Raw genomic sequence first — 115,343 nt, 5'->3', positions numbered from 1 at the left:
ATCTTCCGCACCATCGCCCCCGGCGCCGGAAGCGCCGAGCCCACACCGGGGCGGACCCGGACCGACGGGACCGCGCCCGAGGGCTATCTGCACTGCGGACCCAGCGGCGCCGGGCACTTCGTGAAGATGGTCCACAACGGGGTCGAGTACGGGATGATGGCCGCCATCGCGGAGGGGCTCAGCGTCATCGAGCACGCCGACGCCGGCCTGGACGACCGGACCGTGGACGCCGAGACGGCCCCGCTGCGCGAGCCCGAGGCGTACCAGTACGACATCGATGTGGCGGAGGTCGCCGAGGTGTGGCGGCGCGGCTCGGTCGTCGGCTCCTGGCTGGTCGACCTGATCGCCGACGCCCTGGCGAACTCCCCGCACCTCGACACCTACTCCGGGCGGGTCTCGGACTCCGGCGAGGGCCGGTGGACGGTTCTCGCGGCGGTCGACGAGAGCGTGCCCGCTCCCGTCATCAACGCCGCCCTGACCGAGCGCTACGAGTCGCGCGGACTGGGGGAGTTCGGCGACAAGGTGCTGTCCGCGATGCGCGGCGAGTTCGGCGGGCACGCCGAGAAGGCGGCGTGAGCCGTGGCGTCGGCGCGCCAGTCACGGCGGAGCAAGGGGCCGGTCCCCGACCCGCACGTCATCGTGCTGTTCGGGGCGACGGGTGACCTGGCACGGCGCAAGCTGCTGCCCGGGCTGTTCCACCTCGCCAAGGCCGGGCTGCTGCCGTCCCGTTACCGGATCGTCGGCTCGGCGCCCGCGCAGGCCGCGCTCGGCGACGACGCCTTCCGCAAGCACGCCAGGGAGGCCGTCGAGGAGTTCGGACGGGCGAAGCCCGAGGGCCGTGCCTGGCAGGAGTTCGAGGAGACACTGCACTTCGGCGCCGCCGACCCGGAAGACACCGAACCGCTCCTCGCGGCGGTGCGGGAGGCCGAGCGGGCCATCGGCGGCACTTCGCGCCGCCTGTTCCATCTGGCCGTACCGCCCGCGGCGTTCACCGAAGTCGTCGGAATGCTCGGCGCGACCGGGCTCGCCGAGGACGGCCGGCTGATCGTGGAGAAGCCCTTCGGCACCGACCTGCCCTCGGCCCGGGCCCTCAACGAGACGATCCACTCCGTCGTGGACGAGTCGCGGGTGTTCCGTATCGACCACTTCCTCGGCAAGGAGTCCGTGGACAACATCCTCGCGCTCCGCTTCGCCAACGGGCTGTTCGAGCCCATCTGGAACCGCGACCACATCAGCCATGTGCAGATCGATGTCCCCGAGAGCATCGGCATCGAGGGCCGCGCCCAGTTCTTCGAGGGCACAGGGACCTTCCGCGACATGATCGTGACGCATCTCTTCCAGCTCCTCGGCTTCGTCGCCATGGAGCCCCCGACCGCGCTGAACGCCAAGTGCCTGCGGGACGAGACGGTGAAGGTCTTCGAGACCATGGAGCCCATCGACCCGGCCCATGTCGTCCGGGGCCAGTACGAGGGGTACCGCCACGAGCCGGGTGTCGACCCGCACTCCGACACCGAGACCTTCGTCGCCCTGCGCGTCGGACTCGACAACTGGCGGTGGGCCGGCGTCCCGTTCTACCTGCGGTCCGGCAAGTCCCTCGGGCAGGGCGGGCACATGGTCGCCCTCGGCTTCCGCGAACCCGCCCTGCGGATGTTCCCCGACGAGGCGCGGCGCCACGCCGACGCCCGCAGCAACCGGCTCGTCATCGACTTCGCCGACCCCGGCCGGATCGCCGCCCGCTTCCTGGCGAAGGACCCCGGCCCGGCCATGCACCTCGGCACGGCCGACATGACCTTCAGCTACGCCGAGTCCTTCAACACGCTGCACGCCCTGGAGGGATACGAGCGCCTGATCCTCGACGCCATGCTGGGCGACCAGTCGCTGTTCACCCGCGCGGACGGGATCGAGCGTCTCTGGGAGGTGTCCACCCCGCTGCTGGAGAACCCGCCCCCGGTGCAGCCGTACGCCCCCGGCTCCTGGGGGCCCGACGCGGCCCGCCGGCTGATCGCGCCCTACCACTGGCACCTGCCGGACGACTAGCGCCGCCGAGAGGCCCGGACCGTGGAGAGGCGAGGAGCCGGATTGCGGAGCCGGGCGGAGGCGGACCCGCGGGGAGGGCCCTCGGTCGCAGCGCGTCGCGTTCACGCGCCCGCCGGTCGCTTCTAGGCTCGGGGCCATGCTCGGGCTTCCGGATCATGTGCGTACGTGCCTCTTCGACCTCGACGGTGTGCTCACCCGGACCGCGGAGGTCCACGCGGCCGCGTGGAAGGAGATGTTCGACGACTATCTGCGGCAGCGCGCCGACCGCGAGGGCATCCCGTTCGTGCCCTTCGACCCGGTGCACGACTACGACCAGTACGTGGACGGCCGACCGCGCGCCGACGGGGTCCGCACCTTCTTCGCCGCCCGCGGCATCGACCTCCCCGAGGGCAAGCCCGACGACCCGCCCGGGGCGGACACCGTGCACGGCCTCGGCACCCGCAAGAACGACCTGGTGCTGCGCAAGATCGACCAGCAGGGGGTACAGCCGTACGAGGGCTCGGTGGCCTACGTCCGGGCCGCCCGCGACGCGGGCCTGCGGCGCGCCGTGGTCTCCTCCAGCGCCAACTGCCGCGCCGTACTGGAGGCCGCGGGCATCGCCGACCTCTTCGAGACGCGGATCGACGGGATCGTCGCCCGCGAGAGGCGTCTGCGCGGCAAACCGCACCCGGACACCTATCTGGCGGCTGCCCGGGCCCTCGGGGCGGAACCGGGCGACGCGGCGGTCTTTGAAGACGCGCTCGCAGGAGTGGAGGCCGGGCGTTCGGGGAACTTCGGAATGATCGTCGGCGTGGACCGGGCCGGGCAGGCCGACGAACTGCGCCGGCACGGTGCCGACGTCGTCGTCCAGGACCTCGCCGATCTGCTGGAGGGCCGCTGAATGATCAGCCACCCCAACTACGCGGTGGAACCGTGGTGTCTGCGTGAGACCGAGCTCGACCTGCCGGTGCTGGCCCAGAGCGAGTCCGTCTTCGCCCTGGCCAACGGTCACATCGGCTGGCGCGGCAACCTCGACGAGGGTGAGCCGCACGCTCTTCCCGGCACCTACCTCAACGGCGTCCACGAGCTGCGCGATCTGCCGTACGCGGAGGCCGGCTACGGCTATCCCGAGTCCGGCCAGACGATGATCAACGTCACCAACGGGAAGATCATCCGGCTGCTGGTCGACGACGAGCCCTGCGACCTGCGCTACGGCGAACTGAACGGGCACGAAAGGGTCCTGGACTTCCGCGCCGGCGTGCTGCGCCGCACCGCCGAATGGACCTCCCCGGCCGGCCGCAGCGTCCGTATCACCTCCACCCGGCTGGTCTCCCTCACCCAGCGGGCCGCCGCCGCGGTCCTCTACGACGTCGAGCCGCTCAACGGGCCGGCCGATCTCGTCCTGCAGTCCGAGCTCGTCGCCAACGAGCAACTGCCCGGCAGCGACGGCGATCCGCGGAACGCCGCCGCCATCGACTCCCCCCTCCTCGCCGAGGAGGACTTCGCGCAGGGAACCCGGCTGCGGCTGGTCCACCGCACCGAGCGCAGTGATCAGCGCGTCGCGGCCGCGGCCGACCATCTCATCGACGGCCCGGAGTCGACGGCCTGGTCGGCGGAGAGCGAGCCGGACGTCAGCAGGCTGACGGTCACCAGCAGGGTCGAGCCCGGACAGCGGCTGCGGCTGGTGAAGTTCGTGGCGCAGGGCTGGTCGGGGCAGCGCTCGCTGCCCGCCGTGCACGACCAGGTCGACGCTGCTCTCGCCGCCGCCCGGTCCATCGGCTGGGAGGGACTGCTCCGCGACCAGCGCGCCTATCTGGACGACTTCTGGTCGCGCGCGGACGTGGAGGTGGAGGGCGATCCGCAGATCCAGCAGGCCGTACGGTTCGCGCTGTTCCATCTGCTGCAGGCCTCGGCGCGCGCGGAACAGCGGGCCATCCCCGCCAAGGGGCTGACGGGCACCGGCTATGACGGGCACTCGTTCTGGGACATCGAGTCCTTCGTCCTCCCCGTCCTCACCTACACGGCACCGGACGTCGTCGCGCCGGCGCTGCGCTGGCGGCACGCGACCCTTCCCGCCGCCCGCGACCGTGCGCACCAACTCGGCCTCCGGGGCGCGGCGTTCCCATGGCGCACCATCACCGGGCAGGAGTGCTCGGCGTACTGGCCCGCGGGAACCGCCGCCTTCCATGTGAACGCCGCCGTCGCCGACGCCGCGCTGCGCTATGTGACGGCCACCGGGGACGAGGACTTCGAGCGCGGGCCGGGACTGGACCTGCTGGTCCACACGGCCCGCCTCTGGCGCTCGCTCGGCCACCACGACACCGAGGGCACCTTCCACATCGACGGGGTCACGGGACCCGACGAGTACAGCGCCGTCGCCCGCGACAACCTCTACACCAACCTGATGGCGCAGCAGAATCTGGTGGCCGCGGCCGAGGCCGCCGTACGTCACCCGGACCGGGCCCGGGACCTCGGGGTCGACGACGAGGAGACCGCGGAATGGCGGGACGCCGCCGCCCGGATCGCCGTGCCGTACAACGAGACCCTCGGCGTCCACGAGCAGTCGGCGGGCTTCACCCGGCTGCAGATGTGGGACTTCGAGGGCACCGAACCGGACCGGTACCCGCTGCTGCTGCACTACCCGTACTTCGACCTGTACCGCAAGCAGGTGGTCAAGCAGGCGGACCTGGTCCTGGCGATGCAGGTGCGCGGCGATGCGTTCACCGCGGACGAGAAGGCGCGCAACTTCGCGTACTACGAGGCGCTGACCGTACGGGACTCCTCGCTCTCGGCGTGCTCGCAGGCCGTGATGGCCGCCGAGACCGGTCATCTGCGCCTGGCCTACGCCTACTTGGGCGAGGCGGCCCTGATGGATCTGCAGAATCTGGAGCACAACACGCGGGACGGGCTGCACATCGCGTCCCTGGCGGGCACCTGGATCGCCCTGGTGTCCGGCTTCGGCGGCATGCGGCGGCCCGGAGACCACCACGACGGCGGGATCTTCGGCTTCGCGCCGCGGCTGCCGGAGCAACTCTCCCGGCTGGCGTTCAGCGTTGTGGTGCAGGGGCGGCGGCTGCGGGTGGAGATCGGCGACTCGACGGCGCGCTACACCCTGGTCCACGGGGAGCCGCTGCGGATCCTCCACCACGGCGAAGAGGTGACCGTATCGGCGAAGAAACCGGTCGAGCGGGCGGTGCCGCCGCTGCCCCCGCTGCCGGAACCGCGTCAGCCGAGGGGCCGACGTCCCGCCGAACGCTCGGGCGGGACGGCGGAACGGGGGGAAGCACCGGACTGACGGCGTGCGGCGAGGGCTGCGCGGGCAGCGGGGCCGGTCGCACGGGCCAGGGGAGAAGTGCCGTCCCACCGGGGCCGGAGACCGCTGGGTGGCGGACGGATCAGGACCTGTAACGTACCCGGGTCAACTCAGAGTTGACGTCTGGTCACACTGCCTCAACCATCGGGGGATCTCTGCCATGTCCGCACCGCCGCCCTACCAGAATCAGCCGCCGCAGCAGCCCTATGGCCACCCGCAGCAGCCGCCGCAGGGGTATGGCCACCCGCCGCAGCCGCCGCAGGGGTATGGCCACCCGCCGCAGCCGCAGCAGCCGTATGGCCACCCGCCGCAGCCGCAGCAGGGATACGGGTTTCCGCAGCCGCCCGGCGGGCCCCAGCGGCCGCCGCAGAGGAATCCGCGGAGGAGCCCGCTCCGGGGGCTGGTGAACGTGGTGGTCCTCCTGGCGGTCTTCGGCGGGATCGCCTGGTACGTGTGGGACTACAACACCGACCCCAACGGCGGCAAGGCCAAGGCGGAGGCCTCACAGTCCGCACAGGCCAAGGAGAACGAGAAGTACCGGCCCGAGGTCGGTGACTGCGTGAAGGTCGACGACCCCCAGGGAGACCCGCAACCCGAGGTCGTCGACTGCGGCTCGGCAGAGGCCGAGTACAAGATGGGCGACATGCTGTACGGCCCGGACAAGAAGTGCGGACAGCGCTTCGACTACGGCATCGAGTACTCGAGCAGCCGCGGTGGCGATCACACCCTGTGCTTCACCAGGGTCTGACCTCCGAACCGCGGTCCGGCCGTCGCCCGTGGGAACGGGGGCGGCCGGACCGCGTCCGTGCGAGCCGGAGTTCGGCGGCGATGCCAGGACGCTAGCGCTTGCCCTCGCACTCCTTCCAGGCCAGGTGGTAGACCGTGCTGACGCTGGCGTCGGTGGAGTCCATCGTCATGAAGCTGGTCTTGCGCGCGTCGGAGGTGCCCCGGTTCACGCGCAGCTCGGTGTTGATGTTGAAGTTGCGCTGCTCACCGCAGGGCGCCCATACGAGCTGGGCGACGTCCGTCTCGTCGGACGCCTGCCAGTTGTCGTTGAGGGGGCCCTTGAAGTTGTGGTTCTTGGTGACCGTCTGCGGCATCCCCTGGAAGTAGTAGTTGGCCCGCGACTGCCCGCTCGCGCCGTTCTCGAGGTACGCGAACCCGCGGTAGTCGGCCCGGGCGATGGCGTACGTGAAGCCGCCGGGGACGTGGACGATCAGGTTGAGCTGACAGTTCTTCCGGAACGAGGTCGGATCCGAATTCCCGCCCACCTGGGCGAGGTAGTCGCTGTACGTCACGGTGAAGGCCGTGTTGTCGGGCGAGACCGCCACGGCGGCGGTGCCCTCGGGGCACCCCGACCCGTTGACGGTCGCCAGCTCGATCACGATGTGATCCGGCGGTGTTTCGATCGCGGGCGCACCGTGGGCCGATGTGGTCGCACCGAACAGCGCGGCCACCGCACCGAGCACGGCCAGGGTTCTTCGCATGGGGGGTTCTCCATTCGCTGGTGGCTGGTCAACACCCGCCTGCGGCGCAGCAGATGGCGCGGAGCAGGGCGAGGTGTTTGTGAAGAACATGCTGAGATTGCGTGCACATGCCAGCAGGTTGCGCCCCACCTGTGAAGGCCGCCTCGGGGTGACCGCTTGCGCCGAGGGCCGGACGGGGGGAGATCCGGCCGCATGCCGAATCGGCCGGATTTGGGTCTGGCGGCCCCGGAGCCGTGGCAGCAGGGCCGGCTGTCAGGGGGCGGCCACGGCGGGAAGAGGTCGGGGAGCGGCGGAGGGCAGGCTGCCTGCGGAGGGGGCGGAATCCGGACGTCTGCGTCGTCGATCGGCCGGTGAGGGGGGTGGCGGAAGGCGCCCAACTCGTCCGAATCGCACCCGGGTTGATCCGTCACGCCGAGTTGGCTGCGGACCCAGGGTCGGCGCCGATGCGCACCGTCCCGTCACCGGTAACCGCGCTGCTGTGCGTGTTCAAGGAGATCCCCGCACCAGCCCGGGTTCTTCCGCCGGAATGGGTGTCACCCGCCGGTCGGAGACTGGTGAGCAGGCCGTCGAGTGGGGCGGGTGTGCGGTCGGGGTCGAGCGCCTCGACGAGGACGCGGCCGTAGCGGATCTTGCGCCCTTTCTTCGTGCCGAGGAAGCGCCGCAGCTGCTGCTGTGAGGTGCGGCTCTGCTGTGCGGGCTGGCGCAGGAAGGTCTCCAGTGCGCGCAGGTCGCCCTCCGCCCGGACGAGTTCCTCCACCCGTGTCACGCCCAGCGCGCGGATGAGCTCGTCCTCCAGGTCCGCCGCGCAGACGAAGAACCCTTGCTGCGCTGCACCGGCCCGCTCCAAGCCGCGGGCGTAGTAGCGATGCTCCGCCTCGTCGCACAGTCCCGTGAGGCGGAGGCCCAGGCCGGGTGGCCCGAGGAGACGGGTGAAGCGCCCGACGCTCATCGCACCGCCCATTGGCAGGACGCAGACTCCTTCGTCCTCCAGGTTCCGTCCGCGGTTCGCGGCCAGCGCGCTCACCGCTGCGGCGTCGCTCGGCCCTTCGAGCAGGACGACCGCCCGGACGGGCAGCCGCGCGGCCAGCTCGCGCGCGGTGTCGCCGGGGCCACCGGCCGCCCACGCGGTGACCGCCTCCCGGAACGACCCCATGTCAGCCATGGGACGAGTCTCCGCCCTTTCCGGCCACCACGGTAGGGAATTTCCGCCGGTGCTGCGATCGGCGGTGAGCCGTCGGGCCGATGGTCCGCGGGGAGGAGGCAGCTGCCGCCGGGGTCGGCCCGAGGTGGCCACGAAGACGACGGCGCCGGCACCTCCCGATCCCCGTACCGCCGTCGGCCACCGCCCCCGCGGGCGCGAGGAGTGCTCCGGGCAAGAGGGCTGCTCGGGGCGGCGAGCACTGCTTGGGGCGCGAGGGCTGCTCGGGGACCACTCGCCGGAAGAGCTGCCACTGCTCGTCCGGCGCCATGCCTTCCACGATTCCCGCAGCCCGGACCACGGGCCGCCCGCGTCACAACCCCCGCGCCCACCCTTCCAGTTGGGCGAAGTCCTCCTCCCGCAACCCCCGCCGCGGATTGATGCGGAGCAGCAGCGCCGGGGCGTCGTGGTGGGTCGCCACGTGTGTGGTGTCACGATGGGTGATCAGGTCGTCGACCCATGCGAAGGGCCGGCCGGCCGCCCAGGTCAGGATGTGGCGGGTCTTCCAGTACAGGCCCTCGGGGTCGCGCGTGAAGAGTTCGGGCCATTCGATGACCGGTAGCTCGCGGGGGAGTCCGATGGCGGGGGCGATCATCGCGTTCGCCTGGTGCATCCATGTCGTGGCCCAGGCCAGCTCGTACGGGAGCGCGGTGAGGCGCGCACCATGGCCCGGGTTGAGGCGGACGCGGAGGCCGCGGCGGTGGCGGCGGGAGCCGGGGGTCTGGCGGGCGAGCCAAGCGGCGGGGTGGAAGCGGTGGGTCGAGTAGCCGTGGGGGCGCAACAGCCGGGCGCCGTACGGGTTGAGGGGGCCGTCGACGTCGAGGAGCAGCAGCGGGCGATCCGTCATGCCGTGCTCCTACCCCCGCCGCAGCCCGTTGCCCCCTGGTCGGGGAAGTCTCCCGGACCGGCGACCGAGATGCTTGACGGTTCGTCAGATCGGGGTGACCGTAGGTGCCATGGCGAACCGACGCGCGTACCGGAGCCCGTTCCGTACCCGGTGGTCGGCCGGCCTCCTCGCCGGGGTCGCGGCGCTCGCGGCGCTGTACGCCGCTCCCGTCGAGGCCCGAGCGCAGGCACCGGCGCCCGACACCGCCGGGGCACCCCTGTGGTTCGACACCCGCGGCTCGGCCGAAGTCTCCCCGCAGGGCACGCGGTTCGTCGACGGCCATGGCCGCGAGGTCGTGCTGCGCGGCTTCAATGTGTCCGGCGAGGTCAAGCTGGACGAGAACGGCGGGCTGCCGTTCGCCGGTACGGCCGACGCGCGCAAGTCCGCCCGGGCCCTGCGGAATCTCGCCGGCGCCGACACCGTGCGTTTCCTGCTCTCCTGGGCCTACGCCGAGCCGAGGCCCGGCCGCGTCGACACCGCCTATCTCGCCGCGGCCGCCGAGCAGATGAAGGAATTCCTCGACGCGGGTCTGCGGGTGTACCCCGACTTCCATCAGGATCTCTTCTCCCGCCATCTGTTCGACCGGGGAAGCTGGTACACCGGCGACGGCGCCCCCGCGTGGGTGGTGAAAGCGGGCGGTTACGGAAAGGAGTTCTGCGGAATCTGCGTGCACTGGGGGCAGAACATCACCCAGAACAAGGCCGTCATGAACGCGAGTCGTGACTTCTGGCACAACCGCACCCTCGCCACGGACAATGGCTCACTCGGTGTCCAGGACGCTTTCCTGGACACCGCGGAGAAGACGATGACATATCTTCGCGAGCACCTCACCGCAGGCCGGTTCGCCCGCGTCGTCGGCTTCGATCCGTACAACGAGCCGTATGCGGGGACGTACGAGGCGGGGCAGAACAGCCGAGCCTGGGAGCGCGACCTGCTGTGGCCGTTCTACGAGCGGTTCCGTGCCCGTATGGATGCGGCGGGATGGCAGGACAAGCCGGCGTTCGTGGAGCCGAATCTGTATTGGAACAGCAATCTGGACTTCACCCGCCAGGAAGGCGGTCTGCTCGACTCCGGGAAGATCGGTCCCCGGTACGTCTTCAACACGCACTTCTACGACCAGAAGGCGATATCCGGGATCTTCATGCCGGGGAAGGCGAAGGACGGCCAGTACGGAGCCGACTTCCAGAAGACGCGCGACCGTTCGGCCGCCGCCGACACCCCGGCCGTGGTCGGCGAATTCGGTCATCCCCTGAACGGCGCGATCGCCGGGAAAGCGCCGACGATCCTCAAGGCGATGTACCAGGCCCTCGAATCCCGTATTCCCGGCCGGGATTGGTGGGATCGGGCCGCCGAATCAGGAGCCGTGCTCTCCTCGACCCAGTGGCAGTGGGACATCTACAGCGGCCGCCACCACGAAGTGATGAACGGCAACCCCGACAAGGTCCTCACAGAGGCCGATGCATGGAACGACGAAGACCTCTCGTCCGTCGGACTCGACGAGTCCGGCGAGCCCGTTCTCCGCCAGGACGCACGGCTCCTCGACCGTCTCCACCCGAGCGCGGTGGCGGGCCGCGCGCTCGCCTTCACCTACGAGGACCGGTCTCGCGACGCCGGGACCACGCTCACCTGGAACCGCATCCCCGACGACCTCCCGAACGTCGCCCGGCTCGTTGGCTCCGGACAGTACGGCATCCTCGTCTGGCGTTCCGGCGACGGCCCGGCGGAGGTGCCCACCGAACTGCATGTGCCGCACACCTTCGACCCGGCCACGACGACCGTGGTCTCCGACTTCGGCACGGTCACCGGCCCGCCGCGCTACACCGCCGACGGCCGCACTGCCGACCACCCCGTCGCGATCGCCCCGGAACCCGGTGCCGCCGCGGCGGGCGTCGGAGCGAGCGGTGTCAGGACGAGTGGTGGCACGGCGAGCGGCATCAGGGCGGATACGGCCGGCGGCGATGCGACGGCCCGCCGTCTCCTGCTCTCCGCGCCCCACGGGCCGGGCACACTCCACTACGCCCTCGTCAGCGACGGCACCACGCACCCCTCACCCGAACTGCGCGCCGCCGCACAGCGGGAACTCACCGATTGGGCGGCCCGTTCCGGCTTTCCGGCCTTACCGACGAACTGATCCCGGGCCCCTCCCCGCGTAGGTCCGTGATGCTCCGCGACCGGTCCGCGCTCCCGCTCCGCGGCCCGCCGCCGGGAGGTTCCGGGCGGCCGCCGGTCACCGCCACCGCCTCCGCTCCGGCGCGGCAGCCCGCCTCGGCCGCGTCCACCGTGTCGCGGGACGACAGGCGCGTGGCGAGGAACGCCCCGGTGAACGCGTCGCCCGCCCCCGTCGTGTCCACGCACCCGGCCGGTACCGCGGCGACGCGGGGGCCGGTCCTTCCGCCCTCCGCCAACAGGGCTCCGTCCGGCCCGAGTTTCATCACCACCAGCGGGAAACGGCGGCTCAGGACGGAGGCCGCCTCCTCGGGCTCACGCGTGCCCGCGAGCAGCCGTGCCTCTTCGAGGCTGGGGAGCAGGACGTCCACGCCGGAGAGTGCGCCGAGGAGTCTGCCGGGGCCGAAACCTTCGATGAACCCCGCCGACGCCGGGTCCACGCTCACCGGAACGCCCTGCGCCCGCGCGGACTTCATCGCCGCTTGCGCCAGCGCGCGGGAGGTGTCGGCGAAGAAGAGGTAGCCCGACAGGTGGAGATGGGCCACCCCCTCCAGAAGGGCGTCGTTCCAGTCCTTGGGGCCGAGGCCGAGGGCGGCGCCGCTGTCGGTGACCAGGGTGCGTTCGGCCGTGGCGTCCACGAGCGAGATGACCACCGCCGTGGGGACGTCCGGCTCGGTACGGAGCACGGGGCGGACGCCGGAGCGACGGAGCGCCTCCTCGTGCCAGGCCGCGGAATCCTCGCCGACGCACGCCATCAGGCGTACGTCGGCCGCGCCCGCGTGTGCCGCCCAGCACGCGACGTTCGCGCCCGCGCCGCCCGGCAGGGTGGAGATGCGTGCGGCGGTGTCGGTCGCCGGGGTCAGGGGAGTGGCGTGGCGGGCGACGACGTCCGTGACCACGTCGCCGATGACCAGCAGGGCGCCGGGAGTTCCGGTTCGGGTCACCGCCCCGCTCACGCCGCCGACCATGCCGTCGCGATCTGCGCCCCCAGACGTACGTTGCCGCGGACCGCCGCCAGGTTCGCCTCCAGTGACGCGCCCGCCGTGTGGCGGACCAGGTAGTCCAGGAGGAACGGGGTCACCCCCTGGCCCGTGACGCCCTCGCGCGCGCACGCGTCCAGCGCGTCCTCCAGCACGCGGTCGTGGAGCGCAGGGTCGAGCTGATGGTGCGTCGGGACCGGGTTGGCCACGATGAGAGCCGACTCCCGTTCGCCCAGCCCGTCCTGGGCGGCCATGATCGACGCCACGCTGCCGGGCTCCTGCACCGTCCAGTCGACCGGCTCGCCCGAGCTGCTCACATAGAAGCCGGGGAAGGAGTCGGTCCGGTAGCCCACGACGGCGACGCCCAGCGTCTCCAGGCGCTGCAGCGTCGCCCGGACGTCGAGGATCGACTTCACGCCGGCGCAGACGACCGTGATGCGCGTACGGGCGAGCAGCCCGAGGTCCGCCGACTCGTCCTGCGTCGTCGTCCACTCGCGGTGGACGCCCCCGAGGCCGCCCGTCGCGAACACACGGATTCCCGCGCGCCGCGCCAGGAACGCCGTCCCGGACACCGTCGTCGCGCCGCTCGCTCCCGCGGCCAGTGCGGGCGCGAGGTCGCGGTGGCCCAGCTTGCGCAGCGAGGGGTCGTCGGCGATCCGCTCGAGCTGGGACTTGTTCAGGCCCACGTGCACGCGCCCGTCGAGGACCGCGATGGTGGCGGGCACGGCCCCATGGGCCCGGACGATCTCCTCCAGGTCCTCCGCCACCCGCAGATTGCGGGGCCGCGGCAGGCCGTGCGCGATGATCGTCGATTCCAGGGCGAGTACGGGGTGACGGTCCGCCAGCGCTCCCCGTACCTCCTCGGACTGGACCATCAAAGGTGTGGGCATCGCTGTTCGACTCCCGTCTCGTCGGTGGTGCAGTGCTGCCGTCCGCTCCGTCGGCCTTCCCCGGCCGTCGGCCTTCCGCGCAAGGACCGTCCTCCGCCTCCGCCCTGCCGTCCGCGTGGGGGCCCATACGGGTATGGCCGCCGCCCCCTCGGCGCGGCCATACGGGTACGTCCTGGGTCCGCGTACAGCCGTCGTCCGGGAACGGCGGTGCGCGCAACGACCGTGCCGATCACCCGCTTCCTACCCATCCCTGGCGTGCGCGCCACGCGCCCAAACCTGCGTGGCAGTCCTTGACTCCGGCGCCGTTTGGATAGAAAAACATGACACAAGATGACAAATGCTGATAGTCCGCTGCGGCGCCTCGAGCGCGAGAGAGTTCATGGAAGGGCTCACGAGAAGAGCTCGCCGGAAAGCCCACGAGAAGGCTCATGACCGAGCTCGACGACCGAGGTCGAGCTCACGACAGAGCTCATGACAGAGCTCATGAGAGAGCCTTCGCGCGAGCCGGAGAACTCGAGGACCGCCGGACCCGGCCGACTCCACGGGGGCCTTCATGCGCAAGCTCCGCGCCACGCACCGCATCAGACCGCGTCTCACCCTCCTCGTCGCCGCCGTCACCGGCGGCGCGCTGACGTTCGTCCTCGCTCCGCCCGCCGGCGCCGACCCCGCCACCCCGGTCGCGTATCCCTCCGGCGGAAGCTCCACCCGTTATTCCGGGCTCGCCTTCGACACCTGTTCCGCGCCGACCCTCGACGCCATGAAGGCCTGGGGCGCCTCGCCGTACCGCGCCGTCGGGATCTACTTCGGCGGTGTCAACCGCACCTGCGCCCAGCCGCAGCTCACCCCGGACTGGGTCGGCGAGGTCTCCGGACTCGGCTGGCGGCTGCTGCCGATCTACAAGGGACTCCAGCCGGCCTGCGGTGCCCGCGACCGTGACCAGAAGATCACGTCCTCGGGCGCGGCCGCCGAGGGCCGGGCGGCGGCCAAGGACGCCGTCACCAAGGCCAAGGCGCTCGGCCTCCTCCCCGGAAGCGCGTTCTACAACGACATCGAGAACTACTCGCGGACCGACAGCGGCTGCCGTACCGCCGTGCTCACCTACCTCTCCGCGTGGACCGAGGAGCTGCACGCCCGCGGCTATCTCTCCGGTGTCTACATGAACCTCAACCACGGGGCGGAGGACCTCGCGGACGCCTACAACTCCTCGTCGTACGCCCGCCCCGACGCCCTCTGGATTGCCCGCTACGACGGCACCCAGTCCCTCACCGGCTGGGACGGCATCGACGCGTCGAAGTGGGCGGTGCACCAGCGCGCCAAGCAGTACACCAACAGTCACGACGAGACCTACGGCGGCGTGCGGATCAACATCGACAGCGACCGGCTGGACGCGCCGGTGGCCACGGTCGCGCACCCGTACAAGGTGACCAGCTCCGGCGCCCTCTCGGCGCGCAGCGGACCTGCCACGACCGCCTCGGTCGTCCGCTCGCTCGGCGCCGGCGCTTCGGTGAACGCGGTGTGCCAGACGCCCGGTTCGAAGGTCGGCGACAGCTCCGTCTGGAACAAGCTCTCCGACGGCACCTACATCGCCGACGCGTATGTGAACACCCCATCGGACACCGGCTACAGCGCGATCCTGCCGCGCTGTGCGTACCCGTACCAGGTCACGGCCGCCGACGGGGTCAACCTGCGCACCGGTGCGGGCACCGCGAACGCCACCGCGGGCACGATCCCCGGCGGCGCCCTCGCTTGGGTCGTCTGCCAGGCACCGGGGTCGGAGGTGAGCGGCACGAAGGTGTGGAACAAGCTCGACACCGGCCGCTGGGTCTCCGACTACTACGTGTCCAACGCCAGCAATACGACGTACAGCAAGCCCGCGCCGCGCTGCTGATCGCGGCGGAGGCATGATGGGGACGTGCGGCTCGAAGCGATCTCCTGGGAACGGCTGACCGGCGTCCTGGCCGGCCGGATCGCGGAGACGGAAGCCGCCGACGGCAGCCCCTGGCTGCGCGTCGCCGTCGACGGAGCAGCGGCCGCCCGCCCCGAGGGGCCGGCGGCCGCTCTCGCGGACGCCCTGCGCCTGCTCGGCCGGCCGGTGCGGACCGTGGCGGCGGACGGCTTCCTGAGGCCCGCCTCGCTGCGCTACGAGTACGGGCGCGAGGACCCCGACACGTTCTACGACGGGTGGCTCGACACGGGTGCTCTGTGGCGTGAGGTCTTCGGCCCGCTGGAGCCCGGGGGCAGCGGACGCGTCCTGCCGGACCTGTGGGATCCGGTCACCGACCGCGCCACCCGCAGTCCCTACGCCGAACTGCCGCCCGGCGGTGTCCTGATCCTGCACGGGCCGCTCCTCCTCGGGCGGTGGTTCCCGCTGGACCTGACGGTGCATCTGATGCTCTCGCGCTCCGCGCTCGCCCGTAGGACGGAGGAGCGGGACCGCTGGACCCTCCCGGCCTTCAAGCGCTACGAGGACGAGGTGGGGCCGGTGGAGACGGCCGATGTGGTCGTACGGGTGGACCATCCCCGGAATCCGGCGTGGAGCGGGTGGCGGACGTAGCCGGCGGCCGAGGCCAGTAGGGGCGGATGGGAGCCGCGGGCGAAGGGGGCGGCGATGCCGTCCGGACCGCCGTACGGGCCCGGGGCGGACGCGCCGGTTGACTTGGAGTGCGCTCCAAGTGATGCAATCCCCGCCTCGGCCGGGACCGCGACTCGCCGCGGGGCATCCGCGTCGGCCGCCCCGGCACCATCACGCACACATCGGGGGTATGGCGATGACCGACTCTTCTGTCGTCCTGATCACGGGCGGCGGCAGCGGCATGGGAGCTGCGGCGGCACGGCAGCTGCTGGATCTGGGACACCGTGTGACCGTCACCGGGCGATCGGCGGACCGGCTGCTCCGGTTCGCCGAGGAACTCGGCCGCCCCGAGGGGCTGTTGACACTTCCGGGAGACGCGTCCGACCACGAGGCCGTGCAGTCGGCCGTCGAGGCCACGCTCAAGACGTTCGGACGGCTGGACACCGTCGTCGCCAACGCGGGGTTCGCCACCCACGACACGATCGCCGACGGCGATCCGGCCGGGTGGCGGGAGATGGTGCTGACGAACGTCCTCGGCCCCGCCCTCCTCATCAGGGCCGCCCTTCCGGCGCTGAAGGAGACGGGCGGGCGCGTCGTTCTCGTCGGCAGTGTGGCGGGGATCGTGCACACCCCGGGCAACCTGTACGGGGCGACGAAGTGGGCGGTGACCGGGCTCGCCGAGAACACCCGCCGCATGGTGACCGGCGATGGTGTCGGCGTGACCCTGATCGCTCCCGGCCGCGTGGAGACGCCCTTCTGGGACGGGCTCGGAAGCCTTCCCGAAGGCCGCTTGCTGACGGCTGATCAGATCGCCGAGGCGATGGTCTGGGCGATCCGGCAGCCGGCCGGTGTCGACGTCAACAGCGTGGTCGTCAGGCCGGTCGGCCAGCCGGTGTGAACGGCGTCGATTCCCTTGCCGGTGCGAGGCCGTGACCGCAACCGCTTGCCGCACGCATCTGTCCGCGTACTGACAAGCCTGCAACCATCGTGCACGTCCGTACGCGGTCCGTACGCACGGCACGTCCCCACGGTCCGTTCGCGCCACCCGGCACCGCGTCGGCGCCACCCAAGAGCCCCACGAGACACACCGGGAGAGGAAACATCGTGAAGAGATCCGCACTTCTCGGCATGTCCGGCGCCCTCCTCGCCGCGGCAACGGCGTTCAGTGCCCCCGCCATCGCGTCACCGGCCCCCGCGTCCCCACCCGCCCCGGCCGCGTCCGAGCGGGCCGCCGTCGCCAAGCTCACGCACGCCCAGGCGACGTCCCGGCTTCGGGCCGCGGGCATCTCCTGGACGTCCAGCGGCGGGTGCAGCGACCGCAACAACCCGACCTGTACGTCGTTCGATCAGGTCAACCTCGCGACCATCCAGGGCGCCGAGACACTGAGGTCCGCCGGCGGGTGCGCCCTCACGATCACCGGCGGCACGGAGACCGGCCACGCCTCCGGCACGTACAGCCACTGGAACGGCTACAAGCTCGACTTCAGCCCCACGAGCTGCCTGAGCAACTACATCACCGGCACCTTCACGAACATCGGTCCCCGCCCGGGTGACGGCGCCGCCCAGTATCAGTCCGGCTCCGGCAACATCTACGCCCGCGAGAGCAACCACTGGGACGTCCTGTACTACAACTGCGGCGGCTGCTGACCGCGCGCCACCCCTTGCTTCCGTGCCCCCTTTCGTCCCGCCCGGAGGTGCTGGCGTACTGGTTGCCCGGACCGCGGGCAACCAGTGCCGGGCGGCACGCAGGAAGGAGCGGTGTGCGGTGAACTGGCGGCGGAAACTGCAGGGGCGGCGTGAGCACGACCTCAACGAGGACGCCAAGCAGATGTTCAACCAGGGCGACCGCGAAGGGGCGTTGCGCCTCTGGCGGGAACTGGCCACGACAGGAGACGGCGCCGCGGCCGCGAACATGGTGATCGAGTGCGCCGCCGACGAGCTGTACGACGAGGCGTTCCAGTGGTGGGGCAAGGCCGTCGAGCGCGGCATGGACATCCCCGTCCACGAGCCCGGCGTACGGCTGCGGACCATGCAGCGCAGGCCCGCGGCCGAGGGGTGGTGGCGCAAGGCCGCCGAGGTCAGGAACGACGACACCAGCCGCGAGCACCTGGGCGCGGCCCTGCGGGAACAGGGGCGGTCGGACGAGGCCGAGGAGTGGCTGAAGCCGGGCGCCGAGCGCGGACACGGCGGCTGCGCACGGGAGTTGGCGACGCTCTACATGCTGCGGAAGGAGGAGGCGACCGGCGACCAGGTCAAGCGGGCCCATGCGGCGCGTGCGCTCAACTGGGCGCAGCGGGCGGCGGTCGCGGGCGACGCCAGAGCCCGGGTGCTGCTGCTCCGCCTCGACCGCTGAGGCGGCGCAGAACAGCCGAGCACAGCGGGCCGAGGGACAGGGGAAGGGCAGCGCTGAGCGGGCCGGCGCTCCGGCGCGGAAGCACGACGCGGCGCGGGAACTCGGCCCGCGCACCCGGTGGTTGCCCCGGTGCGCGGTCCCGTGCCCCCCTCGGCGGCACGGTCCCGTGCCCTCGTCGGCGTGTGTCGCACCGCCCGCGCCGGTGGAGTGGCGTGCGATCCTCCGCGGCCGGTTCAGAACAGCGGCTGCGGCAGCACCCCTTCCAGGGCGAGCAGGGCCCGCTTGGTCTCCAGGCCGCCACCGAAGCCGCCGATGCCGCCGTCGCTCTCGACCACACGGTGGCAGGCGACGACGACCGGCAGCGGATTGGAGCCCATGGCCACACCCACGGCCCGTGCCGCGCCGGGCTCGCCGACCCGCTCGGCGAGGTCGACGTAGCCGACCACCGTGCCGTACGGGACGCCGTCCGCCAGTTCGCGCAGCACCCGGCGGTTGAACCCGCCGGACAGCGACCAGTCCAGCGGAAGCGCGAACGCGCGCAGGGTGCCGGCGAAGTACGCGCCGAGCTGGTCCACGGCCTGCGCCAGCACGCGGTCCGCAGAGGTCCGCTCCTCGGCGCCTCTGCCGTCCGGGACCGCGCCCGATCCCTCGGCCGGACCGGACCCCTCGGCCGATGAGCCCGCCTCCACGGGGTCCGCGCCGAGCCGGGCGGACAGACGCTCCCGCGCCTTGCGGGCCGTCTCCTCGTCGGCGTGGAAGACGACGTTGACCAGCCCTCCGGGGGTCGCGGCGAGCAGCAGCGGTCCGATCGGGGTGTCGGTCACGGTCCAGGTCACGGTGGTCATGCTCCGGAGCGTAGCGCCGGGGTCCGACACTCCCGCCGCCGCGCGGAACCGCGGCCCTCCACCGCACCGGTACCGCGACCGGCCGGCACCGCGACTGCCCCGCCGCAGTGACCGGCCGGCACCGCGCCCCCGGCTCCCGGCGCAGTGCGGCCGCGCCCCGGGCTGGGGCGCGGCCGCAGGGGGTGCCGTGGGCTCCCGGGAGCCGGAGCTACGGCGTGGCGGTGGAACCGGCCGGTTCGCGGGAGACCCCGGAACCGGTGTCCGCGGCGACGCCCTCGGTGGCGTCCCGTACGACGTCCGGCTTGTTGGTGATGATGCCGTCCACCCCGTACCCGGCAAGGCGCGCCGCGATGTCGGCGTCGTTGACCGTCCAGGTGAACAGCTCCAGCGGACGCCCGTGCGGGCCCCGGAGGCTGTGAACTGCCTTGACGTAGTCGGGGTTCACCGTCCCGTGGCTCGGGTTGATCTGGTCCGTGAACTCGGCGTACGCCGGGAGGTCGGCGGCCGCCGGGGTGCCGAGGAACCCCGTCTTCACATCCGGCCGGACCAGATGGACCGCCTTGACGGCGTCCGCGCTGAACGACTGGATGATCAGCTTGCTCCGCACATGGGACCGGTCGAGCCAGCCCTCACGGAACAGCACCCACAGGGTCTGGGCCTCGATGCCCGGGTAGAGCTCGGGCGCCTTCAGCTCCAGCAGCAGCTTCTGGCGGTTGTCCTCGACCCGGTCCAGGTACTCCCTCAGGGTGGGCACGTGCGCGCCCTTGTAGTCCGCGGAGAACCAGCTCCCCGCGTCGAGCCGCTTGATCTCCGCCAGGGTGAAGTCGGCGACGTTCCAGGGGGAGCGGTCCGGGAAGACCTCCTCCGCGTCGGTGGTGCGCTTCAGGTTGGTGTCGTGGATGACGACCAACGCGCCGTCCTTGGTGCGCTGGACGTCGTTCTCCACCCACGTGGTGTCGAGCTCGTCGGCCTTGTCGACCGCCTCGAGCGTGTTCTCGGGGGCGTACGCCGATGCGCCGCGGTGCGCCACGACCACCGGGCCGCGGTCCTTCTCGGCGGCGTGCGCCGTGGATGTCGGGAGGAACAGAGCGGAGAACCCCAGAATCGCGCCAAGAGCGGCGGCGACAGCGCGTGTTTGCACACGGACTCCTCGCGTCGGCTGTGCACGGACGCGAGGAGGTTCCCAGTCGGGTCCCAACGGGGGACAGGCGCAGAATGGCCAAAAGTTGAACGGGACACCTCAGGAAGTGCGGAGTGCGGCAAACCGCGCGCCGAGCTGCCCCGACGCGCCCCCGAGCGCTCCCCGTACGCGCCCCGGGCGCCCCCCGAGCGCTCCGGCGTCCGTTGTCAGTGGCGAGTCGTACGGTGGATCCATGCGGCCCGTATCCCACATCGAACGCACCGTGGCGCCCTTCGAGGTCGTCAGCTCCTACCAGCCGAGCGGCGACCAGCCGACCGCGATCGCCGAGCTCGAGCGGCGCATCAAGGCGGGCGAGAAGGACGTCGTGCTGCTGGGCGCCACCGGCACCGGCAAGTCGGCGACCACAGCCTGGATGATCGAGAGGCTCCAGCGGCCGACGCTCGTCATGGCGCCGAACAAGACGCTCGCGGCCCAGCTCGCGAACGAGTTCCGTGAGCTTCTGCCGAACAACGCCGTCGAGTACTTCGTGTCGTACTACGACTACTACCAGCCGGAGGCGTACGTCCCGCAGTCGGACACCTACATCGAGAAGGACTCCTCGATCAACGAGGAGGTCGAGCGGCTCCGCCACTCGGCGACGAACTCCCTGCTCACCCGGCGTGACGTGATCGTGGTCGCCTCCGTCTCGTGCATCTACGGCCTGGGCACCCCGCAGGAGTACGTGGACCGCATGGTGCCGCTGAAGCTCGGCGAGGAGATCGACCGCGACACCCTGCTGCGCCGCTTCGTCGACATCCAGTACCAGCGCAACGACCTGGCCTTCACCCGCGGCACCTTCCGTGTCCGGGGCGACACGATCGAGATCTTCCCGGTCTACGAGGAGCTGGCCGTCCGCATCGAGATGTTCGGGGACGAGATCGAGGCGCTCTCCACCCTCCACCCGCTCACCGGCGAGGTCATCAGCGAGGACGACCAGCTCTACGTCTTCCCCGCCAGCCACTACGTCGCGGGACCCGAGCGGATGGAGAAGGCCATCGCCGGCATCGAGACCGAGCTGGAGGTGCGGCTGGCCGAACTGGAGAAGCAGGGCAAGCTGCTGGAGGCCCAGCGGCTCCGCATGCGCACCACCTACGACATCGAGATGATGCGGCAGATCGGCAGCTGCTCGGGCATCGAGAACTACTCGCTGCACATCGACGGACGGGAGACGGGCTCCGCCCCGCACACCCTGCTCGACTACTTCCCCGAGGACTTCGTCCTGGTCATCGACGAGTCCCATGTCACCGTGCCGCAGATCGGCGCGATGTACGAGGGCGACGCCTCCCGCAAGCGGACGCTGGTCGACCACGGCTTCCGGCTGCCCTCCGCCATGGACAACCGCCCGCTGAAGTGGGAGGAGTTCCTGAAGCGCGTCGACCAGACCGTCTATCTGTCGGCCACCCCCGGACAGTACGAGCTGTCGCGCTCCGACGATGTCGTCGAGCAGATCATCCGCCCCACCGGGCTCGTCGACCCCGAGGTGGTCGTCAAGTCCACCGAGGGCCAGATCGACGACCTCGTGCACGAGATCCGCACCCGTACGGAGAAGGACGAGCGCGTCCTGGTCACCACGCTGACCAAGAAGATGGCCGAGGACCTGACCGACTATTTCCTCGAACTCGGCATCCAGGTCCGCTATCTGCACAGCGACGTCGACACGCTCCGCCGTGTCGAGCTGCTGCGCGAGCTGCGGTCCGGCGAGTTCGACGTCCTGGTGGGCATCAACCTGCTGCGCGAGGGGCTCGACCTGCCCGAGGTCTCCCTGGTGGCGATCCTCGACGCCGACAAGGAGGGCTTCCTGCGCTCCGGCACCTCGCTGATCCAGACCATCGGCCGTGCCGCGCGCAACGTCTCCGGCCAGGTGCACATGTACGCCGACAGGATGACCCCGGCGATGGAGAAGGCCATCGACGAGACCAATCGCCGCCGGGAGAAGCAGATCGCGTACAACAAGGAGCGGGGAATCGACCCGCAGCCGCTCCGGAAGAAGATCAACGACATCGTGGCGACCATCGCCCGCGAAGAGGTCGACACCGAGGAGCTCCTCGGCTCCGGCTACCGCCAGGACAAGGACGGCAGGGCGAAGGCCCCCGTGCCGGAACTGGGCGGCAAGGCGGGCGGCAAGGGCAGGGCGGCGGCCCGCGGCAAGGGCGGCGCCAAGGACGGGGCCGTGCTGACGGACCGGCCCGCGACGGAGCTGGCCCAGCTCATCGAGGACATGACGGAGCGGATGCGCGCCGCGGCCGCGGATCTGCAGTTCGAGGTCGCCGCCCGTCTGCGCGACGAAGTCGGCGAGCTGAAGAAGGAGCTGAGGCAGATGAGGGAGGCGGGGCTGTCCTGATCCGTGTCTGTTGCAAGAACGCCACGAAATGGCATGGGCCGTGCACCACGATCCGTGCCGATGCGTAGGGTTTCAGTCGCAGACGCCACAGGGAGGGCGGCTGCGGTGGATTTGTTGAGAGGGGACAGCGCGTGAGCGTCAACTTGTCCAAGGGGCAGGGCATCAGCCTGCAGAAGGCCGACGGGGGCACCCTGAGCGCGGTGCGGATGGGGCTGGGCTGGCAGGCGGCCCCTCGCCGTGGGCTGTTCGGGTCGCGCACGAGGGAGATCGACCTCGACGCCTCGGCCGTGCTGTTCGCCGACAAGCAGCCGGTGGACGTGGTGTTCTTCCGCCACCTCGTCAGCGACGACGGCTCCGTCCGGCACACCGGTGACAACCTGGTCGGCGGTGCCGGACAGGGCGGCGACGACGAGGCCATCCTCGTCGACCTCCAGCGCGTGCCGGTCCACATCGACCAGATCGTCTTCACGGTGAACTCCTTCACCGGCCAGACGTTCGCCGAGGTGCAGAACGCCTTCTGCCGTCTCGTCGATGAGTCCAACGGCCAGGAGATGGCGCGCTACACGCTCACCGGCGGCGGCCAGTACACCGCGCAGATCATGGCCAAGGTCCACCGCGTGGGGAGCGGCTGGCAGATGACGGCGGTCGGCAACCCCGCCAACGGCCGTACGTTCCAGGACCTGATGCCGGCGATCCTGCCTCACCTCTGACCGGAGGCCGGTCCGCCGCGACGACGGCGGCGGCCGGTCACCGCAGCACCGACGGCTCCCGGAGGCACCGCCCCCGGGAGCCGCGCAGCTCCGGCCCGACCGGCCCGAGCTGTACGGCACCATCCGGTGCCGGAGCGCGTACCGGCACCACCGACACGTAGGACACAACGAGGGGGAAGCGCGATGACGGCCGAGCTGGTGCGTGGGCAGAACCACCCACTGCCCGGGGCCCGTTGGGAGATCCGGGTCTCGGCGGGCAAGCCGGTCGTGGCCGGGGCCACGCTGAGCGACGACCAGGGCACCATTCGCGGCACCGACTGGGTCGCCCACCCCGCCTCCCCGAACCTCCCCGGCCTCGAAGTCCCCAGGCAGGCCGCGGCCGACCACCGGCTCGCCGTCGACCTCGACGCGATACCGGAAGCCGCCCACCGGGTGAGCGTGCTGCTCGCCCTCCCGGCCGGCGTCGGCGGCCCGGTCAGCTTCGCCGGCCTCGCCGCGCCCTTTGTCGCCGTCACCGGCCTCGACGGCACCGAGATCGCCAACTACACCGTCACCGGCCTCGACGCCGAATCCGCCGTCGTCGCCCTTGAGCTCTACCGCAGGCAGGGGGCGTGGAAGGTGCGCGCCGTCGGCCAGGGGTACGCGGGCGGGCTCGCCGCCATGCTCCAGGACCAGGGCCTGCCCCGGGCCGCCGAACTCGCCGCCGCCATCAACGAGGCCGTCGCCGAGGGCATCGCCCGCTCCGTACCGGCGCCGCCGCCCCTGCCGTCCGGTGAAGGCGGCCGCCTCCGGACCGCCACCGCGGGCGGCCACACCGGCAACGGCACCGCGGGCGGGTACACGGGCAACGGCACCGGGGGCCGCGACACCGGCAACGGCACCGCGGACGGGCACACCGGAAACGGCCCCGGCGTCACCGGAGACGCGGCGGGCGGACCGGCACCTTTGACGCCCGGCCCTTCCCCCGTACCGCCCGCGCAGCCCGTGACGGGCGGCGGCGGACCGGTCAACTACCAGCACCCGGGGCGTACTCCCGTGGCGCCTCCCACTCCGCCCCCGGCCGCGCCGCCCGCCGAGCCGGGCCGGCCGGCGCAGCCCGTCGCGGGCGACGCCACCGGCTGGACCATGGACGAGCGGCTCTACAACCAGGTCTGGGGCATGTTCGAGGACCTGGCCCGGACCACCGCCGCCTACCGCAGCGCCGTCGACTTCGCCGACTCGCGGATGGAGCAGGAGCTCGACCGGGTGCTCTCCGATCCCCGAGCGAGGATCGGCAGCGCGGGCGACGCCGCGCGCGCCGAGGCCCGCGCCAAGCACACGGCCCTTGTCGACCAGGCGCGCGCCGTCCTCGACCGGGACCTCGCCCAGCTCGTCGCCGAGGCCGAGGTCGTCGAGCCCGCCCTGCCCCCGGCCTTCGCCCGGTGGGACAGCCCGGTCTGGCAGGGCTACCGCGTCCCGATGGAGATCCCGATGGCCCTGCGCCTGGGGGACGTCCACCTCCCCGAACGTCCCGAGCTGCGCATCCCCATGCTCGTACGGCTGCCGCTGGAGCGCGGGCTCTGGGTGGACAGCGGCCGGCCGGCGTCGAGCGAGGGCAACCTGGCCGACCCCGCCGAGATGCGCCGCCTGGCCATGGACACCGCCGTCGCCCACGCCGCGCGCATGCTCGCCGTCCACCCGGCGGGCGAGTTCACGGTCCATGTCATCGACCCCGCGGGTTCCGCCGCGTCCTCACTCGCGCCGCTGACGCGGACCGGCGCGCTCCGCGAGCCGCCCGCGTCGGGCGCCGAGGGTGTGGCGGCCGTGCTGGCCCGGCTCACCCAGCGCGTGGACCTGGTGCAGATGGCCGTACGGGGCGGGGCGTCCGACGCCCTGCCGCCCGACCTGGACACCGCCGAACAGCTCCTGATCGTCAACGACTTCCCGCACGGCTTCGACGACCGGGCCGTCACCCAGCTCCGCTACCTGGCGGACGAGGGGCCTGCCGTGGGCGTGCACCTCATGATGGTGGCCGACCGGGAGGACGCGCGAGCCTACGGGCCGGTGCTCGACCCGCTGTGGCGGGCGCTGCTGCGGATCACCCCGGTCCCCGACGATCACTTGGCCGATCCCTGGGTCGGGCACGCCTGGACCTACGAGCCGTCGCTGGCCCCGGCCGGGAGCTCGGTGCTGGACCATGTGCTCGGCATGGTCGTCGAGGCTCGTCGGGCATGGGGCCGCTGACCTGCGCCCTTACCCCTCCTTTGCCTATTTCTTTACCTTTCCTTGGTGTTGCGTGTACTCTTCTTGGTGCGGAGGGGAGTACTCCTGCTGCGACGTTCCCGTCAATACGGATCGCTGTGCGGTCCCGGGGCGTCGGCCCGGTGCGCGGTGCGCGATCCAGGGTGGAAGAGACCTCCGGCAGCTACGACGCTGACCATTGCCGTACGACTCTGCCGGAGGAGTAGTGGACGTCTCCATAGGCCTGTGGGTGCTGACCATTGGTGGTCTGTGCGCCCTGATCGCGGCCGACTTCTTCATCGGGCGCAAGCCCCATGACGTATCGATCAAGGAAGCCGGAATCTGGACGGTCGTCTGGATCGTGCTGGCCGCCCTCTTCGGGGTCGGCCTGCTGATCTTCGCGGGCGGACAGCCCGCGGGCGAGTTCTTCGCCGGATTCATCACCGAGAAATCGCTGAGCGTCGACAACCTCTTCGTCTTCGTCCTGATCATGGCGAAGTTCTCGGTGCCCTCGCAGTACCAGCAGCGCGTTCTGCTCTTCGGTGTGCTGATAGCCCTCGTGCTCCGCGCGGCCTTCATCGCGGCCGGCGCGGCCATCATCGCCAGCTTCTCCTGGGTCTTCTTCATCTTCGGCGCGTTCCTCATCTGGACCGCCTGGAAGCTCATCCAGGAGGCGCGCTCCGGCGACGACGACGAGGAGTACGAGGAGAACCGCCTGCTCAAGGCGGCCGAGCAGCGCTTCGGTGTGGCCGACCGCTACCACGGCACCAAGCTGTTCATCCAGAAGAACGGCAAGCGCATCATGACCCCGATGCTCGTGGTCATGCTGGCGATCGGCACCACGGACGTCCTCTTCGCGCTGGACTCCATCCCGGCGATCTTCGGCCTCACCCAGGACCCGTACATCGTCTTCACCGCCAACGCCTTCGCGCTGATGGGTCTGCGGCAGCTGTACTTCCTCATCGGCGGACTGCTGAAGAAGCTGGTCCACCTGTCGTACGGCCTGTCGGTCATCCTCGGCTTCATCGGCGTGAAGCTGGTGCTGCACGCCCTGCACGAGTTGGGGGTCCATGTCCCGGAGATCAGCATCCCGGTCTCGCTGGCCGTGATCTGCGGCGTGCTGATCGTGACGACGATCACCAGCCTCCGCGCCTCGAAGAAGCAGGCGGAAGCGGAGGCGAAGGCAGCCGGGTCGAAGCCCGATGCCGATGCCGAGTCGGAGTCCGTGTCCGGCGGCTGACCGTCGTCCATGGCGTCCGGCGGCCGCGGCGAGAAGCGGCTCGACGCCTGATGCGTACTCCCCGTTCGGCGGGGCAGGCGCACTCATGTCCTCCGTGTGCGGGGCGGTCCGGGGTTCTTCCCGGGCCGCCCCGCGGTGCTTTCGGGGGTGGGATGCCGGGAGCGGTACGGATGTTGGCCTCCGGCCCCGCGGGGTACCCGGTGCCGGACGAGAGGCTCCGTATGCACCCCATCGACACCCTGGACACGGCAGGCCTCGGCAACCGCAGCTACCTCGTCGCGGGGACGGAGGCCGCGGCCGTCGTGGACCCGCCGCGCGACATCGACCGTGTGCTCTCCGCCGCCGAGCGGCACGGCGTACGCATCACGCTCGTCGCCGAAACCCATGTCCACAACGACTACATCACCGGCGGCCTCGACCTGGCCCGGATCACGGGAGCCCGCTACCTCGTCCCCGCCTTCGCCCCTGTCTCGTACGAGCGGACGCCGATGGCCGACGGGGACACCGTCCCTCTCGACGGCGGACTGACTCTGGAGGCGGTCGCCACACCCGGTCACACCCCGCACCACACCGCCTACGTCCTCCACGACGGCGGAGAGCCGGTCGCAGCCTTCACCGGCGGTTCGCTGCTCATGGGCACGGTCGGACGCACCGATCTCGTCGAACCCCATCTGACCGAGCCACTGGCCCGCGCCCAGCACGCCTCGGCGCACCGGCTGGCAGACCGCCTCCCCGACGACACCCTCGTCCTGCCCACCCACGGATTCGGCAGCTTCTGCGCGTCCGGCGGATCACCGGACGCCCGCCGTACGACCGTGGGCGAGCAACGCCGGACGAACGAGGCGCTGTCCGAGGACGTCGACCCCTTCGTGGAACGGCTGCTGGCCGGCCTGGACGATGTGCCCGCGTACTACGCCCACATGGGCCCGGTGAACGCCGCCGGTCCGCCGCCCCTGGACCTGACCCCTCCGGAAGCTGCGGACGCCGCCGGTATCGCGGCCCGCCTGAGGGCGGGGGAGTGGGTGGTGGACCTGCGCAGCCGGGTGGCGTTCGCGCAGGGGCATGTGCGGGGGACGTACAACTTCGAGGGCGACGGACGCCTTGCCACCTACCTGGCCTGGCTCATCCCCTGGGGCACGCCGGTCACCCTCCTCGCCGGGAATCCGGGACAGATCGCCGCCGCCCAGCGGGAGCTGGCGCGCGTCGGCATCGACCACCCGGCCGCCGCGGCGACGGGCGGCCCCGCCGACTGGCTCACCGGGAACGACCGCCCCTCCGGCTTCCGCCGTGCGGACTTCGCCGCTCTCGCGCACGCGGTCCGCGCAGGCGAGGATCCCGTGGTACTCGACGTACGCCGGGCCACCGAGCGTGCCCACGGCGCGGTGGCCGGCTCGGTGCATCTGCCGGTGCACCAACTGCCCGGTCGGCTGGCCGATGTGCCGCCCGGCACGGTATGGACGCACTGCGCGAGCGGCATGCGCGCCGCCATGGCGGCCTCCCTGCTGGACGCCGCGGGACGCTCGGTGGTCCTGGTGGACGACCGTTTCGAGGCGGCGGAGAAGGCGGGACTCGTGGCGCCGGGATAGTGCGTGGAGCGGCGCGCGCCCCTGCCGTGCCTCCCTGCGCCTGCCCTCGGCATGCACTGCCCGTCCTCGGCGCGCCCGTCCTCGGCCCGCCCGCCGTCGGCACGCCCTGCCCAGCCCGAGGGCGCCCCCGTGATTCCCGGGCGCGACCGGGCCCCAACAGCCGTACGGGCTCACGCCGTTGGTTCCGTCACCACCTCGCCGCCTCGCGCCCGGACCGGCAGGGTCTCCGGCAGCAACGCGAAGCAGCCCAGGCTCACCAGCGCCACCGCCGTCAGATAGGCGGCGACACCCCAGGGAGGGCCCGGCCCCTCCGACGCGGCGGTCGCCACGATCGGCGTGAGCGCACCGCCCAGCACGCCACCCAGGTTGTAGCCGACCGCCGCACCTGTGCAGCGGACCCGCGCCTCGTACAGCTCGGGCAGATACGCCGCCACGACCGAGAACATGGCGATGAAGGCGAGCAGCGCACCGAGGACGCCCAGGAACATGAGCAACGGTTGGCCGGTGCCCAGCAGGGAGATCAGCGGGAACATCCACAACGCCGAAGCGGCACACCCCGCAAGGCACATGAACCGCCGCCCGTACCGGTCGCCCAGCGCCGCCATGAATGGCGTGCATACCCCCTTGACGGCCACCGCGGCCATGACGCACCCGAGCATCACGGTCCGGCTCACCCCCAGCCGGCCGGTCGCGTAGGCGAGGGACCAGGTCGAAACGGCGTAGAAGACGGCGTACCCGACGGCGAGCGCTCCCGCCGTCAGCAGCACCAACCGCCAGTGATCACGGACCACTTCGGCGATGGGGACACGGGAGCACGCACCGCGTTCCGCCAGCTCCTCGAACTGCGGGCTCTCGGCGAGCGAGGCGCGCAGGAACAGCCCGGCCAGCGCCAGCAGCCCGGCCGCCCAGAACGGCACCCGCCAGCCCCAGGAAAGGAACTCCGCATCGGTGAGCAGGGCGGACAGCGCCAGCATCACCCCGTTCGCCAGCAGAAAACCCACCGACGGCCCCATCTGCGGAAAGCTCGACCACATCGCGCGCCGCTGCTCGGGCGCGTGCTCGGCGGTCAGCAGCACCGCCCCGCCCCACTCGCCGCCCAGGCCCAGACCTTGCAGGAAGCGCAGGGCGATCAGCAGGGCGGGAGCGGCGGCGCCGATCGAGGCGTACGACGGAACGCATCCGACGCACACGGTCGCGACGCCCGTCAGCAGGAGGGACGCGACAAGGACGGGACGCCGCCCGTGGCGGTCCCCGATGTGCCCGAAGAGCACGGAGCCGAGCGGACGGGAGACGAACCCGACGGCGAACGTGGAGAAGGCGGCCAGCGTGCCCGCCAGCGGCGAGAAGTCCGGGAAGAACAACGGTCCGAGGACCAGAGCCGCGGCCGTCCCGTAGACGTAGAAGTCGTAGAACTCGATGGCCGTGCCCACCAGGGACGCGGCGGCCAGACGCCGCATCGACGGTCGAGCCGCGACCTTCGCCGGGTGGTCCGGCGACGGTGCGGCCGACGGGGGAGGGGAGACTGTGCGGTGATCATCCACGTTGCGCCCAACGAGGCGCCGGATGGGCCGGTCACCGGGCGCGCAGGGGCACAGGCGGCCGGCGGATGTCCGCCCGGCGCCCGTACCTGCCTTACGGATGTCCGCGCGGCCCCCCCCACACCGCCCTTCGGATCCGCTCGCCCCCGCACCGCCCTTCGGGTGTCCGCCCGGCCGCACCGTCCCACGGCCCGCCAGGCGTCCCCATCATCAGTACGTGACGGTGTCAGGCAGTCAGTACGTGACGGTGATCCGGCGCGCCGGGCCATCGACGCGGATGCGGCCTCCGTACGGGATCACCTGCTGCGGATCGGTGTGACCGAGGTCCACGTCGAAGACCGCCATCGTCTCCGGGGCGTACGTCCCGAGTGCCCGCAGCACCGCCGCGCGCTGCTCGCGTGCGTAACGCGCCTTCGTCTCCGGGTCGTTCCTCCGGTCCAGCGACCATGCCTTGGCGCGCCCCATCAGCAGGGCGGGGAACCGCTGCAGCAGGCCCCTCTCGCCCATGTTGCGCAGGATGCGGAAGACCTCGTCAGCGGCGGGCAGTTCCTCCGAGGTCTCCAGGAAGAGCACGCAGCCGTCGTAGGCGCCGGCGTCCCGCTGGATCTCGCGGTCGGCCATGAGCAGCCAGGAGAGGATCTCGACGTTGCCTCCCCAGCCGGGACCCTCGACGACCCGCTCCGGCCGGTGCCACCACCAGCCGTCGCACGGTCGCATCACCGGCTCGGAGGCGAAGGTCGCCGGATCGGCCCAGTCGGTGCCCTCGTCCCCGTACCGGTCGACGGGCGACAGCTCGTACGGGCCCGAGGTGAACAGCGCGGCACGCAGCGAGCCGGCGGTCAGCGGGTGCATCGCGCCGGGGCGGCCCAGCTCGGTCATCACGCTCGCGCCGTGGTAGCCGACGATGCCGGTGTTCCACAGATGGGCGAGCAGATTGGTGTTGTCGCTGAAACCGAAGAACGGCTTGGGGTGGGCGCGGAGCAACTCGCGGTCGAGCAGCGGCAGCACGGTGATCTGGTCGTCGCCGCCGATGCTGGCCATGACCGCGGCCACGGACGGATCGGCGAAGGCCGCGTGGAGGTCGTCCGCGCGCTGCTGCGGCGTGGAGTCCATACGGCGTGTGCTCGGGTACTCCACCGGCACCAGCCCGAAGTCCTTCTCCAGCCGCTCGAGGCCGAGTTCGAAGGGCAGCGGCAGCAGGCCGGGCAGGCCGGAGGACGGCGAGACGACGGCGATGCGGTCACCGGGACGCGGTTTCGGCGGGTACGAGAGGGTCGGCATCAACGGAGGATAGCCACGCCCGGACCGGGGAGCATCCGGGTTTCGGGACCGTCGACGAGGGTCGCCGCGGACTGCCCGACGGACCTGCGGGGGCCCTTGGCGGTCGCGCCGGGCTCATTGCCGGCCCGGACCGCCCGCACCGTACGGCGCCGTCCTACCAGCCGCGCTTGCGCCAGTCCGGCAGGCTCGGGCGCTCGGCGCCGAGCGTGGTGTCGCTGCCGTGACCCGGGTACACCCAGGTCTCGTCCGGGAGTTGGTCGAAGAGCTTCGTCTCGACGTCGTGGAGGAGACCGGCGAACGCCTCCGGGTCGTCGTGGGTGTTGCCGACGCCGCCCGGGAACAGGCAGTCGCCGGTGAAGACGTGCGCGTGCCCGTGCGGGTCGTCGTAGACCAGGGCGATGCTGCCCGGTGTGTGCCCGACGAGATGGCGCGCGGTCAGCTCGACCCGGCCGACGCGGATGACGTCGCCGTCGTCGACCAGGACGTCCGTCTCCACGGGGATGCCCGCCGCGTCGTGTCGCCCCGCGTAGGTCCGCGCGCCGGTGTCCTCCACGACCTCGGCCAGGGCCTGCCAGTGGTCGCCGTGCCGGTGGGTGGTGACGACCGAGGCGATGCCGCCGTCCCCGATGAGGTTGAGCAGGGTGCGCGGCTCGTTCGCCGCGTCGATCAGAAGCTGCACGTCCGTGGAGCGACAGCGCAGCAGATAGGCGTTGTTCTCCATGGGACCCACGGCCACCTTGGAGATCATCAGGTCCGTGAGCTCGTGCACATCCGCAGGTCCGCCGACCGTCACCACTCCGCTGTACGTCATGCCGTCAGCCTAGTGGGGGAAGGACGGGCAGGGCCGAGCCGCCCGCATCGAGTCCGGAGCCGTCCGAACGGCCGGTGAGCCAGCCGAGCAGAGCGGCCGGGGATCCGGTGACGACCGTCGCCCCGCCGGTGTCACCGGCCTCACCCGCCCCACCGGTCCCGGCCGCCCCGCGGCCCGTTCGCCAGGAGCGGCCCCCGTCGGTGCGGACGACCAGGGCGGGGACGTCGGCGCGGCCCGCGAAGCGCTCGCCCGCCACGTATTCCAGGTCGCGGTCGACGAAGGAGGCGGGGAGATCCTCGACGGCACAGCCGACGCCGAGGTCGACGTGGTGCAACTCGACCTCGATCAGGCGGCGGAACGGCACGCGGGCGGCGAGGTCGGTGACGCCGTTGCGGAGTTCGACGGTCCGCTGCCAGGCCTCGGGATGAAGTGAGGCGGCTTCGCTGTTGAACAGTTCGGCGCTGCTCGCCAGGTCCTCGATCTGGGCGGCGAGCGGGCGCGGCGCGTCGCGCTCGATGTCCTCGGTCCTGCTCTCGGCGCTCGCGTACATGGGTACGTGGGTGGCGGTGCGAGCGGCGGTGAGGACGTTCAGCAGCGCGTCCGCGTTCCGGGCGACATGGGCGAGTACATGACCGCGTGACCAGCCGGCGAGTCGGGAGGGCTCGCGGAGCGCGGCGTCATCGAGCCCGCGCGCGGTGACGAGCAGGCGGTCGGTGGCCTCCCGTACGGCGGCCATGTCCTTGATGGGGTCGATCCCATGATCGGTCATGGGCCGACGGTATCGCCGCCACACGTTCGGGTGAAGGACGGCTGTAGTGGGCTTAAATCGAATGCGCGTGCTATAGGCTCGATCCCGCATCGGTACGACATCGCTGCGGCGTCCCCCATACGCTTGACCGGGGGGTGCGGCGCACCTCTGCTTCTCTCTAGAAAGGTCCCGACCGGCGTGGCCGACCGTCTCATCGTCCGTGGCGCTCGCGAGCACAACCTGAAGAACGTCTCGCTCGACCTGCCCCGGGACTCCCTCATCGTCTTCACGGGCCTGTCGGGCTCCGGTAAGTCCTCCCTCGCGTTCGACACGATCTTCGCCGAGGGACAGCGGCGGTACGTCGAGTCGCTCTCGTCGTACGCCCGGCAGTTCCTGGGCCAGATGGACAAGCCCGATGTGGACTTCATCGAGGGCCTGTCCCCCGCGGTTTCCATCGACCAGAAGTCGACCTCGCGCAACCCGCGCTCGACGGTCGGCACGATCACCGAGGTCTACGACTACCTCCGCCTGCTCTTCGCCCGCATCGGCAAGCCGCACTGCCCCGAGTGCGGCCGTCCGATCTCGCGGCAGTCGCCGCAGGCGATCGTCGACAAGGTGCTGGGCCTGGAGGAGGGCAGCCGCTTCCAGGTCCTCTCGCCGCTGGTGCGCGAGCGCAAGGGCGAGTTCGCCGACCTCTTCTCCGACCTCCAGACCAAGGGCTACAGCCGGGCGCGCGTCGACGGGACGACGATCCAGCTCTCCGACCCGCCGAAGCTGAAGAAGCAGGAGAAGCACACCATCGAGGTGGTCGTGGACCGCCTCACCGTCAAGGACAGCGCCAAGCGCCGGCTCACGGACTCCGTCGAGACCGCGCTCGGGCTCTCCGGCGGCATGGTCATCCTCGACTTCGTCGACCTCGACGAGGAGGACCCGCAGCGCGAGCGGATGTTCTCCGAGCACCTCTACTGCCCGTACGACGACCTGTCGTTCGAGGAGCTGGAGCCGCGCTCCTTCTCCTTCAACTCGCCCTTCGGCGCCTGCCCCGACTGCACCGGCATCGGCACGCGCATGGAGGTCGACCCCGAGCTGATCGTCCCCGACCCGGAGAAGTCCCTCGACGAGGGCGCCATCCACCCCTGGTCGCACGGTCACACCAAGGACTACTTCTCCCGGCTGGTCGGCGCGCTCGCCGGAGAGCTCGGCTTCCGCACCGACATCCCCTGGGAGGGGCTGCCGCAGCGCGCCCGGAAGGCCCTGCTGAACGGCCACCGCACCCAGATCGAGGTGCGCTACCGCAACCGCTACGGGCGGGAGCGCGCGTACACCACCTCCTTCGAGGGAGCCGTGCCGTTCGTCAAGCGGCGTCACTCGGAGGCCGAGAGCGACAGCAGCCGCGAGCGCTTCGAGGGCTACATGCGCGAGGTGCCCTGCCCGACCTGCGAGGGCACGCGGCTCAAGCCGATCGTCCTGGCGGTCACCCTGCAGGGGAGGTCCATCGCCGAGGTCGCCGCGATGTCGATCAGTGACTGCGCCGACTTCCTGCGGGACATGAAGCTCTCGGCGCGGGAGAAGACGATCGCCGAGCGGGTCCTCAAGGAGGTCAACGAGCGGCTTCGCTTCCTGGTGGACGTCGGACTCGACTATCTGTCGCTGAACCGCGCCGCCGGCACGCTCTCGGGCGGCGAGGCCCAGCGCATCCGGCTGGCGACGCAGATCGGCTCCGGCCTGGTCGGCGTTCTCTACGTGCTGGACGAGCCGTCGATCGGCCTCCACCAGCGCGACAACCACCGCCTGATCGAGACCCTCGTCCGGCTGCGGGACCTCGGCAACACGCTGATCGTCGTCGAGCACGACGAGGACACCATCAAGACCTCGGACTGGGTGGTGGACATCGGCCCGGGCGCGGGCGAGCACGGCGGCAAGGTCGTGCACAGCGGGCCCTTGAAGGAGCTGCTGGACAACGAGAAGTCGGTGACCGGGCAGTACCTGGCCGGCAAGAGGGCCATCCCGACCCCGGACATCCGGCGGCCGGTCAACGGCGCGAAGCACCTCACGGTGCGCGGCGCCCGGGAGAACAACCTCCAGGACATCGACGTGTCCTTCCCGCTCGGTGTCTTCACCGCGGTGACCGGGGTGTCCGGGTCCGGCAAATCGACGCTGGTCAACGACATCCTGTACACACATCTGGCGCGCGAGCTGCAGGGCGCGAGGGCGGTTCCCGGGCGGCACACCCGCGTCGACGGGGACGACCTCGTCGACAAGGTGGTGCATGTCGACCAGTCGCCCATCGGCCGTACGCCGCGGTCCAACCCTGCGACGTACACCGGTGTCTTCGACCACGTCCGCAGGCTGTTCGCGGAGACGATGGAGGCGAAGGTGCGCGGCTATCTGCCGGGCCGCTTCTCCTTCAACGTCAAGGGCGGCCGCTGCGAGAACTGCTCCGGCGACGGCACCATCAAGATCGAGATGAACTTCCTGCCGGACGTGTACGTCCCGTGCGAGGTCTGCCACGGCGCGCGCTACAACCGGGAGACCCTGGAGGTCCATTACAAGGGCAAGTCCATCGCCGAGGTGCTGGACATGCCGATCGAGGAGGCGCTCGACTTCTTCGAGGCGGTACCGACGATCTCGCGCCATCTGCGGACGCTCAACGAGGTCGGTCTCGGCTACGTCCGCCTCGGGCAGCCCGCCCCGACGCTCTCCGGCGGTGAGGCGCAGCGCGTGAAGCTCGCCAGCGAACTGCAGAAGCGCTCGACGGGCCGGACGGTCTACGTCCTGGACGAACCCACGACGGGCCTGCACTTCGAGGACATCAGCAAGCTGATCAACGTCCTCTCGGGCCTGGTCGACAAGGGCAACACCGTGATCGTCATCGAGCACAACCTCGATGTGATCAAGACCGCCGACTGGCTCGTCGACATGGGGCCCGAAGGCGGCAGCGGCGGCGGCCTGGTGGTCGCCGAGGGCACGCCGGAGCAGGTCGCGGCGGTCCCGGCGAGCCACACCGGCAAGTTCCTCCGGGACCTGCTCGGTGACCGTGTGAGCGACGGGGTCCCGCAGCAGCGCTCGGCGAAGCCGAAGAAGGCGGCGGCGAAGAAGGTGTCGGCCGCCAAGGCGTCGTCGGCCAAGACGAAGACGGTGAACGCGAACGCCACGGGCGGGAAGCGGGCGGCCACGAAGAAGACGGCCAAGACTGCGAAGTCGTCGACGCCGTCGACGCGCACGCGCCGCGCCTGACGGGAGCACCTGGTCCGACGCGAGCCCCGTCCATGAGGTCCTGACGAGAGCCCGGCCGGAAGGCCGGGCTCTCGCGGCTCTCGCGGCTCTCGCGGTTCTCGCGGTTCTCGCGGTTCTCGCGGTTCTCGCGGTTCTCGCGGTTCTCGCGGTTCCCGCGGCTCTCGCGGCTCTCGCGGCTCTCGCGGTTCCCGCGGCGGGCCGCCCCGTCCTCCCGGCCGAACGATCCGCGCAGCCGAACCGGCCACCGGGCACCCCGCTCGTGGAGGGAGCGGCTGCGGCCTCGCGGGTCGATCCGCGTTCCCGGCCGAACGGGCTGCTTCGCCCGCTCCGACCGGTGTCGGAGACCGATCGCCCGCGTCGGGACCGCCCGGTGCGACTGTTTCCGGGACCAACTGTTTCCGGGACCAACCGCACGCGTGGGGACCGTCCGGCCCACCGGGTCCTGCTGTTCTCCCGGAGGGAATGAGCCTCCCGGACAGGGACCGGCCTCGGCGGCGCGATCGCCCTGCCAGGCCGAACCGTCTTGCCGGGCAGAGCGGGTAGCGGCGGTCGCGGCTGCGCGCCGGCCAGGCAGTCGGGGGGCGTAGCCCTGTTCCGGCTACGCCCTCGGGGACGGACGCAGCCCCGAGACGGTGACGTACTCGGGGCGGTCGTAGTCCCGGAGCCGGCTACGCGGTCGGGGCGTCGTAGTCCCGGAGCCGGCTACGCGGTGGGGGCGGTCGTAGTCCCGGAGCCGGCTACGCGGTCGGGGCGTCGTAGCCCCCGAGCCGGCTACGCGGTCAGCTCGGACGCGTACGGCGGTTCCGCTCCCGCGCGGGAGCAGGTGATCGCGGCCGCGCGCGCGGCGAACCCGAGGATGTCCTTCCACTCGTCCTCGCCGAGGCCCGACAGCGCTCCCGGTGCGAACGCGTCGTGCGCGCCGAGGCGGTGGAGCAGCGCCGCGTTCACCGTGTCGCCCGCGCCGATCGTGTCGACCACGTCCACCTTCTCGCCCGGCACCACGTGCTCCCCGCCGTCGCGGGTCAGCACCCGCAGCCCGTCGCCCCCGTGCGTGAGCACCACCGCGCCCGGTCCGGCCGCGAGCCACTCCCGCGGCGTGCCGCCGAGCCAGTCCGCGTCCTCCTCCGACAGCTTCAGCAGCGCGATGTTCGGCAGCCAGGACCGGAAGCGGGCCCGGTAGGCGTCCGCGTCGGGGATCAGGGACGCCCGGATGTTGGGGTCCAGCGCCGTGAAGACCCCGCGCTCCGCCTCGCGCCGCATCAGCTCCTCGTAGGCGCTCGCGCCCGGCTCCAGCATCAGCGAGCAGGTGCCGAACGACACGGCGCGTGTCGACTCGGGCAGTGCGCCCGGCAGGTCGAAGAGCCGGTCGGCCGTGCCCTCGACGTAGAAGCCGTAGCCCGCCGAGCCGTCGGCGCCGATCGCGGCCACCGCCAGGGTCGTCGGCTCCGGGCCCCGCTGGACCAGGGAGACGTCCACCCCGTCGCCGCTCAGACCGTTCAGCAGGGACTCCCCGAACACGTCCGTCGAGACCCGCGAGCAGAAGGCGACCGGTGAGCCGAGGCGTCCCAGCGCCACCGCCGTGTTGTAGGGCCCGCCGCCGCGGCGCGGTAGCAAGGCGGTCAGGTCACCGCCTCCGGCCGCCGTGGCCGAGCCGCCCGCCGCCTCGGCGGCCGGGACCAGATCTATCAGCGCCTCTCCCGCAACGACGATCACCAGCCGGTCCTTCCTTTGCCCTCTGCCCTGTGCACAGTTCTGCCTCTGCGCAGTCCTGCAGCTCATCCGTGATGAGCACGTGGCGCCGAGTCTGTCAGCAGGTAGGGTCGGGCCGCAGCACGGTCCCGACCTGTGAAACACGCTGGAGGGCGACATCGCCATACGCCTTCCCGGAGCGCTGCGGGGAGCGGCCTCCGCGCACCCCCTGTGGTGGGAGAGCCGCCGCGCCATGCTGTTCGACGCCTGCGTGGCGCTGGGCTGTGTCGTCTCTCCGGGCGGGTTCGTCGTCTACGACCACCCCTGGGGCATCCCGCCCGGTGTCTTCTTCACCGTGGCGGTCGTGATGGGGCTCGCCACGCTCGTACGGCGCCGCCGGCCCCTGGCACTGTGCGCGGCCGCCATCCTGCTCATCCCACTGGGGCTCGCCTCTCCCGTGCTGCCCGTGTCGCTGTACTCGCTGGCCAAGTACGGGCGCAGCCGCCGCGTTCTCCTGCTCGCCACTGCGGCCGCCGCCTCCGGCCTGGTCGCCACCGCGTTGCTGGTCGGCCCGGACGAGGACATGCCGTTCGTCATGGTCGTCGCTCCCGGCCTCTACATCGCCGTACCGGTCCTGGCCGGTATGTACGCGGGAGCGCGCCGCCAGATGATGGAGGGCCTGCGCGAGAAGGCGGAGCGGCTGGAGCGCGAACAGGTCCTCCTCGGCCGCCAGGCCCGCATGGAGGAGCGGACCCGGATCGCGCGCGAGATGCACGACGTCGTCGCGCACCGGGTGAGCCTGATGGTCATCCACTCCGGCGCGCTGGAAGTCTCGGTGGAGGACCGGAAGACCGCGGAGACCGCCGAGCTCATCGGCGGGATCGGCCGCCAGGCGCTCGACGAGCTGCGGCAGTTGCTGGGGGTCCTGCGCACCACGGACGCGGACGAGGACGAGGCACCGCGGGCCCCGCAGCCCACCCTGGAGGACCTGGCCGCGCTGGTTGAGCAGTCGCGTGGCGCCGGAATGCGGATCGACCTGGAGCGGTCCGGCACATCCTGCCCGCTGGACCTGGCGGCGGAGCGCACCGTCTACCGCCTCGTCCAGGAAGCGCTGACCAATGTGCACAAGCACGCGGGAGGCGCGTCCGCCCGCGTCCACCTCCGCTTTGCGGCCGACGGGCTCCACCTCACCGTGGAGAACGAGGTGCCGCTGCGGCTCCCCGGCCCCCGCCTTCCCAGCGGCGGCAACGGCCTCGTGGGGCTGAGGGAGCGCGTCACGGTTCTGGGCGGATCGTTCGAGGCCGGTCAACGGGATGACGGCGGTTTCCGGGTCTCCGCCGTCATCCCCACGAAAGGAACACCGTCATGAGCATCCGCCTTCTGCTCGTAGACGACGAGGACCTCGTCAGGGCAGGCCTGGCCATGATCCTGCGGGCAGACCCGGAGATCAGCCTGGTCGCCGAGGCGCGCAACGGCTCCGAGGCGGTGCACCTGACCCGCGCCCACCGGCCCGACGTCGTCCTCATGGACATCCGTATGCCGGTCATGGACGGGCTGGCCGCGACGCGGGAGATCACACAACTGCCGGGCGCGCCCAAGGTGGTGGTGCTCACGACGTTCGACATGGACGAGTACGTGCACGCCGCCCTGCAGGCCGGCGCGATGGGGTTCCTTCTCAAGAACACCCGCCCCCGCGACCTCACCGAGGCGGTGAAGACGGTCCACGACGGGGACGCGCTGCTCGCTCCCTCGGTGACCCGCCGCCTGATCTCGACGTTCGCCGCACGCGAGACGTCGAGGGAGGCGGACGCCCGCAGCCGTACGTCCGCGCTGACCGAGCGGGAGCGGGAGGTGCTCCGCCTCGTCGGCGACGGCAGGTCCAACTCCGAGATCGGTGCCCATCTGCACCTGAGCGAGGCCACGGTGAAGACCCATATGACGCGGCTGCTGGCCAAGTTGCAGTGCGCCAACCGCGTTCAGGCGGCGATCCTCGCCCACGACGCCGGGCTGCTGCGGGCATAGCGCCGGGACGGGCCGGGGGCGGGTGCCCCATGTCCGACGTCCTTGGTCGGCCCCTGGCCGGCAGTACGCCCCGAGTCCCCGTCCGGCTCGGGCGTCGCGCCGGCTCAGCCCCCACACCGCACCGGCCATCGCCGCCGCGGCACACGCGCACTGCATCCCGTTATCCGCCCATGGCCCCAGGCCGTCCACGGTCTGCCCGACGCGTGTGATCGGCCGGCCGGCGCTCGGCGGTGCGATGCCGGGGCGGACGGTGAAGTGCAGGTCCTCCACCGCTCCCTTCCTGCCGCGGAACCTGGTCGGGCCCCGGGCCTCCAGCATGTCTGCGCTCACGCGCGCTCCCTTTCTCGCGTCCGGAGGCGGCGGTTCGCGCCTCGGAACGGGAGCACCGTTGGCGGGCGACGGATCCGGGCGACGGACCTGGGCGACGGACCTGGGCGAACGGACCCGGGCGACGGGTCCGGGCGAACGCACCCGGCCGGGACGCCTGGAAGCCGGCGGTGCGTTCATCCGTCGGTCGGAGTCCGCCCGGATACCACCCAGGGCCGCACGCGGAGGACTGCGGGCCCTGCCCTGTGCGGGTTGCGGAGGAGCGGAGCCGCGCCCGGGATGCGTATCAGTCCCAGTCCCAGCCGATCCCCAACAGCCCCGGCCGTACCCGCCGTTCGACCAGATGCACCGTACGGTGCAGCCCGCTCAGCGCCAGCTCCTGCCGGCCGCTGGGGGGCGCGCCGGCCGACGTCTGCGCGAAGCGCCGGCAGCGCACCGGCAGTGCCGCGTCGTCGAACCGCACCTGCAGCATGTACTGGCCGTCGCCGAAGGAGAAGCCACGGACGTACTCGGTGCTCGTCCCGCCCGTGCCGTCATCGAAGGTGTACGCAAAGACATAGGTCTCCCCGGTGCGCAGCCGGGTGTCGAACAGCAGCTCCGCGACCATCACACCCGACTCGGCGTGCCACCGGACCCGCCCCACCCGGCAGTTCTCGGTCGCCCGTACGGCCACTTGCTCGGGACTCCAGCCGGCATCGCCGTGGTGGATGGCGAGGTAACGGTCCACGCCCTCCCGGTGCGCGCGCACGACCTGTTGCGAGTCGCGCGTGAGCAACTCGCGCCGGGGGCCGAGGCGTACGCGCTCGTGGTGGCCGACCGTGTGGAGCCCGCCGTCGGCCGGGGATCCGAGCCCGGCGATGATCTGCTCCAGCTCCGTGGAGGACCGCATCAGCGTGCGGTACGAGCGGGCCGCCGGCCGGTCCGGGCCTTCGCGTCGTCCGGCCACCGGTTCGAGCAGCCGGGCGAGCGAACGTGCGGGAAGGCCGAGCACCTCCTCCAGGGCGCGGACCGCGCGCAGCGACTCGGGACGCTGCGGCCGCCTCGCCCCCTGCTGCCAGTAACTCAGGCTGGTCACGCCGATGGTGACGCCGCGCTCCGCGAGCCGGTGCTGTACGCGGTGCAGAGCCAGCCCGCGGACCGACAGGGCCGTCCGCAGTGCGAGCGGGAACGGACCGGTGGCCAGCGCCTGTTCCAGCTCGCGCTCGGCCGTGCTGCGCTGCGCGCTGCTCTGCGTCATGGGTGCCACCGTTCGGCGGCGCGCCCTGGCGTCATGATGCGCGGGCGCGCGGGTGAATGTTCACAACCGGGTGCGCCCCTGCACGCGGTGCGGACGAGGCTGTCGCAGCTCGCCGTGCCCCTGATGTTCACATCCGGCCGGCGCCGTTCACACCCCTGTGACCCCCCGGATTCCCGCCTGTTGACCTGCCCCGGACAACCGGCCGATCCTCCTGCCCAGCGTCCGGACGCGCTCCTCCCTCACCCCACACCTCGTTCAGGAGGATCGCGATGTCCACCCCTGCTCCACGACCCCGCCGGGCCCGGCCGCCCGGCCGCAGACGGCTCACCCAGGCCGTTCTCGCCACCGCGGCCGCCGCCCTGCTCCCCTTCCTCGCCCTGCCGGCCTCGGCGGCGAGCACCGTCCGCGGGCCCGGCCCGGGCCCGCGGACGGTGCCTCCGCGGGGGCTCTTTCTGCGGGCGCTTCCTCCGCGGACGGTGCCTCCGCGGCGCTCGCCGGGAAGCAGCTCGGCATCTCCATGCAGGCCCAGCAGAACACCAACTGGTGCTGGGCGGCCGCCGGGAACACCATCGCCGCGTTCTTCGGCAGGAACCACACCCAGAACGAGTTCTGCAACGCCGCCTTCCAGCGCCAGCAGGGCACCGACTGCCCCAACTGGCAGGCCACGCTCGGCGATGTCCAGACGGGGCTCGCCTGGGCGGGCGTCAACCCCGGCTCGTATGTGACCGGATGGCTGGACCACTCCACCGTACGGGCCGAGATCGAGGCCGACCGGCCTGTGGAGACCCGCATCCAGTGGGCGTCCGGGGGTGGCCACATGCACGTGCTGTACGGCTACGACACCGCGGACAGCCTGGTCCGCTGGGGCGACCCCTGGCCGAGCAACAACCGCTACAACTGGGCCTCCCACGGCTGGTACGTGAACAACGCCGAGTTCTCCTGGACCCACTCGCTCTACGGGATAGGGGGCTGACATGACGCGTCACGCAGGAGACATGATCACGAAGAGGGCCGGCCACCGGACGGGCGCCGCGCTTCTTCTGGCCGCCGCGCTCATCGGCTTCGCCCCGCAGGCACAGGCCCAGGCCCAGGCCCAGGCTCAGGCTCAGGTCCAGGCCCACACCGCCCGCCAGGCGGACGGCTCCGCCCCTCCGCGTCCCTCCGCCCCGGCCGCCGGGAGCGTCGATGCGGCGCGCGACGAGGCCCGTGCGCCGGGGACGTTGGACACGCTCTCCCGGTTCTTCACGCACACCGGGGCACGCGCCGATGTGCACGCCGGTGCGGGCGACGGCGTACGCGCCGGGGCTGCCAAGCCGCGGATCGAGGGCGCGGCCGTACCCGTCCACACCCTCGCGCCGGACTTCGTGGCGGGACGTCCCGGCGCGCCCGTCGCCCGGCTGGACTTCCTTGCCGCCCGCGCGGTCGCCGCCGACGGGCGGAAGGCGTCGGTCTGGGTCGCACGTACGGGCAGCGGCAGCAACACCCGTACCGGGAAAGGTTCCTGGAAGGTCGTCAACTTCGCCACCGGTGACGACGAGACCCGCTACGTCGCACGGGGCCGGGAGAGACTCCGCGGCGGCACCGTTTTCCGCGAGCCCCAGATCGACGCCTGGTACGTGCAGCGCGGAGCGCGCGTCCTCCCGCTCGACCGGGACGCGCTCCGGGCCATAGGCAAGCGGGGCACCACCGTGGACGCCTACCGGAAGCGCGTGCACGCGGCCTACGGGGAGAAACTGCCCGGCTCCACGTACGACCGGAGCGGCAGCGCCGGGGGATACGGCCGCGGCGCACAGGTGTCCGGGCCCGCTCCGGCGTCGCTCCGTACGGCGTCGCACGAGGGGCGCGCCGACCGCGGGCTCGTGGCGGCGGCATCAGCCGGTACGGCCGTGGCGGCCGTGCTCGCGCTGGTCCTCGGCCTCGCGACGGGGGCGCGCCGGCGCAGGGGCCGCACCGGCTGACGCGGCCGGCGGTTCGTCTCTCGCGGGCTCCCTTCCCGCCGCTCCCTCGCCGGGAAGGGAGCCCGTACGTCCGCGCGCGGAGCACCTTGCACCGTCCGCCCGCGCCGGACCGCGCACCCCGCCCTTGCCGCACGCGCCTCCGCTCCCGCTCCCGCGCACCCCGCTCCCGCTCCCGCTCCCGCGCACCCCGCTCCCGCTCCCGCTCCCGCGCACCCCGCTCCCGCTCCCGCTCCCGCGCATCCGCTCCCGCTCCCGCGCCTCCGCGCCTCGCGTACCCCGCGTACCCCGCGTACCCCATGCACCCCGTCCGCCTCGCGCCTCGCCCAGCCCCGCCTCCCCAACGCCTCCCGCCGTCCGTACGCTCGTCTCTCAACGTCCGCCGCACGCGACCCGCTGTCACCCCACGCCAGTAGGGTGAGTTACATGGCCGACCCCAGCAGCTACCGACCCAAGCCGGGACAGATCCCCGACTCGCCGGGGGTCTACAGATTCCGCGACGAGCACCGGCGCGTGATCTACGTCGGGAAGGCGAAGAGCCTCCGCCAGCGGCTCTCCTCCTACTTCCAGGATCTCGCCGGGCTGCACCCGCGCACCCGCACCATGGTCACCACCGCTGCCTCGGTCGAGTGGACGGTTGTCTCGACCGAGGTCGAGGCGTTGCAGCTCGAGTACTCCTGGATCAAGGAGTTCGACCCGCGGTTCAACGTCAAGTACCGGGACGACAAGAGCTACCCGTCCCTCGCCGTCACGCTGGGCGAGGAGTTCCCCCGCGTACAGGTGATGCGCGGACCCAAGCGGAAGGGCGTGCGCTACTTCGGCCCGTACGCCCACGCCTGGGCGATCCGCGAGACGGTCGACCTGATGCTGCGGGTCTTCCCCGTACGCACATGCTCCGCCGGGGTGTTCAAGCGCTCGCACCAGATCGGCCGGCCCTGCCTGCTCGGGTACATCGGCAAGTGCTCCGCGCCGTGCGTCGGCCGGGTCACCCCCGAGGAGCACCGTGAACTGGCCGAGGAGTTCTGCGACTTCATGGCCGGCCGTACCGGAACGTATCTGCGCCGCCTCGAGAAGCAGATGCACGAGGCCTCCGAGGACATGGAGTACGAGAAGGCGGCCCGCCTCCGGGACGACACGGAGGCACTGCGCCGCGCGATGGAGAAGAACGCCGTCGTGCTCGCGGACGCCACGGACGCCGACCTGATCGCGGTCGCCGAGGACGAACTCGAGGCCGCCGTCCAGATCTTCCACGTCCGCGGCGGCCGGGTCCGCGGCCAGCGTGGCTGGGTCACCGACAAGGTGGAAGCCGTCGACACCGCGGGACTCGTCGAGCACGCCCTCCAGCAGCTCTACGGAGAGGAGACCGGCGAGGGCGTCCCCCGCGAGGTGCTGGTCCCCGCCCTCCCCGACCCCGTCGAACCCGTCGCGCAGTGGCTCGCCGAGCACCGCGGCTCCAATGTCAGCCTGCGCATTCCGCAGCGCGGCGACAAGAAGGACCTGATGGCGACGGTGCAGCGCAACGCCCAGCAGGCGCTCGGGCTGCACAAGACCAAGCGCGCCTCGGACCTCACCACTCGCTCCCGCGCGCTGGAGGAGATCGCCGAGGCCCTGGAGCTGGACTCCGCCCCGCTGCGCGTGGAGTGCTACGACATCTCCCACCTCCAGGGTCAGGACGTCGTGGGTTCCATGGTCGTCTTCGAGGACGGGCTGGCCCGCAAGAGCGAGTACCGGCGGTTCCAGATCAAGGGACGCGTCGGGGACGAGCAGGTCTGGCACGGCGAGGGCCAGGACGACGTACGGTCCATGCACGAGGTCGTCAGCCGGCGGTTCCGCCGCTATCTGCTGGAGAAGCAGAAGACGGGGGAGTGGGACGAGGAGCCGGGCGGCGAGGTCGAGGCGGACACCGAGGGCGTGCCCGGTGGGCCCGTGGACCCTGAGACGGGAAGGCCGCGCCGGTTCGCCTACCCTCCGCAGCTCGTGGTCGTCGATGGCGGGAAGCCGCAGGTCACAGCGGCCCAGCGGGCCTTGGACGAGCTGGGCATCGACGATGTGGCCGTCTGCGGCCTCGCCAAGCGGCTCGAAGAGGTCTGGCTGCCGGACCAGGACGACCCGGTCGTCCTTCCGCGCACCAGCGAAGGGCTCTACCTTCTGCAGCGGATCCGGGACGAGGCGCACCGGTTCGCCATCGCCTACCAGCGCGGCAAGCGCGGGAAGCGGATGAAGGCCGGACCTCTGGACTCCGTCCCGGGGCTGGGCGAGTCCCGCCGCCAGGCGCTGCTCAAGCACTTCGGATCGCTGAAGCGCCTGCGCGCGGCGACCGTCGAGGAGATCTGCGAGGTGCCCGGAGTGGGGCGGAAGACGGCGCTGACGATCGTGGCGGCCCTGGCCGGCGCGGTGCCCGGCGCGCCCGCGGTGAACACCGCGACAGGAGAGATCATTGAAGATGAGAGCGCGGACGGGATCGCGGCCCCCGCGTCCACCGCGTCCTCATCCTCATCCGAACAGGGGCAGGACAGATGACCGGCATTGACGGAGACGGAGCACAGGTGAGTACGGGCACGACGGCCGAGGGCGGCGCCGAGGAGGCGGCCATCCCCGAGCTGGTGATCATCTCCGGCATGTCCGGCGCGGGCCGCAGCACCGCCGCCAAGTGCCTGGAGGACCTGGGCTGGTTCGTGGTCGACAACCTGCCGCCCGCCCTCATCCCGACCATGGTGGACCTCGGGGCCCGCTCGCAGGGCAATGTCGCCCGTATCGCCGTCGTCGTGGACGTCCGCGGCCGCCGCTTCTTCGACAACCTCCGCGAATCGCTGGCCGCCCTGGACTCCAAGAGCGTCAAGCGCCGGGTGATCTTCCTGGAGGCGTCGGACGAGGCGCTGGTCCGGCGCTTCGAGTCCGTCCGCCGCCCGCACCCCCTCCAGGGCTCGGGCCGCATCGTCGACGGCATCGCCGCCGAGCGCGAGCTGCTGCGCGAGCTGCGCGGTGACGCCGACATCGTGATCGACACCTCCAGCCTCAACGTCCATGAGCTGCGCGCCAAGCTGGACGCCCAGTTCGCGGGGGACGAGGAGCCGGAGCTGCGCGCCACGGTGATGTCGTTCGGCTACAAGTACGGTCTGCCCGTCGACGCCGACCTCGTCGTCGACTGCCGCTTCCTCCCCAACCCCCACTGGGTTCCGGAGCTGCGGCCCTTCACGGGCCTGAGCGCCGAGGTGTCCGGCTATGTGTTCAACCAGCCCGGCGCCAAGGAGTTCCTGGACCGCTACGCCGAGCTGCTCCAGCTCATCGCCACCGGCTACCGCCGTGAGGGCAAGCGGTACGTGACCATCGCCGTGGGCTGCACCGGCGGCAAGCACCGCAGCGTCGCCATGTCCGAGAAGCTCGCCGTCCGCCTCGCCGCCGAGGGTGTGGAGACCGTCATCGTCCACCGTGACATGGGGCGCGAGTGACGCCCGGCAGGCCCTCGCGGCTGGGCCGCGTACGGCGGCTGGTCCCCGAGCGCAGGGCGGACGGCACGAGCCGCGCCCCGGCCCGTACCCCCGCCCGTACGTTCCGCAAGCGCGGCGCGCAGCCCAAGGTGGTCGCGCTCGGCGGCGGCCAGGGCCTGTCCGCCTCGCTCGCCGCGCTGCGCCGCATCACCGGCGATCTGACCGCCGTCGTCACCGTCGCCGACGACGGGGGTTCCAGCGGCCGGCTCCGTGACGAGCTGGGCGTGCTGCCGCCGGGCGATCTGCGCAAGGCGCTGGCCGCGCTGTGCGGCGACGACGAATGGGGCCAGACCTGGGCCCGGGTCGTCCAGCACCGCTTCGCGAGCGAGGGTGATCTGCACGGCCACGCCGTCGGCAACCTGTTGATCGTCGCCCTCTGGGAGCAGCTCGGCGACCACGTCAGGGCGCTGGAGTGGGTGGGCCGACTGCTCGGCGCGCACGGCAGGGTGCTGCCGATGTCCGCCGTGCCGCTCGAACTTCAGGCGCTGGTCCTCGGCCACGATCCGGAGTTCCCCACCGAGGTCACGACCGTACGGGGCCAGGCCACGGTCGCGCTCACCCGCGGCGAGGTCCAGTCCGTCCACCTCGTGCCGAGCGACCCGCCCGCCGTGCCCGAGGCGGTCGAAGCGGTCCTCGACGCGGACTGGGTGATCCTCGGACCGGGCTCCTGGTTCTCGTCCGTGATCCCCCATCTGCTGGTGCCGCAACTGCTCGACGCGCTCACCGAGACCAAGGCCCGGCGGGTGCTGTCGCTGAACCTCGCGCCGCAACCCGGCGAAACCGCCGGCTTCTCCCCGCAGCGTCATTTGGAGGTTTTGGCCCGACACGCCCCTAAACTCGCCTTCGACGTGGTGCTGGCCGACGAGGCCGCCGTCCCCGACCGGGACAGCCTGATCGACGCCGCCGAACGACTCGGCGGGACGGTCGAGCTGGCTCCGGTGGCCTCGGCTCAGAGCGTCTCCCAGGCCGGTGGCTCCGGGGGAAGCTCTCCGAGGCACGATCCGGAGCTGCTGGCGGCCGCGTACGACCGTATTTTTCGGATGCATGGAAGGATCGGCCCATGGCGATGACGGCAGCGGTGAAGGATGAAATCTCCCGGCTCCCCGTCACCCGTACCTGCTGCCGGAAGTCGGAGGTCTCGTCGATCCTGCGCTTCGCGGGCGGACTGCACCTTGTCAGCGGCAGGATCGTGATCGAGGCCGAACTGGATACGGGCATCGCGGCCCGGCGGCTGCGCAAGGACATTCTCGAGATCTTCGGACACGCCTCCGACCTCGTGGTGATGGCTCCCGGCGGACTCCGCCGCGGCAGCCGCTACGTGGTGCGGGTCGTGGCAGGAGGCGACCAACTGGCCCGGCAGACCGGCCTTGTGGACGGCCGCGGCCGTCCCATCCGGGGCCTGCCGCCGCAGGTGGTCTCCGGCGCGACATGCGACGCGGAGGCGGCCTGGCGCGGCGCCTTCCTCGCGCACGGCTCCCTCACCGAGCCCGGCCGGTCCTCCTCCCTGGAGGTCACCTGCCCGGGCCCGGAGGCGGCGCTGGCGCTGGTCGGCGCGGCCCGACGGCTCGGCATCGCGGCCAAGGCCCGCGAGGTGCGCGGAGTGGACCGGGTGGTCGTACGGGACGGTGACGCGATCGGCGCCCTGTTGACCCGTCTCGGGGCGCACGAGTCCGTACTGGCGTGGGAGGAGCGGCGGATGCGCCGCGAGGTGCGCGCCACGGCCAACCGCCTGGCCAACTTCGACGACGCCAACCTGCGCCGTTCGGCGCGTGCGGCGGTCGCGGCGGGCGCCCGGGTGCAGCGCGCGCTGGAGATCCTCGGCGAGGACGTGCCGGAGCACCTGGCGGCCGCGGGGCGGCTGCGGATGGAGCACAAGCAGGCGTCGCTGGAGGAGTTGGGGGCGCTCGCCGACCCGCCGCTCACCAAGGATGCCGTGGCCGGCCGTATCCGCCGGCTGCTCGCCATGGCCGACAAGCGGGCGCAGGACATCGGGATCCCGGGCACGGAATCGAACCTCACCGAGGAGATGGCCGACGGCATGGTCGGCTGACACCGCCTCACATCTCGGGCCGGGGACGACCGCAGTCGTCCCCGGCCCGCTTCATGTCCGTGGTCGGAACCGTGGTCCACGCGCTATTGACATGATCATGTGGCGTCACAAGTCTGTCGTCCGCTCACCCGCACACAAAGGTGGCGGACAACAGCAAGGGGGGCTCATGAGACGCAGAGCGAGACCGATCCTCGCAGCGGTTTCACTGCTGCTCGGCGGACTGGCAGCGGCACCCGCCGCCCAGGCGGACCCGGGCACCGGCGGCGGCGACACGCTGACCGCATGGACGGCCGAAGTCACCAAGGCACAGATCCCGCTCCTCCTCGAGGCCGGCGCCGACGGCCACGAACTGGGCGAACGGGCACCGGACAAGGGCACCACCGAGGTCGAACTGTTCCTCACCGGACGGCAGGCGAAGCAGCTCAGGAGCGACGGGGTCGACCTGACCCGGCGCTCCCTCTCCGAGCGGAGCGAGAAGCGGCTCGCGGCCGCGGGTGACGGCGTGTTCCGCCCGTACAGCGGCGACGACGGCATCGGTCGGGAGATCCTCGAGACCGCGCGGGAGCACCCCTCCCTCACCAAGGTCGTCAGCATCGGCAGGACCGTGAAGGGCCAGGACATCCTCGCCGTCAAGGTCAGCAAGGGCGCGGACCGCACCCGGGACGGCGCCAAACCGTCCGTGCTGTACGCCTCCAACCAGCACGCCCGTGAGTGGATCACCCCGGAGATGACCCGGCGGCTGATGCACCACTACCTCGACGGCTACGGAACCGACCGCCGTATCAAGAAGATCGTCGATTCCACCGAACTGTGGTTCGTCATCTCCGCGAACCCCGACGGCTACGACTTCACCTTCACCCCCGGCAACCGCCTCTGGCGCAAGAACCTCCGCGACAACGACGGCGACGGAAAGATCGCCCCCGGCGACGGCGTCGACCTCAACCGCAACTTCGCCTACAAGTGGGGCTACGACAACGAGGGTTCCTCGCCCGACCCCGCCGACGAGACCTTCCGCGGCACCGCACCGATGTCCGAGCCCGAGACCAAGGCGCTCGACCGGTTCGAGAAGCGCATCGGCTTCGAGTACGGCATCAACTACCACTCCGCCGCCGAACTGCTCCTCTACGGCGTGGGCTGGCAGGTCGCCACCCCCACACCGGACGACGTCCTCTACAAGGCGCTCGCCGGCACCCCCGAGAACTCCGCGATACCCGGCTACCGCCCCCAGGTCTCCTCCGAGCTCTACACCACCAACGGCGAGGCCGACGGCCACGCGGCCAACGTCAACGGGATGATGATGTTCACCCCGGAGATGTCGACCTGTGCCAGCGCCTCCCGCGTCGACCCGAACGACGCCTGGAACCCCGCGGACTGCGAGTCCGGCTTCAACTTCCCCGACGACGAGAAGCTGATCCAGCAGGAGTTCGCCAAGAACGTCCCCTTCGCGCTCGCCGTCGCCGAGAGCGCCGCACACCCGGACCGGCCCTCCTCCCCGGTCGGCATCGACGCCCCGGACTTCACCCCCGACACCTTCACCACCTCCTACGCGCGCGGCGCCGACCAGGAGGTGTCCGTCACCGCCCGCAAGAGCGTGCGCGACAAGCAGCTCAACTACCGCATCGACGGCGGCCGTACCCACACCCGGCGCCTCGGCGCCTGGAAGGGCGGCGAGACCTACGGCGGTGAGGACAACCTCCGCTTCGACCAGTACCGCGCCGAGGTGGAGAACGCCGATCCGGGCGAGAAGGTCCGGGTCTGGTTCACCGGCCGCACCGCGAGCGGCAAGCGCACGGCGAGCGAGCCCTTCACGTACACCGTCGCCGAACGGCCGCGCGCCGACACCCTGGTGATCGCCGAGGAGGGAGGCACCGCCCCCGCCCGCCACGCCTCCGCGTACACCGGCGCGCTGGCGGCCAACCACCACAAGGCCGTGGTCTGGGACGTCGCCACACAGGGCGCGCCGCATGCCCTCGGCGTCCTCGGCCACTTCCGCACCGTCCTGTGGTACACCGGCGCGTCCGAGCCCGGCGGTACGACCCTCCTCGCGGTGCGCGACTACCTCAACGAGGGCGGCAGGCTCATCAACGCCGGTGAGAAGGCGGGCGGCAGCTCGCGCGTCGGCCGGGCCGCCACCGACGACTTCAGCCAGTACTACCTCGGCTCCGGAGGCCGGATCGCGCTGAAGAACCCTCCGGACTTCGCGGCCACCGGCAAGCTCGGTGCCACGAAGGCCGGGCTCGGTGACGCGCCGGGCAATCCGCTGGACGGCGCGGGCGCGTACACCGTCATCTCCGACGAACTGCCCCCGGAGGACTTCCCGCAGTTCCGCAGCGCGGCGGCGGGCGACTATCCGGGCGTACGCACCCCGTTCCAGCCGTACGAGGGCGACTGGTTCGCCGCGGCGAAGCACATCGACAACACCTGGACGCGGCTGACCCGCACCGTCGACCTGACCGGCACCCAGGCCTCGGCGGAGCCGGGCCTGGAGTTCATGCTCAGCTACGACACCGAGAGCGACTACGACAACGTGGTCGTGGAAGCACACACGGTGGGCCAGGACGACTGGACGACGCTGCCCGACGCCCGCGGCGGCACCGCGACCGACGTCCCTGCCGACTGCACCGAGGGCTTCTACGTCCGCGGGCACCCGTTCCTCGAGCACTACCTCACCGTCGGCGACGACGCGTGCACCGCCGAGGGCACCACGGGACGCTGGAACCGCTTCACCGGCGCCTCCGACGGCTGGCAGCCCGTGGCCTTCGACCTCAGCGGCTACGCGGGCGAGAAGGTCGAGTTGTCCGTCTCGTACGTCAGCGACCCCGGCACCGGCGGCCGCGGAGTGTTCGTCGACGACACCCGCCTCGTCACGGCCGGTGCCGCGCAGGGCGACGGAGGGTTCGAGACGGAGCTCGGGCCGTGGGCCGTACCCGGTCCGCCCGCGGGCAGCCCCGCGGCCGGCGCCGACTGGGCCCGTTCCCAGGAGTTGTTCCACTCCTCGGCCGCGGTGACCACACGCGACACCGTGCTCCTCGGGTTCGGACTGGAGCACGTACAAGGGGAGAAGGAGCGGTCCGACCTGGTGGGAGCCGCACTGCGCGCGCTGCGCCGCTGACCTCGCGATCGCAGGCCGTGTCCCCGGCCGCCCGATGTCACCCCACGCCTCCGAGAGGGGTAGGGTCGTGGGTGGTCGGGGACTTCCCATACAGCTCGCCGGAGTGCACACCGGCGCACCAACGAGGAGATCGGTTCGTGACGATCCGCGTAGGAATCAACGGCTTTGGCCGTATCGGCCGCAACTACTTCCGGGCGCTCCTGGAGCAGGGTGCGGACATCGAGATCGTCGGTGTCAACGACCTGACCGACAACGCCACCCTGGTCCACCTGCTCAAGTACGACACGATCCTGGGTCGGCTCAAGCAGGAAGTCAGCCACACCGATGACACCATCACGGTGGGTAACCAGACCTTCAAGACGATGGCGGAGCGCGACCCGGCCCAGCTCCCGTGGGGCGAGCTCGGTGCCGACGTCGTGATCGAGTCCACCGGCATCTTCACCAAGCGCGACGATGCCGCGAAGCACCTCGCCGCCGGCGCGAAGAAGGTCCTGATCTCCGCGCCCGCCAAGGACGAGGACATCACGATCGTCATGGGCGTCAACCACGACAAGTACGACGCCTCCAAGCACCACGTGATCTCCAACGCCTCCTGCACCACCAACTGCGTGGCGCCGATGGCGAAGGTCCTCGACGAGAGCTTCGGCATCGTCAAGGGCATGATGACGACGGTCCACGCCTACACCAACGACCAGCGCATCCTGGACTTCCCGCACAAGGACCTGCGCCGCGCCCGCGCCGCCGCGGAGAACATCATTCCGACCTCCACCGGTGCCGCCAAGGCCACCGCGCTGGTCCTCCCGCAGCTCAAGGGCAAGCTGGACGGCATCGCGATGCGCGTCCCCGTCCCGACCGGCTCGGTCACCGACCTCGTCCTCGAACTCGACCGCGAGGTCACCAGGGACGAGATCAACTCCGCCTTCCAGAAGGCCGCCGAGGGTCAGCTCAAGGGCATCCTGGAGTACACCGAGGACCCGATCGTCTCCTCGGACATCGTCAACTGGCCGGCCTCCTGCACCTTCGACTCGCAGCTCACGATGGTCCAGGGCAAGCAGGTCAAGGTCGTCGGCTGGTACGACAACGAGTGGGGCTACTCCAACCGCCTGGTGGACCTCACCACCTTCGTCGGCGGCAAGCTCTGATCGCTGCCCGCGGTACCGAGATGTAAGGGACAGGGCTCGAATGGCGCGAGGACGCGTCGTCCGGGCCCTGTCCTGTTGATCGAAGACGACACGGAGTCCCCATTGAAGACGATCGACGACCTCCAGGTCAGCGGCAAGCGGGTGTTCGTCCGCGCCGACCTGAACGTGCCGCTGGACGGCACCACCATCACCGACGACGGCCGCATCCGCGCCGTCCTGCCGACCCTCACCAAGCTCGCCGACGCGGGCGCCAAGGTGATCGTCGCCTCCCACCTGGGCCGGCCCAAGGGCGCCCCGGACCCGCAGTTCTCGCTCGCACCGGCCGCCAAGCGCCTGGCCGAACTCCTGGGCAAGGGCGTCGCGTTCGCCACCGACACTGTCGGTGAGTCGGCCCGTGCGACCGTCGCCGGGCTGGCCGACGGCCAGGTCGCGCTGCTGGAGAACCTGCGCTTCAACCCCGGTGAGACCAGCAAGGACGACGCCGAGCGCGGCGCCTTCGCCGACCAGCTTGCCGCCCTGGCCGATGTGTACGTGGGCGACGGCTTCGGCGCCGTCCACCGCAAGCACGCCTCGGTGTACGACCTCCCGGCCCGCCTCCCGCACGCCGCGGGGCTGCTCATCGCGGCCGAGCTGGCGGTCCTGAAGAAGCTCACCGAGGACGTCAAGCGCCCGTACGCCGTGGTGCTCGGCGGTGCCAAGGTCTCCGACAAGCTCGGGGTCATCGACCACCTGCTGGAGAAGGCCGACCGCATCCTCATCGGCGGCGGCATGGCGTACACCTTCCTCAAGGCCCAGGGGCACGAGGTCGGCAAGTCCCTGCTCCAGGAGGACCAGGTCCCTGCCGTGCAGGCGTACCTGCGGCGGGCGGAGGAGCGCGGTGTTGAGTTCGTCCTCCCCGTCGACGTCCTGGCCGCGCCCGAGTTCCCGGACCTGAAGACCAAGGCCCCGGCGAACCCCGCGGTCGTCCCCGCGGACGCCATCCCGGCCGACCAGGAGGGTCTGGACATCGGCCCCGAGTCCCGGAAGCTGTACGCCACCAAGCTCGCCGACGCCGCGACCGTCTTCTGGAACGGCCCGATGGGCGTCTTCGAGCACCCCGACTACGCCGAGGGCACCCGGGCCGTCGCCCAGGCCCTGATCGACAGCCCGGCCTTCACCGTCGTCGGCGGCGGCGACTCGGCCGCCGCGGTGCGCATCCTGGGCTTCGACGAGAGCGCCTTCGGCCACATTTCGACCGGCGGCGGCGCGAGCCTCGAGTACCTCGAGGGCAAGACGCTCCCCGGTCTCGCCGCGCTGGAGGACTGACCCTCCGGTGAGCGACGCGCGCGCGGCCGCACGGCCGCAGTTCCATACGAATCCCGCACCTCTGCGCCGCGCGGGCGGAGACGGCGGTATCTCCCGGGCGAATGCCCCGGCAGCGAATCCAGAAGGAGGGGCATGAGCACCCGCACCCCGCTGATGGCCGGCAACTGGAAGATGAACCTCAACCACCTCGAGGCCATCGCACACGTCCAGAAGCTCGCCTTCGCCCTGAGCGACAAGGACTACGAGGCGGTCGACGTGGCCGTCCTGCCGCCCTACACCGACCTGCGTTCGGTCCAGACCCTGGTCGACGGCGACAAGCTGAAGATCGCCTACGGTGCGCAGGACCTCTCCGCACACGACTCCGGTGCGTACACCGGTGAGATCTCCGGCCCGATGCTGTCCAAGCTCAAGTGCACCTACGTCACCATCGGTCACTCCGAGCGGCGGCAGTACCACGGCGAGGACGAGGAGATCGTCAACGGCAAGGTCAAGGCCGCTTTCCGTAACGGCCTGACTCCGATCCTGTGCATCGGCGAGGGCCTCGACGTCCGCAAGGCCGGCAACCAGGTCGCCCACACCCTCGCGCAGCTCGACGGCGCCCTCAAGGACGTCACGGCCGAGCAGGCCGCGACGATCGTCGTCGCCTATGAGCCGGTGTGGGCGATCGGCACCGGCGAGGTCGCCACCCCCGAGGACGCCCAGGAGGTCTGCGGGGCCATCCGCGGCCGTCTGGCCGAGCTCTACAGCCAGGATGTGGCCGAGGCGGTCCGGATCCAGTACGGCGGCTCGGTGAAGTCCGGGAACGTCGCGGCGATCATGGCGCAGCCGGATGTGGACGGCGCCCTGATCGGCGGGGCATCGCTGGACGTCGACGAGTTCGTCAAGATCGTCCGGTTCCGCGACCAGTAGGCCGACCAGCGAGTAGGCCGCAGGGCCTCCTCCGTCGTACCCTGTCGGGGGTCGGGTGGTGCGGACCGCATCAGGTCCCGTACCCGGCCCCCGGCTCCGCCGCCGCACCATACCGTCCGATTCGATTCCGAGTTTCCGAGAGAGTGGGTCCAGCCGTGACTGTTGGGTTCTCCATCGCCCTGATCGTCTTCAGCGGGCTGCTGATGCTGCTGGTGCTGATGCACAAGGGGAAGGGCGGCGGTCTCTCCGACATGTTCGGCGGCGGCATGCAGTCCTCCGTCGGTGGTTCGTCGGTCGCCGAGCGTAACCTCGACCGGATCACCGTGGTGGTCGGTTTGCTCTGGTTTGCGTGCATTATTGTCCTCGGTCTGCTGATGAAGCTGGACAGCTGACCTCCGTTGTCCGCACCACGTGCTCCGGCGGGCGCGGCCTATCATGATGTCGGCGTTCCGGGGGACGTCCCGGGGGCGGGTGTAACTCCTGTCACTGGACGCGCGTTGGGCCTTACGTAAACTGGGGCGCCTCGGGCAGCGGAGCTGCCGACCGAAGCTTTGCGGCACCATGACGCAGGGAGATACGACCGTGGCAAGTGGCAACGCGATCCGTGGAAGCCGGGTCGGAGCGGGGCCGATGGGTGAGGCCGAGCGTGGCGAGTCCGCGCCGCGTCTCCGCATCTCCTTCTGGTGCTCGAACGGGCACGAGACGGTCCCCAGCTTCGCCAGCGACGCGCAGATTCCCGAAACGTGGGACTGCCCCCGCTGCGGCTTCCCCGCCGGCAAGGACCGGGACAACCCGCCGGACCCGCCGCGCACCGAGCCGTACAAGACGCACCTCGCGTACGTACGGGAGCGGCGCAGCGACGCCGACGGTGAGGCGATCCTCGCCGAGGCGCTCGCGAAGCTCCGCGGCGAGATCTGACCGCCGGATTCCGGCTCCGCGGATCCGCGCGACACCATGACTTTCGGCCCGGCCGGGCAGCTTCTTCAGAGCTGCCCGGCCGGGCTGTTGCTTCTTCCCGAGCGGATGCCGCTTCTTCCGGAACACCCCGTGCCCGGCGCGGCCGGGCACGGGCCGTCCCTCCTCACCTCGATGAGTGTCATCGATTAGGTTGGGGCGGGCAGCGGGGACTACGCACGAGAAGAAAAGGGCTGATGTCGGAGATGAACGCAGCAGGCCGGACCAGGCTCGACCGGATGCCCGAGTGGATCGCGCTCGCCGAGCACCGGGAACGGCTGGGGGAGGTGTCGCTGCGTCAACTCTTCGCCGACGAGCCGGGACGCGGCGAGCGGTACTCCCTCCAGGTGGGCGACCTGTATCTCGACTACTCCAAGCACCTGGTGACGGACGAGACGCTCGCACTCCTGCGGGACCTGGCGGCGGCGACCGGTGTGGCCGACCTGCGGGACGCCATGTTCCGCGGCGAGAAGATCAATAGCACCGAGGGCCGCGCCGTGCTGCACACCGCCCTGCGCGCCCCGCGCGACGCGGTCGTCGAGGTCGACGGCGAGAACGTCGTCCCCAAGGTGCATGCCGTGTTCGACAAGATGGCGAGCTTCGCCGAGGCCGTCCGCTCGGGCAAGTGGGTCGGCTCCACAGGCGTACGCATCCGCAATGTCGTCAACATCGGTATCGGCGGCTCGGATCTGGGCCCCGCGATGGCGTACGAGGCCCTGCGGCCCTTCACCGACCGCTCCCTGACGGTCCGTTTCGTCTCCAACGTCGACGGCGCGGACCTGCACGAGGCGGTACGGGACCTGGACCCGGCCGAGACGCTGTTCATCGTCGCCTCGAAGACCTTCACCACCATCGAGACCGTCACCAACGCGGTCTCCGCCCGCTCCTGGCTCCTGGACGGTCTCAAGGCCGCGGACACCCGGCCGGAGGCGGGGGGAGAGTCCGCGGTGCCCTTCCACTTCGTCGCGCTCTCCACGAACGCGTCCGAGGTGAAGAAGTTCGGCATCGACCCGGAGAACATGTTCGAGTTCTGGGACTGGGTCGGCGGCCGTTACTCCTTCGACTCTGCCATCGGGCTCTCCCTGATGATCGCCATCGGCCCGGACCGCTTCCGCGAGCTGCTCGACGGATTCCACCTGATCGACGAGCACTTCCGGACCGCGCCGCCCGAGGCCAACGCCCCTCTGCTGATGGGCCTGCTCGGCGTCTGGTACGGCGACTTCCACGACGCGCAGTCGCACGCCGTCCTCCCGTACAGCCACTACTTGGCGAAGTTCACCGCGTATCTCCAGCAGCTCGACATGGAGTCCAACGGCAAGTCCGTGGACCGTCAGGGCCGTCCGGTGGACTGGCAGACCGGGCCCGTCGTCTGGGGCACCCCCGGCACCAACGGCCAGCACGCGTACTACCAGTTGCTGCACCAGGGCACCAAGCTCATCCCTGCCGATCTCATCGGCTTCGCCCGGCCGGTCAGGGAGCTGGCACCCGAACTCGCCGCCCAGCACGACCTGTTGATGGCCAACCTGTTCGCCCAGGGGCAGGCGTTCGCGTTCGGCAAGACCTCCGAGGAGGTACGGGCCGAGGGCGTCGCCGAGGAACTGGTGCCGCACCGCACCTTCCCCGGCAACCGCCCCACGACGACCATCCTGGCCAAGGAGCTCAGCCCGTCCGTGGTGGGCCAGCTCGTCGCGCTCTACGAGCACAAGGTCTTCGTCCAGGGCGCCGTGTGGAACATCAACTCGTTCGACCAGTGGGGCGTCGAACTCGGCAAGGTGCTCGCCAAGCGCATCGAACCGGTGCTCACCCAGGGCACCGGCATCGACTCCCTGGACAGCTCGACGGCCGCGCTCGTCTCCACCTACCGCTCGCTGCGCGGGCGTTAGGATCCTGCCGCCCGCACACGCGACGGCCCCCGCACCGGTGTGCGGGGGCCGTCGCGCGTATGAAGCCGTCAGCGCCTCAAGGCGAGGAGGGCGGGTAGAGCCCCCGCGGCAACTGCGACGCCGCGGCCGCGTCCAGCAGCCACAGCGTGCGCCTGCGCCCGTACGCCCCGGCCGCCGGCGCCTGCACCTCGCCCGCACCGGACAGGGCGATCGCGGCCGCCTTCGCCTTGTCCTCGCCCGCGGCGAGCAGCCATACCTCGTTCGCGGAACGGATCGCCGGCAGCGTGAGCGAGGTCCGGGTGGGCGGCGGCTTGGGCGCACCCCGTACGCCGACGACGGTGCGCTCGGTCTCCCGTACCGCCGGCATCTCGGGGAAGAGCGAAGCCACATGGGTGTCCGGACCGACCCCCAGCAGAAGGACGTCGAAGCGTGGCACCGACGCATGGTTCTCGGGCCGTGCCGCGGTGGCCAGTTCGGTGGCGTACGCCTCCGCCGCGGCCTCCACATCGGCCCCGTACGGCCCGTCCGAGGGCGGCATCGGGTGCACCCGCTTCGGGTCGAGCGGCACCGCGTCGAGCAGCGCCTCCCGCGCCTGGGTGATGTTGCGGTCCGGGTGGCCCTCGGGCAGGAACCGCTCGTCGCCCCACCACAGGTCAAGGCGCGGCCAGTCCACGGCGTCGCGGGCCGGGGACGTGGCGAGCGCGGCCAGCAGGCCGTTGCCGTTGCGGCCGCCGGTGAGCACCACGGACGCGGAACCGCGCGCGGACTGCGCGTCCACGATCTTGGTGATCAGCCGGGCCGCGGCGGCCTCGGCCATCACAGCCTTGTCGCGGTGGACGACGACCTGGGGGGTGCTCACGAGGCAGTCGCCTTCCGGGCCGTGGCCTTCTTCCTCGGCTGGGCGGGCTGCTTGGCCTCACTGCCGGACCCGGCCTTGTCGCCGGTGCCCGCCGACGGTGTTCCGGTACCGGCTTCTATGACCTTCCGGCCGGGCTTGGTCTCCCCGAACCTGACCGTGTCCGCGTACATGTCGTCCGGATCCAGCCGCCGCAGCTCCTCCGCGATCAGCTCGGAGGTGTCGCGGCGGTGCAGCGCCACGTGCCGGTCCGGCTGGCCCGGCATCGCCAGCTCGGCCAGCGAGCCGTCGGTCCGGTCCAGGTGGATCGGCCCGTCGGTGGTCTCCAGGCGTACGGCCGTCACTCCGGGGCCCTCCGACATCTCCCGCTCGACCGGCACACCGAGCCGGTGGCAGAGCCAGAGCGCGAGGAGTTCGTTGCTCGGGTTGTACGCCTCGCCCTCGACCACGGCGGAGGTGATCGCCGAGTGCCGCTGGTCCAGCGCCGCGGCCAGCACGCTGCGCCACGGCGTGATCCGCGTCCACGCCAGGTCCGTGTCGCCGGGGCTGTACGTACGGGCGCGCAGCGCGAGCGTGGCGACCGGGTCCTCGGTGGCCGCCGCGTCGGTGATACGGCGCTGCGCGAGCTTTCCGAGCAGGTCCTCGGCGGGGTGCTCGGGGGAGTCGTCCGGCCACCACACGACCACCGGAGCGTCGGGGAGCAGCAGGGGCAGGACGACGGAGTGGGCGTGGTTGGCGAGTTCGCCGTGCAGCCGCAGCAGCACCGTCTCACCCGTGCCGGTCTCACCGCCGACCCGTACCTCCGCGTCCAGACGGGCCATCTTCCGGTCGCGCGGCGAGCGCCCCGGCCGCTTGATGACCACGAGGATCCGGGAGGGGTGCTCCCTGGATGCCTCGCTCGCGGCCTTCAGGGCGTCGTAGTGGTTCCCCTCGTCCGTGACGATGACGAGGGTGAGCACCATGCCGACGGCCGGGGACCCTATGGCCCGGCGCGCCTTGACCAGGGAGGCGTTGATCTGGCTGGAGTTGGTCTCCGTGAGATCGATCTTCATGGCCTGCGCCAGGACCTTCCGTCGCGTGCGAGCATCTCGTCGGCCGCCTTCGGCCCCCAGGTGCCGGCGGTGTACTGCTCCGGCCTGCTGTGCTTGTCCCAGTACTGCTCGATGGGGTCCAGGATGCGCCAGGACTCCTCCACCTCCTGGTGGCGGGGGAAGAGGTTCGCATCGCCGAGGAGCACATCGAGGAGCAGCCGCTCGTACGCCTCCGGGCTGGACTCGGTGAAGGACTCGCCGTAGGCGAAGTCCATCGTCACGTCCCGGAGCTCCATGGAGGTGCCGGGCACCTTGGAGCCGAACCTGATGGTGATGCCCTCGTCCGGCTGAACCCGGATGACCAGGGCGTTCTCGCCCAGCTCCTGGGTGTCGGAGGTGTTGAAGGGGGAGTGCGGGGCGCGCTGGAAGACCACCGCGATCTCGGTGACCCGCCGGCCGAGGCGCTTGCCGGCGCGCAGATAGAACGGGACGCCCGCCCAGCGGCGGTTGTCGATCTCCAGCCTGATCGCGGCATAGGTATCGGTCCGCGAGTCGGGGCTGATGCCGTCCTCCTCGAGGTAGCCGAGGACCTCGACGCCGCCCTGCCAGCCATGGGCGTACTGGCCGCGCACGGTGTGCTTGTCCAGGTACTGGGGCAGCTTGACGCCCTTGAGGACCTTCAGCTTCTCGGTGACCAGCGCCTTGGCGTCGAAGGAGGAGGGCTCCTCCATGGCCGTCAGCGCCAGGAGCTGGAGCAGGTGGTTCTGGATCACGTCACGGGCGGCGCCGATGCCGTCGTAGTAGCCGGCCCGGCCGCCGATGCCGATGTCCTCGGCCATCGTGATCTGCACATGGTCGACGTACGACCGGTTCCAGACCGGCTCGAACATCGTGTTGGCGAAGCGCAGGGCCAGGATGTTCTGGACCGTCTCCTTGCCCAGGTAGTGGTCGATCCGGAAGACGTCGGAGGGCCGGAAGACCTGGTGGACGACCTGGTTCAGCTCCTGCGCGCTCGCCAGGTCGTGGCCGAAGGGCTTCTCGATGACGGCACGCCGCCAGGACTCGCCGGGCCCCTCCGACAGACCGTGGGTCTTGAGCTGCTGGACGACGGTGGGGAAGAACTTCGGCGGGACGGACAGGTAGAAGGCGAAGTTGCCGCCCGTGCCGCGCGCCTTGTCCAGCTCTTCTATGGTCGACTTCAGCCGCTCGAAGGCCGCGTCGTCGGAGAACTGGCCGGGCACGAAGCGGAAGCCCTCGGCGAGCTGCTGCCAGACCTCCTCGCGGAACGGGGTCCTGGCGTGCTCCTTGACCGCGTCGTGAACGACCTTCGCGAAGTCCTCGTCCGACCAGTCCCGTCGGGCGAAGCCGATCAGGGAGAAGCCCGGGGGCAGCAACCCGCGATTGGCCAGGTCGTAGACCGCGGGCATCAGCTTCTTACGGGACAGATCGCCCGTGACGCCGAAGATGACCAGGCCGGACGGCCCCGCGATCCGCGGGAGCCGCCGGTCCTTCGGGTCGCGCAGCGGGTTGCCGCTGGTCAATTCACGCCTCCGCGGGAGCGAGGCGCGCAAGCTCCGCCTCGGTGGACTTCAGCAGGTCGTTCCAGGACACCTCGAACTTCTCGACCCCTTCGTCCTCCAGAAGCTGGACGACCTCGTCGTAGCCGATGCCCAGCTTCTCCAGCGCCTCGATGTCGGCCCTGGCCTCGTCATAGGTGCCGCGCACCGTGTCGCCCCGGATCTCGCCGTGGTCGGCGACCGCCCCGAGGGTGGCCTCCGGCATGGTGTTCACGGTCCCGGAGGCGACCAGCTCCTCGACGTAGAGCGTGTCCTTGTACGCCTTGTCCTTCACACCGGTGGAGGCCCACAGCGGGCGCTGGCGGTTGGCGCCGGACTTCTCCAGGGCCTGCCAGCGCGCGGAGGAGAAGACCGCCTCGTAGGCCTCGTAGGCGAGCCGGGCGTTGGCGACGGCAGCCTTGCCGCGCAGCTCCTTGGCCTCCGGGGTGCCCAGGGCGTCCAGCCGCTTGTCGATCTCGGTGTCCACGCGGGAGACGAAGAACGACGCGACCGATTCGATCTTCGATACGTCGAGACCTGCGGCGTCGGCCTGCTCCAGACCCGTGAGGTAGGCGTCCATGACCTCGCGGTAGCGCTCCAGGGAGAAGATCAGCGTGACATTGACGCTGATGCCCTTGGCGATGGTCTCGGTGATCGCCGGGAGTCCCGCCTTGGTGGCCGGGATCTTGATGAAGGTGTTCGGCCGGTCGACCAGCCAGGCGAGCTGCTTGGCCTCGGCGACGGTGGCCCGGGTGTTGTGCGCCAGGCGCGGGTCGACCTCGATGGAGACCCGGCCGTCGCGGCCGCCCGTGGCCTCGAAGACCGGGCGCAGCACGTCGGCGGCGTCGCGGACGTCCGCCGTCGTGATCATGCGCAGGGCTTCCTCGACGGTCAGCCGGCGGGCCGCGAGGTCGGCGAGCTGCTGCTCGTAGCCGTCCCCGCTGGAAATGGCCTTCTGGAAGATCGACGGGTTCGTGGTCACGCCGACCACGTGCTGCTGGTCGATCAGCTCGGCGAGGTTCCCGGACGTGATGCGCTGGCGCGACAGGTCGTCCAGCCAGATCGCCACGCCTTCGTCGGAGAGGCGCTTGAGTGCGTCTGCCATGAGAAATGCATCTCCTACTTGTCGTATACCAGCGTCAGCGACCGGAGGCGGCCAGAGATTCCCGGGCCGCCGCCTCCACGGCGTCGGCCGTGAGACCGAACTCGCGGAACAGCACCTTGTAGTCGGCGGATGCCCCGAAGTGCTCCAGGGAGACGATCCGCCCGGCCACGCCCACGTAGCGGTGCCAGGTCAGTCCGATCCCTGCCTCGACGGCGACGCGCGCCGTGACGGACGGAGGAAGCACGCTGTCGCGGTACCCCTGGTCCTGCTCCTCGAACCACTCGACGGACGGCATCGAGACGACGCGGGTCGGCACGCCCGTGGCCTGCAGCTTCTCGCGCGCCTTGACCGCGAGCTGCACCTCGGAACCGGTGGCGATCAGGATCACCTCGGCGGGGCCGCCGTCGGCCTCCAGCAGCACGTAACCGCCCTTGGCGGCGTCCTCGTTGTACTCGTACGTCGGCACGTTCTGCCGGGTCAGGGCCAGGCCGTGCGGGCCGGGCTTGGCGCCGTGGCGGCGCATGATCTCGCGCCAGGCGATGGCGGTCTCGTTGGCGTCGGCCGGGCGGACCATGTTCAGGCCCGGGATGGCGCGCAGCGCGGCCATGTGCTCGACGGGCTGGTGGGTCGGGCCGTCCTCGCCGAGACCGATGGAGTCGTGCGTCCAGACGTAGGTGACGGGGAGCTGCATCAGCGCGGCCAGGCGCACCGCCGGGCGCATGTAGTCGGAGAAGACCAGGAACGTGCCGCCGTAGATGCGGGTGTTGCCGTGCAGCGCGATGCCGTTCATGGCCGAGCCCATGGCGTGCTCGCGGATGCCGAAGTGCACGGTCCTGCCGTACGGGCTTGCCTCCGGCAGTGGGTTGTCCGCGGGCAGGAAGGAGGACGAGGCGTCGATCGTGGTGTTGTTGGACCCGGCCAGGTCGGCGGAGCCGCCCCACAGCTCGGGGATCACACCGCCGAGCGCCTTCAGCACTTCGCCGGACGCCTTGCGGGTGGCGACGTCCTTGCCGGCCTCGAAGACCGGGACCTTGTGCTCCCAGCCCTCGGGCAGTTCGCCCGCGGCGATGCGGTCGAACTCGGCGGCGCGCTGCGGGTTGGCGGCACGCCACTCCTGGAACTGCTTGTCCCAGGCGGCACGGAACTCGCGGCCGCGGTCGACCGCCTTGCGGACGTGGGAGCCGACCTCCTCGTCGACCTGGAAGTCGCGCTCCGGGTCGAAGCCGAGCACGCGCTTGGTGGCCGCGACCTCCTCGGCACCCAGCGCCGAGCCGTGGGAGGCCTCGGTGTTCTGCGCGTTGGGGGCAGGCCAGGCGATGATCGTGCGGGCCGCGATCATCGAGGGGCGCTCGGTCTCGTCCTGCGCCGCCTTCAGCGCCGTGTACAGCGCCTTGACGTCGAAGTCGCCGGACGCGTCCTGCTCGATGCGCTGCACGTGCCAGCCGTACGCCTCGTAGCGCTTCAGCACGTCCTCGGAGAGGGCGGTGGCGGTGTCGCCCTCGATGGAGATGTGGTTGTCGTCGTAGAGGGCGACGATGTTGCCGAGCTTCTGGTGGCCGGCCAGCGAGCTGGCCTCCGCCGAGATGCCCTCCTCCAGGTCGCCGTCGGAGACGATGGCCCAGATGGTGTGGTCGAACGGAGAGGTGCCCTGGGGTGCGTCCGGGTCGAACAGACCGCGCTCGTAGCGGGCCGCCATCGCCATGCCCACCGCGTTGGCGATGCCCTGCCCGAGCGGTCCCGTGGTGGTCTCCACGCCGACCGTGTGCCCGAACTCGGGGTGCCCCGGGGTCTTGCTGCCCCAGGTGCGGAACGCCTTGAGGTCATCGAGCTCGAGACCGTAACCGGCCATGTAGAGCTGGATGTAGAGGGTCAGGCTGCTGTGGCCCGGGGAGAGGACGAACCGGTCGCGGCCCGTCCACTGCGGGTCGGACGGGTCGTGCCGCATCAGCTTCTGGAAGAGCATGTACGCGGCGGGAGCGAGGCTCATGGCCGTGCCCGGGTGGCCGTTACCGACCTTCTGCACGGAATCCATGGCCAGGACGCGAACGGTATCCACGGCCCGCTGGTCCAGTTCGGCCCACTCGAGGTCTGTTGTGGTCGGCTTCGTGCTCACCCTGAGTCAGGGCTCCTCTCCACATGTCGATGCCGGTGACGTTCTGCACACCGGACGCTGTCGAGCCTACCCTTGGCCCTCTTCCGTGCCGTTCGCGGCGCCGGGGCGCCGCAGGGGCGCGAAGAGCTGCGCTCGAGGAGGCCGCCCAACACGACCGACCCCCGCGGCGAACGGCGTATCCGCTACGTCTAGAGTGGCGTGGTACGCGCAAGTCGTAACCGGCCCCACGGTCCGGTGCTTGCTGGTCTGTGCCCGCGGCGCGAGTCGCTGAGGCCGCTTTACAGGGGTGTGCGTGACGGCCGTCGATTCCCGTCCTTCGGGTGGGGGTACCCCTCATGCCCGCGGGGCCATGGGGGAGCTCGCGGAAGTGTCCGGTCACCGGCCGTTCGGGGCCCGTGTCCTGGCCTTCGTCGCCCTGACCAAGCCCCGCATCATCGAACTGCTCCTGATCACCACGGTTCCGGTGATGTTCCTCGCCGAGCAGGGCGTCCCCGATCTGTGGCTCGTGATCGCCACCTGCATCGGCGGCTACCTCTCCGCGGGCGGCGCGAACGCGCTCAACATGTACATCGACCGCGACATCGACGCGCTGATGGACCGCACCTCCCAGCGCCCACTGGTGACCGGCATGGTCTCGCCGCGCGAGTGCCTGGCCTTCGGTCTCGCGCTGGCCGTGATCTCCACCGCCTGGCTCGGCTACTTCGTCAACTGGCTCTCGGCGGCGCTCGCTCTGGCGGCTCTGCTCTTCTACGTCATCGTCTACACGATGTTGCTCAAGCGCCGTACCGCGCAGAACATCGTCTGGGGCGGCATCGCGGGCTGCATGCCGGTCTTCATCGGCTGGTCCGCGGTCACCAACTCCGTTTCCTGGGCCGGGTTGGTCCTCTTCCTCGTGATGTTCTTCTGGACCCCGCCGCACTACTGGCCGCTGTCGATGAAGGTCAAGGAGGACTACGCGCGGGTGGGCGTGCCCATGCTCCCCGTCGTCGCGTCCAACCTCGTGGTCGCCCGCCAGATCGTGATCTACAGCTGGGTCATGGTGGCCGTCTCCCTGGCCCTCTGGCCGCTGGGTTACGTGGGCTGGCTCTACCCCGTGGTCGCGGTCCTGGCCGGTGGCTGGTGGCTGCGTGAGGCCCACGCGCTGCGCGCCCGCGCCAAGGCCGGGGTCACGGGAGCGAAGCTCAAGGAGATGCGGCTGTTCCACTGGTCCATCACCTATGTGTCGATCCTGTTCGTGGCGATCGCGGTCGACCCCTTCCTGCGCTAGTCCGTTCCCGCCGGCACGAACTCCTGCGGCCGCCGTCCCGCGCCCGGCCCGGGTCACCCGGGTCCCCCTCAAAGTTTTCGAGGGGTGCTCTCTCACAACGCAATACTGGCGAGTAGCATTCAGTCATGGCAGAGAAGGCTGAGAAGGCAGAGACGCAGGCCGAGGCTGACGGGCCCCGGCGAGACGCCCGCGCCGAGCGCAGGGCGGACCGACTGGCCAAGCAGATCGAGCGGTTCTCCCGCAGCCACGGCGGCCGCGCCGACGGCTCGCTCGAATACATCGGGCAGGCGGGCACCCGCATCGTCCTGGTCGGCGAGGACGGCGCCTGGGGCGACCTCGTGGCCACCGATCACGCGACCGCGCAACGCGCCGCCGAGAAGGCGGGCATCACCCTCCACGACTCCTTCGCCGGGGACCCGGTGGCCAAGGTGCGCACCGGCCCGTACGAGTGGTCCCGCATGGCAGGCATCCAGGTCGGGGGACCGAGCAACACCTGAGGCACGGCCCGCCCGTTAGACGGTACGACGGTACCGACGACAAGGGCGGGCGCTGTGATCGAATTGCCACTGCTGGTGGACCAGCACTGCCATGGCGTGTTCCGGACGGAGCTGGGGCTCGGCACCTTCGAAGCGTGCCTGAGCCGGTCCGCCTCGCCCGCCGCCCCCGGCACCACCTTCTTCGACACCCGGACCGGCTTCGCCGTACGCCGCTGGTGCCCGCCACTGCTCGGGCTCGAGCCGCACTGCCCGCCCACGACGTACCTTGCGCGCCGCCGCGAACTGGGTGTCCTGGAAGCCGGGCGCCGGTTGCTGCGCTCGACCGGCATCGGCACGTACCTGGTGGACACCGGGCCGGCGGGCGACCTCACGCAACCCGTCGAACTGGCCGCCGCCGGCGATGCGGCAGCCCACGAGATCGTGCGTCTGGAACTGCTCGCCGAGCAGGTCGCCGACACCTCGGGCACCGCCGACGGCTTCATGGCCAACCTCGCGGAAGCCGTCCACGGCGCCGCCCAGTCGGCCGTCGCCTTCACCTCCGTCGCCGGATCCCGCCACGGGTTCGCGCTCGCCCCCGAACCGCCGGGCCCCGCCGAGGTGTCCCGCGCCGCCGGGGCGTGGCTGGCGGGCCGCCGGCGCGAGAGACGAGCGGCGGGCGCGCTACGGGTGCTCGCCCGCCCGGACGGCGCGGCCACGGACACGTTGCGGGACGGCGGAAGCCTCACCGACCCGGTGCTGCTGCGCCATCTGCTCTGGACGGCCGTGGCGACGGGGCTTCCGCTCCAACTGCACGGCGGAACGGGCGACATCGGGTCGTGTTCCTGCCGTACGGACCCGGCGGCCCTCACCGCATTCGTCGCGGCCACCGCCGGGCTGGGCACGGATCTCGTGCTGCTGCACGCGTACCCGTACCACCGCCAGGCGGCCCGCCTCGCGGACGCCTTCCCGCACGTGTACGCCGACATCGGGCCGGCGCTCTCCCGCTCCGGGCCCAGCGCGCGAACCGTCCTCGCCGAGGCGCTGGAGCTCGCCCCCTTCGGGAAACTGCTCTTCTCCACCGGCGGGCTCGGGCTGCCGGAGCTGCATGTGGTCGGGGCCCGGCTCTTCCAGGAGGCGTTGCGGCAGTTGCTGTCCGAGTGGGTGGCCGAGGGCCTGTGGTCGCGGAGCGACGCACAGCGGGTCGCCGGGCTGATCGCCGCGGGCAACGCCCGCCGGGTGTACGGGCTGAGCGAACCCGCGTACGGCGCGTACGGCGCGTACGGGTCGGACGGGGTGGGGAGGGTGCACGGGTCGGACGGGTTCGGTCGCGCGTACGGGTCGGACGGTGTGGGGCGTTCCTACGTCTCGGACGGGGCCGGGCGGGCGTACGGCGCGGTCGGTCGCGCCTACGGCTCAGACCGCGGCGGCCGGAACGGCTGAGCCCTCCGGCGCCGGGCCAGGGGCTCCGGGCCTCTCGAAGACCGGTCGCTCGCGCAGCGACAGCAGCACGCGCAGCGCCCCGATCCACACCAGGCACGACCCCAGCATGTGGGTGGCGACGAGGACTTCGGGCAACTCGGTGAAGTACTGGACGTAGCCGATCACGCCCTGGGACAGCAGGACCAGCGTCAGGTCGCGCGTACGGGCACGCGGCCCGGCCGGGGCGTCGACCGCCTTCAGAACGAACCACAGGGCCACGGTGAGCGCCACCACGATCCAGGCGAGGTCGGCGTGGATCTGGGCGATGAGCGTCCAGTCGATCCCGATGCGCGGCACGTCGCTGGAGTCGCCCGCGTGCGGGCCGGCGCCCGTCACCAGCGTGCCGACGGCGACCAGTGCGCCGGTCACGGCCACGAGCACCCAGGCGAGTTGCGTGACCGCACGGCCGACGAGCGGACGCGGTGCGGCGTCGCCCTCGCCGGCCCGCTGCCAGGTCAGCAGCGCAACCGTGATGAGCGCGGTGGAGAGCAGGAAGTGCGCCGCGACGGTGTACGGGTTGAGGCCGGTGAGCACGGTGAAGCCGCCCAGGACGGCATTGCCCATGACGACCCAGAACTGCGCCCAACCGAGCCGTGTGAGGCTCCTGCGGCGGGGCTTGACGGCGCGGGCCGCGATGATCGCCCCGCCGACGGCGGCGCACAGCACGTAGGTCAGCATGCGGTTGCCGAACTCGATGACGCCGTGGACGCCCATCTCCCGGGTGGTGGTGAGGCTTTCCTCGGTGCAGGAAGGCCAGGTCGGGCAGCCCAGGCCCGAGCTGGTGAGCCGGACGGCGCCACCGGTGATCACGATGACCACGCTCATGACGAGGGCGGCAAGGGCAGCGCGCCGGAGCGTCCGTGGGGACGGGGTCCAGCGCTGGGCGATGAAGGCGAGAGGATTCCGCGCGGCTTCGAGCAACTTCGGCACGGGCCTATCGTATGCGGGCGCTTGTGCACGGCTTCACAACCCCCCCTCGTACGAGTGCGGGACGGGGGAGTGGCGGGCGGAAACGTCCCCGCGGGGAGGGACGGGGGCGCCACCGCGGGAGAGGGGCGAGGCGTCACCGTGGCAGAGGGGCGAGGCGTCACTGCCGTAAGGACGCGGCGTCACCACTGAGGCGACGAGGCGTCATTCCGGCAGAGACGGCAGCGTCACTCCCAGCGGAAGAACCGTGCCGCCGCTCCCAGGCTCAAGGCCGCCCATCCGGCCAGCAGTCCCAGGTCGCCCCACGGGATGCCGGCTCCCTGCTGCAGGACGTCCCTCAGCCCGTCGGACAGCGCCGAGATGGGCAGGAGTTGCAGCACGGCCTGCGCACCCTCGGGGAACTTGTCCAGCGGCACGATGACGCCACCGCAGACCAGCAGGAGCAGGAAGACCAGGTTGGCGGCCGCCAGGGTGGCCTCCGCCCGCAGGGTGCCCGCCATCAGCAGGCCGAGGCCCGAGAACGCGGCCGTCCCGAGGACGAGCAGCAGGACGACGGCCAGCGGGTTGCCGTGCGGCGACCAGCCGAGCGCGAAGGCGACAAGGGTGAGCAGCACCATCTGCAGGGCCTCGATGACCAGCACCGAGCCGGTCTTCGCGGTCATCAGCGCCCAGCGGGGGAGCGGCGAGGCGCCCAGCCGCTTCAGGACGCCGTAGCGCCGCTCGAAGCCGGTGGAGATGGCCTGCCCGGTGAAGGCCGTGGACATCACGGCGAGTGCGAGAACGCCGGGCGCGAGGAAGTCCACCGCCGCGCCGTCACCGGTGTCGACGACATCGACCGTGCTGAACAGGGTCAGCAGCAGCGTCGGGATCACCACGGTCAGCAGGAGCTGCTCGCCGTGGCGCAGCAGCATCCGCGTCTCCAGCGCCGTCTGCGCCGCGATCATGCGGCCCAGCGGAGCCCGCCCGGGCTTCGGGACGAAGGTGCCGGTGGCCGTGCCGGTGGCGGTCATGCGCGCAGCTCCTTGCCGGTCAGCTCCAGGAAGACGTCCTCGAGGGTGTGCCGCTCCACGGAGATCCGCTCCGGCATCACCCCGTGCTGTGCGCACCAGGTGGTGACGGTGGCCAGCATCTGCGGGCCGACCTCTCCGGTGACGCGGTACGTGCCGGGGGTCAGCTCGACCGCTGTCGTCTCGGGAGGCAGCGCCTTGAGGAGCGTGGAGACGTCGAGGGCGGGGCGGCCGGAGAAGCGCAGTGTGTTCTCCGCGCCGCCGCGGCACAGCTCCTCCGGGCTGCCCTGGGCCACGACCCTGCCGCCGTCGATGATGGCGACGTCGTCCGAGAGCTGCTCGGCCTCGTCCATGGAGTGGGTCGTCAGCACGACGGTGACGCCGTCCGTGCGCAGCTCGCGCACCAGGTCCCAGGTGGCACGCCGTGCCTGAGGGTCGAGTCCGGCCGTCGGCTCGTCGAGGAAGACCAGCTCCGGCCGCCCGACCACGGCCATCGCGAGCGCCAGCCGCTGCTGCTGCCCGCCGGAGAGCCGGCGGTAGGGCGTACGGCCGCAGGCGCCGAGTCCCAGGCGCTCCATGAGCGGATCGACGTCGACGGGGTGCGCGTGCAGCTTGGCCGTGTGGCGCAGCATCTCCTCCGCGCGGGCACCCGGATAGACCCCTCCGGACTGCAGCATCACTCCGATGCGGGGTCGGAGGGCCGCGGATTCGGAGAGGGGGTCGAGGCCGAGGACTCGTACGGTCCCGGCGTCCGGTCTGCGGTAGCCCTCGCAGGTCTCGACGGTGGTGGTCTTCCCGGCGCCGTTGGGGCCGAGGACCGCCGTCACCGTGCCCGCCCCGACGGAGAGATCGAGGCCGTCCACCGCGGTTTTCCGGCCGTACCGCTTGACCAGACCCTGGACCTGGACGACGGGGTCGCTTTGCATGCCCGGCAGTGTACGAAGCGCCGCGGGGGCCGGGGACTTCAGGGGCCGGAGCCGGGCGTTCCCCGGCGCCGTCCACGCGCCGGCCTCGCTGTTTAGGTAACCCTAAGTGATCGAGCACACCCTCCGGCGTACGGATCTTCGCTTGTCGCGGTCCGGGGAATTACGCAACAATGGCGTTGTGAAATACGTGAGCGAGGCGCAGAAGGCCCCGGCGGTCGAGGCGACCGCCGCGTCGGGCGTGCCCGCTCCCACGACGCCGTTCGGCGACGAAGGCCAGCGCAGCACCCGGAACCGCGTGGCCCGGTCGATCCTCGACCACGGCCCGTCCACCGCTGCCGAGCTCGCCCTGCGGCTCCAGCTGACCCAGGCCGCGGTCCGCCGCCATCTGGACTCCCTGCTGACCGACGGCGTCGTCGAGCCCCGGGAGCAGCGGGTCTACGGCTCGCGCGGCCGTGGCCGCCCCGCCAAGGTGTTCGCCCTGACCGATTGCGGGCGGGACGCCTTCGAGCAGGCCTACGACCATCTCGCCGTCGACGCCCTGCGCTGGATCGCCGAGGCCGCCGGTGGAGGCGAGAAGGGCGATGCCGCGGTCGCGGCCTTCGCCCGCGCCCGCCTCGCCGCCCAGGCGGAGAGCTACCGCGAGGCCGTCGAGAGCGCCGCACCCGAAGACCGAACCGAGGCACTGGCAAGGGCATTGACGGCCGACGGGTACGCTGCTACAGCGCGCAGCGCACCGGTCGGTGAACAGCTCTGCCAGCACCATTGCCCGGTCGCCCACGTCGCCGAGCAGTTCCCGCAACTGTGCGAGGCGGAGACCGAGGTCTTCTCCCGCCTGCTCGGCACGCATGTCCAGCGACTGGCCACGATCGCCCACGGCGACGGGGTCTGCACGACCTTCGTCCCGAAGGCGGGCCACGGCCCGGCGCCACCGGGCGATCGCACGACCAGGACCACCACAGCATCTGCAAGCACGGCCGGGAGGAACCCCGCATGACTCTCCCCACGGAGACTGCCCACCCCGAACTCGAGGGCCTGGGCAATTACGAGTACGGCTGGGCCGACTCCGACGTCGCCGGCGCTTCCGCGAAGCGCGGTCTGTCGGAGGAGGTCGTCCGCGACATCTCCGGGAAGAAGTCAGAGCCCGAGTGGATGCTCAAGCTGCGTCTGAAGGGGCTGCGTCTCTTCGGCAAGAAGCCCATGCCGAACTGGGGCTCGGACCTGTCGGGTATCGACTTCGACAACATCAAGTACTTCGTGCGCTCCACCGAGAAGCAGGCCGCTTCCTGGGAGGACCTGCCGGAGGACATCAAGAACACGTACGACAAGCTGGGCATCCCCGAGGCCGAGAAGCAGCGCCTCGTCGCCGGTGTCGCGGCGCAGTACGAGTCCGAGGTCGTCTACCACCAGATCCGCGAGGACCTGGAGGAGAAGGGCGTCCTGTTCCTGGACACCGACACCGCGCTCAAGGAGCACCCGGAGCTCTTCAAGGAGTACTTCGGCACCGTCATCCCGGCGGGCGACAACAAGTTCGCCTCCCTGAACACCGCCGTATGGTCCGGTGGCTCGTTCATCTACGTGCCGAAGGGCGTGCACGTGGACATCCCGCTGCAGGCCTACTTCCGGATCAACACCGAGAACATGGGCCAGTTCGAGCGGACGCTGATCATCGTCGACGAGGACGCCTACGTCCACTACGTCGAGGGCTGCACCGCGCCGATCTACCAGTCGGACTCGCTGCACTCCGCGGTCGTCGAGATCATCGTGAAGAAGGGCGCCCGCTGCCGGTACACGACCATCCAGAACTGGTCGAACAACGTCTACAACCTGGTCACCAAGCGCGCCGTGGCCTACGAGGGCGCGACCATGGAGTGGGTCGACGGCAACATCGGCTCCAAGGTCACGATGAAGTACCCGGCCGTCTACCTGATGGGCGAGCACGCCAAGGGCGAGACCCTGTCCATCGCCTTCGCGGGCGAGGGCCAGCACCAGGACGCCGGGGCGAAGATGGTCCACATGGCGCCGAACACCTCGTCCAACATCGTCTCCAAGTCGGTGGCGCGGAACGGCGGCCGTACGTCCTACCGCGGTCTGATCGAGATCGGCGAGGGCGCCGAGGGCTCGAAGTCCAACGTGCTCTGCGACGCACTCCTGGTCGACACCATCTCCCGGTCGGACACGTACCCGTACGTGGACGTCCGCGAGGACGACGTGTCCATGGGCCACGAGGCGACCGTCTCCAAGGTCAGCGACGACCAGATCTTCTACCTGATGAGTCGTGGGCTGTCCGAGGACGAGGCCATGGCGATGATCGTGCGCGGCTTCGTCGAGCCGATCGCGCGTGAGCTGCCCATGGAGTACGCGCTGGAGCTCAACCGGCTGATCGAGCTGCAGATGGAGGGCGCGGTCGGCTGACTCCCCCAGCTATCGCTGGGTGGGGGTCCCCGGCGGTAGCCGGGGGAGTGCCCCCGGCCCGTCCGGTCCCCGAAGCAGCACTGTTTTTCTGACGTGATGAGAGAGAGCACGACGACAGCTATGGCTGAGCCTGAGAACTCCCCAGCGGCGGGTGCCACCACCACCGGATCGATCTCGGTGGCCGGCGAGTCCACCATCGCCACCCGGATGAGTGCGCCGCCGTCCTTCGACGTGGCGGACTTCCCGGTGCCGCACGGCCGCGAGGAGGAGTGGCGCTTCACTCCGCTCGAGCGGCTGAAGGGCCTGCACGACGGCACCGCGGTCGCCGACGGCGCCGGGGTCAAGGTCGAGATCACCGCGCCCGAGGGCGTGACGGTCGAGACCGTGGGCCGCGACGACGCCCGCGTGGGCAAGGCAGGCAAGCCCGTCGACCGGGTCGCCGCGCAGGCGTTCTCCGGCTTCGAGAAGGCCTCGGTCGTCTCGGTGCCCAAGGACGCCGTGCTGACCGAGCCGGTGCGGATCGCCGTGCACGGCGAGGGCGGCACCGCCTTCGGGCACCAGATCATCGAGCTCGGCGCCTTCGCCGAGGCCGTCGTCGTGATCGACCACACCGGTGACGCGGTGCTCTCCGCCAACGTCGAGTACCACCTCGGTGACGGCGCCAAGCTGACCGTCGTCTCCGTCCAGGACTGGGACGACACCGCGGTCCACGCCGGGCAGCACACCGCCCTCGTCGGCCGTGACGCGACGTTCAAGTCCGTCGTGGTCACCTTCGGCGGCGACCTCGTGCGCCTGCACCCCCGTGTGCGCTACGTGGGTCCCGGCGCCGAGGCCGAGTTCTACGGCCTGTACTTCACCGACAACGGCCAGCACCAGGAGCACCGGCTGTTCGTCGACCACGAGGCCCCCAACTGCCGCAGTAATGTGGCGTACAAGGGCGCCCTGCAGGGCAAGGACGCGCATGCCGTGTGGATCGGCGACGTGCTGATCCGGGCCTCCGCGACCGGCACCGACACCTACGAGCTGAACCGCAACCTCGTCCTCACCGACGGCGCCCGCGTCGACTCGGTCCCCAATCTGGAGATCGAGACCGGCGAGATCGTCGGTGCCGGCCACGCCTCGGCGACCGGCCGCTTCGAGGACGAGCAGCTCTTCTACCTGATGTCCCGCGGCATCCCGGCCGACGAGGCCCGCCGGCTGGTCGTCCGGGGCTTCTTCGCCGAGCTCGTCCAGCAGATCGGCCTGCCGGACGTCGAGGAGCGCCTCCTCACCAAGATCGAGGCCGAGTTGGAGGCGTCCGTCGCATGAGCGTCGAAGGCTTCGTCCGCGTCTGCGCGCTGAGCGAGCTGGAGGAGGACACGCCCACGCGTGTCGAGCTCGGCGGTGTGCCGGTCTCGGTCGTCAGCACCGAGGGCGAGGTGTTCGCGATCCACGACATCTGCTCGCACGCGAACGTGTCGCTCTCGGAGGGCGAGGTCGACGACTGCACCATCGAGTGCTGGCTGCACGGGTCGCGCTTCGACCTGCGCAGCGGCAAGCCGTCCGGCCTGCCCGCGACGCGCCCTGTCCCCGTATACCCCGTAAAGATCGAAGGGGACGACGTGCTCGTCTCCGTCACCCAGGAGTCCTGAGGCACCCATGGCAACGCTTGAGATCCACGACCTGCACGTCTCCGTCGAGGCGGAGAACGGCCCCCGCGAGATCCTGCGCGGCGTCGACCTGACCGTGAAGCAGGGCGAGACCCACGCCATCATGGGCCCCAACGGCTCCGGCAAGTCCACCCTGGCGTACTCCCTCGCGGGGCACCCGAAGTACAAGATCACCGGCGGTACCGTCACCCTCGACGGCGAGGACGTCCTGGAGATGTCCGTCGACGAGCGCGCCCGGGCCGGCCTCTTCCTCGCCATGCAGTACCCGGTCGAGGTCCCCGGCGTCTCGGTGAGCAACTTCCTGCGCACCTCCGCGACCGCCATCCGCGGCGAGGCCCCCAAGCTGCGCACCTGGGTGAAGGAGGTCAAGGAGGCCATGGAGCGCCTCAACATCGACCCTTCCTTCGCCGAGCGCAACGTCAACGAGGGCTTCTCCGGCGGTGAGAAGAAGCGCCACGAGATCCTGCAGCTCGAGCTGCTGAAGCCGAGCATCGCGGTCCTCGACGAGACCGACTCCGGTCTCGATGTCGACGCCCTGCGGATCGTCTCCGAGGGCGTCAACCGGGTGCGCGAGACGGGCGAGGTCGGCACTCTGCTGATCACGCACTACACGCGCATCCTGCGGTACATCAAGCCCGACTACGTCCACGTCTTCGCCAACGGCCGCATCGCCGAGTCCGGTGGCGCCGAGCTCGCGGACAAGCTGGAGGAAGAGGGCTACGAGGCATACGTGAAGGGTGGCGCATCCGAGTGACAGAGCTGCCGGGCCTCCTCGACACCGAGGCGATCCGCAAGGACTTCCCGATCCTGGATCGCCATGTCCACGACGGCAAGAAGCTCGTGTACCTGGACAACGCGGCGACCTCGCAGAAGCCGCGCCAGGTGATCGACGTGCTCAGCGCGTACTACGAGCGGTACAACGCCAATGTGCACCGCGGCATTCATGTGCTCGCCGAGGAGGCCACGGCGGCGTACGAGGGGGCCCGTGACACCGTCGCCTCCTTCATCAACGCGCCGAGCCGCGACGAGGTCATCTTCACCAAGAACGCCTCCGAGTCCCTCAACCTCGTGGCGAACATGCTGGGTTGGGCCGATGAGCCCTACCGCGTGGACCACGAGACCGAGATCGTCATCACGGAGATGGAGCACCACTCCAACATCGTGCCGTGGCAGCTGCTCGGGCAGCGCACGGGCGCGAAGCTGAAGTGGTTCGGCCTCACCGACGACGGCCGTCTCGACCTGTCGAACATCGACGAGATCATCACCGAGAAGACCAAGGTCGTCTCGTTCGTCCTCGTCTCCAACATCCTCGGCACGGTCAACCCGGTCGAGAAGATCGTGCGGCGGGCCCAGGAGGTCGGCGCGCTCGTCGTCGTCGACGCCTCGCAGGCTGCCCCGCACATGCCGCTCGACGTGCAGGCGCTGCAGGCCGACTTCGTGGCCTTCACCGGTCACAAGATGTGCGGTCCGACGGGCATCGGCGTGCTGTGGGGCCGCCAGGAGCTGCTCGAGGATCTGCCGCCGTTCCTCGGTGGCGGCGAGATGATCGAGACCGTCTCGATGAGTTCCTCGACGTACGCCCCCGCCCCGCACAAGTTCGAGGCCGGCACGCCGCCGATCGCGCAGGCCGTAGGGCTCGGCGCGGCCGTGGACTACCTGCGCTCGGTGGGCATGGAGGCGATCCAGGCCCATGAGCACGCGATCACGGAGTACGCGGTGGAGCGGCTGCTCCAGGTCCCGGACCTCAAGATCATCGGTCCGATGACCGCGGAGGATCGCGGCGCGGCGATCTCGTTCACCCTCGGCGACATCCACCCGCACGATGTGGGCCAGGTGCTCGACGAGCTGGGTATAGCGGTCCGGGTCGGCCATCACTGCGCCCGGCCCGTCTGCCTGCGGTACGGAATTCCCGCGACCACGCGAGCGTCTTTCTATCTGTACTCCACGCCGGCCGAGGTGGATGCTCTGGTCGACGGCCTGGAGCACGTACGGAACTTCTTCGGGTAGAGAGGTCGCTCGTGAAGCTGGATTCGATGTACCAGGACGTCATCCTGGACCACTACAAGCACCCGCACGGGCGGGGGCTTCGGGACGGGGACGCCGAGGTGCACCACGTCAATCCGACGTGCGGCGACGAGATCACCCTCCGGGTCCGGTACGACGGCGAGACCATCGCCGATGTGAGCTACGAGAGCCAGGGCTGTTCGATCAGCCAGGCCAGTGCCTCGGTGCTCAATGAGCTGCTGGTCGGCAAGAGTCTCACGGACGCGCAGAGGATCCAGGAGACCTTCCTGGAGCTGATGCAGTCCAGGGGGAAGGTCGAGCCGGACGACGTCATGGAGGAGGTGCTGGAGGACGGTGTCGCGTTCGCCGGCGTCTCCAAGTACCCGGCCCGGGTGAAATGTGCTCTGCTGAGCTGGATGGCATGGAAGGACGCTACCGCCCAGGCCCTGGGCGACGGCGCTGCGAAGGAGACGGTATGAGCGAGACCACCACCAAGCCCGCGAGCGAGGAAGAGGTCCGCGAGGCGATGATGGACGTCGTCGACCCCGAGCTGGGCATCGACGTCGTCAACCTGGGTCTGGTCTACGGGGTCCACGTCGACGACTCCAACATCGCCACCATCGACATGACGCTGACGTCCGCGGCCTGCCCGCTGACCGATGTCATCGAGGACCAGGCGAAGTCGGCCACCGAGGGCATCGTCAACGAGCTCCGGATCAACTGGGTCTGGATGCCCCCGTGGGGCCCCGACAAGATCACCGACGACGGTCGCGACCAGCTGAGGGCACTCGGCTTCAACGTCTGACGGACCGGTTCCCCCCGGCCGGCATGCGCCGGAGGGGCGACGGTCCGGGCCTTGCCCCGCCGGGCACACCCGGCGGGGCAAGGCTTTTTCACGCGCGTATTGACGCATGCGTGTGCGGATCCATGCGCGTACGGACGCCCCCGGCACATGCGGAAGCCCTTGGCGTACGGACACGCGTGGAGGGTTGGCGGCACCTGGCCCCGTGGACGCGTTCTAGCTGTCCGGGGAGGAGTCGTCGTCCCTGTAGAGGCAGAAGGGGTGTCCGGCCGGGTCGAGCATCACCCGGACGTTTTGCTGGGGCTGGTGGTCCGCCTCCCGTGCGCCGAGTCCGAGGGCGTGCGCGACGGCGGCCGACAGGTCGATCACCTCGAAGTCCAGGTGCATGGTGATCCGTTGAGCACCCTTCTGGGCGGGCCAGACCGGGGGCACGAATCCTTCCGAGGCCTCGAAGGCGATGTACGCCACCCCCTCCGGCGGCGCGATGGCCGCACCGTCCGCATCCTCCTTGACGATCTCCCAGCCCACCACCTCCGCGTAGAACCGGGCGAGCGCCCCGGGGTCGGGAGCCTCGACGGTGACGCCCCACCAGTCGTGGCGTGACATCCGGGGAAGGCCTTGCTGGTTGTCGGCATGTCCGTGCATGGCATCAGTGTGCCGGTGTGCGCCGCAGTGTGCGGGTGCCCGCGCGCTGCCCGCCGGGGTGTACCGCGGCCGCATGGCTGGACGGCCGTAGGACTGGACGGCCGTACGGCTGGGCGCGGCACGGTGTGCGCGCCGCGTGCCGGTGCACGGCATCGGTGGCGGGCAGACTGGCGGGCATGGCTCTTTCGCTGTACCAGATCGCCGTCGATGCGCACGACCTGCCGGGCCTGGCCCGGTTCTGGTGCCAAGTCCTCGACTGGAAGGTGCTGTTCGAGCATCCCGAGGAGATCGTCATCGGTGCGGACGAGCACGCCTGGCCCGGGATCGTGTTCGTGCCCGTACCGGAGGGGAAGTCCGGCAAGAACCGCCTCCACCTCGACCTCAGCCCGGACGATCAGGCGGCCGAGGTCGACCGCCTGATCGCCCTCGGCGCCCGCCGCGCGGACGTCGGCCAGGGCAGCGACGTGACCTGGGTGGTCCTCGCCGACCCGGAGGGCAACGAATTCTGCGTCCTCCGGCCCAAGACCTCGCTCTCCGCCTGAACGCGCGCGGCAATGTGAGTGTACGGACGTACACAGCGGTGTGTACGCTCGTACGCATGATGTGGCTGATGCTGTCCGGCGCGATCCTCGCCGAGGTCCTGGGCACCACCGCGATGAAGTACAGCGACGGGTTCACCCGGCTGTGGCCCTCGCTCGCCACCGCGGCCGGCTACCTCGTCGCCTTCGCGCTGCTCGCGCAGACGCTCAAGACCATGTCGGTGGGGACCGCCTACGCGGTCTGGGCCGGTGTCGGCACCGCCGCCATTGCCGCCATCGGCATGATCTTCCTCGGTGAGTCGGCCTCCATGGCCAAGCTGATCGGCATCGTGCTCGTCATCACCGGTGTCGTGGTGCTCAACCTGGGCGGAGCGGCGCACTGATGGCACGCCGCTACGACCCCGACCGCCGGCAGCGGATCATCGACGCCGCGATCCGCGTGGTGGAGCGGAGCGGCCTGGACGGGCTCAGCCACCGCTCGGTCGCCGCCGAGGCCGACGTCCCGCTGGGCTCGACCACGTACCACTTCGCCACGCTCGACGATCTGCTCGTCGCGGCCCTGCGGCAGGTCTGCGTCGAGCCACCGACGGCCGTCGAGGACTGGCGGCGCCACCTCGGCAAGGACGGCCCGCTGGCCGACCGGCTCGCCTCGCTCCTGGACGAGCTGATGACCGGAGACCGCGGCCGCATACGGGTGGAGTACGAGCTCTATCTGGCCGCCATGCGCCGCGAGGCCCTGCGGCCCGTGGCCGCGGAGTGGCTGGACGCGGCGGTCGGGGTCCTCCGTGACTACACGGGTGACCCCGCCACCGCCCGCGCCCTGGTCGCGTTGATGGACGGGCTGCTGCTCCAACTCCTGCTGACGGGGCGGCCGTTCGACCGGGCGGAGGCTCGCGAGGCTCTCGCGCGCGTCATCGGCTGAGCGGGCCGGGACGGGTACGGGGCCTCGCCCGGGCGACTACGGCCTTGCGCGCCGCCGGTCGCCGCCCGGGCTCGCCGACGTGGTCCCTGTCGCCCCGACGCGCGGGGTCGAAGAGCGCATCAACATGTTCGAGCAATGGCGCGGCCCGGCCGCCTGTGACGACAAGACCGCCACCATCGACGAATCCGCCCTCCGGCTCGCCGCCATCTTCCTGTGGTCAGCGAGATGATCCGAAGGGAACGGCCCGGCTAGACCGCCGCCGAGGCGCTGGTGATGTGGCAGTTGTGCGCGTCGCCGTCCACAATCGAGTACGCCTGATGCGATTCACCGGACTTCCGGGTCTTCCAGGGGCCGTAGATGGTGATCGAGTACGGATAGGTGGGCGAGGCGCAGTTCGCCTTCACCCGGTACCGTCCGAATCCCCCATCGCACGTGGCCTGCGCCAAGTTCTCACTGCCGTTGGACGACGCCCGGCAGTCGTAGACCGCCGCTTGAGCAGGACTTGCGCCGCCCACCACACACGTGGTCAGCCCCAGACATACCACCGCTGCTTGCGCCGCCACCTTGCCGATACGGTCCACTTCGCACCCCTCCACGCATGATCAATTACAAGATCCGAGCCATGCTACGAGGTGATCATTAAGGCGTCCAAAGGGTTTCCTGCAAGGCCATTGGTGTCCCCTGGCGGCGTACCCGCGCGACATACCCAGTGGCGTATCGACCGGGGCCGCCCGGGGGCCTGACCGATGAGACCGGTTCGCATCGGCGGCCCCCGGACGGTTAGGTTTCGAATATGACCGACACTGCTTCTCGCACCACCGGCGCCGTCGCCGCCGGCCTCGCCACCGTCGCCGCCGACGGCACCGTACTCGACACCTGGTTCCCGGCTCCCGAGCTGGCCACCGAGCCGGGCCCGGCCGGGACCGAGCGGCTGAGCGCCGAGCGCGCCGCCGAGCTCCTCGGCGAGTCCGCGCCCAAGGCTCTGGGCCAGGACGCGCGGCGCGGGGTCGAGACCGTCGCCGTACGGACGGTCATCGCCTCCCTGGACGACAAGCCGCTCGACGCGCACGACGCGTACCTGCGGCTGCACCTGCTCAGCCACCGCCTGGTCAGGCCGCACGGCCAGAACCTGGACGGCATCTTCGGGCTGCTGGCCAACGTCGCCTGGACGAACCTGGGCCCGGTGCCCGGCGACCAGGTCGAGAAGGTACGGCTCGCGGCCCGCGCCGAGGGCCTCAACCTCAACGTGACCAGCATCGACAAGTTCCCGCGGATGACCGACTACGTCGTCCCGTCCGGCGTACGGATCGGTGACGCCGACCGCGTACGGCTCGGCGCGCACCTCGCGTCCGGTACCACGGTCATGCACGAGGGCTTCGTCAACTTCAACGCCGGCACCCTCGGCACCTCCATGGTCGAGGGCCGGATCAGCGCGGGCGTCGTGGTCGGCGACGGCTCCGACATCGGCGGCGGCGCGTCGATCATGGGCACGCTGTCCGGCGGCGGCAAGCAGATCGTCTCCATCGGCGAGCGCTGCCTGCTCGGCGCCGAGGCGGGCATCGGCATCGCGCTGGGCGACGAGTGCATCGTGGAGGCGGGCCTCTACGTGACCGCGGGGACCCGTGTCACCCTCCCGGACGGCGAGGTCGTCAAGGCGCAGGAGCTGTCGGGCGCCAACAACCTCCTCTTCCGCCGCAACTCCACTACCGGCACGGTCGAGGTCCTGCAGCGCTCCGGCTCCTGGGGCGGCCTCAACGAGGCGCTCCACAGCCACAACTGACCGGCCCGGACGGGATACCGACGAACGGACGGACCCGGACCCGGACCCGATCCGGGACGAACTCCCGCGCCCCGCATGGCGCATGGGAACGGCCCGGCGCGCATCCTGGGATGCCCGCCGGGCCGTCGTCGTACGTCCCCGCCCCGGCCACGCGCTATGGACGCGGCCGGGCCCGATTTCAGGTCACGGACGGATCCGGAGCACCTGCGGGTCGTGGTCGCTCGCCTGGTCGGCGAACTCCGCGTTGATGTGGACGATGTCGTAGTCCGCCTTGCGGATGCCGCGGCTGGTCAGCATGTGGTCCAGCACCTGGGAGTTGCCGTTGAAGACATAGCCGTAGCGCTCGTCCCGCGGGAGCCGGGTCACCAGGTCGGTCAGCACGCCGCCCTTGGTGAGGGTGTCCAGGGAGGGGGAGAAGTCGAAGTCGTTGAGGTCACCCGCGACGACGACCCGGGCCTTCGGGTCGAGGGCGAGAAGCGACTTCACCCACGTGTTCACCACGGTGGCCTGCGCCTGGCGCTGGGTCTCGGACGTACGGGCCGGGGGCTGGTGGAGGCCCTCCAGGCCCTGGTCGCCGCCCTTGCTGTTGAAGTGGTTGGCGACGACGAAGACCGGCTTGCCCTTGAAGGTGAATTCGGCAGCCAGCGGCTTGCGGCTGTTCTCCCAGGCCTTGTCGGCCGGGTCGATACGGCCGGGGTTGGCCGAGAGCGTGACCTTGCCGTTGTCGTCCTTGACCGGCTTCATGGCCGTGTTGGCGTCGCCGCCGGCCACGTCCTTGAAGGAGACCCGCTCCGGGTTGAAGAGGAAGCCGACGCGGATGTTGCCGCCCGGCTGCCCGCCGTCCTGGTCGTCGGCCGGGTCGATCTGCCGGGCCTCGTACTTCGGGCCGCCCGCGGCGGCGATTGCCTCGGTCAGCTTTTTCAGGGTCTCGCCCGCGGCGACGACCTTGTCGTTGGTGGGGCCGTTGTCGTCCTGGACCTCCTCCAGGGCGATGACGTCGGGCGAGGCGAGGTTCGCGACGACGGCCTCGGCGAGACGGTCGAACTTCGCCGGCTTGTCCTTGGGGGAGAGGTTCTCCACGTTGTAGGTGGCGACGGACAGTTCGGAAGAGCCGGCCTTCCGGGTCTTCTCGTGCTTGAGGCCCTTGTCCTGGTGCTTGCCCAGCTCGGTGGCCTGGAGTTCGTATCCGCCGAACTGGTCGTAGTCCAGCGGCCCGGCGGTGACACCGTCGAGGCGGTCGCCGACGTTCGCCTTCGGGAAGGGGTGCTCGTCGAACGGCAGGAGCGAGGTCACCTTGACCCGTCCGCCGTTCTGGTCCTTGTACGAGGAGTAGAGCGTGCCGCCGCGCTCGGTGCGGTTCGTGCGCGGCTCGGCCGTGGCCCAGAGCTCGTTGAACTCGCTGCTGGCACCGACCACCTGGGCGTCGGAGAGCTGGGTGCGCATGCCTTCGAGCGACTCGTAGCGGTCGAGGGCGTACGAGCGGGGCTTGAGCTTCACGTCCTCGATGCTGCCGCCGTCGGCGTCCGGGGCGTAACGATCCGGCACGGTCGAGGCGTTGAGCTTGAAGGCGGCCGGCAGCCCGGTGTCCGAGGACGCGACCTTGTACTCGGGCTTGGTGATCTGGGTGACCGACTGGAGGCCGGCCTCGGCGCCTCCGGGGTAGTACTCGGTGACGGTGCCGGAGACCTGCACGGAGTCGCCGACCTTCACCTCCGGGGTCTTCGCACCGGTGAAGACGAAGATGCCCTCGCTCGTCGCCTGGTCCCGGTCCGGCTTCTCGTCCTGGATCCAGAAGCCGCGGGAGGAGCCGAAGGCGCGTATCGCGGTGACGACACCGGGGACGTCGGCGACCTTCTCGCCCGCGTGCGGTGATACGCGGGTGCTCCCCTGGATGTCGTGGATGCGGACCTCGGCGGCCGTCGCGGATCCGGGGACGGCGAGCAGGCCCGCGCCGAGCGCGGCGGCGATCACGGCGCCGATGGTCGCGGGCCTGCGGTAGGGGCTGGGGGGTTTGGAAAGCATCTGGTGCTCCGGAAATGAGGGTGACGGAGACGTTCAGGACAGGGTGTTGTGCCGGTGGCGCGTGTGGTGCGGAATGTCGCGAGTGTTCTACGCGCGTCAATGTCCTGGGTGTGCGGGGGAGTTGTCAAGAGATGGCTGATGTACGTCCTCTGGCAGGGACATGAACCGGGTGTTGGGGTCATATCCGTCTAGGCTTGGGCAGCACACGCCCCGCGTGGCCGACCCGTTTCGAGGAGAACGCGCTGATGTCCGGAGAACGCCCCACCATGCCCCCGGTGCGTCTGCCCTCGGAGGCCGAACTGGCGCGGGACGCGCTGGCCGCCCCGCTCTTCGCGAGATCCGTCAGGCTCGCCCGCTGGGCCGGTCCGCACGCTCAGGTCGGTGCGGGCGGAGAGCTGCTCGACGAGGGGGTCCGGCAGGCGGTCACCCACCTCGGGCTGGATGACGACGAGGACGGCCCCGCGTTCGTCAGCGAGGCCTGGCAGCTCGCCGTCGACACGGGCCTGGTCGAGATCGACGAGACCGACGACGCCGCGGAAGGCGACGCCATCGGAACCGCCGCGCCCAGCGAGGAGGCCACGCTCGTCACCTCCGGCACCCCGCAGGACGTCCTCGGTATCTGGCTGAGCGGTCTGGAGACCCTGCTCGGCGACGCGGTGGCCCCCGACCTCGCGGAGCTCCTGGAGAGCGTGCGCGAGGGTGCCGGCGAGGGCGAGGCACCCGACTTCGGCGCCCTGGACTGGAACCCGGAGGAGGAGGCCCGGTTCCTGGACGAGGTGCTGCGCAACCTCTATCTGCTGACGGCGCTGGAGGGCGGTTCGGCCGACTCCGCGGTGCCGCTGCCCGCACTCGCCGCCTCCGTGATCGTCCCGGAGGACATGGACGAGCCCACGGACGACATCCTCGAAGAGGTCTCCGTCGCGATGATGCGGCTCGACGACCAGTTCCAGCTGCTCGCGCCCCTCGGCCTGGTCGACTTCAAGCCGGTCGACGAGGAGCTGATCGGTGAGATCGACGAGCGCGTGGAGCAGCCGAGCGCCGAGCCGGCGGGCTCCGGGGACGAGGACGCCGGCGGGATCGACGTGGACGAGGTCTCGCGCTACGGCATGGTCCGGCTGACCCCGCTCGGCGTCTACGGCGTACGGGCGCGGCTGCTCGAGGAGGGCACCGAGGCCCCGGCGGTCGGCGACCTCGCGGACAAGGGCGCGGACGTCCTGCTCGACCGGCTGCCCGGCTACCCGGAGGCGATCGCGATGGCCGAGGCAGGGCAGTGGATCGCCCGGCGCGAACCGGCCGACGCGGCGCGTGAACTCCTCGCCGCGGCGCGCGGCGACGACGACCACGCCCCGAAGCGCCGTCTCGCCTGCCAGCAGGCGCTTCTCCTGGTCGGCGGCGAGGCCGGCCCGGCCCTGCGCGAGGTGCTCGACGATCCGCGGCTGGGCGGGCTCGCCCGGGTGGGCCTCGCCGAACGCGGCGTGACCGATGTGCCGTCGCCGTCCCAGGACATGATCTTCTGGCTGACGATCGACACCATCGCGGCGCAGCTCGGGAGCGCTGACGACTCCGGCGAACTGCGGGAGCTGGTCGAGGGAGTGGCCGGACAGCACAGCGGCTTCTTCGAGGCCGCCTGGCGCGTCGACCACCCGGCGACCGCGGATGTCCTGGAGACCATGGGGCGTCTGCATCCGGACAAGAAGATCGCCAAGGAGGCGCGCAAGGCGGCCTTCAAGGCGCGGTCGCAGAAGGCGCGGTAGCTCCACCGGCTCCACCGGCTCCACCGGCTCCACCGGCTCCACCGGCTCCACCGGCCCGGCCGGGCGCGGCTCCCGTACGGGGATGTCGGCGGTTCCGGGTGGCAAATCGGTCCCCTGTCGACGTGTGCTGTTCAACCGCCGTTCGGTGTCGCGCGGCACCGTGGACAGAGCACACCAGGGGCCTGACCTTGCCATCCAGGAGATGACGATGCCGCTCACCCGGAGAGACTTCGCGAAGAGTTCCGCCCGCGCCGGAGCGGGTGTCGCCCTCGTCGGCAGCGTCGGGGTGCTGGCCACCGCCGGTGCGACCGGGTCGGAGGCGGAGGAGGCGGGCGCCCGGGGTGAGCAGGGCGCCGGCGGGCGGTCCGCGAGCCGCACGACCGGCTACGGCCCGCTCCTGCCGGACCCCGGCGGCATCCTCGCGCTGCCCGAGGGCTTCGCGTACCGCATCATCACGCGCAGTGGCGTCACCAAGCTGGAGTCGGGCGAGTACACGCCCTCCCATCACGACGGCACAGCCACCTTCGAGGGCAGCCGCGGCGTGACCCTGCTCGTCAACAACCACGAGCTGAAGGGGCCGCGGGCCGACTGGGAGCACCCTGTCCCGCTCACCGAGGGCCTCGTCTACGACCCGGCGGCCGCGGGAGGCTGCACCGTCGTCGAGGTCCGCGGCCACGGACAGGTCGCCGAGTGGGTCGGCATCGCCGGGACCTCCACCAACTGCGCGGGCGGGCGCACCCCCTGGGGCACCTGGCTGACCTGCGAGGAGAACTCCGACCGGGCCGGCGAGAACGGCATGACCAAGGACCACGGGTACGTCTTCGAGGTCGACCCCTGCGACCGCCGCGCCAACCGGAACCCCAAGCCCGTCAAGGCGCTGGGCCGTTACGACCACGAGGCCGTCGTCGTCGACCCCCGGCGCGGCCACCTCTATCTCACCGAGGACGACGCCGACCCCAACGGCCTCTTCTACCGCTGGGTTCCGCCGCTCGGCTTCCGGCACGGCCGCGGCCGCCTCCGGACGCTCGCCGACGACGCCGGTGTGCTCCAGGCGCCCAGGTGCTACGACTCGGGCGGCCGGTTCGTCGACGATCTCTCCCGTGCGACCAGGACCGGCACCGTCTACGGCGTCGACTGGGCCGATGTGCCGGACCGGGACGCGCGCGAGGTGCCGGTACGCGAACAGTTCGGCGAAGGCGAGGTGACCCGCGCCCGCAAGCTCGAGGGCATGTGGTGGGCCGACGGCGGCGCCTACATCGTGTCGTCCTACGCACGTGAGGAGAGCCCCATAGCCCACGACGGCCAGGTGTGGTTCTACGACCCGCGCCGCCGGACCCTCACCCTCAAGGTGCTGCTCGGCGTCAACCCCGACCCTTCCCGGGACGGTGCCCTCGACGGCCCGGACAACATCACCGTGTCCCCGTACGGCGGTCTGGTCATCGCCGAGGACGGCGAGGGGGTTCAGCACCTCTTCGGCGCCACGGACGACGGCAGGACCTATCCGATCGCCCGCAACGACCTCAACATCGGCACCGAAGCGGAGCCGGAGTTCAGCGAGTTCACCGGGGTCACCTTCGCACCGGACGGGCGGACGCTCTTCGCCAATATCCAGGACCCCGGGATCATGGTCGCGATCACCGGACCCTGGCGGCGTCAGCGGTGACCACGTAGTAGTCGAGATACCCCTTCTCGTACGCCTCCAGGAACCGGCGTGGCCACATGTCCCTCAGCGGCGTCCGGGCGAGCCAGCGGTCGTAGGCCGCCCAGACGTCCTCGCCGATGGACACCGACCGCACGCCGGTGAAGCCGCTCCGCGTCAGGGCCTCGGTGAAGTCGCCGATGACATGCGGGAGATCGAGGCCGTCGGCGTAGGTGGGCAGCAGGCGGGGCAGCTCCTGGACCCCGCAGGCGCCCGGCGCGAAGAAGGTGGTCAGGGCCAGCCGTCCGCCCGGGGACAGCACCCGGTCCGCCTCGTGGGCGAACTCCGGGAGATCGGGGAAGTGCTGCGCCGCGTTGACCGAGTACAGGCAGTCCGCCGAGCCGTCGGGCAGCGGCATGGCATCGGCCGCTCCCCGGACGTAACGGAGTCGTTCGGGGTGTTCGGCGAGGAGGTCGGCATTGACGATCCGCGCCCGGTCGAGCTGGGCCGGGTGCAGATCGAGGCCGCACACCTCGCCGAAGCCGAACTCCCGCAGGGCCAGCGCACAGCCGAGGCCCAGACCGCAGCCCACCTCGACGGCCCGCAGGCCGTCGGTGCGGCCGAACTCGCCCAGGACGAGGCGGTAGAGCTCCTGCTCGGTGCGGAGCCGGTCGTCCTCGGTGAGCGGCCGGTCCTGCGGGACGTCCCGCCAGTAGCCGAAGTTGATGAATCCGCCGGTGAACGCGGGCACGCTGCTGAGGTCCCAGGACCCGTAGATCGTCTCGACCTGGCCCGGTATGCGCGGCTCCTGCGCCATGAGCGGCCCTCGCTTCGTTGCGGTCACCCCATTAGAGAGCCTGACCTCCCGGCTTGACCATGCCGCGGACGGTACGCGAATCGACGTACTCGCCGAGGGCCGTCATCTCCCACTCGCCGGAGAACTGGCGGATCAGCTTGCACATCATGACGCCGGTGCGCGGCTCGGCGCCGGTGAGGTCGAAACGCACGAGCTCCTCGCCCGAACCGGCATCCAGCAGGCGGCAGTACGCCTTGGCGACCTCGGTGAACTTCTGCCCGGAGAAGGAGTTGACGGTGAAGACGAGACCGGTCACGTTCGGCGGGATGTCGCCGAGGTGGACGGTGATGACCTCGTCATCGCCCCCGCCCTCGCCGGTGAGGTTGTCACCGGAGTGCTGGATGACCCCGCCGAGGATGGCCAGCTTGCCGAAGTAGCAGGCGTCGACCTTCTGGCGGTTGGGGCCGTACGCGATGACCGAGGCGTCGAGGTCGATGTCCTTGGCGCGGAAGGCGGGCTCCCAGCCCAGTCCCATCCTCACGGAGGTCAGGAACGGGCGGCCGCCCTTGACGAGCGAGACCGTCTGGTTCTTCTGCAGGCTGACTCTGCCCTTGTCCAGGCTGATCTTCCCGGCGCCGGGGGTCGGCGGCGCGGGCGCCGCGGCGGCGGGCCGGGGAGGCGCGGAGGGCTGAACGGGCGGGGCGGCGGCCGGCGGCGGGGGAGCGGCAGCGGGAGGCGGGGGAGCGGCGGCGGGCTGAGGGGAAGCGGACGGGGCGGCGGACGCTGCGGCTTCCTCCTCCACGGTCACGCCGAAGTCGGTCGCGATGCCCGCGAGACCGTTGGAGTAGCCCTGCCCGACCGCGCGGGCCTTCCATGCGTCACCGCGCCGGTAGACCTCGACGACGACCAGCGCCGTCTCGCTGCCGAGCGACGGCGGGGTGAACGTGGCGACCGCGGCACCGTCGTCGGCCTGGCGGATGGTCGCGGTCGGCTCGATGCCGGAGAAGGTCTGGCCGGCCGCGTCGGGGCTCGCGGTGACGACGATCTTCTCGATGTCGGCGGGCACGGCCGAGGTGTCCACGACGATCGCGTCGGGAGCCGATCCGCCGCCGGACCGGTAGGTGACACCGGGGCCCGAGGGCTGGTTGTAGAAGATGAAGTCGTCGTCGGAACGCACCTTGCCGGAGGCGGTGAGCAGCAGGCCCGACACATCGAGCCGCACGGGAGCGGCGACGTCCACCGCCACGCGCGCGACGGGCAGTGGGATGTTCGAGCCGGGGGTCATTGCGGTCATGCCCCGGGTAACGAGCGGCCCCGCTTTGCAGTTCCATTACCTGGGCGTCAATGCGGCCAGATGGGCGGATCGGTGCAGAAGTGGCCACCGAGGCGGTCGTGGTCCGGGTCGCCGGGACGCAGGTCGCCGTGCATCTCGACGAGCGCGCGGGCGTAGGCCTCCGAGTCGTCCCGCGGCTCGTAGCCGAGGGCGCGTGCGCTGCTCAGGTCCCAGACGAGCCGGGTGTTCGCCGAGCTGCCGTGGACGACGGTGTGGCCGACGTCCTCGGCGGTGAGTGCGGCGTGCAGCAGCCGGGCGCAGTCGTCGGGGCTCAGCCAGATCGACAGCATGCGGACGGACGTGGGCTCCGGGAAGCAGGAACCGATGCGGAGGGAGACGGTCTCCAGGCCGTGCCGGTCCCAGTAGAGGGACGCCAGATCCTCGCCGAAGCACTTGGAGAGGCCGTAGAACGTGTCCGGGCGGTGCGGGGTGTCCTCCGGTATGAGCGCGCCGTGGTGCACAGGGCTGCCGGCCGGCCGCGGTGTGAATCCGACCGCGTGGTTGCTGGAGGCGAGGACGATCCGGCGCACGCCCTCGGCGCGCGCGGCTTCGTAGAGGTGGTACGTGCCCTGGATGTTGGTCCGGAGGATCGTCTCGAAGGTGGACTCCCGCGGGATGCCCGCGAGATGGATGATCGCGTCGACTCCGCGTACGGCCTCCCGCAGCGCTTCGGCGTCCGCCAGATCGGCCGTGATCGCGTCCGGCTCGCCCTCGACCGGGGCGCGGTCGAAGAGACGCAGGTCGTAGCCGTGGCGCGGGAGGCGCTCGCGCATCAGCGTGCCGATGCCTCCGGCCGCGCCGGTGAGCAGAACGGTGCGGGGTGCGGGCACGGGTCTCTCCTCAGGGGACGGCGGTCCGGGCACGTGAGCGGCATCGGTGAACCCTCATGGGCGGACACTGTCCTCATGCGCGGACATGGTCCGTCAAGGGTCATGTGCGGGGAAGGGCGTCCCTCATCAGGCGGTGCCGGCTCAGCGGGCCGCCCGGTCGGCCAGGCCGCGCCGGCTCATCAACCAGTGCTGGTTGATCAAGGCATGCTCAATTTCGATCACAGAGTGGCTACTCCGTGACACGGTGAGTTTTAGAAGTGCCAACATGGCGTGGACAATTCCACTACTCCATCTGCCCGTCCGCTGAGGGAGCGCCATGTCCGGACACGTCACCCCCCACACCCACAGGCATGCAGCACCGCCACCGACCGACTCCGACGGTCCGGTCGACCGCTGGTTCCGTATCACCGAGCGTGGATCCACCTATGCACGCGAGATACGCGGCGGCATGGCGACATTCTTTACGATGGCGTACATCATTGTGCTGAATCCCATCATCCTGGGTGGCGCAACCGACAAATTCGGCCATCAACTGTCAGGTCCCCAACTGGTCACCTCCACCGCGCTGGTGGCGGCCGTCATGACGTTCATCATGGGTGTCGGCGGCAATCTCCCGCTGGCCATCGCCACGGGCCTCGGCCTCAACGCCGTGGTGGCCTTCCAGCTCGCCCCGCTCATGAGTTGGCCGGATGCGATGGGCCTAGTGGTCCTGGAGGGCCTCGTCATCTGCGCACTGGTCGTCACGGGACTGCGCGAGGCGGTGATGTACTCGATCCCGCAGCCGCTCAAACAGGCCATCAGCGTGGGCATCGGCCTCTTCATCGCCTTCATCGGCTTCATCGACGCCGGCTTCATCACCCGTATCCCCGGCGACACCGGCACCGTTCCGGTTCAGCTCGGGGACGGCGGACGGCTCATCGGCTGGCCTGTGGTCATCTTCTGCCTCGGTGTCCTGCTCACCATCGCCCTCATGGCGCGCAAGGTCCGCGGCGCGCTCCTCATCGGCATCCTCACCATGACGGTCCTGGCGGTCGTGATCAACGAGATCGCCGACATCAACCCGGCCGCGTGGGGCGTCACCGAGCCGCGCGTGCCCGATGACGTCGTCGCCGCCCCCGACTTCGGGCTTCTGGGTTCCTTCAGCCTCTTCGGGGCGTTCGAACAAGTCGGCGTGATCACGGTCGTGCTGCTCGTCTTCACCCTCCTGCTCAGCGACTTCTTCGACACGATGGGCACCATCGTCGGTGTCACCAACGAGGCCGGGCTGCTCGACGAGCGGGGCCAGGTCCCCAACCTCGGCCGCGTCCTGCTGATCGACGGTGCCGCCGCCGTCGCGGGCGGTGCCGCCTCCTCCTCGTCCAGCACCAGCTACATCGAGTCGGCCGCGGGTGTCGGCGAGGGCGCCCGTACGGGTCTGGCGAGCGTCGTCACCGGCGGACTCTTCGCGGTCGCCCTTTTCCTCACCCCGCTCGCCACCGTCGTCCCGGCCCAGGCCGCGGCGCCCGCGCTGATCGTCGTCGGCTTCCTGCTGATGTCCCAGGTCCGGCACATCGACTGGGAGCACTACGAGATCGCGATCCCGGCGTTCCTCACGATCACCGTCATGCCGTTCACGTACTCCATCACCAACGGCATCGGCGCCGGCTTCATCGCCTACGCCGTCATCCAGACGGTGCTCGGCAGGGCGCGCGCGGTGCACCCGCTGATGTGGGGGACCTCGCTGCTCTTCGCGATCTACTTCGCGATCGAGCCGGTCGAGCAGCTCCTCGGGGTCAAGTGATCTGATCCGGCTGTGCGTTGCCCGCCCCCGGCGGATCCCTGTGAGGTCCGCCGGGGGCTTTGCCGTACGGGCGAGAGCCGCCTCGCGCTCCGCGTCGGGCCCGGGTCCGGGAGCCGGGGTCCGGAGTCCGGGAGTACGCGGTGCGGATTACGCGCCTCAGGTCCCGTCTCAGGCCGTCTGCGCGCTCGCGGCGGGCGCCTTCTCCCGGCGCAGCGCCAGCCCCGTCGCCACGGCGCCCAGCCCCTCCCAGAGCCCGACGCCCAGGAAGGCCCCCGGTGCCGTCCCGGCGAGCACGAGCAGCGTGAACACGGTGCAGGTGAGCAACCTGAAGGGCACCGTCCAGCGGAAGAAGGGGCGCCAGTCGGCGAGCGCCGCCAGCACGTAGTAGACGCCCATGTTCAGCGCGGCCATCGACGACGCCGCCAGGAAGACGGCCGTGTGATCTCCCTCCGGCCGGTCGCCGCTCGCGTTCGGGAGGCCGAGCAGCGCGAGCTGGGCGTCCGGGGCGGCCAGGCCCACCAGGCCCATGACGGCAGCGAGCACGCCGAAGACCGCCATGGTCCAGCCGGACGCGGAACGGGGCATGCTCATACGGGAATGCGTACGCGGACTCATCTGCGCATCCTCGCCCGAGGCCGGGCGCGAACGGGCGGGGCCTGTGAAATCGGCCGGGGAGCGACCGGGCAGCGGCCCGGTCCCGCGCCGAGAGCCGCGGGTCAGAGGCGCCGGGTCGCCGACGTCAGCCGGTTGCGGGCGTCGAACAGCGCATCCCTTATGGCCTGTTCATGCTGCGGGGTGAGCCGGGCCACCGGCACCGAGCAGCTCATCGCATCCCGCGCCGGCGTACGGTACGGGACCGCCACACCGAAGCAGCACAGGCCGAGCGTGTTCTCCTCGCGGTCCACCGCGTAGCCCTGCTCCCGGATGACATGCAGTTCCGCGATGAGCTTCTCGCGGTCGGTGACGGTGTGCTCCGTCACCGGACGCAAGGTCTCCGGGAGCATCGCGCGCACCTGCTCGTCGGAGTGGGTGGCCAGCAGTGCTTTGCCCAACGCGGTCGAATGGGCCGGGAGGCGGCGTCCCACCCGTGTGAAAGGGCGCAGATGGTGCCCTGACTGGCGGGTGGCGAGGCACACGACGGAGTCGCCGTCGAGCCGGGCGAGATGGATGGTCTCGGTGGTGTCGTCCGAGAGCCGGTCCAGGGTGGGCCGGGCGGCGGCGACCACGTCGTCCCCCTCGATGTACGAGGTGCCGACCTGCAAAGCCCGTACGCCGATGCCGTAGCGCGTGCCGGTCGCGTCGGTCTCGACCCAGCCGAGGTCGACGAGCGTGCGCAGCAGCATGTAGAGGCTGGACTTCGGGTAGCCGACGGCTTCCTGGACCGCGGCAAGGGTGTGCATCCCGGGCCGTCCGGCGAAGAACTCCAGCAATTCCACGGTCCGCACCGCGGATTTGACCTGGGCTCCCCCCGACTCGGCCACCGGCATCGCCCTTGACCCCTTCCTTCGACCGGAAATAGAGTCCCGGAAGATTCCGAGATTCATCATCAGGAACAACGTTCAGTATATCGAACATCACCTCGTGTTCGGCCGGTAGGAGGATCCGCGGTGGCAGCCCCAGTCTGGAGTGTCGACCCCCGAACCGGTAAGCAACGGGAGCAGGTTGCGGTCGAGGCCACCGCGGAGGAGGTCGACCGGACGGTCCGTGCCGCGCACGCCGCCCGTGACGCCCTCGCCGACAGGGGACTGCGCGCCGCGTTTCTCCGTACGGCCGCGGACCTGCTCGACGAAGCCGGAGAGTTCGTCATCGAGGCCGCCGACGCGGAGACCGCGCTCGGCCCGGGCCGTCTGACCGGCGAGCTGGCCCGGACGACCTACCAACTGCGCTCCTTCGCGCGGATCGTGGACGAGGGCGGCTTCCTCGACATCGTCATCGACCACGCCGATCCCGACGCCGGACCGGTGCCCCGCCCCGACCTGAGGCGCTACAAGGTGCCGCTCGGGGTCGTCGCCGTCTACGCCGCGAGCAACTTCCCCCTCGCCTTCTCCGTGCCCGGCGGTGACACCGCCAGCGCGCTCGCCGCGGGCTGCCCGGTCGTCGTCAAGGCGCACCCCGACCACCCCGGCACTTCAGAGGTGTGCGCATCCGTCCTGCGCAGGGCGGCCGCCAGGCACGGCCTGCCCGAGGGTGTGGTCGGCCTGGTGCACGGCTTCGACGCGGGCCTGGAACTGGTGCGGCACCCACTCGTCGCGGCAGCGGGATTCACGGGCTCCGTCCGCGGCGGACGGGCCCTCTTCGACGCGGCGGCCGCACGGCCGGTGCCCATTCCGTTCCACGGGGAGCTGGGCAGCCTCAACCCGGTCGTCGTCACCGAGAGCGCGGCGCGGGAGCGCGCGGAGGACCTCGGCGCGGGGCTGGCCGCGTCGATGACGCTCGGCGCGGGTCAGTTCTGCACCAAGCCCGGCCTCGTGCTCGCCCCCACGGGCGAGGCGGGGGACGCCCTGGTGGAGTCCCTGACCAAGGCGGTCAGCGACACGGCGGAGGGCGTGCTGCTCGATCTGCGGATGCGGGAGGCGTTCGTCGCGGGCGTACGGGACCGGGCGGCGCTCCCGGGCGTCAGCAGCCCCGTCACGCCCGGTGAGAGCGGCGAGACCGCGGTCGCCGGGGGGTTCCTCACCGTCCCGGCCGCCCGCCTCGCCGCCGGGGACGACCACGCCCTGCTGCTGGAGGAGTGCTTCGGCCCCGTCACGGTCGTCGCCCGCTACGAGGACGAGGCCGAGGTCACGGCGGTCATCGGGCGCCTGTCCGGCAGCCTCACGGCCACCGTCCACCTCGGGGATGCGGAGGCATCGGAGAGCGGCGGCCGGGCGGCGCGCCTGCTGGCCGAGCTGACGCCGCTGGCCGGACGGGTCCTCGTCGGCGGCTGGCCCACGGGGGTCGCGGTCGCACCGGCCCAGCACCACGGCGGCCCGTACCCGGCCACCACCTCGACCTCGACGTCGGTCGGCGGCACGGCGATCGAGCGGTGGCTGCGGCCGGTGACCTTCCAGACCACGCCCGACGCCCTGCTCCCCCCGGAGCTGCGCGACGCCAATCCGCTGGGGCTGGCGCGGCGCGTGAACGGCGTACGCGAGGGCTGAAGAGGTCCGCGCGCGTCTTGAATAGCGGGAATGGCACTCCGCGAACAACGGAACACGTCGCGAAGGCCCACGCCGGGGCCGGTATATGTGCAGGTCAGGCACTGCCCATAAGGATCGCTTGGGGAAAACCGGAGCAACTCGGCAATAGACGAGGGGTTCGGTGGGCCCCATAGTGATGGGCATGGAGAAGAGCCTCGGCGGCGCCGAGTTCGCGCCTCAGACGACCTACCTCAACACCGCCTCCAACGGACTCATCCCCGCACGTGCGGTAACCGCCATGCGCACCTCGGTGGAGGATGCGGCTGCGGGCAAGGCGGTGGACCACTTCAGCGCGGTCGAAGCCTCCCGGGCCTCGTACGCCCGGCTGGCCGGGGTGCCCGCCACGCGGGTGGCGGCCGGTGCCTCGGTCGCCGTCTATGCCGGACTGATCGCGGCCTCCCTGCCCTCCGGCGCGGAAGTCCTCGTCGCGGACGGCGACTTCAGCTCACTGGTCAACCCCTTCACGGTCCGCCGCGATCTGACCGTCCGCAGTGTGCCGCTGGACGACCTGGCCGCGGCGGTGCGCGAGGAGACCGCGCTCGTCGCCGTCAGCGCGGCCCAGTCGGCGAACGGCCGGATCGCCGACCTCGAGGCCGTACGCTCCGCCGCCCGCGCCCACGGGGCACGGACCCTCATCGACACCTCCCAGGCGGCAGGTTGGCTCCCGCTGAACGCCGGCGACCACGACTACACCGTGACCGTCGGATTCAAGTGGCTGATGTGCCCGCGCGGGGTCGCCTTCCTCACCGTTCCCGAGGACTTGGGCGGGCTCGTGCCCGTCTTCGCCGGGTGGGTCGCGGGCGAGAAGCCGTGGGACAGCTGCTACGGGCCGGTCGAGGAACTCGCCCGCTCCGCGCGCCGTTTCGACGAGAGCCCGAGCCTGTCCAGCTATGCCGCGGCCGAGCACTCCCTCGCGTTCATCGAGGAACTGGGCACCGACACCATCCACGCCCACGACGCCGCTCTGGCCGAACGCTTCCGCACGGGGCTCGCCGGGCTCGGGCAGGAGCCGATCGCGGCGCCGGGCTCGCCCATCGTCTCCGTTCCCGGTCTGGGGCATGCGGCGGCGGCGCTCGCGGAGGCCGGGGTGCAGGTCTCGGCGCGCGCCGGAAACCTCCGCGCCGCGTTCCACCTCTACAACACCTCGGCGGATGTGGACCGTCTGCTGGACGTGCTGTCCGGCAGCCTGGCGACGCGTAGCTGAGGCAGGGGGTCCCGGCGGTCGCCGAGGTCCCGGCGTGGTCGCCGAACCGCGGGACCCCGCCGTCAACTCCCGGACAGACGGAAGCCCCGCCCTGACACGCACCACGTCAGGGCGGGGCTTCCGGTTTCTCGCGGCGGCGCCCGGAGCGCGAACTCCGGGCGCCGGCAGCTCACTTCACCGGGGTGAAGTCCCGTGCGCCGATGAAGTCGGGCCGGCGTATCGGTGCCGCGAACGGCTCGACGGCCTCGTTCTCCACGCTGTTGAAGACGATGAAGACGTTGCTGCGCGGGAAGGGCGTGATGTTGTCGCCCGAACCGTGCATGCAGTTGCAGTCGAACCAGGTGGCGCACCCGGCTCTGCCGGTGAACAGCTTGATGCCGTGCCGGCTCGCGAAGTCCGTCAGAGCCTCGTCCGACGGCGTGCCCGCGTCCTGCATCTGCAGCGACTTCTTGTAGTTGTCCTTCGGCGTAGCCCCCGCACAGCCGAGGAAGGTCCGGTGCGAGCCTGGCATGATCATCAGGCCGCCGTTGGTGTCGTAATTCTCGGTCAGCGCGATCGAGACGGACACCGTACGCATGTTGGGCAGGCCGTCTTCGGCATGCCAGGTCTCGAAGTCCGAGTGCCAGTAGAAGCCCGAAGCACCGAAGCCGGGCTTCACGTTGATCCGGCTCTGGTGGACATACACGTCCGAGCCGAGGATCTGGCGGGCCCGGCCCACCACACGGGGGTCGCGCACCAGCTGCGCGAACACCTCACTGATCCTGTGCACCTCGAACACGGTCCGCACGTCCTGCGTCCTGGGCTCGACGATCGAGCGCTCGTCGGCGCGGATGGCGGGTTCGTTGATCAACCGGTCCAGTTCTGCCCGGTACGTCGCGACCTCATCCGGAGTGATGAGCTGGTCGACCGCCATGAAGCCGTCGCGGTCGAAGTCGCGCAGTTCGGACGGTTGGATGGGGCCAGGAGCCCCCGGCTCCGACCACACGACCGGGTCGAGACGCGGCGTGGCGACCTCGGTCGCGCCGCGTGTCGGGTAAAGGTCGGTCGTTCGCTCGGGTGCGGTTGTCATGGTGGTGCTCCTTCTCCTCTCGTACGGCCTGTCAGTCAGTGCCCTTTCGGTTGCGGGACAGGTCAGTTCCCGGCGGGCTCGGCGGGTTCGGTGAGCAGCGGGTAGACACCGTTCTCGTCGTGATCCTCACGGCCGGTGACCGGCGGGTTGAAGACGCAGACGACACGGAAGTCCGTCTTCGGGCGCAGGGTGTGGCGCTCGTGCCCGTCCAGGAGGTACATCGTGCCGGGAGTGATCACGTGCTTCTCGCCGGTCTCGTCGTTGGTCAGCTCGGCCTCGCCCTCGACGCAGAGCACGGCCTCGATGTGGTTGGCGTACCACATCGACGTCTCGGTCCCCGCGTAGAGGACGGTCTCGTGCAGGGAGAAGCCCACGCGCTCTCGGGCGAGCACGATGCGCTTGCTCTCCCAGGTGCCGGAAGCGGACTTCACATGCCGCTCGGTGCCCTCGATGTCCTTGAAGGATCGGACGATCACGGTGATTTGTGCCTTTCTTCTCTACGGTCGGCGGTGTTCGGCCGACGGTCAAGCTCTCCGGTCCCCGGAACGGCCCGGCCACCCGCGACGAGCGGCCGGGCCGTCCCGGCGGGAAAGTCAGGCCGTCTCACGCACCGCCCTGGCGAGGGTGCGCAGACCCTCGTCCAGCTCATCGGGTGAGATCGTCAGTGCCGGAAGCAGCTTGACGACCTCGCTCTGGGGGCCCGAGGTCTCGATGAGCAGCCCCAGTTCGAAGGCGCGGGCGGCGACGGCGCTCGCGCGGGTCTTGTCGGCGAACTCCATGCCCCAGACCAGTCCGCGGCCGCGGAAGTCGGGCTCCAGCTCGGGGTGTTCGTCGGCTATGGCGCGCAGGGCCTGCTCGACCTGCTCGCCACGGGCCAGAGTCTGCTTCTCCATCTGGCCGTCGGCCCAGTAGGTGTCCAGCGCGGCGGCGGCGGTGACGAAGGCCGGGTTGTTGCCGCGGAAGGTGCCGTTGTGCTCGCCCGGCTCCCAGATGTCCAGCTCCGGCTTGAACAGAGTCAGCGCCAGGGGCAGGCCGTAGCCGCTGATGGACTTGGAGACGGTGACGATGTCCGGGACGATGCCGGCCTCCTCGAAGGAGAAGAAGGCACCGGTGCGGCCGCAGCCCATCTGGATGTCGTCGACGATGAGCAGCATGTCGCGCCGCTTGCACAGGTCGGAGAGGTTGCGCAGCCATTCGGCGCGGGCGACGTTGATGCCGCCCTCGCCCTGCACGGTCTCGACGATCACGGCGGCGGGCTGGTTGAGGCCCGAGCCCTGGTCCTCCAGCAGCCGCTCGAACCACAGGAAGTCCGGGACCTGGTCGTCCAGGTAGTGGTCGAAGGGCATCGGGGTGCCGTGGACCAGCGGGATGCCGGCGCCGGCGCGCTTGAAGGCGTTGCCGGTGACGGCGAGCGAGCCCAGCGACATGCCGTGGAAGGCGTTGGTGAAGGACACGATCGACTCGCGGCCCTTGACCTTACGGGCCAGCTTCAGCGCCGACTCCACGGCGTTGGTGCCCGTCGGGCCCGGGAACATGACCTTGTACGGCAGGTCACGCGGGCGCAGGATGACGTTCTGGAACGCCTCGAGGAAGGCGCGCTTGGCCGTGGTCGACATGTCCAGGCCGTGCGTGACCCCGTCACGCTCGATGTAGTCGATGAGGGCACGTTTCAGCACCGGGTTGTTGTGGCCGTAGTTCAGCGACCCCGCGCCGGCGAAGAAGTCGAGGTAGGTGTGACCGTCCTCGTCGTACATGTAGCTGCCCTGTGCACGGTCGAAGACGGCGGGCCAGCTGCGGCAGTAGCTGCGCACCTCCGACTCCAGGGTCTCGAAGACACTCAGGTCGGGCTGGGTGATGGTCACAGCATGCTCCTGGGAGATGAGTGGGGAGAGGGAGAAGTCTGGGGGAGTCCTGGGCGGACGGGCCTAGGGCGCCACGGTTGCGAGCGGCGCGAGGGGGCCGATCTTGTACAGCACCTCGGGCTCGTGTCCGTCGTCAGGGAAGAGGCCGCCGTGGAACAGCACCTCGCGGTCGACCGATGCGCCATGGCGCTCGGCGTAGGAGGTGAACAGACGGTTGGAGGCGGTGTTGTCAGGGGTGATCGTGGTCTCCACGCGGCGTACGCCGAGCTCACCGGTCACACGGGCGGTCAACCCGTCCAGGAGCGAGGCGGCCAGCCCCCGGCCACGCTGGGACCGGTCGACGGCGACTTGCCAGACGACCAGGGTCTGCGGGCGCTCGGGACGGATGTAGCCGGTGACGAACCCGACGGGCTCGCCGCTGTCCTCGTCGCGCGCCACCACCGAGGTGCCCGCGAAGTCGCGGCACCACAGGAGATAGCTGTACGAGGAGTTCAGGTCGAGCACCTGAGAGTCGCGGGCGATGCGCCAGATCGCGGCTCCGTCCTCGACCCGCGGGGTGTCGATCACAATCCCCTCCGGTATTTCGAGGAATTCTCTGTGGGCGCCTGCAAGGTCTGCTTGTGCGGCGGTCATGCGTATTCAATTTACCCAGGCCAAATGAAAAATGCATCGCGAGGAGGGGTTCCGCTGCGGACCGATCTGTGGTATCGCGCGCGGGCCCGCATGCGCGCAGGCCTCCAAGGGTTTAGGCTAGTTTGCCCGGGCATACCAGGGCGAAGCCGACAGCTTGTGAAGTGTGTCACGCATCTGTAACGCCTGTGAGATCCGTCCGAATTACGGTGCCTCGCCCTAGCGAAACTTTAGCGTTTGGCCTCGCGAAAAGCGGGCAGACGAATACGGGGAGCTACGCTTCTGAAGAATTGGGAATTCGCCTTCGGAAGATATCCTGGATTTGCGGCCGGTGGGAAGTCCGGCCAGTGGGAGTCGTGGGTGCGGCCGGCGACCACCGACTCGTACAGTGCGTGCCATGAGCGAGAGCACGGTGCTGCACATCAAGGGGCGGGTGCTGGTCGGGCCCGAAGACGTCCGGGACGAGCTGTGGTTGGTGGACGGGAGAATCTCCTACGAGCGCCCCGCCGCGCGGGACGTCGGAACCCTCTCCGGCTGGGTCCTCCCCGGCCTGGTCGACGCCCACTGCCACGTGGGGCTCGACGCCCACGGAGCCGTCGACGACTCGACCAGCGAGAAGCAGGCGCTGACCGAGCGCGAGACCGGAGCCCTGCTGCTGCGCGACGCCGGATCACCCGCGGACACCCGCTGGATCGATGACCGCGAGGACCTGCCGAAGATCATCCGTGCCGGGCGTCACATCGCGCGCACCAGGCGTTACATCCGCAACTACGCCCATGAGATCGAGCCCGAGGACCTCGTCGCCTATGTTGCGCAGGAGGCGCGGCGCGGCGACGGCTGGGTCAAGCTCGTGGGGGACTGGATCGACCGCGGCACCGGAGACCTCAGCGCCTGCTGGCCGCGCGGCGCCGTCGAGGCCGCCATCGCCGAGGCCCACCGGCTCGGCGCCCGCGTCACCGCCCACTGCTTCGCCGAGGAGTCCCTGGCCGACCTGGTGGAGGCGGGCATCGACTGCATCGAGCACGCCACCGGGCTGACCGAGGAGACCATCCCGCTCTTCGCCGAGCGAGGCGTCGCGATCGTCCCGACCTTGGTCAACATCGCCACCTTCCCCGCGCTCGCCGACGCCGGCGCGGGCAAGTTCCCGCAGTGGGCCGACCACATGCGCAGGCTCCACGCCAGCCGCTACGACACCGTGCGTGCCGCCTACGACGCCGGCATCCCCGTCTACGCGGGCACCGACGCGGGCGGCGGGCTCGCGCACGGACTGATCGGCGCGGAGGTCGCGGAGCTCGTCACGGCGGGCATCCCGGTGGACGCCGCCCTGTCCGCGGCGACCTGGGGCGCAAGACAGTGGCTCGGCCGGCCGGGTCTGACCGAGGGAGCCCCGGCCGACCTGGTGGTCTACGAGACGGATCCGCGTGACGACGTACGGGTGCTGACCGAGCCGCTCCATGTCGTGCTACGGGGGCGCGTGGTCAGTTGAGCCCGGCGGGGGAGGGCGGTCAGGTGAGGTCCTCCCCGGTCGGAGGGGCGGTGGAGGGAGGGTCGGCGAAGGCGGCCGCCAGGGCGGCCGCTTCCCCGTACGACGGGACCGGCCTCTCCGGCTCATCGGTATGGGTGATGCCCCAGGCGACCTCGACCGCGCTGCCCAGGGCGGCGCGGAAGAGCAGCGAGCCGGTGCTGATGCGCCGTACGCCGAGCGCCGCCAGCTCTTCGTAACGATGACGGCCGGGCGCGAACAGGACGTTGAGCGGCAGGGCCGTGCGGGAGACCAGCGTGGTGATGCCGCCCGGGTCCTGCAGCCCGGGCACGAAGATGCCGTCGGCGCCCGCCCGTTCGTACGCCTCGGCCCTGCGGAGGGTCTCGGCCGCCGCGTCGTCCAGCGCCAGCCAGTACGGATCGGTCCGCGCGTTGACGAACAGATGCGGTACGCGCTCCTTGACGGCCGCGATCACCGCGCACTGGTGGTGCTGCGGGATCAGGGAGCCGTCCGGGCGGCCGTCCTCGATGTTCACCCCGACGACTCCGGCGTCCGCGAGACCGCCGGCCAACGCCGCGACGTCGCCGGGGTGTTCGGCGAAGCCGCCCTCGATGTCGACGGTGATCAGCGCCGGAAGCCGGACGAGGCGGCGGGCCAGGGCGAGGGTCCGGTCGCGGGTGGCGGCCTCCGCGTCCGGCAGTCCCGCCGCGGCCGCGACGCCGAGGCTCGTGGTGCCGATGGCAGCGAAGCCTCGCGCGGCGAGCGCGGCGGCGGAGGCGTGGTCCCAGGCGTTGGGCAGGAGCAGCGGGCGGTCTGCGTGATGGAGGCCGCGAAAGGCGGCGAAGCGGTCGTCGGTCACGCGCTTCATGATGCGGCAGGGGTCCGACAACGGGACGGGGCGGCGCTGCGCGGGTGACCGCTGCCGTGGGCTGCTGCGGAAGTCGTGGAAGTCGCAGGAGTCGTGGGGCCCGATGGGGGCGTGATGCGGAGGTGACGTGAGGGAACTCCCGTGCCGCCGGAATCGAATACCGAAGCGGAAACCACCCTTTGGAGTGAACTCACGTGAGGTCGCCGCGTGTTCACCCTCAGTGCGTAAGTATGACGAGCATCGAGGTCGCCGGCGCCCTTGATGTCCCCATTGGCGGGCGCCGTCGGCTCCATGTCTCTTGTGGGGGTTCAACCACCGTGAACAGCTCTGCCTTCAGCATGCCCGCGCGCCGTGCCGCCGCCGTGCTGACCGTCACCGTCCTGGCCGCAGGTCCCGCGGCTCTCATCGGGTCGGTGCCCGCGTACGCCACCGACGGGGACGGCGGCGGAAAGGCCGGTGCGGTCGTGCTCCGCACCGGCCTCGATGTCAATCTGCTCAACAAGACGGTCCATGCACCGCTGAACGTCGTCCTCAACGAGGTGGACGCGCCGGCCAGCGAGAACAAGACCGCGCTCACCGCGAAGCTGGACGGCGTCGACCGCGGCAGGCCCTTCAGCGTGCTGCGCGCCGATGTGGCCACCGCCTCCGCCACCACGGAGGGGGACAAGGCCAAGGGCTACGCCAACCTCGTCCGCGCCAAGGTGCATGTGCCGGGCCTTCCGCTGCGGTCCCTGATCGAGGTCGAGCAGGCCACCTCGAAGGCGGTGTGCGAGGCGGGCGAGAAGCCCACGGCCACGTCGAACGTGCTCGGCACGGTGCGGGTGCTCGGCAAGAAGGTCACTCTCAGCGCGAGCGGCACGACCGACGTCAAGGTCCCGGGCGTGGGCGAGGTGCGGCTCGACCTGTCGAAGACCTCCACCACCTCGCGCTCCGCCGCGGCCACCGCTCTGGAGTTGGCCGTCTCCGTCAACCCGGCGAAGCTCAATGTCGCCGAAGTGAACGGCAAGGTCACCCTTGTCCGGGCCACCTGCGAGAGCCCGTCGGGCACGCCGTCGACCGAGACGCCCGAGACGCCGGGCACCGAGACGCCCGCGCCGGAGAACCCCGAGACCGAGAAGCCGGACGTCAGCACCCAGACCGGTAAGCAGGGGACGGACAACCTCGCGGAGACCGGCGGCAGTTCCACCACCCCGTACCTCGCGGGCGGTGCGGCGCTGCTGATCGCCGCGGGCGGCGGAGCGGTCGTCCTGGCCCGTCGGCGCCGCCAGAACTGACGGCGGCGCGCTGATGCCGGGCGTCGACGCGGTGGCCCGCACGCCGACTCGTTGACGCCCGGGACCGCCGACCCGGGCCCCTCCCGGCCCGGCCCGGCCCGGGTCGGGTCGGGTCGGGCCGGGACGGCGTGCGGGCCGGGCTGCGGGCTGGGCGCCGGGCCGGGTTCTGTGTGCCGCCGGGGTCGGCGCCAGCGCCGACCCGGTGTGCTTCATGGTTCGGCGGGTGCCGCGGTCAGGGTTCGTCGAGGGCGCAGTGCGGGCCCGGGTCAGTGTTCGGTCAGGACCTTGGCCAGGGCCTCGACGAAACGGTCGGTCGTGCCGCGGTCGCGCACGGCCAACCGCAGCCAGTCCGGGCCCAGACCGGGGAACGTGTCGCCGCGGCGCACCGCGTACCCCAGCTCGCGCAACCGCTCCCGTACGGCGGTCGCCCCGGCAAGACGCAGCAGCACGAACGGTCCCGCGGCGGGCTCGCACACGTGCACACCCTCGAACTCGGCCAGCCGGGCGATCAGATGGGCCCGGTCCGAGGCCAGATGGTGTGCGGCGTGCGCGGCCTCGGCGAGCGCCGGGGGCGCGCTGCACGCCTCCGCCGCCGTCAGCGCCGGAGCGGACACCGGCCACAGGGGCTGGGTCTGTTCCAGCGCGGCGACCAGACCGGGTTCGGCGAGGGCGTAGCCGATGCGCAGCCCCGCCAGTCCCCATGTCTTGGTCAGGCTGCGCAGCACGACCAGCCCGGGCAGATCCGTCCGCGAGGCCAGCGACTCCCGTTCGCCCGGCACCGCGTCCATGAACGCCTCGTCCACGACAAGGATCCGCCCCGGGCGGGCCAGCCGGGCGAGATCGTCCGCCGGGTGCAGTACGGACGTGGGGTTGGTGGGGTTGCCGACCACGACGAGGTCGGCGTCCTCCGGGACCGCGTCCGGTCGGAGCCGGAAGCCGCCCCCCTCGTCCAGGACGACCCGCTCCACCGCATGACCCGCATCCCGCAGAGCCGCCTCCGGCTCCGTGAACTGCGGATGCACGACGACGGGGCGCTGTGCACGGAAGGCACGGGCGACGAGCACGAACGCCTCCGCCGCCCCGGCCGTCAACAACACACGGTTCACCGGCAGTTCATGCCGTGCAGCCACGGCCTGGCGCGCCGACCGCTGGTCCGGATAGACGGCGAGCCCGTCGAGAGACGAGGCGATCCGGGCCTTGAGCCAGGCCGGCGGGGTGCCGGCGCGGACGTTGACCGCGAGATCGGTCAGCCCGGCGCCGGCACCCCGGACTTCCGCGTCGCCGTGGTGCCGCAGGTCGTGAGCGCCCGGCCGGTCTCCCCCTGAGCCATGACACTCGGGCGTTGTGTGCTGCTGCTGATGCGCTGTCTGCGGATCGTGCATGATGTGCGGCTCCCGCGCTGTGTGCGGATCGGGTGTGCCCGGCGGCACCTGCGATGCGAGTGGCTTCGGTACGGCCTCCGAATCTCTTGTGGACCGGACCCACCCGCATCCCCTGTCGCGAAGGCTTGCGGCTTGCGGATGGGATGCGGCCTGCGGATCGGGTGCGGGCCGCGCATCAGGCGCGGACCGCGGATCGGGTGCCAACGGACCGTCTGCCGCGCCGGGTTCAGTGGGCGTGCGCATGTCCGCCGTGCTGGTGGTCACCGCCGCCGGCGTAACCGTGCCGCCGGTCGCCTTCGGCGGACTCCTCGACGGCCTCCCGATAGCGCTCCATGACCAGGTTCACCAACTCCTCGGTGGCCCCGATGACATCGGCCGAGATCACATCCACCTCGGGGTGGGCCGCCGCCCAGCCCTCCGTCTGCATCCGCACCCGGTCCGGCAGAACGCCGGTGAACAGGAAGTACGGCAGGACGACGATGCGGCGTGCGCCGAGCCGTACGCACCGGTCCAGCCCCGATGGCACATCGGGCGCCGCCAGGGACACGAAGGCGGTCTCCACGCCCGCGAACCCGCGGCCCTCCCAGAACAGCCGTGCGGCCCTGTGCACCTCCGCATTGGCTTCCGGGTCGGTCGAGCCGCCGCCCACCAGCAGGACTGTCGTCCCGGCCCGGTCGGAGGGCCTGCGGGCCCCCTCGCCCAGGGTGTCCTCCAACCGCCGCTCCAGCATGGCCAGCACCTTGGGGTGCGCCCCCAGCGGTCGGCCGTACTGGTACGAGATGCCGGGGTGCCGCTCCTGCTCGCGGGCCAGGGCGGCCGGGATATCACCGCCAGCGCGCCCGGCGGTGACCAGGGTCAACGGCACGACCGTCATATGGCGCGCGCCCTGCTCGGCGAGTTCGGACACGGCTTCCGCCAGCGGCGGCGAGGACTGCTCGGTGCATCCGCCCGCCACGGGCAGGCCGGGGTTGCGCCGGCCCAGCTCGCGCACGAAGTCGCGAAAGGCCTCGGCTCCCGCTTCGTCACGCGTTCCGTTGGCGGCGATGAGCAGCGCGGGCGGGGTGGTCACGAGTACTCCTCGGTGGTGCGGAGGGAGCCGACCGATCCGGACGGTTCGGTGTACAACGGTGCGTTCACGGCGGTTGCGGCGACCGCGGAACCACCGTGGCCCGAGACGTTACTGACGACCGGGGGACCGCGCGCACCCAGGGCCGTATCGTTCCGCACCGACCCGGCGGAACGGACCGGCGGGCCGATGCTTCCGCCGACGTCGGGCCCGGCCACGAGCGGTCGGTCCGCAGCGGAGGAAGCCCGGCCGGCCGTCCGGACCGCTGGCGGTGCCCTGCTTGTGTACGCCGTGCGCATGAGGGGTCTTTGCGCCGCGGAGTTCGCCGCGGAGTTCGTCGTGGACTGAGCCGCGGGATGTGGTGGGGGAACCCTCGGTGGTCCCGGATCCCGGCAGCGCTGTGCGGGGCCTTCATGTCGGCCACGGGGTGCCGTCAGGAGCCGCTCTGCGGCCCGTCGCTTCGCGGAACGGGGAGGCGTGCGCGTCGCCTGCCACCGGTCCTCGTCCGGTCGCAGGCGCGCCGCCGTCCCGACAGCGGCGGGCCACCGCCGCGGTCGCCTTGGCCGGGCGGCCCTCCGGCGCGGACTTCCGCTTGGGCACGAGGAGTTCGGCGCCCTGTCCGGCGGCGAGCAGCGCAGCGGCCTCGGCGACGCTCGGCGTGCCGACGGCGGGCAGTGGCGCCTCGGACGGGTTGGGCACGTCGGCACCCGCCAGAACGTCGGCCGCATAGGTGCGCAGCCTCACCCCGAGCTCCCGGGCGGCGTCGACGAGCCCCGGCTCGTCGGCCTTGGCGTCGACCGTGGCCAGCACGGTGACCGACAGAGCCGACAGCCCCGCCTCGGCCAGGGTGTCCCGGATCAGTTCCAGCACTTCGTCCTTCCCCACCCCGCGGCTCGCCCCGACGCCGACAGTCAGGAACGGCGGCCGCGCCGCCGCAGACCCCTCGTCGAGCGGAACAGCCCGGTCGGTGATCCGGAGAACGGCCGACTCCGCACTGTTTGCTGCGGGTGTGGGCGACGCGGGTGCGGGTGGCGCGGGTGGTGCGGGAGGTGCGGGAGGTGCGGGCGGTGCGGGTGCGGGCGGTTCGTGTGGCGTGGTCGGTGCGGGTGCGGGTGCGGGTGCGGGTGCGGGGAGTGCGGGCCCCAAGGACGCCGCGTCCTGCCCTGGCTGGCACCGCCCCTCCTGGAGCGGGGCCGGGTGCGGCCACGGGGTGTCCGCGCACAGAGCGACCGGCAGGCCGTACGGCGTCGCGCGGTTCGGCCGGCTCCTCACCTTCGGCTCACCCCCGAAGACACCTTCGACCTCACGGTCCGCACCTGTTCACGAACCTGCCCGCGATGCCCGGTACGGCTGCCCAGTGCACATGGACGTACGAAGCGTGCACGCCGCCCCGGACGAACCCCTCGACGCGCGGCGCCGGTTGGCGCACGCCCCAGGCGGGCGTCTCGCCGGCGCCCGGCTCGATCACGGTGCGGTGGAACTCGTGCCCCCGCATCCGCGTACCGGCTGTGGCCAGCACGCTGTCCGAGACCGCGACCGCCTCGCGATAGCCCAGCGTCAGCCGCTCGGACATACGGGCCTCCGCATCCAGGACGCCGCACATCGGACTGTCGTCCAGGGACCTGGACAGATAGAGCAGCCCCGCGCACTCGGCCGCCACCGGGGCGCCGGAGGCGGCGAGTTCCGCCACCGCCTTGCGGAGCGGCTCGTTCGCCGACAGCTCCGGGGCGTAGACCTCGGGAAAGCCACCGCCGATGACCAGTCCGGCGGTTTCGGGCGGGAGTTCCTCGTCCCGCAGGGGGTCGAAGACGGCCACGTCCGCACCTGCCACGGTGAGCAGTTCGGTGAGCTCGGCGTAGCAGAAGGTGAAGGCAGGCCCCCCGGCCACCGCGACAACGGGGCGGCCCGCGGAGCCCGTTGCGCCCCTCGGCCTCATCACGCGCCTCGGCTCCATCACGCCTCTCGGCTGCCTGGCACCCCCCGGCTCCCTGGCACCCTTCGTCACCATCGCGCCGTTCGCTTCCATCGCGTCGGGGAGCGTCGCCCCCGCGCGCCCCGTTCCGGCCGGCGACACCTCTCCGCTCCCCGGGACGGGCGGCGTCACGCGGCTCCCCGCTTCCCCCAGGGCCCTCACCGGGTCCCAGGGCTCCTCCCGCAGCGCCGGAGCGCTGCGGGCCAGCGTCATCAGGGACTCCAGATCGCAGCCCGCGCGTATCCGCTCGGCCCACGCCGCGACCGATTCCGTCGCCTCGCGGTGCCGCTCCGCCGCAGGGATGAGCCCCAGGTGACGGGACGGCGTGCTGACGCCGTCCGCTCGCCGCAGGACGCCCATGACCGGGACACCGGAGGCGTCCAACGCCTCGCGGAGCAGGGCCTCGTGGCGGTCCGAAGCGACCTTGTTGAGGATCACCCCGCCGATCCGCACCTCCGGGTCCCACGACGCGAAGCCGTGCACCAGCGCCGCCACCGAACGCGACTGCGACGAGGCGTCGACCACCAGCACCACCGGTGCCCGGAGGAGCTTCGCGACATGCGCCGTCGACGCCAGCTCCCCCTGCCCGGCCGCACCGTCGTACAGCCCCATCACACCCTCGACGATCGCGAGATCGGCTCCGGCCGCCCCGTGCAGGAACAGCGGGGCGATCAGCTCCGGGCCGCACAGATACGCGTCCAAGTTGCGGCCCGGCCGGCCCGTCGCCAGCGCGTGGTAGCCCGGGTCGATGTAGTCCGGGCCCACCTTGTGCGGGGACACGGCAATCCCGCGCCGCGCGAACGCCGCCATCAGCCCCGAGGCCACCGTGGTCTTGCCACTCCCGGAGGCGGGCGCGGCAACGACCAGGCGCGGAACGGCGATCGGTGCCCTGACCGGGGCGCCGGTCGATGACCCGGTCGCCGGCGCGGCTGACGCGTCGATCGCCGCGGTACCCGGTGCGGCGGGGCCGGAGGGTCTCACCACTCGATGCCCTTCTGGCCCTTCTGGCCGGCGTCCATCGGGTGCTTGACCTTGGACATGTCGGTGACCAGATCGGCTGCGTCGAGCAGCTTCTCCAGAGCGTTACGCCCGGTGATGACGACATGCTGCGTGCCCGGGCGGTCCCGCAGCACCGACACCACCTCGTCGGTGTCCACCCAGCCCCAGTGCATCGGATACGCGAACTCGTCGAGGACGTAGAACCGGTATGTCTCCGCCATCAGGTCGCGCTTGACCTGCTCCCAGCCTTCCCGCGCGGCCTCCTCGCTCGACTCGATGTCGCGCTGGACCCACGACCAGCCCTCGCCCATCTTGTGCCATGAGACGGTCCCCCCTTCGCCCGAGTCGCCCAGGACCCGCAGCGCGCGCTCCTCGCCGACCCGCCACTTCGCGGACTTCACGAACTGGAATACACCGACCGGCCAGTTCTGGTTCCACGCCCGCAGCGCCATCCCGAAGGCGGCCGTCGACTTCCCCTTCCCGACCCCCGTGTGCACCATGAGCAGCGGCCGGTTCCGGCGCTGCCGGGTCGTCAGCCCGTCCTCCGGCACGACACTCGGCTTTCCCTGCGGCATCAGGCGGCCCTCCTCGTCCTCGGTGTCCCCGCACTCGGCACATCGCGCACATCCCGGACCAGGGACGCGACGCTGTCCGCGCGCAGTTCGTCCAACGTCACGGCCACGCCCCCCAGATCGCGGGCCAGCGCCCCCGCCAGCCCCAGCCGCACCGGCCCGGTCTCGCAGTCCACGACCACCGACGCCGTCCCCTCGGCCGCCAGCATCCGGGCGGAGCGCGTCGCCAGCGCGACCGGATCCTTGCCCCCCGTCGCCCGCCCGTCCGTCACCACGACCAGCAGCGGCCGGCGCGCCGCGTCCCGCATCCGCTCGATCCGCAGCACCTCGCGGGCCTTCAACAGGCCGGCGGCCAGCGGCGTACGGCCGCCGGTCGGCAGCTTCTCCAGCCGCGCCGCGCCCGCCTCCACCGACGAGGTGGGCGGCAGCGCGACCTCCGCATCCGTGCCGCGGAAGGTCACCAGGCCGACCTTGTCCCGCCGTTGGTAGGCGTCGAGCAGCAGCGACAGCACGGCCCCCTTGACCGCGCTCATCCGCTGCCGGGCCGCCATCGACCCCGAGGCGTCCACGACGAAGAGCACGAGATTGCCCTCGCGCCCCTCCCGTACCGTCTGCCGCAAGTCGTCCCGCCGCACCAGGAGTCCGGGGCCCGAGCGGCCCCGCGCGTGCTGGTGCGGGGCGGCCGCCCGGACCGTCGCCGCCAGGTGCAGCTTGGTCAGCGGGCCGCGGGGGTGCTTGGCCCCCGTCGTACGCCCGTGGTCCGTGCGCGCCCGGGAGCGCCGGCCGGCGGCGCCGTCACCCAGGCCGGGGACGCTCAACGTGCGCGTACGGAACGGGTCCGCCGCACCGACGGCCGCCTGTTCGCGCCCCTGCCCCGGGCCGCTGTCGCCGTCGTCCGACGCGTCCGGTGCGGCCGAGGCGTGCGGGCTCGGCTGCTCCTCCGCCCCCTCCCGGCCGGATCCGTCCTCGGCGCGCGGCTCGGGGACCGGCGGCTCGGACGCCTGGCTCTCACCGGCGGGCGGGGGTCCCTCAGGGGACGGTGCGTCCGGAGGCGGCGTACCGCCCCCGTCCCCACCGGGCCCGGGGTCCGGGTCCGGGTCCGGATCGGGGTCGTCCGGGTCGCCGAACTGCTCCAGCGTCTCGTCCAGTTGGTCCTCGTCCAGCCCCGGGGCATCGAACGGGTTGCGCCGCCTCCGGTGCGGCAGCGCCAGCAGCGCCGCCTGCCGTACGTCCTCCGCGAGCACATCCGTGCGCCCCGCCCACGCCGCGAGTGCCGTCGCCGTCCGCGCGGTCACGATGTCCGCGCGCATCCCGTCCACCTCGAACGCGGCGCACACCGCCGCGATCCGCCGCAGTGCGCCGTCCCCGAGCCGGACCGAGGGCAGCAGCGCGCGGGCCGCCGCGATCCGCTCCCGCAGCTCCCGCTCCTCCTCCGCCCAGCGGGCCGCGAAGGCGGCGGGGTCCTCGTCGTACGCCAGCCGGCGGCGCACGACCTCCACCCGCTGGTCCGGCTCGCGCGAGGCCGCGACCTCCACCGTCAGTCCGAACCGGTCGAGCAACTGCGGGCGCAGCTCGCCCTCTTCCGGGTTCATGGTGCCGACCAGCAGGAAGCGGGAGGCGTGCCGCACGGAGACACCTTCCCGCTCCACGTACGAGGCGCCCATCGCCGCCGCGTCCAGCAGCAGGTCCACCAAGTGGTCGTGGAGCAGATTGACCTCGTCCACGTACAGCACACCGCGGTGGGCGTCCGCCAGAAGGCCCGGTTCGAAGGCCTTCCTGCCTTCCGACAGGGCCCGTTCGATGTCCAGGGCGCCCACCAGCCGGTCCTCGGAGGCGCCGACCGGCAGTTCGACCATGCGGGCCGCCCGCTGTACGGCGGGGCCCGCATCGTGCGGCCCGTCCGGGCACGCCCCGTCGGGTGCCGCGGGGTCGCAGGAGAACCGGCAGCCCGGCACGACCCCGACCGGCGGCATGAGGGCGGCCAGAGCCCGCACCGCGGTGCTCTTCGCCGTGCCCTTCTCGCCGCGGACCAGGACGCCGCCGACGGCCGGGGAGACCGCGTTCAGCAGCAGACCGAGCCGCAGGTCGGCCATCCCCACGATCGCCGTGAACGGATAGTGGGGCACGGCGGAGCGATCCGCGACTGCGGGATCGGTGACGGTGGTACGAGTGGTCATGCTTGATGGCCCTCCAGATCGCCCTCGGGCTGCAGTTGGATCGCGCGGAGCCGCGCCGGCGTCACCGGGGCCGGTGACGCCGGCCGGCGCGCGGGCACCGTACGTGCCGTGCTTCCCGCCTCGGTCTCGCTCACGGTGCACCGGCCTCCTTGTTCGTTCGCCACACCCCGAAGCACCCTCGTGCCGCCCGGGGAGCGGCAGTTGTCCGCCGGGGCCCGGCGGGCGGCGGCGTGTCGCGCGCCCGTGGTGGTGCGGGTCCAGCCGCCCCTCGTGCCGCCCATGCAGTGGGCCGCCTCGCCCCGCCACCTCATGGCGCCCCCGGCGGAACGAACGGCAGCCCCGGCGGCACACCGTCCTCGATCAGCCGCAGCAGCGCACCGGTGTCCGCGTGTTCCTCGATCAGATCGCCCAGTCGGTCGAGCTGCTCCTCCCGCAGCATCCCGAACGAGGTGTCCGGAGCCGGTACGAAGCGCCGCCCCGAAGCCTCCGCCACCCACCGCAGAAACGCGCGGCGGAACCCGTCGCTCTCCAGCGACCCGTGCCAATGCGTGCCCCGGACCGACCCGGCACGGCAGCCGTCCAGCGCACGCCCCCGCCCGTCGGTGAAGAACGGCCCGTCGCCGCCGAGGACTTCGGCGACGCCGTGGTGGATCTCGTAGCCCTCGACCGGCTCGCCCAGCGCCTCGCCCACCGGCCGCGCGAGGGTCTTCTCGGCGGCGAAGCGCACGCGTACGGGCAGCAGGCCGAGCCCGTCGACCGTCCCTGCCCGCGACTCGACCTCGTCCTCGATGCGCTCGCCGAGCATCTGGAAGCCGCCGCAGATGCCCAGCACCGGCCGGCCCTCCGCGGCCCGCCGGGCCACGGCGGCGGCGATGCCGCGCTCCCGCAGCCACGCCAGGGCGCGCACCGTGCCGCGGGTGCCCGGGAGCACGACGAGGTCGGCGTCGGCAAGCTCCTCCGCGCGGTCCACGAACCGCACCACCACGCCCGGTTCGGCGGCCAGGGCATCGACGTCCGTGAAATTGGACATCAGCGGCACGGCGGCGACCGCCACGCGCAGGATGTCCTCGCCGTGCGGCGGTGCGACCACGGATTCGCGGACCGTGCCGCGCAGAGACACCCGCAGGCCGTCCTCCTCGTCGATACCGAGGCCGTGGGCGTAGGGCAGCACGCCGAGGCTGCGCCGCCCGGTGAGCCCGTGCAGCATCTCGAGGCCGGGCTCCAGCAGCCGTACGTCGCCGCGGAACTTGTTGACCAGATAGCCGGCGACGAGGCGCTGGTCCTCAGGGCCGAGCAGCGCCGTCGTACCGAAGAACGACGCGAAGACGCCGCCCCGGTCGATGTCGCCGACCACGACCACCGGCAGATGAGCCGCCCGCGCCAGGCCCATGTTGACGATGTCGGTGCGGCGCAGATTGATCTCGGCCGGGCTCCCGGCCCCCTCGCAGATCACCGCGTCATACGTGCCCCTCAGTTCCTCCAGGCACGCCACGACCGTCCCGAGCAGTTCCTCCTGGCGCCCCCCGTGGTAGCGGCTGGCGCTCATCTCGCCCACCGGCCTGCCGAGCAGGACGACTTGGCTGCTGCGGTCGCTGCCGGGCTTGAGCAGGACGGGGTTCATGAGGGCCGTCGGCTCGACGCGGGCGGCCGCGGCCTGCATCGCCTGGGCGCGCCCGATCTCCGCCCCCTGGCGTGTCACAAAGGAGTTCAGCGACATGTTCTGCGCCTTGAAGGGGGCGACGGAGACCCCCTTGCGTGCCAGCCACCGGCAGATGCCCGCCGTGACGACGCTCTTGCCCGCGTCCGATGTCGTCCCGGCGACCAGCAGGCCCCCGCCCCGTGCCCGCGTCATGCCGACCCCTTCCCGGTGTTTCCCCGGATCCCTGCGCCCAGCCGTCCGGCGCCTGCCGTCAGCCCGGGCCGGCCCGTCCGCCGGCCGCGCTGCAACGTCGTACGTGCAGGACCCGCCGTACGCCCCGACCGGTCCTGCCGCGCGCACAGCGCTCCCCACACCAGGCGCGCGCCCGCGCACGCCACGAGCGCGAGGGCGTTCACGCGCCGGGAGAGCCGTACGGCCCGCTCGATGTCCGCCACCTCCACGGGGCGGTTGCCCTCGCCCAGCACGGGCCGGTGCTCCACGCGCCCGCCGTACGCCAGGGTTCCGCCGAGCCGTACGCCCAGGGCTCCGGCGAACGCCGCTTCCACCGGGCCCGCGTTGGGGCTCGGGTGACTGCGGGCGTCCCGGCGCAGCACGCGCCAGGCGCCGCGCGGGTCCGGCCCCGCCAGGACCGCGAGCGCCGCGGTGAGCCGCGAGCCGGGGAAGCCCACGACGTCGTCGAGGCGGGCCGCCGCCCAGCCGAACCGGACATGGCGGGGCGACCTGTGACCGACCATCGCATCAAGGGTGTTGACCGCACGGAAGCCCACGAGGCCGGGCACGCCCACCGCGGCACCCCACACCAGGGCGCCCACGACCGCGTCCGAGGTGTTCTCGGCGACCGACTCCACGACGGCCCGCGCGATCTGCCGCTCGTCCAGGCCCTGCGGGTCACGGCCGCACAGATGCGGCAGGCGCTCGCGCGCCAGGTCCACGTCGCCCGCCGCCAGGGCGCCGCCGACGGCCCTCGCTTCACGGCGGAGCGAAGTGCCGCCCAGCACCGACCAGGTCGCCGCGGCGGTCAGGGCGACGGCCGCGGCGGGGGAGCGGCGCACGGCATGCGAGAGCCCGGCCGCGGCGGCCGCGGCACCGCCCGCGCACACCACCGCGTACAGGGCGCCGTATCCGCGGTGGTCGTGCCACAGGCGGCGCTCGGCGGCGGACGCGGCACGCCCGAAGGCGGCTACGGGATGGGCGCGCCGGGGGTCGCCCGCGACCAGGTCGGCGGCGAAGCCCAGTGCGGCGCCGTACACGAAGGAGGCGTGTTCGGCACGCATCGGATCAGGACGCCGTCATGCCTCGGAGGGAACGGGCGCGGCGGAAAGGCGGCACGGGGGCTCTGGGCGTACGACGGCGGCCGGGCATGGCGACATGTCCTCACTCAGGGTCCGCGCCCTGGCTCGACGTGACCGGCGGTGAGAGTCTCCTGGCTCCCGGATCGGCGCTTCCCCCGGGCCTTCCAACCCGCCGCTGCGGGCCGTGACTTCTGGGGTGGGGGAGCGCTCCCCGGTGACAGTGGCGGGACCGCGCCGGATTCGCACCGGCTTCCTCTCCTGCCGCCGTTTGGCCCCGGCAGTCCACCACGGCCCGCGAACAGCCGTCAACTTGCTCGTGACCTGCGAGATGACTGCCGCAGGGGCAGGTCGTACGAACACAGCGCAGCACACAAGGACCGCCGTACGAGCGCGGCCCGGGAACGGCTGTGCCGTTCCCGGGCCGCGAGGGGTGACCGGTGTACCGCCTCCCAGGGCGGATGTGCCGTCAGGCGACGATCAGATACAGGCCGTAGGCGACCGCGGCCGCGCACAGCGCGTAGCAGAGGTACGCGCCGATGCGCGCCTGCGGGCTCGGAGAACCGGTCGCCGCGACCGTGCCGTCCGGCTGCGTCTCCGTCCTCCGGGAACTGCCGACGATGCCGAGCGTGAACACGCCCACGATGCCGACGGTGACCAGCAGGCTGACGCCGAAGACCTGGCCGAGTGCTGCCCAGTCGATTTCCATGCGGATGCTTCCTTCTTACTGCTGTCGACTCGCGTGCCGGACCGGGCCGGCGCTCAGACCGAAACCTTGGAGCCGCTGGACGACCGGGGCTCGGCGACCTTGCCGCCCTCGCCCGTCCCGGACTTCTCCGACTGGTCCGCCGTGCCCGAGCCGGAACCCGAGCCGGAACCGCCCAGCGGGGGCGGGGCGACGGACCGCATGGCGGCGGTGATGACGCCGACCGGCTCCTCCGGGATCTCGGCGTCGTTGACATTGGTGTGGTCGACCGGCCGGCGCCGGGAGGCGACCCAGATCGCCCCGCAGGCGAGCAGCGCCAGGACGGCCACGGCGGTGATCCCGATGGGGCCGCGCTCGGCGAGCAGCGCCGCCGCCGCGCCGACCAGGCCCGCGGCCGGGAGCGTCAGGCCCCAGGCGACGAACATCCGGCCGGCCGTGGACCAGCGCACCACGCCGCCCTTGCGGCCGAGGCCGGAACCCATGACCGCACCGGAGCAGACCTGGGTGGTGGAGAGGGCGAAGCCGAGGTGGGAGGAGGCGAGGATGGTGACCGCGGCGCCGGTCTGGGCGGCGAAGCCCTGCGGCGGCTGAATGTCCGTCAGGCCCTTGCCCATGGTGCGGATGATCCGC

General features: G+C 71.4%; 97 protein-coding genes, 2 pseudogenes and 1 riboswitch (2 of these 100 running past the window's edge). Of the genes and pseudogenes, 54 read left to right on the top strand and 45 right to left on the bottom strand.

The features are described 5' to 3' along the window. The 5 genes from gnd to ACGFNH_RS00750 form a co-directional block, all read left to right on the top strand. On the top strand, positions 1-576 hold the 3' portion of the coding sequence (gnd, locus tag ACGFNH_RS00770) for a phosphogluconate dehydrogenase (NAD(+)-dependent, decarboxylating) (protein ID WP_393650801.1). 456 nt of this gene lie to the left of the window's left edge; 576 of the gene's 1,032 nt are visible here — the last part of the coding sequence; the start codon falls outside the window, past its left edge; the stop codon is at positions 574-576. Positions 577-579: 3 nt separating this feature from the next. Beyond that, positions 580-2,037, top strand: coding sequence for a glucose-6-phosphate dehydrogenase (gene zwf / locus ACGFNH_RS00765; RefSeq protein WP_393650800.1), 1,458 nt, complete (start codon positions 580-582; stop codon positions 2,035-2,037). Positions 2,038-2,173: 136 nt separating this feature from the next. After that, positions 2,174-2,917 carry an HAD family hydrolase gene (locus tag ACGFNH_RS00760; RefSeq protein WP_393650799.1) on the top strand — a complete coding sequence of 248 codons (744 nt, stop codon included), beginning with the start codon at positions 2,174-2,176 and terminating at the stop codon, positions 2,915-2,917. After that, entirely contained in the window at positions 2,918-5,311 is a 2,394-nt protein-coding gene (locus ACGFNH_RS00755; RefSeq protein ID WP_393650798.1) for a glycoside hydrolase family 65 protein, read from the top strand. 178 nt (positions 5,312-5,489) lie between these two features. Next, positions 5,490-6,077 (top strand): hypothetical protein, encoded by a 588-nt coding sequence (locus tag ACGFNH_RS00750; RefSeq protein ID WP_393650797.1) that lies wholly within the window; start codon positions 5,490-5,492, stop codon positions 6,075-6,077. A 91-nt stretch (positions 6,078-6,168) separates the two neighbouring features. Here ACGFNH_RS00750 and ACGFNH_RS00745 read toward each other — a convergent pair whose 3' ends face one another. The 3 genes and pseudogenes from ACGFNH_RS00745 to ACGFNH_RS00735 form a co-directional block, all read right to left on the bottom strand. Next, complete coding sequence (locus ACGFNH_RS00745; RefSeq protein WP_393650796.1) at positions 6,169-6,816, bottom strand: DUF4360 domain-containing protein; 648 nt, start codon at positions 6,814-6,816, stop codon at positions 6,169-6,171. Between the two features lie 547 nt (positions 6,817-7,363). Next, positions 7,364-7,978 (bottom strand): annotated as a pseudogene (locus ACGFNH_RS00740) (TOPRIM nucleotidyl transferase/hydrolase domain-containing protein); the annotation flags it as partial. A 349-nt stretch (positions 7,979-8,327) separates the two neighbouring features. After that, a complete protein-coding gene (locus tag ACGFNH_RS00735) occupies positions 8,328-8,861 on the bottom strand; it encodes a hypothetical protein (protein WP_393650795.1) in 534 nt (177 codons plus the stop codon). A 109-nt stretch (positions 8,862-8,970) separates the two neighbouring features. Here ACGFNH_RS00735 and ACGFNH_RS00730 point away from each other — a divergent pair, with 109 nt between their 5' ends. After that, complete coding sequence (locus ACGFNH_RS00730; protein ID WP_393650794.1) at positions 8,971-11,031, top strand: endoglycosylceramidase; 2,061 nt, start codon at positions 8,971-8,973, stop codon at positions 11,029-11,031. On the opposite strand, the gene ACGFNH_RS00725 is transcribed toward ACGFNH_RS00730, so the two are convergent. Continuing rightward, complete coding sequence (locus tag ACGFNH_RS00725; RefSeq protein ID WP_393650793.1) at positions 10,982-12,034, bottom strand: carbohydrate kinase family protein; 1,053 nt, start codon at positions 12,032-12,034, stop codon at positions 10,982-10,984. The two genes, ACGFNH_RS00730 and ACGFNH_RS00725, sit on opposite strands and share 50 nt — an antisense overlap. Continuing rightward, positions 12,019-12,936 (bottom strand): pseudouridine-5'-phosphate glycosidase, encoded by a 918-nt coding sequence (locus tag ACGFNH_RS00720; RefSeq protein ID WP_393650792.1) that lies wholly within the window; start codon positions 12,934-12,936, stop codon positions 12,019-12,021. Before ACGFNH_RS00720 ends, ACGFNH_RS00725 begins: the two co-directional genes overlap by 16 nt. A gap of 553 nt (positions 12,937-13,489) precedes the next feature. On the opposite strand from ACGFNH_RS00720, the gene ACGFNH_RS00715 reads away from it, so the two are divergent. The 5 genes from ACGFNH_RS00715 to ACGFNH_RS00695 all read left to right on the top strand — a co-directional run bounded on the left by ACGFNH_RS00715 (position 13,490) and on the right by ACGFNH_RS00695 (position 17,861). After that, positions 13,490-14,824: a glycoside hydrolase domain-containing protein gene (locus ACGFNH_RS00715; RefSeq protein WP_393650791.1), complete on the top strand. Its 1,335-nt coding sequence runs from the start codon at positions 13,490-13,492 to the stop codon at positions 14,822-14,824. Between the two features lie 24 nt (positions 14,825-14,848). Next, positions 14,849-15,490: a uridine kinase gene (locus ACGFNH_RS00710; RefSeq protein WP_393650790.1), complete on the top strand. Its 642-nt coding sequence runs from the start codon at positions 14,849-14,851 to the stop codon at positions 15,488-15,490. Positions 15,491-15,704: 214 nt separating this feature from the next. Next, positions 15,705-16,406: an SDR family oxidoreductase gene (locus tag ACGFNH_RS00705; protein ID WP_393650789.1), complete on the top strand. Its 702-nt coding sequence runs from the start codon at positions 15,705-15,707 to the stop codon at positions 16,404-16,406. A 230-nt stretch (positions 16,407-16,636) separates the two neighbouring features. Continuing rightward, entirely contained in the window at positions 16,637-17,155 is a 519-nt protein-coding gene (locus tag ACGFNH_RS00700) for a hypothetical protein (protein WP_393651457.1), read from the top strand. A 118-nt stretch (positions 17,156-17,273) separates the two neighbouring features. Further along, positions 17,274-17,861, top strand: coding sequence for a tetratricopeptide repeat protein (locus ACGFNH_RS00695; protein ID WP_393650788.1), 588 nt, complete (start codon positions 17,274-17,276; stop codon positions 17,859-17,861). A gap of 233 nt (positions 17,862-18,094) precedes the next feature. Here ACGFNH_RS00695 and ACGFNH_RS00690 read toward each other — a convergent pair whose 3' ends face one another. After that, a complete protein-coding gene (locus ACGFNH_RS00690; protein WP_393650787.1) occupies positions 18,095-18,706 on the bottom strand; it encodes a methylated-DNA--[protein]-cysteine S-methyltransferase in 612 nt (203 codons plus the stop codon). A 208-nt stretch (positions 18,707-18,914) separates the two neighbouring features. After that, the gene (locus ACGFNH_RS00685) at positions 18,915-19,847 is read right to left on the bottom strand and encodes a glycerophosphodiester phosphodiesterase (protein ID WP_393650786.1); all 933 of its coding nucleotides are present in this window, start codon (positions 19,845-19,847) and stop codon (positions 18,915-18,917) included. 232 nt (positions 19,848-20,079) lie between these two features. Between ACGFNH_RS00685 and uvrB the strand changes: the two genes are divergently transcribed. The 5 genes from uvrB to ACGFNH_RS00660 all read left to right on the top strand — a co-directional run bounded on the left by uvrB (position 20,080) and on the right by ACGFNH_RS00660 (position 27,983). Next, positions 20,080-22,227 (top strand): excinuclease ABC subunit UvrB, encoded by a 2,148-nt coding sequence (uvrB, locus tag ACGFNH_RS00680; RefSeq protein ID WP_393650785.1) that lies wholly within the window; start codon positions 20,080-20,082, stop codon positions 22,225-22,227. 131 nt (positions 22,228-22,358) lie between these two features. Then, complete coding sequence (locus tag ACGFNH_RS00675) at positions 22,359-22,937, top strand: TerD family protein (RefSeq protein WP_393650784.1); 579 nt, start codon at positions 22,359-22,361, stop codon at positions 22,935-22,937. 183 nt (positions 22,938-23,120) lie between these two features. Beyond that, the gene (locus ACGFNH_RS00670; protein WP_393650783.1) at positions 23,121-25,160 is read left to right on the top strand and encodes a TerD family protein; all 2,040 of its coding nucleotides are present in this window, start codon (positions 23,121-23,123) and stop codon (positions 25,158-25,160) included. A gap of 223 nt (positions 25,161-25,383) precedes the next feature. After that, positions 25,384-26,397: a TerC family protein gene (locus ACGFNH_RS00665; protein WP_393650782.1), complete on the top strand. Its 1,014-nt coding sequence runs from the start codon at positions 25,384-25,386 to the stop codon at positions 26,395-26,397. A gap of 221 nt (positions 26,398-26,618) precedes the next feature. Further along, a complete protein-coding gene (locus ACGFNH_RS00660; RefSeq protein ID WP_393650781.1) occupies positions 26,619-27,983 on the top strand; it encodes a rhodanese-like domain-containing protein in 1,365 nt (454 codons plus the stop codon). Positions 27,984-28,153: 170 nt separating this feature from the next. On the opposite strand, the gene ACGFNH_RS00655 is transcribed toward ACGFNH_RS00660, so the two are convergent. From ACGFNH_RS00655 to ACGFNH_RS00640, 4 genes are all read right to left on the bottom strand, one after another. Continuing rightward, positions 28,154-29,440, bottom strand: a complete 1,287-nt coding sequence (locus ACGFNH_RS00655) for an MFS transporter (protein WP_393650780.1) — start codon at positions 29,438-29,440, stop codon at positions 28,154-28,156. Between the two features lie 315 nt (positions 29,441-29,755). Beyond that, entirely contained in the window at positions 29,756-30,802 is a 1,047-nt protein-coding gene (locus tag ACGFNH_RS00650) for a S66 peptidase family protein (RefSeq protein WP_393650779.1), read from the bottom strand. Between the two features lie 154 nt (positions 30,803-30,956). After that, positions 30,957-31,613 carry an MBL fold metallo-hydrolase gene (locus tag ACGFNH_RS00645; protein WP_393650778.1) on the bottom strand — a complete coding sequence of 219 codons (657 nt, stop codon included), beginning with the start codon at positions 31,611-31,613 and terminating at the stop codon, positions 30,957-30,959. A 4-nt stretch (positions 31,614-31,617) separates the two neighbouring features. Beyond that, the gene (locus tag ACGFNH_RS00640) at positions 31,618-32,382 is read right to left on the bottom strand and encodes a maleylpyruvate isomerase family mycothiol-dependent enzyme (protein WP_393650777.1); all 765 of its coding nucleotides are present in this window, start codon (positions 32,380-32,382) and stop codon (positions 31,618-31,620) included. Positions 32,383-32,559: 177 nt separating this feature from the next. On the opposite strand from ACGFNH_RS00640, the gene uvrA reads away from it, so the two are divergent. Continuing rightward, positions 32,560-35,598, top strand: a complete 3,039-nt coding sequence (uvrA, locus tag ACGFNH_RS00635) for an excinuclease ABC subunit UvrA (protein ID WP_393650776.1) — start codon at positions 32,560-32,562, stop codon at positions 35,596-35,598. A 771-nt stretch (positions 35,599-36,369) separates the two neighbouring features. Here the strand turns inward: uvrA and ACGFNH_RS00630 are convergent. After that, the gene (locus tag ACGFNH_RS00630; protein ID WP_393650775.1) at positions 36,370-37,311 is read right to left on the bottom strand and encodes a carbohydrate kinase; all 942 of its coding nucleotides are present in this window, start codon (positions 37,309-37,311) and stop codon (positions 36,370-36,372) included. Positions 37,312-37,540: 229 nt separating this feature from the next. Between ACGFNH_RS00630 and ACGFNH_RS00625 the strand changes: the two genes are divergently transcribed. Together ACGFNH_RS00625 and ACGFNH_RS00620 are read left to right on the top strand one after the other, a co-directional pair. Continuing rightward, positions 37,541-38,656, top strand: coding sequence for a sensor histidine kinase (locus ACGFNH_RS00625; RefSeq protein ID WP_393650774.1), 1,116 nt, complete (start codon positions 37,541-37,543; stop codon positions 38,654-38,656). Next, positions 38,653-39,309 (top strand): response regulator, encoded by a 657-nt coding sequence (locus ACGFNH_RS00620; RefSeq protein ID WP_393650773.1) that lies wholly within the window; start codon positions 38,653-38,655, stop codon positions 39,307-39,309. Before ACGFNH_RS00625 ends, ACGFNH_RS00620 begins: the two co-directional genes overlap by 4 nt. A gap of 613 nt (positions 39,310-39,922) precedes the next feature. Here ACGFNH_RS00620 and ACGFNH_RS00615 read toward each other — a convergent pair. Beyond that, positions 39,923-40,873: a hypothetical protein gene (locus tag ACGFNH_RS00615; RefSeq protein ID WP_393650772.1), complete on the bottom strand. Its 951-nt coding sequence runs from the start codon at positions 40,871-40,873 to the stop codon at positions 39,923-39,925. A 505-nt stretch (positions 40,874-41,378) separates the two neighbouring features. Here ACGFNH_RS00615 and ACGFNH_RS00610 point away from each other — a divergent pair. From ACGFNH_RS00610 to pgi, 13 genes and pseudogenes are all read left to right on the top strand, one after another. Then, positions 41,379-41,846 (top strand): annotated as a pseudogene (locus ACGFNH_RS00610) (papain-like cysteine protease family protein); the annotation flags it as partial. A 25-nt stretch (positions 41,847-41,871) separates the two neighbouring features. Further along, entirely contained in the window at positions 41,872-42,831 is a 960-nt protein-coding gene (locus tag ACGFNH_RS00605) for a hypothetical protein (RefSeq protein ID WP_393651456.1), read from the top strand. Positions 42,832-43,254: 423 nt separating this feature from the next. Then, positions 43,255-45,348: an excinuclease ABC subunit UvrC gene (gene uvrC / locus ACGFNH_RS00600; protein WP_393650771.1), complete on the top strand. Its 2,094-nt coding sequence runs from the start codon at positions 43,255-43,257 to the stop codon at positions 45,346-45,348. Then, positions 45,345-46,277: an RNase adapter RapZ gene (gene rapZ, locus ACGFNH_RS00595; protein ID WP_393650770.1), complete on the top strand. Its 933-nt coding sequence runs from the start codon at positions 45,345-45,347 to the stop codon at positions 46,275-46,277. Before uvrC ends, rapZ begins: the two co-directional genes overlap by 4 nt. Then, complete coding sequence (gene yvcK, locus ACGFNH_RS00590) at positions 46,274-47,386, top strand: uridine diphosphate-N-acetylglucosamine-binding protein YvcK (RefSeq protein WP_393650769.1); 1,113 nt, start codon at positions 46,274-46,276, stop codon at positions 47,384-47,386. Before rapZ ends, yvcK begins: the two co-directional genes overlap by 4 nt. After that, the gene (gene whiA, locus ACGFNH_RS00585) at positions 47,377-48,366 is read left to right on the top strand and encodes a DNA-binding protein WhiA (protein WP_393650768.1); all 990 of its coding nucleotides are present in this window, start codon (positions 47,377-47,379) and stop codon (positions 48,364-48,366) included. Before yvcK ends, whiA begins: the two co-directional genes overlap by 10 nt. Positions 48,367-48,532: 166 nt before the next feature. Then, on the top strand, positions 48,533-51,478 hold the full coding sequence (locus ACGFNH_RS00580; RefSeq protein WP_393650767.1) for a M14 family zinc carboxypeptidase: 2,946 nt from the start codon (positions 48,533-48,535) through the stop codon (positions 51,476-51,478). Between the two features lie 137 nt (positions 51,479-51,615). Next, positions 51,616-52,620, top strand: a complete 1,005-nt coding sequence (gap, locus tag ACGFNH_RS00575) for a type I glyceraldehyde-3-phosphate dehydrogenase (RefSeq protein WP_393650766.1) — start codon at positions 51,616-51,618, stop codon at positions 52,618-52,620. 102 nt (positions 52,621-52,722) lie between these two features. Then, complete coding sequence (locus tag ACGFNH_RS00570) at positions 52,723-53,925, top strand: phosphoglycerate kinase (protein WP_393650765.1); 1,203 nt, start codon at positions 52,723-52,725, stop codon at positions 53,923-53,925. 132 nt (positions 53,926-54,057) lie between these two features. Beyond that, complete coding sequence (gene tpiA / locus ACGFNH_RS00565) at positions 54,058-54,834, top strand: triose-phosphate isomerase (protein WP_393650764.1); 777 nt, start codon at positions 54,058-54,060, stop codon at positions 54,832-54,834. 155 nt (positions 54,835-54,989) lie between these two features. Beyond that, positions 54,990-55,226: a preprotein translocase subunit SecG gene (secG, locus tag ACGFNH_RS00560; RefSeq protein ID WP_393650763.1), complete on the top strand. Its 237-nt coding sequence runs from the start codon at positions 54,990-54,992 to the stop codon at positions 55,224-55,226. Between the two features lie 190 nt (positions 55,227-55,416). Further along, positions 55,417-55,752, top strand: a complete 336-nt coding sequence (locus ACGFNH_RS00555) for an RNA polymerase-binding protein RbpA (protein WP_079101126.1) — start codon at positions 55,417-55,419, stop codon at positions 55,750-55,752. Positions 55,753-55,994: 242 nt separating this feature from the next. Continuing rightward, entirely contained in the window at positions 55,995-57,671 is a 1,677-nt protein-coding gene (gene pgi, locus ACGFNH_RS00550) for a glucose-6-phosphate isomerase (RefSeq protein WP_393651455.1), read from the top strand. A gap of 76 nt (positions 57,672-57,747) precedes the next feature. Here pgi and pgl read toward each other — a convergent pair whose 3' ends face one another. The 5 genes from pgl to tkt are packed head-to-tail and all read right to left on the bottom strand — an operon-like array spanning position 57,748 to position 64,332. Continuing rightward, positions 57,748-58,530 carry a 6-phosphogluconolactonase gene (gene pgl / locus ACGFNH_RS00545; RefSeq protein WP_393650762.1) on the bottom strand — a complete coding sequence of 261 codons (783 nt, stop codon included), beginning with the start codon at positions 58,528-58,530 and terminating at the stop codon, positions 57,748-57,750. Beyond that, complete coding sequence (opcA, locus tag ACGFNH_RS00540) at positions 58,527-59,579, bottom strand: glucose-6-phosphate dehydrogenase assembly protein OpcA (protein ID WP_393650761.1); 1,053 nt, start codon at positions 59,577-59,579, stop codon at positions 58,527-58,529. The genes pgl and opcA overlap by 4 nt, the downstream gene beginning before the upstream one ends. Beyond that, positions 59,576-61,099: a glucose-6-phosphate dehydrogenase gene (gene zwf / locus ACGFNH_RS00535; RefSeq protein WP_393650760.1), complete on the bottom strand. Its 1,524-nt coding sequence runs from the start codon at positions 61,097-61,099 to the stop codon at positions 59,576-59,578. The genes opcA and zwf (ACGFNH_RS00535) overlap by 4 nt, the downstream gene beginning before the upstream one ends. 1 nt (position 61,100) lies before the next feature. Further along, on the bottom strand, positions 61,101-62,219 hold the full coding sequence (gene tal, locus ACGFNH_RS00530; protein ID WP_393650759.1) for a transaldolase: 1,119 nt from the start codon (positions 62,217-62,219) through the stop codon (positions 61,101-61,103). Positions 62,220-62,253: 34 nt separating this feature from the next. After that, entirely contained in the window at positions 62,254-64,332 is a 2,079-nt protein-coding gene (tkt, locus tag ACGFNH_RS00525; protein ID WP_393650758.1) for a transketolase, read from the bottom strand. Between the two features lie 292 nt (positions 64,333-64,624). On the opposite strand from tkt, the gene ACGFNH_RS00520 reads away from it, so the two are divergent. The 3 genes from ACGFNH_RS00520 to ACGFNH_RS00510 all read left to right on the top strand — a co-directional run bounded on the left by ACGFNH_RS00520 (position 64,625) and on the right by ACGFNH_RS00510 (position 67,515). After that, a complete protein-coding gene (locus tag ACGFNH_RS00520) occupies positions 64,625-65,599 on the top strand; it encodes a heme o synthase (RefSeq protein ID WP_393650757.1) in 975 nt (324 codons plus the stop codon). 125 nt (positions 65,600-65,724) lie between these two features. Further along, on the top strand, positions 65,725-66,096 hold the full coding sequence (locus ACGFNH_RS00515; protein ID WP_393650756.1) for a hypothetical protein: 372 nt from the start codon (positions 65,725-65,727) through the stop codon (positions 66,094-66,096). Between the two features lie 54 nt (positions 66,097-66,150). Then, entirely contained in the window at positions 66,151-67,515 is a 1,365-nt protein-coding gene (locus ACGFNH_RS00510; RefSeq protein WP_393650755.1) for an amidohydrolase family protein, read from the top strand. Here the strand turns inward: ACGFNH_RS00510 and ACGFNH_RS00505 are convergent. From ACGFNH_RS00505 to ACGFNH_RS00495, 3 genes are all read right to left on the bottom strand, one after another. Then, the gene (locus ACGFNH_RS00505) at positions 67,489-68,484 is read right to left on the bottom strand and encodes a heme A synthase (protein ID WP_393650754.1); all 996 of its coding nucleotides are present in this window, start codon (positions 68,482-68,484) and stop codon (positions 67,489-67,491) included. The genes ACGFNH_RS00510 and ACGFNH_RS00505 overlap by 27 nt on opposite strands. Before the next feature lie 224 nt (positions 68,485-68,708). Then, positions 68,709-69,491 carry an ABC transporter permease gene (locus tag ACGFNH_RS00500; RefSeq protein WP_393650753.1) on the bottom strand — a complete coding sequence of 261 codons (783 nt, stop codon included), beginning with the start codon at positions 69,489-69,491 and terminating at the stop codon, positions 68,709-68,711. Continuing rightward, on the bottom strand, positions 69,488-70,414 hold the full coding sequence (locus tag ACGFNH_RS00495) for an ABC transporter ATP-binding protein (RefSeq protein ID WP_393650752.1): 927 nt from the start codon (positions 70,412-70,414) through the stop codon (positions 69,488-69,490). The genes ACGFNH_RS00500 and ACGFNH_RS00495 overlap by 4 nt, the downstream gene beginning before the upstream one ends. 178 nt (positions 70,415-70,592) lie before the next feature. On the opposite strand from ACGFNH_RS00495, the gene ACGFNH_RS00490 reads away from it, so the two are divergent. The 8 genes from ACGFNH_RS00490 (at position 70,593) to ACGFNH_RS00455 (ending at position 77,284) form a co-directional block, all read left to right on the top strand. Continuing rightward, positions 70,593-71,408, top strand: coding sequence for a helix-turn-helix transcriptional regulator (locus tag ACGFNH_RS00490; RefSeq protein WP_393650751.1), 816 nt, complete (start codon positions 70,593-70,595; stop codon positions 71,406-71,408). After that, on the top strand, positions 71,405-72,826 hold the full coding sequence (gene sufB, locus ACGFNH_RS00485) for a Fe-S cluster assembly protein SufB (RefSeq protein ID WP_393650750.1): 1,422 nt from the start codon (positions 71,405-71,407) through the stop codon (positions 72,824-72,826). The genes ACGFNH_RS00490 and sufB overlap by 4 nt, the downstream gene beginning before the upstream one ends. A 120-nt stretch (positions 72,827-72,946) precedes the next feature. Further along, a complete protein-coding gene (gene sufD / locus ACGFNH_RS00480; RefSeq protein ID WP_393650749.1) occupies positions 72,947-74,134 on the top strand; it encodes a Fe-S cluster assembly protein SufD in 1,188 nt (395 codons plus the stop codon). Then, positions 74,131-74,457 carry a non-heme iron oxygenase ferredoxin subunit gene (locus ACGFNH_RS00475; protein WP_393650748.1) on the top strand — a complete coding sequence of 109 codons (327 nt, stop codon included), beginning with the start codon at positions 74,131-74,133 and terminating at the stop codon, positions 74,455-74,457. Before sufD ends, ACGFNH_RS00475 begins: the two co-directional genes overlap by 4 nt. Before the next feature lie 7 nt (positions 74,458-74,464). Continuing rightward, the gene (gene sufC / locus ACGFNH_RS00470; protein WP_393650747.1) at positions 74,465-75,229 is read left to right on the top strand and encodes a Fe-S cluster assembly ATPase SufC; all 765 of its coding nucleotides are present in this window, start codon (positions 74,465-74,467) and stop codon (positions 75,227-75,229) included. Continuing rightward, complete coding sequence (locus tag ACGFNH_RS00465; protein WP_393650746.1) at positions 75,226-76,482, top strand: cysteine desulfurase; 1,257 nt, start codon at positions 75,226-75,228, stop codon at positions 76,480-76,482. Before sufC ends, ACGFNH_RS00465 begins: the two co-directional genes overlap by 4 nt. A gap of 11 nt (positions 76,483-76,493) precedes the next feature. Beyond that, positions 76,494-76,958 (top strand): Fe-S cluster assembly sulfur transfer protein SufU, encoded by a 465-nt coding sequence (sufU, locus tag ACGFNH_RS00460; RefSeq protein ID WP_393650745.1) that lies wholly within the window; start codon positions 76,494-76,496, stop codon positions 76,956-76,958. Continuing rightward, positions 76,955-77,284 (top strand): metal-sulfur cluster assembly factor, encoded by a 330-nt coding sequence (locus tag ACGFNH_RS00455; RefSeq protein WP_393650744.1) that lies wholly within the window; start codon positions 76,955-76,957, stop codon positions 77,282-77,284. Before sufU ends, ACGFNH_RS00455 begins: the two co-directional genes overlap by 4 nt. Positions 77,285-77,497: 213 nt before the next feature. On the opposite strand, the gene ACGFNH_RS00450 is transcribed toward ACGFNH_RS00455, so the two are convergent. Beyond that, the gene (locus tag ACGFNH_RS00450) at positions 77,498-77,926 is read right to left on the bottom strand and encodes a VOC family protein (protein WP_393650743.1); all 429 of its coding nucleotides are present in this window, start codon (positions 77,924-77,926) and stop codon (positions 77,498-77,500) included. A 176-nt stretch (positions 77,927-78,102) separates the two neighbouring features. Here ACGFNH_RS00450 and ACGFNH_RS00445 point away from each other — a divergent pair, with 176 nt between their 5' ends. Genes ACGFNH_RS00445 through ACGFNH_RS00435 form a run of 3 tightly spaced genes read left to right on the top strand, consistent with a single transcriptional unit; the run spans position 78,103 to position 79,387 of the window. Beyond that, positions 78,103-78,468, top strand: coding sequence for a VOC family protein (locus ACGFNH_RS00445; RefSeq protein WP_393650742.1), 366 nt, complete (start codon positions 78,103-78,105; stop codon positions 78,466-78,468). A 56-nt stretch (positions 78,469-78,524) separates the two neighbouring features. Further along, positions 78,525-78,848, top strand: coding sequence for a DMT family transporter (locus ACGFNH_RS00440; RefSeq protein ID WP_393650741.1), 324 nt, complete (start codon positions 78,525-78,527; stop codon positions 78,846-78,848). Beyond that, entirely contained in the window at positions 78,848-79,387 is a 540-nt protein-coding gene (locus ACGFNH_RS00435; protein WP_393650740.1) for a TetR/AcrR family transcriptional regulator, read from the top strand. Before ACGFNH_RS00440 ends, ACGFNH_RS00435 begins: the two co-directional genes overlap by 1 nt. A 248-nt stretch (positions 79,388-79,635) precedes the next feature. Here ACGFNH_RS00435 and ACGFNH_RS00430 read toward each other — a convergent pair whose 3' ends face one another. Beyond that, entirely contained in the window at positions 79,636-79,968 is a 333-nt protein-coding gene (locus ACGFNH_RS00430; RefSeq protein ID WP_393650739.1) for a hypothetical protein, read from the bottom strand. A gap of 212 nt (positions 79,969-80,180) precedes the next feature. On the opposite strand from ACGFNH_RS00430, the gene dapD reads away from it, so the two are divergent. Next, on the top strand, positions 80,181-81,167 hold the full coding sequence (gene dapD / locus ACGFNH_RS00425) for a 2,3,4,5-tetrahydropyridine-2,6-dicarboxylate N-succinyltransferase (protein ID WP_393650738.1): 987 nt from the start codon (positions 80,181-80,183) through the stop codon (positions 81,165-81,167). Between the two features lie 183 nt (positions 81,168-81,350). Here dapD and ACGFNH_RS00420 read toward each other — a convergent pair whose 3' ends face one another. Continuing rightward, positions 81,351-83,189 carry an endonuclease/exonuclease/phosphatase family protein gene (locus ACGFNH_RS00420; RefSeq protein WP_393650737.1) on the bottom strand — a complete coding sequence of 613 codons (1,839 nt, stop codon included), beginning with the start codon at positions 83,187-83,189 and terminating at the stop codon, positions 81,351-81,353. 245 nt (positions 83,190-83,434) lie between these two features. Between ACGFNH_RS00420 and ACGFNH_RS00415 the strand changes: the two genes are divergently transcribed. Further along, positions 83,435-84,943, top strand: coding sequence for a hypothetical protein (locus ACGFNH_RS00415; protein ID WP_393650736.1), 1,509 nt, complete (start codon positions 83,435-83,437; stop codon positions 84,941-84,943). Between the two features lie 208 nt (positions 84,944-85,151). Beyond that, entirely contained in the window at positions 85,152-86,606 is a 1,455-nt protein-coding gene (locus tag ACGFNH_RS00410; RefSeq protein WP_393651454.1) for an alkaline phosphatase PhoX, read from the top strand. On the opposite strand, the gene ACGFNH_RS00405 is transcribed toward ACGFNH_RS00410, so the two are convergent. From ACGFNH_RS00405 to ACGFNH_RS00395, 3 genes are read right to left on the bottom strand one after another with little or no spacing between them, the layout of a single operon-like run. After that, complete coding sequence (locus ACGFNH_RS00405; RefSeq protein ID WP_393650735.1) at positions 86,578-87,426, bottom strand: class I SAM-dependent methyltransferase; 849 nt, start codon at positions 87,424-87,426, stop codon at positions 86,578-86,580. The two genes, ACGFNH_RS00410 and ACGFNH_RS00405, sit on opposite strands and share 29 nt — an antisense overlap. Positions 87,427-87,430: 4 nt before the next feature. Next, the gene (locus ACGFNH_RS00400) at positions 87,431-88,663 is read right to left on the bottom strand and encodes a TerD family protein (RefSeq protein ID WP_393651453.1); all 1,233 of its coding nucleotides are present in this window, start codon (positions 88,661-88,663) and stop codon (positions 87,431-87,433) included. Between the two features lie 56 nt (positions 88,664-88,719). Continuing rightward, a complete protein-coding gene (locus ACGFNH_RS00395; RefSeq protein WP_393650734.1) occupies positions 88,720-89,541 on the bottom strand; it encodes an NAD-dependent epimerase/dehydratase family protein in 822 nt (273 codons plus the stop codon). Positions 89,542-89,857: 316 nt separating this feature from the next. On the opposite strand from ACGFNH_RS00395, the gene ACGFNH_RS00390 reads away from it, so the two are divergent. Next, the gene (locus tag ACGFNH_RS00390; protein WP_393650733.1) at positions 89,858-91,321 is read left to right on the top strand and encodes an NCS2 family permease; all 1,464 of its coding nucleotides are present in this window, start codon (positions 89,858-89,860) and stop codon (positions 91,319-91,321) included. A 168-nt stretch (positions 91,322-91,489) separates the two neighbouring features. On the opposite strand, the gene ACGFNH_RS00385 is transcribed toward ACGFNH_RS00390, so the two are convergent. Both ACGFNH_RS00385 and ACGFNH_RS00380 read right to left on the bottom strand, forming a co-directional pair. Next, the gene (locus tag ACGFNH_RS00385; RefSeq protein WP_393650732.1) at positions 91,490-91,912 is read right to left on the bottom strand and encodes a hypothetical protein; all 423 of its coding nucleotides are present in this window, start codon (positions 91,910-91,912) and stop codon (positions 91,490-91,492) included. Positions 91,913-92,037: 125 nt separating this feature from the next. Continuing rightward, entirely contained in the window at positions 92,038-92,808 is a 771-nt protein-coding gene (locus ACGFNH_RS00380; protein WP_393650731.1) for an IclR family transcriptional regulator, read from the bottom strand. A gap of 120 nt (positions 92,809-92,928) precedes the next feature. Between ACGFNH_RS00380 and ACGFNH_RS00375 the strand changes: the two genes are divergently transcribed. After that, positions 92,929-94,461, top strand: a complete 1,533-nt coding sequence (locus tag ACGFNH_RS00375; RefSeq protein WP_393650730.1) for an aldehyde dehydrogenase (NADP(+)) — start codon at positions 92,929-92,931, stop codon at positions 94,459-94,461. A 181-nt stretch (positions 94,462-94,642) separates the two neighbouring features. Next, entirely contained in the window at positions 94,643-95,704 is a 1,062-nt protein-coding gene (locus ACGFNH_RS00370) for an aminotransferase class V-fold PLP-dependent enzyme (protein ID WP_393650729.1), read from the top strand. A gap of 169 nt (positions 95,705-95,873) precedes the next feature. On the opposite strand, the gene thpD is transcribed toward ACGFNH_RS00370, so the two are convergent. The 4 genes from thpD to ectA all read right to left on the bottom strand — a co-directional run bounded on the left by thpD (position 95,874) and on the right by ectA (position 99,268). Next, complete coding sequence (gene thpD, locus ACGFNH_RS00365; RefSeq protein ID WP_393650728.1) at positions 95,874-96,773, bottom strand: ectoine hydroxylase; 900 nt, start codon at positions 96,771-96,773, stop codon at positions 95,874-95,876. Between the two features lie 62 nt (positions 96,774-96,835). Next, on the bottom strand, positions 96,836-97,249 hold the full coding sequence (locus ACGFNH_RS00360) for an ectoine synthase (RefSeq protein ID WP_393650727.1): 414 nt from the start codon (positions 97,247-97,249) through the stop codon (positions 96,836-96,838). A gap of 117 nt (positions 97,250-97,366) precedes the next feature. Further along, positions 97,367-98,635, bottom strand: coding sequence for a diaminobutyrate--2-oxoglutarate transaminase (ectB, locus tag ACGFNH_RS00355; RefSeq protein WP_393650726.1), 1,269 nt, complete (start codon positions 98,633-98,635; stop codon positions 97,367-97,369). A 63-nt stretch (positions 98,636-98,698) separates the two neighbouring features. Next, on the bottom strand, positions 98,699-99,268 hold the full coding sequence (gene ectA / locus ACGFNH_RS00350; RefSeq protein ID WP_393650725.1) for a diaminobutyrate acetyltransferase: 570 nt from the start codon (positions 99,266-99,268) through the stop codon (positions 98,699-98,701). A 394-nt stretch (positions 99,269-99,662) separates the two neighbouring features. Here ectA and ACGFNH_RS00345 point away from each other — a divergent pair, with 394 nt between their 5' ends. After that, the gene (locus tag ACGFNH_RS00345) at positions 99,663-100,751 is read left to right on the top strand and encodes an amidohydrolase family protein (protein ID WP_393650724.1); all 1,089 of its coding nucleotides are present in this window, start codon (positions 99,663-99,665) and stop codon (positions 100,749-100,751) included. 19 nt (positions 100,752-100,770) lie between these two features. Here the strand turns inward: ACGFNH_RS00345 and ACGFNH_RS00340 are convergent, their stop codons facing one another. Next, on the bottom strand, positions 100,771-101,616 hold the full coding sequence (locus ACGFNH_RS00340; RefSeq protein ID WP_393650723.1) for an isocitrate lyase/phosphoenolpyruvate mutase family protein: 846 nt from the start codon (positions 101,614-101,616) through the stop codon (positions 100,771-100,773). A gap of 317 nt (positions 101,617-101,933) precedes the next feature. On the opposite strand from ACGFNH_RS00340, the gene ACGFNH_RS00335 reads away from it, so the two are divergent. Further along, entirely contained in the window at positions 101,934-102,890 is a 957-nt protein-coding gene (locus tag ACGFNH_RS00335; protein ID WP_393650722.1) for an SCO1860 family LAETG-anchored protein, read from the top strand. A 266-nt stretch (positions 102,891-103,156) separates the two neighbouring features. Here ACGFNH_RS00335 and cobC read toward each other — a convergent pair whose 3' ends face one another. From cobC to ACGFNH_RS00280, 11 genes are all read right to left on the bottom strand, one after another. After that, positions 103,157-104,272 (bottom strand): Rv2231c family pyridoxal phosphate-dependent protein CobC, encoded by a 1,116-nt coding sequence (cobC, locus tag ACGFNH_RS00330; RefSeq protein ID WP_393650721.1) that lies wholly within the window; start codon positions 104,270-104,272, stop codon positions 103,157-103,159. Positions 104,273-104,498: 226 nt separating this feature from the next. Further along, positions 104,499-105,341: a sirohydrochlorin chelatase gene (locus ACGFNH_RS00325; protein ID WP_393650720.1), complete on the bottom strand. Its 843-nt coding sequence runs from the start codon at positions 105,339-105,341 to the stop codon at positions 104,499-104,501. 408 nt (positions 105,342-105,749) lie between these two features. Beyond that, positions 105,750-106,610, bottom strand: coding sequence for a cobalamin biosynthesis protein (locus ACGFNH_RS00320; RefSeq protein ID WP_393650719.1), 861 nt, complete (start codon positions 106,608-106,610; stop codon positions 105,750-105,752). 31 nt (positions 106,611-106,641) lie between these two features. Next, on the bottom strand, positions 106,642-108,192 hold the full coding sequence (locus ACGFNH_RS00315; protein ID WP_393651452.1) for a cobyrinate a,c-diamide synthase: 1,551 nt from the start codon (positions 108,190-108,192) through the stop codon (positions 106,642-106,644). Between the two features lie 95 nt (positions 108,193-108,287). Next, complete coding sequence (gene cobO, locus ACGFNH_RS00310) at positions 108,288-108,884, bottom strand: cob(I)yrinic acid a,c-diamide adenosyltransferase (protein WP_393650718.1); 597 nt, start codon at positions 108,882-108,884, stop codon at positions 108,288-108,290. Next, positions 108,884-111,058 (bottom strand): putative cobaltochelatase, encoded by a 2,175-nt coding sequence (locus tag ACGFNH_RS00305; protein ID WP_393650717.1) that lies wholly within the window; start codon positions 111,056-111,058, stop codon positions 108,884-108,886. Before ACGFNH_RS00305 ends, cobO begins: the two co-directional genes overlap by 1 nt. Further along, positions 111,055-111,192: a hypothetical protein gene (locus tag ACGFNH_RS00300; RefSeq protein WP_393650716.1), complete on the bottom strand. Its 138-nt coding sequence runs from the start codon at positions 111,190-111,192 to the stop codon at positions 111,055-111,057. Before ACGFNH_RS00300 ends, ACGFNH_RS00305 begins: the two co-directional genes overlap by 4 nt. A 173-nt stretch (positions 111,193-111,365) precedes the next feature. Continuing rightward, complete coding sequence (locus ACGFNH_RS00295) at positions 111,366-112,910, bottom strand: cobyric acid synthase (protein WP_393650715.1); 1,545 nt, start codon at positions 112,908-112,910, stop codon at positions 111,366-111,368. Continuing rightward, positions 112,907-113,992, bottom strand: a complete 1,086-nt coding sequence (locus tag ACGFNH_RS00290) for a cobalamin biosynthesis protein (RefSeq protein ID WP_393650714.1) — start codon at positions 113,990-113,992, stop codon at positions 112,907-112,909. The genes ACGFNH_RS00295 and ACGFNH_RS00290 overlap by 4 nt, the downstream gene beginning before the upstream one ends. Before the next feature lie 142 nt (positions 113,993-114,134). Then, positions 114,135-114,267, bottom strand: a riboswitch (cobalamin riboswitch). Between the two features lie 209 nt (positions 114,268-114,476). Further along, entirely contained in the window at positions 114,477-114,716 is a 240-nt protein-coding gene (locus ACGFNH_RS00285; protein ID WP_393650713.1) for a hypothetical protein, read from the bottom strand. 53 nt (positions 114,717-114,769) lie between these two features. Beyond that, positions 114,770-115,343: the 3' portion of an anion permease gene (locus tag ACGFNH_RS00280; protein WP_393650712.1), read on the bottom strand. It continues 710 nt past the right edge of the window; 574 of the gene's 1,284 nt are visible here — the last part of the coding sequence; its start codon lies beyond the right edge, outside the window; its stop codon occupies positions 114,770-114,772.

The sequence above is a fragment of the Streptomyces sp. NPDC048639 genome (genome assembly GCF_043199075.1).
GTDB lineage: Bacteria > Actinomycetota > Actinomycetes > Streptomycetales > Streptomycetaceae > Streptomyces.
This window is presented reverse-complemented; position numbering and strand designations above follow the sequence as displayed.

Coding starts and splice junctions, on each gene's coding strand:
- ACGFNH_RS00290 (WP_393650714.1), bottom strand. CDS start 113,992: ATGCGTGCCGAACACGCCTCCTTCGTGTACGGCGCCGCACTGGGCTTC.
- ACGFNH_RS00745 (WP_393650796.1), bottom strand. CDS start 6,816: ATGCGAAGAACCCTGGCCGTGCTCGGTGCGGTGGCCGCGCTGTTCGGT.
- ACGFNH_RS00670 (WP_393650783.1), top strand. CDS start 23,121: ATGACGGCCGAGCTGGTGCGTGGGCAGAACCACCCACTGCCCGGGGCC.
- ACGFNH_RS00380 (WP_393650731.1), bottom strand. CDS start 92,808: ATGCCGGTGGCCGAGTCGGGGGGAGCCCAGGTCAAATCCGCGGTGCGG.
- ACGFNH_RS00435 (WP_393650740.1), top strand. CDS start 78,848: ATGGCACGCCGCTACGACCCCGACCGCCGGCAGCGGATCATCGACGCC.
- ACGFNH_RS00760 (WP_393650799.1), top strand. CDS start 2,174: ATGCTCGGGCTTCCGGATCATGTGCGTACGTGCCTCTTCGACCTCGAC.
- ectA (WP_393650725.1), bottom strand. CDS start 99,268: ATGACCGCCGCACAAGCAGACCTTGCAGGCGCCCACAGAGAATTCCTC.
- ACGFNH_RS00730 (WP_393650794.1), top strand. CDS start 8,971: ATGGCGAACCGACGCGCGTACCGGAGCCCGTTCCGTACCCGGTGGTCG.
- tal (WP_393650759.1), bottom strand. CDS start 62,219: ATGGCAGACGCACTCAAGCGCCTCTCCGACGAAGGCGTGGCGATCTGG.
- ACGFNH_RS00620 (WP_393650773.1), top strand. CDS start 38,653: ATGAGCATCCGCCTTCTGCTCGTAGACGACGAGGACCTCGTCAGGGCA.
- ACGFNH_RS00450 (WP_393650743.1), bottom strand. CDS start 77,926: ATGCACGGACATGCCGACAACCAGCAAGGCCTTCCCCGGATGTCACGC.
- ACGFNH_RS00500 (WP_393650753.1), bottom strand. CDS start 69,491: ATGACCGCCACCGGCACGGCCACCGGCACCTTCGTCCCGAAGCCCGGG.
- ACGFNH_RS00440 (WP_393650741.1), top strand. CDS start 78,525: ATGATGTGGCTGATGCTGTCCGGCGCGATCCTCGCCGAGGTCCTGGGC.
- rapZ (WP_393650770.1), top strand. CDS start 45,345: ATGACCGGCATTGACGGAGACGGAGCACAGGTGAGTACGGGCACGACG.
- ACGFNH_RS00735 (WP_393650795.1), bottom strand. CDS start 8,861: ATGACGGATCGCCCGCTGCTGCTCCTCGACGTCGACGGCCCCCTCAAC.
- sufC (WP_393650747.1), top strand. CDS start 74,465: ATGGCAACGCTTGAGATCCACGACCTGCACGTCTCCGTCGAGGCGGAG.
- ACGFNH_RS00445 (WP_393650742.1), top strand. CDS start 78,103: ATGGCTCTTTCGCTGTACCAGATCGCCGTCGATGCGCACGACCTGCCG.
- ACGFNH_RS00690 (WP_393650787.1), bottom strand. CDS start 18,706: ATGACCACCGTGACCTGGACCGTGACCGACACCCCGATCGGACCGCTG.
- whiA (WP_393650768.1), top strand. CDS start 47,377: ATGGCGATGACGGCAGCGGTGAAGGATGAAATCTCCCGGCTCCCCGTC.
- opcA (WP_393650761.1), bottom strand. CDS start 59,579: ATGAAGATCGATCTCACGGAGACCAACTCCAGCCAGATCAACGCCTCC.
- ACGFNH_RS00705 (WP_393650789.1), top strand. CDS start 15,705: ATGACCGACTCTTCTGTCGTCCTGATCACGGGCGGCGGCAGCGGCATG.
- sufD (WP_393650749.1), top strand. CDS start 72,947: ATGGCTGAGCCTGAGAACTCCCCAGCGGCGGGTGCCACCACCACCGGA.
- ACGFNH_RS00750 (WP_393650797.1), top strand. CDS start 5,490: ATGTCCGCACCGCCGCCCTACCAGAATCAGCCGCCGCAGCAGCCCTAT.
- ACGFNH_RS00415 (WP_393650736.1), top strand. CDS start 83,435: ATGTCCGGAGAACGCCCCACCATGCCCCCGGTGCGTCTGCCCTCGGAG.
- ACGFNH_RS00340 (WP_393650723.1), bottom strand. CDS start 101,616: ATGAAGCGCGTGACCGACGACCGCTTCGCCGCCTTTCGCGGCCTCCAT.
- cobC (WP_393650721.1), bottom strand. CDS start 104,272: ATGCACGATCCGCAGACAGCGCATCAGCAGCAGCACACAACGCCCGAG.
- ACGFNH_RS00305 (WP_393650717.1), bottom strand. CDS start 111,058: ATGACCACTCGTACCACCGTCACCGATCCCGCAGTCGCGGATCGCTCC.
- ACGFNH_RS00390 (WP_393650733.1), top strand. CDS start 89,858: ATGTCCGGACACGTCACCCCCCACACCCACAGGCATGCAGCACCGCCA.
- ACGFNH_RS00455 (WP_393650744.1), top strand. CDS start 76,955: ATGAGCGAGACCACCACCAAGCCCGCGAGCGAGGAAGAGGTCCGCGAG.
- ACGFNH_RS00650 (WP_393650779.1), bottom strand. CDS start 30,802: ATGCCGACCCTCTCGTACCCGCCGAAACCGCGTCCCGGTGACCGCATC.
- ACGFNH_RS00580 (WP_393650767.1), top strand. CDS start 48,533: ATGAGACGCAGAGCGAGACCGATCCTCGCAGCGGTTTCACTGCTGCTC.
- sufB (WP_393650750.1), top strand. CDS start 71,405: ATGACTCTCCCCACGGAGACTGCCCACCCCGAACTCGAGGGCCTGGGC.
- ACGFNH_RS00715 (WP_393650791.1), top strand. CDS start 13,490: ATGCGCAAGCTCCGCGCCACGCACCGCATCAGACCGCGTCTCACCCTC.
- ACGFNH_RS00645 (WP_393650778.1), bottom strand. CDS start 31,613: ATGACGTACAGCGGAGTGGTGACGGTCGGCGGACCTGCGGATGTGCAC.
- ACGFNH_RS00495 (WP_393650752.1), bottom strand. CDS start 70,414: ATGCAAAGCGACCCCGTCGTCCAGGTCCAGGGTCTGGTCAAGCGGTAC.
- ACGFNH_RS00345 (WP_393650724.1), top strand. CDS start 99,663: ATGAGCGAGAGCACGGTGCTGCACATCAAGGGGCGGGTGCTGGTCGGG.
- uvrB (WP_393650785.1), top strand. CDS start 20,080: ATGCGGCCCGTATCCCACATCGAACGCACCGTGGCGCCCTTCGAGGTC.
- ACGFNH_RS00660 (WP_393650781.1), top strand. CDS start 26,619: ATGCACCCCATCGACACCCTGGACACGGCAGGCCTCGGCAACCGCAGC.
- ACGFNH_RS00295 (WP_393650715.1), bottom strand. CDS start 112,910: ATGACGCGGGCACGGGGCGGGGGCCTGCTGGTCGCCGGGACGACATCG.
- pgi (WP_393651455.1), top strand. CDS start 55,995: ATGAACGCAGCAGGCCGGACCAGGCTCGACCGGATGCCCGAGTGGATC.
- ACGFNH_RS00370 (WP_393650729.1), top strand. CDS start 94,643: ATGGAGAAGAGCCTCGGCGGCGCCGAGTTCGCGCCTCAGACGACCTAC.
- ACGFNH_RS00475 (WP_393650748.1), top strand. CDS start 74,131: ATGAGCGTCGAAGGCTTCGTCCGCGTCTGCGCGCTGAGCGAGCTGGAG.
- ACGFNH_RS00720 (WP_393650792.1), bottom strand. CDS start 12,936: ATGCCCACACCTTTGATGGTCCAGTCCGAGGAGGTACGGGGAGCGCTG.
- ACGFNH_RS00420 (WP_393650737.1), bottom strand. CDS start 83,189: ATGCTTTCCAAACCCCCCAGCCCCTACCGCAGGCCCGCGACCATCGGC.
- ACGFNH_RS00625 (WP_393650774.1), top strand. CDS start 37,541: ATGCTGTTCGACGCCTGCGTGGCGCTGGGCTGTGTCGTCTCTCCGGGC.
- ACGFNH_RS00400 (WP_393651453.1), bottom strand. CDS start 88,663: ATGACCCCCGGCTCGAACATCCCACTGCCCGTCGCGCGCGTGGCGGTG.
- cobO (WP_393650718.1), bottom strand. CDS start 108,884: ATGCCGCAGGGAAAGCCGAGTGTCGTGCCGGAGGACGGGCTGACGACC.
- ACGFNH_RS00700 (WP_393651457.1), top strand. CDS start 16,637: ATGTCCGGCGCCCTCCTCGCCGCGGCAACGGCGTTCAGTGCCCCCGCC.
- ACGFNH_RS00515 (WP_393650756.1), top strand. CDS start 65,725: ATGGCAGAGAAGGCTGAGAAGGCAGAGACGCAGGCCGAGGCTGACGGG.
- tpiA (WP_393650764.1), top strand. CDS start 54,058: ATGAGCACCCGCACCCCGCTGATGGCCGGCAACTGGAAGATGAACCTC.
- ACGFNH_RS00640 (WP_393650777.1), bottom strand. CDS start 32,382: ATGACCGATCATGGGATCGACCCCATCAAGGACATGGCCGCCGTACGG.
- dapD (WP_393650738.1), top strand. CDS start 80,181: ATGACCGACACTGCTTCTCGCACCACCGGCGCCGTCGCCGCCGGCCTC.
- ACGFNH_RS00410 (WP_393651454.1), top strand. CDS start 85,152: ATGCCGCTCACCCGGAGAGACTTCGCGAAGAGTTCCGCCCGCGCCGGA.
- uvrC (WP_393650771.1), top strand. CDS start 43,255: ATGGCCGACCCCAGCAGCTACCGACCCAAGCCGGGACAGATCCCCGAC.
- ACGFNH_RS00285 (WP_393650713.1), bottom strand. CDS start 114,716: ATGGAAATCGACTGGGCAGCACTCGGCCAGGTCTTCGGCGTCAGCCTG.
- ACGFNH_RS00655 (WP_393650780.1), bottom strand. CDS start 29,440: ATGCGGCGTCTGGCCGCCGCGTCCCTGGTGGGCACGGCCATCGAGTTC.
- ACGFNH_RS00725 (WP_393650793.1), bottom strand. CDS start 12,034: ATGGTCGGCGGCGTGAGCGGGGCGGTGACCCGAACCGGAACTCCCGGC.
- ACGFNH_RS00615 (WP_393650772.1), bottom strand. CDS start 40,873: ATGACGCAGAGCAGCGCGCAGCGCAGCACGGCCGAGCGCGAGCTGGAA.
- ACGFNH_RS00755 (WP_393650798.1), top strand. CDS start 2,918: ATGATCAGCCACCCCAACTACGCGGTGGAACCGTGGTGTCTGCGTGAG.
- ACGFNH_RS00385 (WP_393650732.1), bottom strand. CDS start 91,912: ATGAGCATGCCCCGTTCCGCGTCCGGCTGGACCATGGCGGTCTTCGGC.
- thpD (WP_393650728.1), bottom strand. CDS start 96,773: ATGACAACCGCACCCGAGCGAACGACCGACCTTTACCCGACACGCGGC.